The following is a 115,343-nucleotide window of genomic DNA, read 5'->3' on the forward strand; positions in this document are numbered from 1 at the left end:
TGACAAAATGGGCACCTTACATCGACTTTAGCCATGAATATTCTCCGATAAATTACCCTATATTACAGGTTAATCACCGGATTGAATACATGACCTAAATCTTAATGATTTTATTTTCATGTTGAATAAAGAGCTTAATAGAGATAATGGGTACTATCATTATTAAATTAGGCCATAAAACTTAACAAAAATAGTAATAAAAATCATTACTAAACACCTATACTTTCAAAAAATAACGCAATATCAATCGTTATTTATGCTTTACTATTAAATTTTTATATCGATAAGCAATGGCAGCCATAGTCAAAATAGCATATAAAATAGGCTCTGGCGTCATTGTTTTCATCGATAAAACATAGTGGAAAATAATCATTAATAATGTTGGATAAAGCAAATAATGGATCCTTTTCCACCACATCCCTAGTCGTGATCGAATACAGCCAAATGAACTTATCGCCATTATAAATAAGCTCAACCAACATACAGCGCCTATTACTAAATATAAATGTGAAAAAACTTCAGAGAAAAACAATGACAGATTATTCCAGCCAATCTCTAGTAATAAATAACTGCATAAATGCAATAGAGCCCAAACAAAACACCATAATCCAAGTAATTTACGTGTCTGAAAAAGCGTATTAAATCGCAAAAAATGAGCCAATATAGGGATCAGTGCAACCGTAATCAATAAGCGCAATGCAATGAGCCCTGTAAAATGTTGAATATCTTTCGTAGGTTCAGCTCCTAAAGCCTGACTATTTATTGCATAAACCAACCATAATAAAGGCAATAACGCCGCAGTATGAGCAATAACTTTAGTGATCAAAACAGCTGCACGATTTTCTGTCAGCATTAAAAATATCTCCGTAGATCCATCCCTTTATAGAGATCAGCGACCTGCTCACCATACCCATTGAACAATAATGTTGGCTGCCGATTTACTTGTCCAAAGCCACCTGAACCAATAAAACGTTCAGTTGCTTGAGACCAACGTGGGTGGTTTACCTGTGGATTTACATTTGCATAAAATCCATATTCACTTGGTGCAGAAAGATTCCATGTTGTTGGCGGAATATCGCTAGTTAAACGAATTTTTACAATTGATTTAATACCTTTGAATCCATATTTCCATGGCACAACCAGACGAATAGGAGCACCATTTTGATTTGGTAATGATTTTCCATACACTCCAGTTGCTAATAATGTCAGTGGATTCATCGCCTCATCAATGCGTAAGCCTTCAACATAAGGGTAATCTAATCCACCGCCAATAAAACGACTTTTTTGACCGGGCATTTCTTCGGGTGCATAACGTGTTTCAAACGCAACATACTTCGCATGACTTGTTGGCTCAGCAAGTGCTAATAACTTCGCTAATGGAAAACCAACCCAAGGGATCACCATCGACCAAGCCTCAACACAACGCATACGGTAAATACGTTCTTCTAAAGTGAATTTATTTTGAATATCATCTAGATTTAACGTCATTGGTCGGTTCACTTCTCCTTCAACAGTCACCGTCCATTCATCTGTTTTCATCGTATGTGCATATTCAGCAGGATCTGATTTATTCAATCCAAACTCATAGAAATTATTATAACCAGTCACTTTATCTTCTGGTGTCAATATCAAGGATGATTGATATTCTTCAGGTTGAATAAATGTTAAGACCTTTCTATCTACCTGCGGAACCGTAGATTTGTCATCACTAAACCATGAAAATAAATCCGCTTTAACTGCGGATGATAATGCAATTCCCGACACTCCAACCCCTAACAATTTAAGTAGTTTTCTACGTTTCATAAAAAATACAGATTCAGGGGTAATTTGTGACGAAGAAATTTTATCTCGTTTTTTCATGGTGCTCTCCATTACTCAAAAACATGGGCCGTGGTTTAAAAAGAAAACATGTTCTTTCTATATCATGCCTGTTATACCTGAAGAAAAAGAGAAAACACTGACATTAAGATGACAAATTTGTCATCTTAATCATTATCATAAGGAAAATTCAAAATGAGCGTACTTTGCCCTGCCTGATGCCTAAAAGCGACGCAGCCACCATGCAACTCAATAATCGCTTTAACAATTGATAGCCCTAACCCGCTACCTTCAGAAGTTCGTGAATTATCTCCTCGCCAAAAACGTGTAAAAATTTCTTCGCTATCTGGCAGCACTTCGCCATGATTCACAATACTAATAGATAGCGTATTGTGCTTTGCTGAGATATTAGTGATTACCTGAGTATGAGGCTGAGCATATTTAACTGCATTCGAAATGACATTTATTAATACTCGAACCAACAACACGCGATCTGCATTAAGACTTAGTTTTGATGGATGACATAACAAAACAATATTTTTTTCTTCAGCGTAAACAGAAAATAGCTCATAAACTTCATTAACCAGATCAAACAGCGGCAGTACTTCTCGTTTTAGTGCAATATTTCTATTTTCCGCACGAGCGATAAACAAAATACTTTGAATTATCTGTGCTAATTTATCTAACTCTTCAATATTACTGGCAATCACCGATTCATATTCACTAACACTGCGTGAGCGCTGAAGAACAATTTCATTTTGCACCCGAATAGCATTAATGGGTGTTCTAAGCTCATGAGCGAGATCATCAGCAAGCTGAGTTAACTTAACAAAATCTCCCTTCAATCTTGACCGCATAATGTTAAGTGATTCCCCGAGCTCTTTTAACTCCTTCGGAAGCAGTGCGATTTCGATTGAATGATTTAATGACTGAAGATCGGTATTGGCCGTTGTTTGACTAAGGAACTGTATATCACGTAGCCCTTTTTTAATTAACCAAAGACTTAATAGCCCCATTAAAATAATTGAGATCAATGAGATCACTAAACTTTGTGTCAAATACTTAGCTAACACACTATCACGATCCACTGATGCCTTAGCTAATACGATATTCAAACGCCCCATCGGTGCATCAATATTAAAATTTACGGCGGAAATAGGGATCCCTGAAGATGTTCGCCAATGAGAAATATTATTTGAATCAAGAGTCTCTAACTGTACTAATTTTAGATGGCCTGAAGTCAACATATCAGCATTTGTCGCAACAATGATCTGATTTTCAGCATTTTTTATTTGGATAATGTCTTGTCTCATATCCATCATGCGCTGGAAATACATAGGTAGTGTTTTGATATCTATACCGCTTGCGATCAACTTTGCCAATTGATCTGTACGATTGATAAGTAAGTTATAATCTCGCTCGATCAATTCATTTTTCAAGGAATGATAAAGTACCCAAGTCACCAATCCTGCATTGACAATCATAAGTAAAATAAAAGAAAGAATGAGCTGAAAGCGGAGTGATTTTTTCTTCATACACTTGGCCTATTACATCGATATCCCATACCACGGATGGTTTCTATTAATTTAACGTCATAATCATCATCAATTTTTTTTCTTAATCGCCTGATAGCAACATCAATGATATTTGTATCGCTTTCAAAATCGATTCCCCATACCTCACTCGCAATCAGCGTTCTTGGTAATATTTCATCAGTATGCAAGACAAAGAAAAGTAATAATGAATACTCTTGGCGAGTCAAAATAATCTTATTTCCTCCACGCTCAACATCATGGCGAGTAAGATCTATTTTTAAATCAGCTAATTCGATATGAGTCGAAGAATGTTGGTTAACTTTAAGTTGATTTTTAACCCTTGCTAATAATTCAGAAAAAGAAAAAGGTTTAACCAAATAATCATTAGCACCTAATTCAAGCCCTTTAACCCTGTCATCAACCGCATCCCTTGCCGTTAAACAAATTACAGGCACCGATTTAGAAGTACGTAATATTTTTAAAATATCCCAGCCATTCATCCCCGGTAGCATAATATCTAATATTACCAACTGATAATCGTTTTCAAGCGCAAAATAGAGGCCATCTCTGCCGTCTGATGCAATATCAACAACAAAACCCGCTTCTTCTAATCCTTTTTTAACCCAACTTTGGGTTTTAATATGATCTTCAATCAATAGTATCTTCATGCCACCCCCAAGTTACTGTGAACACTAATTTACCTGAAGAGCAAAAACGAAACTAACAACTTATCTTAAATTAATTAGATTCCCATTGCGAAACATAAGATATCGCCACTATTTGTAAATAGCAGCAAATAGCTCAGATGACATGTAAACTACCGAATAAATAACTCAATAAGACAAAAGTCATGTGCTGTTTGAGAACCAATAACGTATTGCAATGACTTTCCATCATTTTCAACCAATGCAGTTTCAAATAGCGTTAATTGGCGCTGCTCACCATTAACATAAAGATCAAGTTGATCCGTAGCATTAAAAATTGTTCTGCGCAACTAAATCAGGACACTTTTCTTAAGGAATTTTGTTCATACTCAATTGGGGGCAGATCACCGTTGGCAGTATGAAGCCTTTCTAGGTTGTAATAGCGCATATATGCGATAACATCTTCTTTCATCTGTTTCCGAGTCGGCTGTGGGATTTTCAGTACCCAATCGTGTTTTAAACTGCCAAAAAATCGTTCTACAACGGCGTTATCCCAACAGGCTCCAACATCACCCATGCTTGCCCTAATGCCATAGCTTGTTAGCAAGCGGCGATATCGCTTACTCGTATATTGAGAGCCTCTATCACTATGAAAGACTAAGCCGTTTTCGGGCTGGCGTAAGTTATACGCTTTCATCAAGGCTTTACTGACTAAATCTGCCGTCATTCGTTTATCGATGTGCCAACCCACAATACGGCGTGAGTATAAGTCCATCACGATGGCTAAATACATCCAGCCTTCCCCTGTTTTTAAATAGGTCACATCACCCGCCCACACTTCGTTAGGTGCGTGAGGATTAAAATTTTGATTGAGCAAATTATCGGCTACGGCATCACTGTGTTTGCGTTTTGTGGTGACTTTGTAAGCAACGCGCTGAGTGACGACTAGGCCAAGCTGAGCCATTAGCTTTTGAACGCCATAAGCACTCACGCTAAAGCCCTCTTTGCATAACCGTTTACGTAACGTTCTATAACCTAAGCTATTTCGACTCTGTTCAAAGATAGCTTTGGCTCTGCGGTACAGGCTAAGTTGTTCTGCGGTGATCAATTTTGCTGGGCGTTTAAGCCAAGAATAGTAGGCAGAACGACTTATTTTCATTAACTTGCAGAGCTTCAGCACGGGAAACTGTGAAGATAATTGCTTAATCGTTTTAAACGCTACTTGGTTTCCTTTAGCAGGAGGGCGCTGGCTTTTTTTAGGATCTCTTTCTCCATCCTAAGTTCTTTATTTTCTTTTCGAAGCCTTAATAGCTCAGCTCTCTCATCGGCATTCAAGCTGCTACCGGATTGTTCAGCGTCGAATTTTGCTTTCCAGTTATAAAGTAATTTATCGGTGATCCCTAATGAAGCTGCCGCTTTTGGGACGCTATAACCTTGTTCGGTGACTAATGCGACCGCTTCTTGCTTAAACTCAGTAGTATAAAACTTGTTTGTTCGTTTTTTCATTTAACACCTCAATAATTGGATTATATTCCATTATTGTAAGCGCGTCATAAACCCCACATTCTAATTAATCTCGGTACGTCCTAAGATCAACTCTCCAACCTCAAGGAGATTTGAAATGAGAAAGCGGCTCACCAACCAAGAATGGCAACGACTTATCGAGCAATCTGAATCGAGTTCGCTGCCAAAGCGCACATTTTGCAAGCTTAATGACCTTAACCCTTCTACGTTTTATGCCAAACGTCAACAGTTGTTGGGCACAGGGCAATCTCAAACAGGTGGCTTCATCAAAGCCGAAGTCGTTGAAAAAACAACACGCACCTCAATGACTCACGCTCCCGTTGCCAGCATGACACTCTTCATTAATCACGTTAAACTTAGCATTCCTCAGGAAACCCCTGCGGTTTACTTAGCTGAATTAATCGTGGCGCTGTCATGAACAGAATGTTGAGAGCCCCGAATGTTTACCTGTATCGGGAATTCGTGGATTTTAGAAAGTCCATCAATGGTCTGGCGGCCATTATTGAGGCTGAAACCGATTTACCCTTAGGCACAGGAGCGTTATTCCTGTTTACTAATAAACAGCGTGACAAAATCAAAGTGTTGTATTGGGACAAAACGGGCTTCGCCCTGTGGTATAAACGGCTGGAAAAAGCTAAATTCAAATGGCCTACTCAAGAGAAAAAACAGGTGTACATCCTGACTCAATTTGACTTAGATAGGCTGTTATCTGGCTTCACCATAATCGGCCATAAACCGATAAAAATAGACGGTTTTACAATGGGTTAATCACGATAAAAGTCAGTTATGCCAAGCCTTGGCGTGGTGTTTTTAGTATCATGAATGCCATGAAAAAGACGCCCGATATTAATCCAGAAAGCCAAAACATTGCCGAACTTCAAGCGATGGTGAAAACCTTAGTGTCGGAGAAAATGGCGTGGCAGCAAGAGCGCCAATCCCTCATTGAACAGTTCAAGCTTGCTCTTGAGCGTCAGTTCGCTAAACGCTCAGAAGCGTTGACGCCTTATAATGAAGCGCAAGGTGATCTCTTTAATGAGGCTGAATGGGAAGCCGCTAAAGAAGAGGACGTTGTGACGACCACGACGACGGTCACAAAACGCCGCGGTAAACGCCAACCGTTGCCTAAAAACTTACCGCGTGAAATCGTTGTTCTTGACCTTGATGAGCACGATAAGCAATGCCCTTGCTGTCAACATACGCTCCACAAAATCGGTGAAGACCGCAGTGAAAAGTTAGCGTTCACGCCCGCGGAATTAAAAGTGTTGGAATATGTACGCCCGAAATATGCTTGTCGTCAATGTGAACAAACCGCTGAGACAAGCCCTATTCACCAACAGCCTGCGCCAGAGAGTCTCATCCCGAAAAGCTTCGCCACCGAAAGCCTACTGACCAATATCATTCTGGGGAAATATCAGTATGCCCTTCCGCTGTATCGTCAGGAAACCTTGTTCACTCAATCGGGTATTGAGTTGTCGAGAACTACGATGGCAAGGTGGGTGATCCAGGTGAGCGAGAAGTTCAAACCTCTGTATAAAGCGCTGAAAACGCACTTGCTTGAGCAAGTAGTGGTTCAAGCCGATGAAACGCCGCTCAATGTGCTTAAGGAAGACAAGCAATGTTACATGTGGTTGTACTGCTCAGGAGCCGACTCCCCCGAAGCTACACGCTCAGACATGAAGAATATCGTCTTATTCGACTATCAAAATAGTCGCGCGAGAGCTTGTCCAGTGGGCTTCTTGGGTGATTACGCGGGCTATCTGCAAAGTGATGGCTACGGTGCTTATGATGGATTAACGCGAGTGAGCAATGTGGGTTGCTTCGCGCATGCACGTCGTAAGTTCATGGAGGCGAAGAAGCTTCAGGGTAAAGGTAAATCGGGTAAAGTCGACGTGGCATTAGCGAAAATCCAAAAGTTGTACGCCCTTGAATCTCGATTAAAATACGCTTCGGTAGAAGAACGTTGGTCTGAGAGGCAATCGAAAGCCAAACCGATGCTCTATGAACTTTATGACTGGTTAACCTCACAGAAAGTCATCGAATCGAGTCCGCTTGGTAAAGCCATCAAATACACCTTGGGTCAGTGGCCTAAGTTGATACGCTATGTTGAAGATGGGCATTTATCTATCGACAACAACCGTGCGGAACGCGCCATCAAATCGTTGGTCATTGGCAGAAAAAACTGGCTTTTTGCTAATAATGCACATGGTGCCGATGCCAGTGCGCTGCTGTACAGCATCATCGAGACAGCAAAAGCTAACGGGCTAATCCTCTACGATTACCTGGTGAAATGTATGAAAGAGCTGGCGAAGTCAGAGCCAGATATCAACTCACTTCTTCCCTGGAACTTCTTACATTAAAACTAAAGCGCTCCGTGGGATCATGGGGCGCTTACGTTCTACCTAAGAGACCTATCAGATCAAGTCTGAATTAATACACTTTAATGATTATGTTAAATATTCTAAGCTGGTGGCTTAATTTGAATAGCCACCTCAATATTATATTTTTGATGATAGCTAGAGTCTATGCAGAAAGAAGTGCTTGATCATGGAGAGCAATGGGTTCTTTCTGTTCTAAGTTATTAAGTGCGCGTACTAAAGAACGACCAATTGCATAAGATAAATTAACAGGCACAGCATTACCTATTTGCTTATATTTAGCCGTCATTGGCCCCGAAAACTCCCAATCGTCAGGGAACGTTTGGATGCGAGCATATTCTCTTACTGCTAATGGTCGTGTTTCTTCTGGGTGACAGCGTTCTGTCTGTTTTTGAGCAGGCGAACAAGTTAAGGTTAAACTCGGTTCATCCCAAGATAAACGCCTCGCCATACCTGTTTTTCCACCACCTAAATAATAACTTTTCTGCATGTATTCTTTCTGAAGTTCTTCAGGGAGGTCACGCCAATACCCTCCTTGAGGTACCAAAGATAAAATTTCTTGTTTTCTTTTAGGATATTTTTGACCATCTGATTTAGGTACATCTGTTGCAAATAGTTCACCTGCCTTCAATGCATCACGCATTGTCATGACTCTGTGGTAAGGCGAAGGCCAATAATATTCAATTGAATCAACTAAGTCTTTTCTAATCGCGACCAAAATGAGTCTTTCACGTTTTTGGGGTACTTGATAAAAAATAGCTTTCAGTACTTTAGGATCAACCAATGAGTAACCAATTTCATCAATTGTATTAGTTATTGTTTGTAAGGTTTTACCATCGTCGTGATTTAGTAAACCTCTAACATTTTCTGCTAATAAAATTTTAGGTTGTACCTCTTGAACCGCTCTTGCAAATTCAAAAAATAAAGTTCCTCTGGTATCCTCAAATCCCATTTTTTTCCCTGCATAAGAAAATGCCTGACAAGGAAAGCCCCCCGCCAAGACATCAACTTGACCTTTGTATTGAGAAAAATCGATACCAGAGACATCACCTTCGATAACATTCCAATCAGGTCTATTTAAACGAAGGGTATTACAAGCATGCTTGTCAATTTCATTTAACATGACAGCGGATAATCCAGCTTTTTCTAAACCTAAAGCCATACCACCTGCACCAGCAAAGAGCTCTAATACAGTAAACTTTTTAACTGGCTTAGTTTGCAATTCATTTTCCCAATTACTTTTATAAAGTGCTTGAATTTCTTCAAATTGCATAAGTTGCTCTTTTTCGTAGTAACGATAGTTATTATCAGGATTACGTTTAGATTTTAATTTTTTGCTTGAATCCCAACGCCGTAAAGTCTCTTTTGTAACACCTAAAAGGTCTGCAACTTCAGCGATAGAAAATTCATCTTGTAACATAATAGTGATTCCTGATAATCTTGATCATGGTTACAACTGTATATATAGTCATGTTAAATGTCAAACGTTGATCATGGTTATTTACCGTAGGCTTCAGTAAAATAGCTCATAAATAATTCGACATCAGGAATAGCAAAATCTTTTTGTCCATAATACTGTCGATAAACTATTTCGATAACTTTAGGTAATGCTTCATGTAATTCTTTTAAAGCATCCACTCTTCCCGTCACGATGTGATAAAAACTTGCACCATCAATACTTCTAATCAAAGGGTTTACAGGACACTTAGTGCCAGTTCCTTTATCTGATGGAATGAACGGCTCATTATAACGGACAGGTTTTCTAGGAATGATATTAACAAAATAAGCGGTAAAATCCTTAAATTGACTATGTTTAGGGGAAACTTGGTCATCTAATGATTTATACATTGCAGCAAGGTTACCACCTGTTACGGTATTATATTTATTCTTAGATTCTGCAATAATTTTCTTATCATAATTGACTAAATCTACAATTCCACCAGTACCTAAATCACTCCAACCATCAACATAACCTAATATTTTTTGATGGAATGTGCCCACATGATTTTGAATGGTTTTTTGACACTGCCTAGCCATTTCGGAATTTCGCCATTCTTCATGACTTTTGAAGTCAGAGGCTTCAAACAGAGCACCAAATGGATCAATAACATTTTTATTGAATGATTTTTCAGCATCTTGTCTTTTTTTTACGGCTTTATCTAAAAGGTATTTAACTTCTTTTATTAAATCTTCATCAGATATATATGCTAGAAAAGGCATTGTAGTTCTTCTCTGTAAATAATGAATGCGTTTAAATTAAGGTTATTGTGTAATGCATTGATTCAGTTGATTATATCTAGACTGTGAAGTCTAATTTATAACATACTAAATTTAAAAGAGAATAAGCATAACATACATGAATAGAATGAACATTAAGGAGTGTTTCTGTTGTGATGGATTGCATATATTTTTGCAAAACAAATAAGTACTTAACTAATAGCGAAACGTGTGTAGCGATGTAATGGACGTCCCTCTGCGTAAGTTTTGCCATACTTATGCTGATTTTATTCACAGAGGTACTACATCATGAACGAGATTAAAGTTAATGGATTTGAAGTCGGAATATCAGCAAAATACAGTTGAAGTATAGATAATTCGGGTAATATTGTTCATGATATTCCCCTATTCATTTATTACCATTCGAAAAGGGGCTGTTAACTGCATTTTTCAATAGTAACAGATTCACTAAACGTCAGATGCCTATTACCATGAATGGAGATCACCTAATAATGGGTCACATCCATGAAGATCGGGTAATAACATTCGCTTTTGTCGCCAATTTTGTTGTCACTCATCTTGGGTCAATTGGCAGTCAATCGGAGAATAAGTCGTCTGTTGCCTCCCGGCTTACAACAGACGGCTGCATAACATCCAGTCTGAATAAACATTGGTATTATATTGCCTATTTAAAGCAATATAACGCGACCAACCAAACAAGCAGTCCAATCACCCACCATTTAAAGATAGCAATACACTGCTTTTTAAAAAAACGTTTTAACATGGTTAGGCATCCCGAGCGATTAACAAGTACAATAGTCCTGCGAGTATCGGGTCAATAATAATCCCTAAAATAAACCAAGCCCAAAATGAACGTCCACCGCTTGAAGCAACTATTCCTAATAATAAAGCGAGCCCGATCCAAAGTAATATTAATGGCATTTTATTATCCTTTATTGAGTCAATTCGATATCAAGTCGTAAAGGGGATCATTCCCCGGTCGGTTATTTTTACTCAACACGCCACAGTGATTGTGCCTCCCTGTCGATTTGCTGAATAAATGTGTTGAGACCAGGTCGAATATATTCCTGATAGTAAGATTGAATGATATTGTCAAATTGGGGATCCCAATTGGCTTTGTAGGCGAAACGAAAACAATACGAAGGAGCAAAAGTCATAGTATTTCCATCCGTTGACGTAAAAATAAAATCACAACTTGCTACGGTAGGTTGCTGCTCTTTGATAATAGAAAAATCAATACGTTGTTCTAATTTTGTTAGCTGTGATTGTTGTTTTATTTCAGAGATACGTTGCTGGAATCGTTCTTTGAGTACAACATAACTGGCGTCTCGTTTATCCATTGCCTCGCGTGTACGTGTATATTTTGCGATATGCTCATGAATATCCGTCATTGCTAATTCATAAGGAACTTGCTTAAAAAATAGATTACTGAAAGCATAATTAATGCGTCTATTGATATTGCACGGAAATTTTTCACTAAAATCACTACAAATCACACCGTTGTTATCTTTGGTATCTAAGCCCGTATTATTACCAGCTAAAATCGTTAAGGCTTGTTGCTCAATGGATAGTAGCGTTTCGATTGTCTTTACAACGTAGGTATCTTTAGTTAAGTCAATTTCATCTGATTGATTTACCGGCATGCCGTAGGAATTTATTTGGATAATGTATTGTTTCTCTTCCGTGTCCTTAAAGAACTCTTTAGGCAGTTCGAAATCATGAATGGCTTTTGAGGTATCCTGCGTATTTCCTACTTTATAGTTGTTACGTAAGTACTGTAATAACTCATTTTTCAACTGGTTATATGTGATGGAAATACCACTATCAGACACCTCTTTTAATCCCTTATCGCCGTTTTCTAGATAAAATTTCGATAATTGAGCCTCTTTATTCTGTTCATTAAAATGATGTGCGTCATTACTAAGGCGCTCCCACGCCTGCTGCTCTGATTTGTTGATATTGCGTGTAATCAGCTGATTGGCAGCGTTAGGCGATATTTGGCAAGTATAGCGAACGATATCACGGTGGCGTTCATCGTTGACAGTCTCCCATTTTACCTTTTCACATACTGAACGGTGGTCAAGGGCATTACCGACCGTAATCGTATTATCATTGAATGTGACCATCTCTTTGACCTGTTGAATGTTGGTGTTATCACCACATCCTGCCAATAGTAGGTTAGCCGCTAAAAAAGTCATTTTTTTCATTTTTTGTATCGTCTTGTCTTATCAAGTAAGCATTACGCTTTTTTCATTTTTTGAGGATAACGAGAAGGCCATATTTCATGCGCAGGGACACCAATAGCATCAGCGATGATTTGTTCCGCGCGGGGATAAGGCGCTCTTAATGCATTACGTAAAGTCGATGCTGACAACCCCGCAGCAACAGATAACTGTGCCAATGAAAGCCCTTGCTTATGTAAGGCAGCAACAATATCGGCACGATGCCAATCTGTTTCTTGCATGGATAACTTTTCCTTTTCATTGAATTGTGAGAACCTAGCAGTTACACCAGAGTGTAACCGCATAGGGTAATTGTTCATGTTAGTTAATAGATTAGATCGAAACATGGATTCAATCAAATGTTATTTTACTTTAGTTAACACTCGACAATGCCAATGACCGTTATCCATGAATTAAGGTATTGAATGACAATGAAAATAAGTAAAGAATGGTTTCTCGCTAAAGAGCTTGTTCATATTCCGGGTTTTCCGACAACACCACAAGGGGTTAACAAACGAGCTCGTTTAGAGAATTGGAAGAAACGTGCTGTAGCAGTCCCTGGCGCTAGAGGCCGTTCATTTGAATATCACATCGATAATTTTTCAACGGAAATTCAAGCTGTACTTAATCAATCTGAGTTTCTTTCAAATAAGCAGGGATTAACGGTACAAGAACAGGAATGGTTAACCTTATTTCGTTCGTTATCTGAATCAGAGCAAGCTTCTCTGCTGTATACGCTAAGACGTAAAGGAATTGAGTGGTTGATAATACAACGTGAATGAGTCTAACGTTGCCACATTATTGCTATTAAGCAACTTGTTTTAGTTTTAAGTCGATAGGCGCTTCACCTCTTGATGCGCTGATTTGCTGATTCAGCCATTGTTCGACTTCACTTTTAAACCAGCGTGAGCTGCGTCCAAACTTAATGGGTTTGGGAAACTCACCTTTCTGTATCAGCTTATAAAACCATTTATCAGTTAACCCTGTGTATTGGGTGATAAATTTCATGTCAATGAGTGGGTTGGTTAACACTAAGTCATCTGTATGGTTAATTGAAGTATTACTGGTCATCGTTTGTTTCTCCTAAAAGTGAAAAGGAGAAGGATTCGAAAGGGTTAATGAATGCGGTATGAATCCTTCAAACGATAACGCGGGGCTGTAAATTATTTTTTCCCATTAGGTTTGTTTCAGTTGTTGAGCGTTCATCGTGCAAGCAACATTATAATACCAACATTCATGATCCCCCTTTAAAGCTCACGATAGCCATTCTACGAGGTTTAACTTATCTAACTGATATTCTCTACTCCGTTTGTTTAGAACGGGATGAGCGGCGTTTACGGTGACGAGAACGCCCTGTTGGTTTGTAGGATGATAACGTTGAGAGGGTGTAAACCGGTTTATCTCCCTTTTGTTCTGATTTGGCTAAATAATTCACTACGTATCGCATGTCTGCTCTACCTGCCTCATGACGATAATCCACAGGAAAACGAATTGATGCCTGATAGTCCTGTTTATCGGGGCAATGGTAGAGATAGCCTTCACCCTCAGTGATTATCTTCCAGAGTTGATTCATTCGTTCACAGAATGCCCATTTCTTACGATGCTGCTGACCATTCACATAAATGACTGCATGGGCATGTAACCCTCTATCTAGGCCATCTTCAATCACCCATGCATGACCAATGATGCCAGAGACCTCTGAGAGTCGTAACATGAGAAGGGTCATGTCTGTGGCTAATTGGTGAATATCGCCGTAGCGATAACGATCGGTTTTTTCTCGCCAATGGAAGTCGGTACGTATCATCAGTATTTTGGAATAGCGTTGAAATAAATCCGATTGATGTCGATACAATGCCTGTTGTAAATGTGGAATAGGGGTATAGCGAGATACTGAGTTCATCACGTTAGCTCCGTTGTTAAATAGGTTCAACGGATAAGTGCTAGCTGTAAATTTTTCAGTATCAGAATGGGATAAAGATTTTTTCTATATTCATTGTTGAGGCATCGTTAGGAAGAATACGCCCCTAGGTTGGTTTCTATTTTTAACCCTAAGGGGTGAGAGGGTTAACGTAACGGTTATTAGGGGCGTGGTTGATGGGGTGTTCAATGTTGAATTATTCACTTCGTGTATGCTCATTACTATGGCAATAATTCAATGGAGAATTTTGATAAGAAAATATGATTAAGTAATGCTAATGAGTTAATGCTTCTTTATAATAATATTAATAACCTAATCGTTTCATAAAATTGGTATTTTTATGTCTTCGTTTTTATGACTGAAATCCGAGCCTTTATTCTCATTTATAGCTACCAATTCATTATCTGAATACGGTAAACTGAGTTGTTGCTTACCATCATTTTATACGATTTTTCCTCATCAAGTATTTTTAACCTATCCAAGATTTTCTTTGCTGGAACTGATTGCTTTGCAATTCATATCTCAAGTCTAAGCATATCATGAAAGTAAGTGTCCCTTTTTTTAATGCTAAAAAAGTCATCGACCCTTGCGTAAAACCTCATGCACTATATTAGAAACCTAGTAATATTCAATGACACTCTAATATCCAATATCAATTTTGATGTATTTTACACCATGAAAATTAGATTTTAATACCATCATTATTTACATTATAAAACGTAAAAATCAATATTTATACCCATGAATATTTTCTGTGTATGTGATACCTTTTTAATCAGACAATAAAAAATACTGCTCAAAATAATAGTGATGAAGGATAGCGTTGATGACAAATGAACTTTTTAGTGATTTAAATTTTTTGGGGTTGGATTCCAGAGGGAGGGGGATAAAACGCCAAGAGTTTTCATTGGAAGAACTGAGTGATAGGTATTCATTCATCTCCTTTAATAAGTCAAATAAAACAGGGGAAAAATATATTATTCAGAATTTACAGGAGCAGTTTCAGAAGGAATTAAAAATCTCAAAATCATTAGAAGAATTGATGGAAATGAATGATAGACTCTCTGGTGGAGGAAACTCTGACCGCTATATTTTTAAAGCTTTGAGCAGCGACATACGAAAACAGGTGAAGCAACAATTAAGAATTAAACGATCTTGCTATGACAAACTGTATACCCATTATTGCCATGTCAAAAAAGAGAATAAAAAGGATACAATAATGATGTTGCCTGTACTGTTAGGGCTAGATGATGCTATTATTTTGGGGCGTTCCATCTACTTAAGCGATACACCAACGGCTTCGCTTAGTACGACGATAATACTTAGTGCTGTAAAAACATTAAATTCATCTTTCAATAAAATGCTCAGAAGACTAGGTAAGAGAAAAGCCTATAGTGTGTTCAAGGCATGTTCCCATGTTGTTTTACTCGGTGAAAGGAATATTCCTTTCCTACAGGTTATATTTTATTACACTGGTGATATTACAGATTACTTTATCCGTGATATGGCAAGAGAATGGTGTATAGTAAATGAATGTAATGTTTGGCTAGACTACGTTAGATTTGATAGCGAACTTTCCCCTGACTGGGATAATGAATATGATGAATTTTGCCGACAAGGTTATTACTCTGAAGGTCAAGAAAGGTATCAAATTGATGCTGCTATTCGCAATTTAATTCTCCCCTTCTCAAAAGAATATACTGACATATTCATCCCTAAAGAACAAAGCTCAAAGTACAGAAAACATACTAATTATCTTATAAAAAAAGTGACAGCGGGTAAGATTAAGATAGATCCTCACTTTGACGATAAAAAAAGGAAAAAGTTTGTCTGTAACATTAAAAATTCACCTCGCTATCATCTTTACTACCTTGAACAAGTGGCTAAACAGTTTACTAAAATCCCGACTGTAACGGGACCAACGTGTAAAAAATTCACTTATCAAAAAGGTTATATACCTAAAAAGTCTAATAAATCTTAAATACATATTACTTCCTTGAAATACAAAGGTATTTAGCCTTTAACCGACGAAAGGAAGTCATTATGAACAAGAACCAACCCTTTACAGCCTCACCGTTTGAGGCTGTGCTTGCTCCCCTCCCGACCACCATAAAACACCAACTACAACACAAACTCACTGAACTTATCCACTACTCGCCCAGCATTGGTTTAATGGGAAAAACAGGTGTCGGTAAATCCAGTCTGTGCAATGCCTTGTTCCAATCAACCTTATGCCGTGTCAGTGCTGTGAGTGGGTGTACCCGTTCAGCCCAGCGGTATACGCTTTCATTGTCAGGCCGTGATATTACCTTTATTGATTTTCCCGGTGTGGGGGAATCACGCGATTACGACAAAGAATATCAACAACTTTATCAGGCTGTGCTACCGGAGTTAGATTTTATTCTTTGGATCCTTAAAGCCGATGATAGAGCATGGTCAGCGGATGAAGCCTTCTATCAATACTTGGTCGAGCATTGTCATTACTCCCCTGAACGATTTCTCTTTGTTCTGAACCAAGCGGACAAAATAGAGCCTTGCCGAGAGTGGGATATCCACCAGCAACAGCCATCAGAGAAACAGCAGCAACATTTAGTGGAAAAAGTCAATCAGGTGCAACAAGCCTTTAATCCTATCCATCCTGTTGCGATCATTTCAGCTAATGAAAACTACCAGTTGGATAAATTGGCTGAAATATTAATAAATGCACTCCCCGCACAGGCAAGTAGTGCCATTGCAAGGCAATTGAAAACAGACTATTGCTCTGAAACGGTGATTTCTTCAGCTAAACAAGACTTTGGTCATACCGTCGGTGGCTTGATAGAAGAATTGATCGAGGTTTTACCTGTCCCAAAGCCCGTTAAGCAGGTCATGAATCACGTCAGAGAGCGGCTCGTTTCGGTGGCTGTTTCTTTCTGGCGGTGGTTATTCTAAATTTATTTACCTTATACAGACGCGAGCTTCGGCTCGCGTTTTTTGTTCCCACTATCAGGAATTGAATTATGCCTACATTACACCAAGCTTCACCTATCACATGCAAAACGGTTCCCTCATCTCGTCGTGATAACTTTTGGTATCAATATTTTCATACCGTACCGTTATGGATAAAGTTAGAAGGTCAGATATTTCATTTAATGGATACCTTTTGTGATGACTATCAAGGTGCATTCTGGGAGTTTTGTCAGTTATCCAATCAAGGGGCATTTATCTACCCTATGTTGGCAGAAAAGGAATTAACCCTGTTTAATCCACACAATGGGAATGAAGCCACCATGAGCCCTGAAGCTGCTGGGGTCGCTATTTGCTTGATTGTTTTCAGTCTTTGGTCATTTAAAACCGAAAGTGAAGTGATGGTTGAACGATTTTACCAGCTTCGTGACTATGCTATGCAACATGCTGAAAGTGCAGAAATATTTCATCTTATTGACTGAATGAATTCGTCCACTATCCCTAATGCTTCATCCCACCCGCCAAGCTATTAACTCATTCTATTGAACATTGATATCTAAAGGAAATTCATTATGACTCGTTTAGCTTCTCGCTTTGGTGCGGCGAATAGCATTCGTCGCGACCGCCCACTGACCATCGAAGAATTATTCCGTACTGTACCGAGTGTTTTCTCTGAAGAAAAACATGAATCCAGAAGTGGCCGATACACTTACATCCCAACCATTACTTTGCTTGATAGCTTACAAAAAGAAGGGTTTTATCCGTTCTTTGCCTGCCAGACTCGTGTACGTGATTCCAGTCGTCGAGAGCACACTAAGCATATGTTACGACTTCGACGCCATGACCAAATCACAGGTATTCAAGTACCTGAAATCATTCTTTTAAATAGCCATGATGGTTCAAGCAGTTATCAAATGTTACCGGGGTTATTTAGAGCAGTCTGCCAAAATGGTCTAGTGTGTGGAGATACCTTTGGTGAAGTGCGTGTGCCACACAAGGGCGATGTCGTTGGGAAGGTAATTGAAGGGGCTTATGAGGTGCTAGAAACGTTTGATGCGGTAGCTGAAAAACGTGAACAAATGCAATCAGTTATGTTACCGCCACCAGCACAGCAAGCCTTGGCGCATGCGGCTTTGACGTATCGTTTTGGTGAAGAACATCAACCTATTACCGAGGAACAAGTATTACAGCCTCGTCGCTGGGAAGATAAGAAAGATGATTTGTGGACGGTATACCAACGCTTGCAGGAGAATTTAATCAAAGGCGGATTATCGGGCAGAAATGCTAAAGGTAAACGCGCTCGCACGCGTTCAGTGAATGGCATTGATGGGGATATTAAATTGAATAAGGCACTGTGGGTGATGACAGAAAAGATGTATGAGTGTTTTTCTGGAAGAGAACGAATATAAAAGCTTAGCACATCGTTTTTCATAAAATGATGTGCTTGCTATCTATTTGCAGACTGAAATGTGATTAAACAATAAATAGTTATAGAGTTAAGATAATAATTAAATAACAGATGGTTATCTTAACTCTATAAGGTAGAAATATCTAAACGGTTGCGTGTATTTCCGTAATACGCTGATGGATCGTGGAGTAATTTTTTTTCCAATCAAAGTGAGAGTTGACGATATCGGAACAATCTACATTGATGATCTTTGTTGAATTGGTTTCTATAGGGCTATAGCCAATAGGATTACTTAATTTTAGATTTGCTGTCTGGTACATCCATTTCAAGATACCATCATTGGTAGAGTAGCAGTTGTATATTTTACCATTTACAAGGCTAGCTAAATTCTCCCAACTTGCAGAGTCATTACCGACAGCACCACCCAATAAATATATATTCTCAATGTGGATGTTATCTGAATTAAGCCGTTCACTATTGCTTTTTAATGATTCAAGAAGGTAATAAATCACTCTAGAGCCAAGTGAGTGTCCTGCAAAGTCATAATTTTTACTATTAGTTCGTGAAATAATGTCAGCGAGTAGTGCCCCCGTTTTTCCTGCTCTGTGCATTGACACATGCCAATCGTTCGCTAATGCGGTATAGCCAATGGAGGCGACACTCGCTAGCATGGCTAATCTTGCCGCGGCAATTTTTCCTCCTCTTGCTCCAATATTGCAAATTGCAGCTGCGATTTTATCTTTCTCGAAAGGATTCATTAAGGTCTTTCCTAATTTCTTATTGGTAGAGGAAGACCAATTGACACCGTACATTTTTGTATTTTTGTTTATTTTCTTTTGTTGTTCTATCCAGTCAGGGAAATTAATTTCTTCTTCCTGTAAAAAACCATTGATAAATAAAGTTTCTTTATTTTCAGTAGAATCATGTAATTTTCTTATTCTAAATGAGGAGTCTTCACTAATATATTTGTTCGTGATTGCACCACCTATAGTTCCCCCTAATGCTGCGCCACATGCAGTTATAATTAGCGTACCACCGGCTACAGAGCCACCAATAGCAGCAAGTGAAGCATTTGCTAGAGCGGCTCCACTTAAAGTAGAAATTAGCGTTCCAGTTCCCGCAGCTCCTAATACTCCAGTTGAGCCCAATGCAGAGGCAACAGCAACTGATGCCGTTCCTGCGGTAGCTACAGTTGCTGCTCCGACAGCTATCGCTGTTGCAGATATTTTCCCAACTTTGACTAAATTTATACTGTCTCTTTTTATGATTTCGTCATAGTCACTTATTTCATCTATTGAAATATTGAGCCTTTCGAATGAGCCAATAGTTCCATCGTGCTCGGCGCAAAATTCGTCATCCCAGCTTGCATATTGGCTAATCAAATTTGTAACAATATTTTTATCAACGTTATCTTTCTTGAGTTGCTCCTCAATTTCTTGTTTCTTCTGGTCTGATAGTTCACCTTTAGTCATACATTGACAGCCAATGCTTCTACATTCTAAAGTGAAGTTCTGACAATTCTCACAAACATAAACGTTTCTTCTTAGGTAATTCTTTTCTGTGATTTTTTGATTGCTTTTTTTAAAGCAATGAGAACAATATCGTTCCGATAGCATCGTCATTAATGAAGTCCTATAAAATAAATTTATCTGATTCTATCATTAGGAATATTTCATTATTTTTTTGATTGTAAAAAAATATTATCGAGTTCATATAAGTGGCATTACTAGTAGGCTACAGTATTTAAATAGTGGAATTGTTTGCTTCCTAAGTCTCGTTTTAACTTGTTGACTCAGTGTTGAGCATTGCTTTTGAGCAGTTATAATGCAAAATATCAGCAAGTGTTTTTTTAGGAGCTGACCACGTTTATGACTACTCTTGTATTCTCTTATTCACATGCTGATGAATTATTACGGAATGAGCTTGAAAGCATTTATCTCCTTTGAAACGGATGGGGAAAATAACTACATGGCATGATCGTCGTATAGTGCCCGGTCAAGAGTTTGAGCATCAGATCGATAAATATTTTTCTGAAGCAGATATCATTTTATTGCTTGTCAGTAGTGATTTCATTGCTTCAGATTACTGTTATCAAATAGAAATGCGTAACGCATTAGAACGCCACCATTGTGGAGAGGCCGTAGTGATTCCCGTGATCCTTAGAGAGTGTGCTTGGCATGAATTACCGTTTGGAAGCATTATGGCTGCTACCATCGATGGTAAGCCAATTACCAAGTTTGCTACTCATGATGAGGGGTATGTACAGGTTGTAAGTGCAGTTTCCCGCGCTATTGCAGAGATGGAAAAGGAAAAACCACAACTGAGTAAAAATATTCATTCCTTTGCTCATTCTGATCCTCAGACTATTGATACCATATTTACACCTCGTTCCAGTAATCTTTCTTTACCAAAAAAATTTACAGACCTAGATAAAGATAGAGCCCGTAGAGAAGGCTTCGAATATGTAGCTAAATACTTTGAAAATACACTCACTGAGCTAACGAAGCGGCATTCTGAAGTAGAGGTAGAGTTCCATCAGCCAGATGCAAATTCATTTACCTGTAGTGTGTATATTAACGGTCAAAAATCAGGACAATGTGGGATTTGGCGTGCGAGTTCTCATAATTTCGGAATAGGAGACATCTGTTTCAGCTATGATGGTGTAACTCTAAATAGTTTTAATGATAGCTTAAGTGTTAATGATAATGGTCAAACACTTGGTTTTTATAGTTTAATGGGGGGATATGGAAAGAATGAACTCCTTACAAACGAAGGTATGGCAGAGTACCTTTGGGATAAATTCTTTACTCCTATCCAACAGCGTTATCGTTAAATCAGCCCGTATCAGAGCTAAGGCTTTTGATACGGGTAGTCATTAAAGTTCATTGAGTATACATTTAAGTATACAAAAATTTATTTATAAATATATATCAAATAAAAACAATGCATTGCCTATTAAAAGCGAGTCCGGCCTTCGCACCATAAGAACATCAAGAGGTATCAATAGACGTCTTTTTTGTATCTGAAATCCAGTGCTTGCAAGGCTTGTCCTTACTTTTGACGCTAAGATCAACTCAGATCGATTACCTGCATACCCAATCATGTATCGGGTGATTTGGTGCTGAGTTTCAACAAAGCTTCGATAGCCTATTATCATACCCAAGCACCTAAAACGCGTTTGATTGGCGCATTGTCCCAGCAATTGCCTTGTTGAAATAAACTTTGCTTTAACTGGTTAACTCATTTATCCATAGTAAATTTACTAGCACTTATAGCGTTAGTAGCTTTGAGTACGGAATAGCTCTGGTCAAGGGAAAAACTAGTCTCAAATTAAATTCTGCACTGAAATTACGTCGAGTTTGCATTGTCATATAGGTCACCTTGAACTAATAACACCTCTATTCAGGTAGCCAATTGACTATGACACTTCAGTCCGTATATCTTCTCTCAATATGCTTTATTGATATCAGATAGGAGGCAACTCGTTTTCTTTTTGTTCCCCACAAATAAAGTAAGGGCCAAATGCACTGGAAAAGAGATACCTTCCAGGGGAGATTTGATTAATTTTCGAGTAACTGGTTGTACCAAAAGAAAATGCTTTTAAATAGTGATTGAATACTTCATCACTCACATTATCATTTTTTGCCTTTCTCACTAATGTAATTTTCGTTTTGATATTATCGATTTCATCAATAGTCGAGTTAGTATAGTGAACGACTCTATTCACGGAATAGGTTTTATCCGTGGAAATTGAACCAACCAACTTTATATAACCGCTATTATCCTTTTGATGGACGATCCTTAAGTCAATTTCATATCCAGCTTTAGGGTATAAGGGAGACTCAAAATTTGAGTTAATTTGTGCACTACAGTATTTGTTGTCCTCTACAGTCACAGAATAAAAAAATAGGCCAACTGACAATAATGCAATGACACACAATAAAATAGTAATTTTTCTCATTCTTAACCTACCAATTTATTCGAGTTGAAATACATATTTTATTATCTTCGCACTTAGTCAGTAGGGTTTGTTTTTCTACTTGAGCATTACTATGGTTACTGTAGTAATAAAAAATGGCGCTGTTATTACATTGTAAATTAAACTCTTTTACATGTTTATCAATATCTTTTGAATTATTTTTATCGTCAAAATTACTGTTAAATGAATAAACAGGGCATGACCCTATTGTACTGACAAGGTACGTATTAACTTTGTCAAAGCTTAATGCACCAAAAAATAAATTATACATTGAAGCCAGTGTTAAAATGACGCTTAAGCCAAGTATAATTTTCAATGAGAAATTACGCTTTAACGTATAACATACTCGGGGTTTAGCTATAACGGAAGATACCGCGACTTGATTATGTGTATTAAGCTCAATTAAAGGTAGTTTATCCCTTCCATCAAGTTTTTCTGTATCTCCTTTTTCTTCACTATGGCGAACAAGCTCGGTGTTACGTTGTGTAATAATGAGTTCTGAAGATAAAATAACACCTTTTTTAGGAATATTTAAAATTGCATTATCTATCTCAAGGTGCTGATAAAGTAGTTTTCGCAGAGCACTGATATATTGGTTTAATGTATTAATTGAGGCAGTCAAACCATGCTCATCCCAAACTTTTTTTAAAAGCTCTTCTCTTGGGATGATCATGTTATTATTTTCGACTAATACTCTGAAAATACGATTTAAAATAGGTGTAAGCTTGGCCACTTCGCTGTTTGAGCCTAGCTGAATTATCTCACCAGTTTCAGAATCATATTCTATACAATTGTTCAATATATATATCATTGTTTATAATTTTTACTCTGTTAAAAATGATTTTTAAGTTTATAAATTTCACTTACAGTCAGTCTGTTAATTATATTAAGCACTACCTCACGATTTTACAACACATTGATTTGTGGTTTTCTTAATCTAAAGCATGAATGATTGATTTAACAATTAATATGAATAACAACCAAATTATTACACGAGAATGGAGTGATGTCAGTTAGAAAGGAAGGTTTTCAAAGAGGTGAGCTAGCTGTTTAGTCTAAAAAAATAAATTTTTTAGACTTATAGTTTTAAGTTTTAATAAAGTTTGGTTTTTTAATTCGATTTATAAGAAGTACTTTTTTACACCTAGAATACTATAGTCATATGATCCTACTCTGGGGATAATTAAAGTTTAATAAACAATGGGTTACCTGTTTTCCGTGTTTGTATCTACTTTGAGTTACACTAAATAATCCCCTCTACATTCCAACATTTCTGTTGAAATGATTCATTTATTTCATTTCCTTGTTTTCTTTAGACAGAAAGAACGAGTAAGTAAAATCACCTTTATAGATGAGCTTTGTTAGGCTTTAAAATTTAGCTACGGTACTAATATGACAGAAAAGCAAAAGTCTTATTTACCCCTTCAGTTTCTTTGTAGGTAGTCTTAAAACAAATATCTATTTTATCAACTAAAACTAAAGGTAATATTTATTCTATAGTGTAATTGTCATATTTTGACTATCTATATAAGTTATTTTAATAAAGTTATCATATATCTTTTATTGAATAACTGTAACAAATTGCAAGTATGATAGGTGAAGATATGAGTACTAAATATTAAATCTGACAATGTTAACGAAAACATAATTTATAACGTGATTAACTAAATTTCTTCAACCTATTGATATATAAGATTATAATAACTTATAATTAATTTTAATAGGTTATAATATATATTTTTATATTTTTATATTTTTCAATAGGTCATACCTATCTAAAAGCTCGCTTTTCATTGCTTAAAACACTTTTACTCCAATATTGGATAAATCTATAGTAAGCGACATCAAATGAGTTGAGTTAAAAAATACTCCTCCGTTAAATGACTTATTATTATATTAGAATTTATTATTTAGAATCTGGCTATGGTTTTAAGCTAATCGATTATTGATTAAAATATATTTTTAGGAGACTTGGCTATGTTTGTAGAAAATGTAGATAAGATAAAAAGTGAAGTTAAATATATCAATGGATTAGATATTACAAAAGAAACAGGTAAGTTTTTAAAATCAGCTAGAATAGAAAAATGTTTGTCTGGTACTGAAGTTGGAAAATTATTATACCTGAGTCAACAGCAAGTTTCTCGTTATGAGAATGGGTTGTGTAATATATCGATCGATATGCTAAATAACTATTTGCATGCACTTGGCAAGGATTGGTCTGATTATTATTACTACGTTATTGCAAATAATTTTTCGAACAAAATTTAATTGTCTAATTTTAAATTTTAAAACTGATTTCCTTAATTAGAGTAATTAAGGGTTTTACTCATGCCTATAAATAGGTATGAGCTTAGTGTCAATGTTAATAATCATTCGGTTATTAATTTATTTTAATTTATATAGGTAAATATATGAAAAAGTTAGTTATCGCAACAATGGTTTTTGGTGCAATGAGTGCGTCAGCATTAGCAGTTGATGCAGGTACTGGTAAAGTTCATTTCAGTGGTTCAATTATTACAGCGCCATGTTCAATTGCACCGGGTGATGAAAACCAAGAAGTACCATTAGGACAAATTTCTAATACAACACTTGAATCAGGTGGTATGTCTTCAGCTCAACCATTCGCAATTAAACTGGAAGGTTGTACTTTAAATGCAAAATATAAAGGTACAAATGAAGATGGTGAAGAAGTCGAATTAACTTACAATAATACTGTTAATGTAAAATTCACCGGTACTGAATGGGTTAATTCTGGTAATAATACTGGTTTAATTCAAATTACTGGTGATGGACAAGGTGCTGGTGTTAAATTAATGACAGTTTCAGGAAATAAAATTGACCTGAATAGCTCTACAACCCAAAACTTTGTTGCAGGCGATAATTCACTAAGATTCCAAGCTGCTTTGCAAGGTGTTTCAGGTGCACAAGTTAACCCAGGCAAATTTGAAGCAACTACAAACTTTGTTCTTTCTTATAACTAAGTTTCTGCAAAATATTAAGTGCTGACCTACTAGGAAAACACTAAATACTAAATAAAGGACATACCACCAATGATTGTTATCAGGAAAATCACGGGCTTCCTAATTTTATTAATTATAGGAGCCAATAACTCTTTGGCTGATAACAATACTATTATTGGTAAGGTAAATATGCAAGGAAGCATTTTAGAAACAGCATGTGCTATTTCAATGGACTCTTATGACCAATCAATAGATATGGGTGTAATTCCAATGAGTCTTATAAATCAATATGGTCATAGTCCAATAAAGTATTTTTCAATTAAATTAATTGGTTGCCATTTAGAAACGTTATCAGGAAAGCATTGGAATTATTTCACATTAACATTCGATGGACCAGCCAAAAATAATTTGTTCGAATTATTTGGTCACGCAAAAGGAATATCATTGTCTCTAGAAGATGAAAAAGGAAATTTAATATATCCCAGTATTCCTCTTAAAGAACACTCAATAATACCTGGGGAATCAAACTTAAAATATGGTGTGAAGCTTATGAGAAATGGTTTATCTCTAAAGTCAGGTGGATATAGAACAACAATAAAATTTAAAGTTGATTATCACTGAAGATATTTGAAATTTATTTTTGGGTAGTCAGGAAATTAATATGCCTATTAAGCAAAATAAAATACGACAATATATATTAAAAGGCTTGATCATATCAATGCTCTATAGCAGTATGCTGACTACCACATTTGCTAGGGTAATTGAATTTAATACTGATGTATTAGATGTAGAAGATAGAAACAATATTGATTTAGAACAATTTAATCGTATTGGATTTATTATGCCTGGTACGTATAACTTGAAAATTAATATTAATGGTCATTCATTATCTGAAATGTCAGTTATATTTAATGAAAGTGAAACTTCAGATTCAGGTAGTGTGGCTTGCCTTTCCCCAGATATTGTCGAAAGATTAGGGTTAACAAAAGAAGCCTTAAATAAAGCATTATGGGAACAGGGTGGCCAATGCTTAAATTTAAATAGTTTAGATGGGATGTCTGTTGAAGGGGATCTATCTACCTCTTCACTTAATATTAATGTCCCTCAGGCCTATTTAGAACAAATTTATGAAAACTGGGACCCTCCTAGTCGTTGGGATCATGGTATTTCGGCTTTATTATTTGACTACAATATAAATGGAGCAATTAACGATTCGCTTGAACAAGATCAAACATCATCATCTTTAAGTGGAAATGGTGTAGCGGGTGTTAATTTAGGGGCATGGAGATTCCGTGGTGAATGGCAATCTCAAATCAATCGTACAACTGGAGAACAAAAAACAACTCAACATAATTTTGATTGGAATCGTATCTATGCTTATCGAGCGATAGCCGCTTTGCAAGCAAAATTAACTCTAGGTGAGGATTTTTTAAATTCAGGTGTATTTGATGCATTTAAGTTTATTGGGCTTGGATTGCAATCTGATTTGAACATGCTGCCGCCTAACTTACGTGGTTATGCACCAGAAATAGTTGGAACAGCAAAGACAAATGCCACAATTACTATACGTCAGCAAGGAAGAGTGATTTATGAAACACAGGTTGCTCAAGGCCCATTTCGTATTCAAAACCTCAGTGATGCAATTACAGGAAAAATGAATGTTACAGTTGCTGAGCAAGATGGGAGCACACAAACATTTGATGTTGATACCGCCAGTTTGCCCTTTTTAACACGGCCAGGTCAGGTTCAATATAAATTTGCAACGGGAAAACCTATTGATAACCAAGGCCACCGTCAAGGCGTGAGCTTCGGTATGGGAGAATTTTCATGGGGAGTCAGTAATGGCTGGTCATTATTTGGTGGAATATTAGGTAGTCAAGACTATAAATCAATATCTATTGGTATTGGTCGTGACCTGTTGGTTTTTGGCGCGCTTTCATTTGATATCACGCAGTCTATTGCAAATATTCCTAACGATGGTTCGTTAAAAGGTAAATCTTATCGTCTGAATTATTCAAAGCGTTTTGAGGAATATAACAGTCAAATTAACTTTGCTGGTTATCGTTTTTCAGAACGAGATTTTATGAATATGAGTGATTTTTTAGATTTTCGAGTAACAGGTATGCGTTATGGCTCTAGCAAAGAATTATATACGTTATCAATTAATAAGAACTTTATTGAAAGTGGTCTTTCTTTGTACTTTAACTATAACCACCAAACCTATTGGGACCGACCAGCCAATGATTATTACAGCTTAATGCTATCAAAATATTTTGATATAGGCAGTTGGAAAAATATTAGTGCAACTGTTTCCGCAAATAGGCAGCAAACAGACTCAAAAAGTGACGATAGCATTTATTTTTCAGTCTCTATACCTTGGGGAAGCTCTGCAAGCCTCGGTTATTCGATGGATATAAGTCATAACAATGTTTCAAATAATGCATCCTATTTCGATACATTAACAGAAAGAATGAATTATCAATTTAACATCGGAAACAATCGTAAAGGCGCGACAACAAGTGGGTACTTTTCATATCAAGGAAATGATGCTTGGCTTTCTACTAACGTTAGCTATGCGATGAATCAGTATCGTGCCGCTGGGTTTAGTGCAAATGGCGGATTAACAATAACACCAGAAGGTGGGGCATTCCATGGTTCTAGCCTTGCAGGGGGAACTCGGCTCTTGGTTGATACAGATGGTGTTCCTGATATTCCTATTCGTGGCTCAGGTATTGCAGTTAAAACGAATTTATTTGGTAAAGCAGTCATTAGCGACATGAGTAATTACAACCGAAATAATATACAAATTGATTTAAATAACTTACCCGATAATGCAGATGCGCAGCAGTCAGTGCAACAAGCAACATTAACGGAAGGAGCCGTTGGTTATAGACACTTTGATGTGTTATCAGGATTAAAAGGTATGGTCGTTATCAGGTTAGAAGATGGGACATATCCCGCTTTTGGTTCCCAAGTTAAAAATAGTAAAGGGCAAAACACCGGTATTGTCGGCGACGAAGGGAATACCTATTTGAGTGGAATTAATGCCGATGAAGTAATGCGAGTAAATTTATCTTCTAACCAAGAATGTAAAATTGTTTTTCCCAAAAAGTTGGATGACTTATCGGGAGGGTTATTGGCACTTTGTGTTCGAGAAAATCACCAATAATCTAATGTCTAAATAAAGAAAAAGTAAAGGTATATAAATTATGAAATATAAATTATCCCACAGTTTATTAATAGGGCTATCCAGCATTTTATTGGCAAACATGTCTTTCGCTGGTATTTCTTTAGATCGCACTCGCATTATTTTTGACGGTAATCAAAAATCTGTCACTTTAAATATAAACAATAATAATCCTGAGCTACCTTACTTAGCTCAAGGTTGGTTAGAAAACCAAACTGGTGAGAAAATTACTAAGCCATTAGTTGCGTTGCCACCAATTCAACGTTTAGAGCCTAGTAAATCTAGCCAAATTAAAATTGATTTAATGCCAACGATAAACGAGTTACCACAAGATAGAGAAAGCCTATTCTATTTTAACTTGCGCGAAGTGCCACCTAAAAGTGATAAAGATAATGTATTGCAAATTGCGTTACAAACGCGAATAAAATTATTTTATCGCCCAGCAGCTATCGTTCCAAAAGATGATGAAAAACCATGGCAAGAAAAAATCACATTAGAGAAATCAGGACATGAGGTCATTGTCAAAAATCCAACGGCATATTACGTCACAATTTTAAATGCATTTTCAGACAGATTAAAAACCGATCCAAATGATTTTGCTCCAATAATGATCGCACCATTTGGTAGCGAAAAATTAGGTGTAAGTACAAGTGTTTTAGGTAATAACCCCGTACTGATTTATATCAATGATTACGGTGGTAGACCTGAATTACATTTCCGCTGCCAAGAAATGAACTGTCAAGTAGAAGAACAGAAATCCTGATACTCTTTAAGAAAAGGAATATAAGATGAATGTCTTTCAAAAAAAATGGAATCCTGTTCTATTACTATTTTCTATATCCGGAATGACATTTGCAGAAAATCAATTTCCAATTAATCATTGGGATGTTGATGGGCAGCATGGGCAAGTGCATGTGAAAGGAATACTAACAGAAAGTCCGTGTCGTATTGCAATGCATTCAATGTATCAAGATATTGAAATTAGCGATTTAAAAACAGCAGATTTTCCCAGTATTCATTCTATGGGAAATGAGTATCCGTTTTATATTGAACTACTTGATTGCCTTGCAACACCCGTTAACATGTTAGAACCGTACTCTGGTAATATGACATGGAGTAATGACCAACCTGGGTTTTCAATAAGGTTCGTCACAACTAAAAGTGAAAATATGTCGAAGTATATCTCAATTAGAGGTATTGAAGGCTTAGGCTTAGTACTGAAAGATAAACAAGGAAATACTATTACTCTAGGGGAATATACAAAACCTAAATTAGTTCCACAAGGGCAAAGTATTTTAACTTACAGTGTGATTCCTGTTAGAACCTCGATGAATATGACGCCAGGTAAATTTTCATCGGTTATTAGCTTCCAATTAAATTATGATTAACTCTGAGTAAAATTCATATGAAAGAGAGTATAAGTATTTTAATAATTTCGACACTAGTATCTATTTTGAGTATACAAATTCCATCTGCATTAGCAGCGAATTCTGTAAGGATTAATTTCAAAGGAAACTTAATTCAAAACCCACCTTGTGAAATTACAGGGTTAAATGGTAATGAAATTACTATTGACTTTCAAGATATGGTTATTAGAAATATAACTGGAATGAATTATATGCAGGAGATTAAATATAAATTGACTTGTGATGCGCCAAATAATACAGGGCTTTCATTAAGTATAAAGGGGACTGCTGCTAGTTTTAATACAAATTTACTTACAACGAGCAATACAAATTTAGGTATTTCATTTTATAGTGGATCTACAAATTTATCTACAATTCGTGTAAATCTTGACCCTATAAAGTTTCCAAATAGCCGTCGAGACCCTATCTATGCTAATCCAGTAATTAATGCTAAAGCAGCTAATATTACAGCGGGTAGTTTTACTGCAACTGCAACGCTTTTAGCGGAGTATGAATAAGATTAAAATTTATTATTCAGTGTATCTATAAAGGTTTCCCTATGATAAAAACAGTTAACATTTTCGCTAAGATGATAAACTATTTCTTATTTATATTTTTAATATTAAATAGCCCTAATGTTTTTTCTAATAACTCTACGAGCTTATCATTTAAAGGAAATCTTATTGATACACCTCCATGCGATATTTATGGAACAGAAGGCATCAATAAACCAGTTAATATTCAATTTAGTAAGATAGCGATTCAACGTATTGATGGTAAACGGTTCCAAAAAAATTGGTCTTTAAATATTGACTGTGGAGCTAATTTAGGCAGTAACGTGTCTTTAGAGCTAAATTATATGGGGAACCCAGTATTATTTGATGAAAAAGCATTAGAAACTTCCCGAGCTGGTATAGGGATTCGTTTATATAACGCAACAGATAGTACCGTTATTGCACCGAATGATAAGAAAAAAACTTACTATGACAAATAATGGTAAATTACAGATTCCGCTATATTCTATACCCGTAAAAATAGCCAAGCCTACTACACCGATAATAGAAGGGAAATTTACAGCAACAGCAACAATTTCCATTAATTACCCCTAAGGAAATTAATATGAAAAAAATAAACTCTGGCCTATTTTTGGGTTTTCTAATGATGCTATGCGCAGCCTCATTTGGAGATAATAATAATACAGTTCAGTATGAAGGCACGTTAATTTCATTACCTTGTACAATAGATGAGGGTACGCCAACTGTAGTTGAGTTTGGTGTTATTGTTGATAAACAGCTTTATTTACATGAAAAAACATCACTAAAACCATTTTCTATTATTTTACAAGATTGTGATGTATCTATTGCCAATACAATTTCACTATCAGTTCAGGGTACTGCTGGTAATGTAACTTCGGATGGCTATTTAATGCTAAATCCTAGTAGTACAGCGAAAGGTGTTGTCATAGGTTTAATGGATAGCTCTGGGAAAAAGATACCTATGAATTCAGTGTTATCTCCTATTGCCATTTCAAATGGAACAATGGCGATTCAATTAAATGCCTTTGTTAAAATTGAAAGTCAAAATGAAACAAAAATAATACCTGGTGAGTTTACGGCTATGCTCTATTACACCTTGGATTTCAATTAATATACAAGTAAATTTTAAAAATGTCGTATTTGAATTCTAATGAAAGACCAATAGGTGATTTAAATGAATAAATCTAGAAAATGTAAAAGGGGATTTGTAAATGGTATAACATCCATACTTATATTTCTTGTTAATTTTAACGTTAATGCTGCAATATTTAATACGAATGTTAGTGTGATTGTTTTACAGCAGACTTGTGATATCACATCATCGATAAATCCAAATCAACCTATTACTATTGATTTTGGTGATATTTCTGTACCTAAAATTAATGGTTTAGAATATCAAAGGGAAATTCCTTTTAATTTAAATTGTTCTGATGGTGCAAATAACCCTGCATTAAAGCTACGAATAGTTGGGAGTGATGGCATATATTCCACAATGTTAGGGACAAGTAGAGATAATTTATCAATTATATTCCGATTTGGAAATAATATATTAAATTTAAATGGCTGGGCTAATTTTAATTACAGCTTAAGACCCAAGTTGACAGCCGCGCCTTTTACAATGAGCCATAGCACATTGACTGGCGGCACGTTTACTGCAAGCGCCACTTTGGTGGTTGAATACCAATAATAATTAAATGGTTATTGAAAATTGAAGGTAATATTTATTATGCCAAAAGTTATTTTTATTCTTATTTTTTTATTTTCGAGCATCGCTCACGCTGATCGTACGATGCTTTCAAACGTCGGTCAATCAGCACCCTTATTCGTTATCGCTTCGTGGTTTACAACTGGAAGCAATAATCCTGCTGAAAATACAGTAATACCTTGTGCAGGTTCTCAATGTAGCTATGGTGTGGTTTTATACTATGAAAATGGAAGTGTTATTGATTTTAATGGTCGAAGTATACCCGTTACAGCAGGAATGACCTGGAAGATGGCGAATGATATGTTTATTCGCCGATTTGGTGCAACAGGAATAGCAACATGGCAATGGAATTGGCAACCAAGCCAATGGGAGGTTTGTATAGGCGCAATCCCTGCAAGTTCAGGTGCATTAGGACTAGGGAGGCCTTTTTCAATTTATAGTTCCCCTTGTACACCAGTACCGCCTGTTAATGTCCAATGTAACGTAAATGGTGATGCTAATATTACACACGGTACTTTAAATGCTGGGCAAGTTAATGGGCATACAGCAGAAGCAACTATTCAACTAAGCTGTAATCGAGCCGCAACAGTTTCAATTGAAGTCCCATCTCCAGATATTGATTTAGGTGGCGGTGTAAAATCTCGTGTTAGTGTCACAAACGGTAGTCGTATTTCGGTTGCCAATTCAGTGGCCTTAAAAATTAAATCGGTATTAAGCGGCACAGCTCCAACAGCAGGACAGCATTCAGGTAGCACAGTAATTGTATTCAATATTGTTTAGTTTAGAGAAAAAACACTATTTAGAAAATTGAATGCAATTCAAAACCAGCCCTGCCTAAATATACCTACGATCCCCTCCTGATGAGGGGGGAATGTGAAATCCCTCATTAGGGAGGATGATGTATATCAGTACTTAATCATTTATTTTGGTGTGTATTTATGTAGCTAATGAATTTTCAATATGGAGAGATTTGTGGGTATAAAAATAATGACTAAAAATAGAGTATTTAAATAGCAAATACTCTGAATGAATATAGCTAAAAGCCTCTCTTTTTACTCTAATAACCTATATATACCTAGCCATGACCACCCCGCCTTAAAATCACATTCAGTTTTATCCTTAAAAATGAAGCGTTCGTAAATTAGATAAGAAATATTTAGCGCTCAATACTGAGAAAATTTAACCACTGTAGCAGTGAGGGTTATCCTCTATATAGCTATACAAATGAACTTTATATAAAACATAAGATAATTATGCTCAGGGTGGTTTTTATCGTCTTTAGGCTAAATATTACCTGTATCTCAATTTATTGGCTTTCAGAAAGTGAACATAGATCACATTAACTTTTACAATTGATAATGTATACTTTGCATATGTAAAGCACAAGGCGATTAAACAACAGTAAGGGGATTTGTTATGTTGGACTCAATTCCAGCAGGCTACAAGCCGCTGACGTGTGAAACACTACCAATTTATTTAGCTTCCAAACTGACTTCGTCATGCGCGTTAGGTGGAGAGCCTAATCAATGGAAAGTAAATGAAGTTGGTGATGGTAATTTGAATATGGTGTTTCTTGTTGAAGGGACACAAAAAACAATTGTGGTAAAACAGGCACTACCATGGGTCAGGGCTGGAGGGGAAAGCTGGCCATTGTCCCTGACTCGAGCAGGTTTTGAATACAATATTTTATCTCAAGAAGCTCGCTGTGCAGGCCATGAATTAGTTCCTGAAGTCTATTTTTATGACCAAGAAATGGCACTGTTTGCGATGGAGTACCTTTCACCTCATATCATCCTGCGTAAAGAAGTGATGGCAGGTAAAAAATTCCCAAAACTTGCTGAAGATATTGGGACATTTATTGCCAAAACTCTTTTTTATACCTCAGATATCGGTATGAAAGCCGATCAGAAAAAAGCGCTGACCGCTCAATTCTCTCTGAATCATGAGCTTTGTAAAATTACTGAAGACCTGATCTTCACTGAGCCATATTTCAATGCCGAACGTAATAATTGGCTATCCCCTGAGCTAGACCAAGCAGTAGAAAAGATGTGGCAAGATAAAGAAATGATCCAAGTTGCCATGCGTTATAAATATAAATTTATGACTGAAGCACAATCATTGTTACATGGTGACTTGCATTTAGGCTCAGTAATGGTCACCGAGAGTGATACAAAAGTTATCGACCCTGAATTTGGATTTATGGGACCAATGGCGTTTGATATTGGTAACTATATTGGCAATTTACTGATGGCTTTCTTTTCTAGACCAGCATGGGATGAAAATCCATCAAGTCGTGTTGAATATCAAAACTGGTTACTTGACCAAGTCGATTCAACTTGGTCTGTTTTTGTTCGAGAATTCCGCCAATTATGGAATACAAAAACACAAGGGGACGCGTGGCCTTCAGAACTCTATCAACATGAACTCGGCCGCCAAGCTTTACAGGAAGCCCAAGACCAATTCTTTGCCACACTACTTGAAGATTCCTTAGTCAATGCGGGAATGGAAATGAACCGCCGCATAATTGGATTCGCAGGGGTGGCAGAGTTTAAACAAATTAAAGACATTGCTCTTCGTGCTGAATGCGAAAAACGCGCACTTACCATGGCTCGCGAGCTTATTGTCAATGCCAGTCTTTATAAAGAGATGGCTTCAGTTATCCAATTAGCTAAAAAACAGTAAGAGGAATTCATGAATATTGAAGGGAAACACTATCGTACAGTTTGGGTTTCTAAAGATGGAAAATCAGTAGAAATTATCGACCAAACTAAACTGCCTTTTAAATTTGAAGTACTCACGCTCGATTCCGCACAAAAAGTAGCAACTGCTATTCAAGAAATGTGGGTGCGTGGGGCGCCTTTGATTGGGGTTGTTGCTGCTTACGGAATGGCACTAGGTATGCAACAGAACCCGAGTGATAAAAATCTACAATCAAGTTATGACTTGTTAATCAAGACCCGACCTACTGCTATCAATTTAAAGTGGGCACTCGATAGAATGATGGAAAGCTTGAAGGATGCTCCTGAACAGACGCGTAGGGACATTGCTTGGGAGCTTGCCGGAAAACTGGCCGATGAAGATGTCGAGTTGTGTGAGCAAATTGGGCTCCATGGCGTAGAAATTATTCGGGAAATCGCGAGTAAAAAACCGGCAGGCAGTGTCGTAAATATATTGACTCACTGTAATGCAGGCTGGCTTGCCACGGTCGATTGGGGGACCGCACTTTCGCCAATTTATAAGGCTCATGAAGAAGGGATTCGTATTCACGTTTGGGTAGATGAAACTCGCCCGCGTAATCAAGGTGGCCTTACTGCATTTGAATTGGGTTCACACGGAGTTCCTCATACATTAATTGCTGATAATGCCGGTGGTCACCTGATGCAGCATGGCGAAGTCGACCTATGCATTGTTGGTACTGACCGAACCACAACGCAGGGGGATGTCTGTAATAAAATTGGAACATATCTAAAAGCGCTGGCGGCTTATGATAATCAAATTCCATTTTATGTTGCGCTCCCATCTCCAACTATCGACTGGACGCTTAAGGATGGGAAAACAATCCCCATAGAGCAACGCAATGGTGCTGAACAGTCACATGTATATGGGATCAACCCCGAGGGTGAACTAAGTTGGGTTAATACTGCGCCGGCAGGCACCACATGTGGTAATTACGCCTTTGATGTCACGCCTGCTAAATATATTACTGGATTGATCACGGAGCGTGGTGTTTGTGCAGCGAATGAACCTGCATTAACCAACATGTTCGCCGACCTAAAAAATTCGGTTATTTAATTGAGTGTGCATGGGGTATATGCACGCTTTCTAAGGAACTAAGATGGAAAGACTCAAATTAGCGGCAGATATTATCGTCACTTGCCAGGAAATGAATGCTTCTGGGTTGAATCAAGGGACGTCGGGTAATGTCAGCGTGAGGTATCTTGATGGAATGCTCATTACACCAAGTGGTATACCTTATTCGAAAATGACACCCGATATGATTGTTTTTGTTGATGGTCAGGGGGTATCAGAGTCTGGAAAAACACCATCAAGTGAATGGCTCTTTCATCTGGCTTGCTACCAAGCCAGACCTGAATTAAATGCGGTTATTCATACACATGCGGTGAACTGTACCGCGGTATCCATAATGAACCATGCGATCCCCGCAATTCATTATATGATAGCGGTGACAGGGACGGACCATATTCCTTGTATTCCATACCATACATTTGGTAGTGCTGAGCTTGCAAACAGTGTGTTTGAGGGAATTAAATCTAGCAAATCACTTTTGATGCAACACCACGGCATGATAGCGATGGAAACAACACTGGAAAAAGCGTTGTGGCTTGCTGGAGAAACAGAAACTCTAGCAGATCTCTACATCAAAATAGGCGGACTACACAGCAAAGTTCCCACTTTATCTAAAGAAGAAATGACAATAGTCATCGGTAAATTTAAAACGTACGGTTTAAAAACTGACGCTTAAATTCAACTTGTTCTCATCGATAGCAGCCATTTTATAAAATGGCTGCCAACCTCTACCTATAACGATTAATTATAATTATCCCAAGGAGTTATTCATGTTTATCGTGGAATCATATCCTATAGCAATAATTATGTGTTTTATCACGATGATTTGTTGGGGGTCATGGGCTAACACAACAAAACTAGTCAGTAATAAGAAATGGGAGTTCCCTCTCTTTTATTGGGACTATTCTCTCGGTGTTTTATTCTGTTCTCTATTATTTGCTTTTACTCTCGGGTCAATTGGTGAAGAAGGCCGTAGTTTTATTTCTGATATTCAGCAGGCGGATATCAATATTATCTTTCTTCCTATATTGGCAGGTATGATTTTTAATGTTTCAAATATTCTTCTTGTTGCTTCAATTAGTTTAGCTGGTATGGCTGTTGCATTCCCTGTCGGTGTTGGGCTTGCATTAGTTCTCGGTGTTATCACAACTTATATTGGTAGCCCTCAGGGGGACCCAACTATTTTGTTCTTAGGGGTTGCTTGTGTAGTCGCCGCAATCATCCTAACTGCGATTACTTACAGCCGTGTTACTCAATCATCGGATAAAAGTCGCCGTAATAAAGGCCTGATAACTGCTATTTTTGCCGGTATCATTATGGGGTCATTTTTCCGTTTCCTCGCTCAATCGATATCAGGTAATTTAAGTGAACCAGAAGCGGGGTTGATGACACCTTATTCTGCACTTGTATTATTTGCTTTAGGTTTGTTTTTATCTAACTTTGTCCTTAATACACTGGTAATGAAAAAACCAATCGTAGGAGAACCAGTTAAAGGGAAAATGTATTTCTCTGGTAGCTTAAGGGACCATCTCTGTGGTTGGTTGGGCGGAATCATCTGGTGTATTGGTTTAGGGCTGAGCCTAATCGCATCAGGGCAAGCAGGGTATGCAATATCCTATGGATTAGGGCAAGGAGCTACTATGATTGCCGTGATTTGGGGGGTATTTGTTTGGCGTGAATTCGCCAGCGCACCAGCTGGCACGAATAAGTTACTCTTAGCTATGTTTTTGCTGTATATCGCCGGTATTATCCTTATCATAGCGGCAAATCAGTAAATATTTTGCCCCATTATGTCTATAGTGGGGTAAATATTCTTTTTTATTAGGTGAGCCGTAAAAAGTGCGGCACCTTGCTCTTTAGGATGGGGATGAATCAACGTTGGGCAGCTCGCAGGATAATAAAAACTCAGCTGTTCCTTCATCAACAATAAGGTCTGTGACATAGCCGCCGAGTAATGCCCCTAAGGTTGCAGCATAGCCGCTCTCGCCCCCAGCCAGAAATATTTTACGCTCAATTTGCCTTAATTGGGCAAGGCTTATTCCTAGTATCCGTTGATCAACTTCAGCAATAACAGGTACTCCATTTTTGTCGTAGAACCGGCCACAAATGACGCCGACGGCCCCTGCATCTCGGTAGTTTTGCATTTCTTTTTTGCTTAGGACACCGACTTGAATTAACGGGTTTTCATCCAGTGCGCTTCCTACAACAAAGAAGGCTTTTGTGCAGTGAGTTAATACTTCAAAATTAGCACGAATGATGGGTTCAGCTTGTAATTCCATGGCTAACCTTGCACTGGAGACAACCGCTGGGACATGAAGAGAAGCCACTTTCCCTGACAGTTTAAACGCTATTTGTGACGACGATTCGAGGATTGTCAGGTCTGGCTGAGAAGGCATGGAACCTAGCATCTGGATCACGGTGACATTTTTACATGAATTTGGTGTCATCGTTTTGCTCATCTCATGGATGGTTCTTCCCCAAGCAACCCCAAGAACGTCATTGTTCTCGATAACTTGGTTTAAATACATCCCTCCAGCACGGGAAAGTCTGGAACGCATCAATTTTGAGTCTGTTCGTTTTCCGGCATGCTCGCCATCAGGCACAATGATAACTCGATACAAACCAAATTTATCACGAATACGTAAAGCGGCATCAATTGAGCCAAAGACATTGGTATCTAAATTGATCTGAACTAAACCATTTTCTCTAGCAGTTTGTAGATATTTGACGACGGTGACACGCGAAAGGCCCATTAGGGCAGCGACTTCAGTCTGGCTTTTGCCTTCCTGATAATATAGCCATGTTGCGTGTAATACAGGATCATCATTGAACAAGCTGCTGTTTACTTGCTCTTTACTCATTATTGTCTCCTGGCATCATTTGGAAAAGCCTAGTTTAAACTATAAGAATATTACAGCCAGTCTTTCTCAAGGTTGTTTGCTTTTTTGAGCGGGCAAATCATTATTGGGTTAATTCGTGAATAGAACAATAAAATTTAGAAACGATGCTTTGTATTATAAGGAAAAAAATGGTGATGCCCTAACTTCTATTTAAATATAATTTCCACTATCCACTCTCAATGTAAAATACATAATAACCTAACAAATACTAACCTGTTGTCAGGAGCGGATTTTTTGCCATATTGAGCAAAATGTGGTGAATCAGCTAGGAAAGTAATTTGTATCAGACATAGGAGAGTTTTTTGTTTAATGGATTTGTAAAGCGCGACGGAGTGCCGCGCTCGATAAGAAGTTAGAGGTTAAAATAGTTTTTTCTGCGGGGGGCCCGAGAAATTCATTTTACCGATATGATTCATTAATACTTCAACGACAACTGGCCGCTTTAAAGCAACAGCTTGATGAAGTATAGGTTGGAATTCGCTGGGTTTATCTACCGTTAGGGCGGTGATCCCCATCGATTGTGCTAGTTGGCTAAATGATGGTGTTAATAACTCATTATAATATTGGCGACCTGAGAAATATTTTTCCTGAATACCACGCATGACACCATAACCTTGGTCATTCATGATTATCAACACAATCGGTAGTTGTTCTTGAGCCATAGTCGCAAGCTCACCGACCCCTAACATCAAGCCGCCATCCCCAACTAAGCCAATCACTGCGGTATTTGGGTTGGCTTTCGCACTACCAATGGCCATCGCAAGGCCTAAGCCAATGGCACCCGCTAAGGAATGAATATTGTGCATCGGCTGTGTAGCTTTTAATAAACGGCTGCCCCATAAGCTGCCTGATACAGTAATGTCCCGCACAAAAATACCATGTTCGGGTAAGGCTTGCTCGACAGCATCACTGAGTTCACTGTATGGCCCGCATTGTGCCCTTAATTGCTGTTCTGCCAACTGAACGGCTTGTTGTATTTGCTGTTTCCATGCAGAAGAAACTGGGCGGTTAGCTTGCTCAATTTTATCGGCAAGCGCATTAAGCAGGCCTTTACAATCCCCTGTGATATTGAGGTCGGCTAAGTAATTGCGGTTTGCCGCTAACGGGTTAATATCAATTTGGATGATGGGGTGAGGTAATGGTAATGACCAAGTTTTAGTCTCATTACTGCGTAACCGGGAGCCCGCGACCAGCGTCAAATCACATTCACGCATTAATGTCTCAATTGAGTCCGCATTATGAAAAGCACGCAGGCTGAACGGGTGATCATCCGATAAAATACCTCTTCCATGGGTGCTGCTGATTACGGCGACACCTTGGTTAGCCAAGCGTTTAACGGCTTCTACCGCCTGCAATGCACCGCCACCGACCCACAATAATGGGCGCTGTGCATGCTGAAGTTTGTCCCAAATGGCTTCTATTTGTGATGAGCAAATTGCGGGCAAAGTTGGCACAGAAAGCGGGGCACTTAATAAGGACAATGGCACTTGGGCACTTTGAATATCAATGGGGATTTCAATCGAAACAGGGCCACACGGGGCGGTTTGCGCAACTTGGATTGCTTTATGCAGTGTCGCCACCGCTTGTTCTGGTGTATGTACACGGAATGCTTGTTTAGAGCTTGAACGCAAGAAACCCAGTTGATCCGCTGTTTCATGAATAAACCCTGCATCCATATCTAAATAGGCTTTTTCAACCTGCCCAGTAATGTGGAGCATTGGTGAACAAGCATTCATAGCTTCAATCATTGACCCCACTGCATTTCCTGCTCCAGCCCCCGTACTCGTTAGCGCGACGCCTAAGCCACTAAAACGGCTGTGTGCATCGGCCATAGTTACTGCTCCGGCTTCTCCACGGCTTGGGGTAAAGTCAATTTTAGCACGACGGCCAATCGCATCGGCAATAGGTAAATTGTGAATAGAAATAACCCCGTAAACCGTTGTGACTTGGTATTGTTCAAGTGTTCTGGCGATAGCTTCGCCAACTGTAATCATTTCAGACATTGTATTCTCCTAAATGCAGCCGTAATCCTTTAACGGATAAGCTATTCACACCAACGGTTTGGTTGTGGGTTAAGTGCCAAAAAAAGGCTTTTTTGTTGCATATAGGCTTTTAGGCTTTCTAAGCCTTTTTCTCTGCCAATGCCACTTTCTTTAAAGCCCCCAAATGGGGTTGAGATGGAAAAAACTTTGTAGGTATTGACCCAAACTGTTCCTACATCAAGGGCATCCGCCAGTTTAAAGGCGCGAGTATAGTCGCGAGTCCAAATCCCCGCAGCCAGCCCATAAACGGAATCATTAGCTTCTTGGATCAATGTGGCTTCATCATCAAAGGGGATCACCACTAAGACGGGGCCGAAGATTTCTTCTTGGCAAACACTAGATTGATTACTGAGGCCTTCAATAATGGTCGGTAAGAAATAATTGCCATTTTGTAGTGCGGGGTCTGTGGGAACGGTACCGCCAAGGCGAATATGACCGCCTTGTTGGACGGCTTGTTCAACGTAGGTTTTGACGCTATCACGGTGAGCCGCTGAAATTAAAGGCCCCACATGGATGCGTTCTTGCCTTGGGTCGCCAATAATCAAGTTCTGGGTTAATTGGGTTAATTTTTCCATAAAAGGTTGGTAGATATCGCGGGCAACAAATAAGCGAGAACCGGCGATACAAGCTTGCCCCATTGAACTAAAAATACCGTAACAGACTCCATGAGCGGCAATGTCTAGGTCAGTATCTGCTAGCACAATTGTTGGGGATTTCCCACCCAGTTCGAGGGAGGTCGTGATCAGTTTATCCGCCGCAATATGAGCCAGTTGGCGACCCGTGTTTGTCCCCCCGGTGAAAGAGATTTTTCGCACTAACGGGTGGCGAACCAATGCATCACCCACAATAGAGCCTTTTCCCGGTAATACGCTGAGTAAGCCACTTGGTAACCCTGCTTGTTCAAAGAGTTCTGCCAATTTTAATGAAATTAGTGGCGTGGCTTCCGCAGGTTTTAAAATAACCGCATTACCTGCGGCAAGCGCCGGAGCAATTTTTTGCATATCGCTGGCAATGGGGGAGTTCCACGGTGTGATGGCGGCGATCACTCCGATGGGTTGGTAAGTGCTTATTGTCATCAAGTCTGGTTGGCGTCGAGGTGGAAGCTCCCCTCCAGAAACCTCACAAACGGCGGCAAAATAACGTGCGGTGGCGGCTGCGCTCATGACTAAACCACGCGCTTCAGCCCACGGCTTCCCGTTGTCCAAAGTTTGTAATTGCGTTAAGGTTTCGCGCTGCTCATCAATCAATGCGCTGACGTTATATAAGATAGCCGCGCGTTGATGCGCAGGCATATTGCGCCAGGTAGGTTCTCGCCAAGCTTTGTCCGCCGCGTTTACGGCGTCTTGGACATCTTCAAGGCTGGCACTGTTGAGAGTAGCAACGACATGGTTATCACCCGGAAAACGTGATTGCATTTCAGGTCCACGACCTTGTTGCCATTTTCCCCCCACAAAAATATCCATTTTATTCATGATTAGGCTCCTATTAGTTTACCTGTTGCTCAGCAATACGGCGGCAAATTTCAACGGCACTTAGGGCTGCAAGCATAGATGTCTTTGGGTTTGAAGGTAGGGGGTTGCCATTTAACTCAATAGAAAAATGCCCGAAATCCCCTCTTACATCAATTTGATGCGAATTTTTGGTGGTGTCCGGATCAACGATGAGTTGTACCTGAGTTGCATCCATACCTATGCCATACAGTGCAACGGTAGCGGCAACATTAGCATTGGCTGGGAAGTTCAAGGCAGCTTCTCGCGCACTACCACTAAAAAAGGCGGTAGCTTCAGAGACACTCGATAAGTCGATATAACGCTCAGCAGCACCATTGCGCCAACTGGCAGGGCTTTTACGTGACTGATAAATGACGTGGGTAATGTTCGCCTCTTTGGCTGCTCGTAAACCATCAAGCCCAGCAACCGCGCCTGAGAGAGGAATTAGTTGGCTTTGATGACGCTTTGCTAATGTGGTTAGTGTGTTTTCGAAAGTGGCATCAGCCAGTACACCAGTGGAAATAATGGCAAGAGTCCAGCCCCTTTGTAAAATGGTTGGCGCATACTGCTGTACCGCTTGATGACCAGCACACTCCAACACTAAATCGGGGTGTTCGTTAAAGTCATCAAGGCTATCAATAGGGAGCACCGCGCCCTTGAAGCGTTCTTGTATTGCGTTATGGTGATGAGGGCGAGCCACAACCCAGCGAAGGGTTATTCCACGAGGTAAACGAGCAATCACTTCTTGTGCCATTGCACCATAACCAATCAACATTAATGTTTTCATAATTAATCCTTTAAATATGATGGCTAAAGCCACCCGAAATATCTAAAGCGGCACCGGAGGTAAACGAAGCCATCGGTGAAGCTAAAAAAACTAAGGCACGGGCTGGTTCTTCTGGTTTCCCCAAACGTTGCATCGGGATCCCTCGCTTGTTAGCGATATCGCCAATCCATTGCTGCCAATCCAAGCTTTTATCACTCCGGTTTTCGAAACGACGCCGCCATTGGTCTGATTCGACCATACCGAGCAAAATTGAGTTAACGCGTATCCCTTTGGGTAGCAATGTTTTCGATAAATTTAATGTCATGTTCAACAGAGCAGCGCGTGCGGCAGATGTGGCGACCATATGGGGCTCGGGTTGTAACGCTAATAACGAATTAACACAGGTAATTGACGCAATATTGGATTGTTCTAAGAAAGGTAAAAAAGCATTTACTGGGTTAATGACACCAAATAATTTTAATTGTGCTTCATGTAACCAAGCGGCTTCAGGAGTGTCAGCATAGCTTGCAACATAGCCTTGACCCGCATTGTTAATCAGAAGATCAACTTGCCCATAGTGTTGATAAACATGTTGAGCGAAGTTTTCTGTTTGTGCCTTATCGAGGACATCACAGCGCTGTGCGATAAATTCCCCTTGAGGGTAGAGAGACCGTAATGTATTGAGAGCGTGTTGTAGTTTTTCAGTATCTCGACCACAAAAAGCAACTTTACAACCTTCGTCGAGTAACAGTTTGACTGTTGCAAAACCAATACCAGAGCTCCCTCCAGTCACGACAGCAATACGGTTATTTAACTGTAAATTCATAAGGATTCCTTTATTCGACTGGGTTGTATACCGTCTCTAAAAATTGTTTCAAATGGTGATTAAACTGTGTGGGGGTATCAAGGTAACTGGCATGTCCCGCTTGTTTAATCAACCAAAAAGGGCACTCTTGTTGTATCGCGAGCTGCTGTACTTGTTGTGGTGGCGTAATGGTGTCATCAGCGCCTGCCAGTATTTCGATTGGCCCGTTATAACCCTTTAAATACAAACTAATATCGTCATGGGCTAACATCCATGCTGCCGCAAGAAAGCCTTGGGGATTAAGTTTTTCCATATTTTGTTTCACCCAATCGATTTTTTCTGGGGTTGCATTGGGTGATAGTAGGGCGGCGGCTCGGTTTTCAGCATAGGCTTGTAACCCTGAATTAGTTACAATCATCTGCCGTTGTTGATACACGGAAGCTTGCTGTTCAGGGCTTTTAGAGGCATAGCCTTGAGCTGGATTAGCTAAAAATAATCCTTTTACTCGCTGAGAATATTGTGCGGCAAAAGCGCTAGCCATCAAGGCTCCGAGTGAATGCCCGACTAAAACGACCTGTTGTATTTTTAGGCTATCTAAAAAAGCTTTTAATGCTGTAGCATAGTCAACAGCAGTTGGTTTCGCTGTGTTGAGCATTGAGCTGCCCGAATAGCCGGGAGCATCCCAGCTATACAGTCGATAGTGGTCGGTCAGTGATGAAGAAGCCAGTTGGCTTACCCATGAGGCCGAGCCAGAGCTGATCCCGTGCAATAAAACGACGGCATGCCCATGACCTGAACAGCGCCAATTAAGGCGGTATTGGCCAAAATCAGCCAGTTGTTGTGCAGGAAGTTTTTCGATTGGCAAATTCATCACTGATAACTCCGGTTAGTTACGTTTCACTTTAGATAACGGGTGGTCTTCTGGGTAAGTCGGGATTGCAGGCTTTTGTGTGCCAATCATCACGCACATTAATGCCTCTTCCTCTCCATGATTAAATAGACCACGGTAAATCCCCGCTGGAACAGAAATTAGGTCACGTTCTTTGAGAACCGTTTCATACTCTTCGTCACCATCACGAACAAATAGCGTAATAGTGCCCTTCAGCATGAAAAACACTTCTTCAACATCAGGATGTAAATGTAAGGGGCCTTCACATTTGGCGGGTAATACCATGGTGGAGAAAGTGAAGTTCTCTGCGGGGACGGTATTCACGTCATTAGCAACACCTGTTGCACCAGTACCGATGTAGCGCATTTGGGCACGACGATATTTAGGGTCGTAATCAGCTTGGAATTTCAAGGCGTTCCAGTCATATTTACGGCCTTCAAGGCGAGCAATTCGTGATTCTATCCATTGTGCCATTGGGATATCTTGGGGTTTGATTTGAGGTTGTGACATAGCGTTATCTCCTACACAGAGTGATTAGTATTTTTTCAGTAGAGGCAGAAGTAGTAGGCTGCCGACTAAACCAATAATTACGATAAATAACAGCCCGCTATCCATAGTGTGAGTGGCGGTGATCAGCACCCCCATCAGCAGAGGTGCAGCCGCGCCAGCGAGGTTTCCTAGGCCATTGAATATGCCACCGGCCAATGCACTGACTTGTTTTTGTGTGACTTTAGCGAGTAGAGCGAAGATATTGGGAGCACCTGCTCCCCACATAAACATGCTAAATGCCATCATGAGGATGATGCTGTAGGTATCAGTGAGGAATAGCACTCCAGCTAAGCCCAATACCGCACCTAAGAGAGATACAAAACACACTAAAGCTCTACGGTCATAGCGGTCAGACAACCATGCGCCTATTCCTTCGCCAAACAACATGGCGATAAAGGGGAGAGAGGATAAGACCCCTGCATGCTCTAAGTGGATTGATTTCCCTTTAATTAAATAGCTTGGTAACCAGCCATTCATCCCCCAAAGATAAACAAGAAAAGCGATGTTAAACAGGCAGATAATCCAAAAATGGCTGTTTTGGAATAAGCGTTTTTTATGGGCTTGTATGGTCGCGAGCTGTTCGGCTGATCGTTTTTCACCCGCTGAGTTTTTGGTTTGAGCCTGACGATTTACTAAGTTAGGGTGACGGATACCAATCACGACTAGCCACCAAACGGGTACGGTAAAGGCCGCCATTACAAAGAAGGTACTTTGCCAGCCAAAATTATTCAGAAGATATAGGGCGATAGGGAAGCCTAGAGCCGCTCCAATTGGAGTTCCAAGTAACCACATCATGGTGGCGCGAGCCTGCATCTTAGGTGGAAATGTGCGGCGTACAATGGCGTAAGCAATGGCTAGCAGGGGGCCTTCAGCAATACCGAGCAAGATCCTCAGAAAAACCATCGTGCCGTAATGATGGGTAAACCCCATGAAAATCATTAAGAAGCACCAACTGCTAATCATAAACAGTAGCATTTTGGTTGGGTGGAATCGGTCGCCAATTCCACTAAGTAACATTGAGGAAACGCCATAAGCAAATAAAAATGCGCTCATCAGCAGACCTAAACGTGTTGGATCAAAGTCAATGCCAAGTGCCTGCTGAAACTTTTCATCTGAAAACAGAGCTGCAATACTGATTTTGTCGAAGAAAGCGAGCAATACACAGGAAAATAAGCCAATTGGGATTAACCAATTAATTTTTTCAGGGATGTCTTGGGCTTGTTGGTCATGTTCCTTGGCTTGTAAGGTAATGCTTTGATTAGCCATGTTATTTCTCCTTGCTGTACACTATTTCAGTGACATCAGTGAAAATGTTGGATCAGCAAGTTCAGAAGGATCCAGTTTGCGGTGACTTTGCATCCAACGCTTACCTAGCTTGATAGCGCGTGCATCATTGAAAGCAATCATTTGCACCAATTCATTAGTGTCATTCAGGGAAAAATGGACCTCTGAGTTTGGTGTATAGCGCTGGATGTGTTGTTGCGCTTGCGAAGTTGGTATGCCCAATATTTGAATATTATCTTGGTATTGATCCGACCATAGCCAAGCTGGCTCATCAAACCCTTCTGATTGCGGGTTTAACATGGCTTTTGCCGTCGTGATGGCTTGGTTTTGTGCGTAAGCCCAAGATTGCAGACATAAAGAAAGTGTTGGATGACAAGCCACGTCGCCAGCGGCGTAAATATCAGGGTGTGAGGTTTGCCCTTGGTCATTGATAACAATACCATGGGTGATATCAAGCCCAGCCTGTTTGGCGAGTTCAAGGTTTAATTCAACCCCAATCCCCATTACGGCTAGGTCGAATGTTTGCCATGGTTGCTTCTGGCAAGTGATTTGTAAGCGAGTCACTGACTCCCCAAGCTTAATGTCACCACAATCCGTAATGATATGTACGCCAGCTCGGGTATGGCGCTGTGCCAATGCTTCAGAGACATTTTGTGGAACGCTGCGTTCGCATAGGCGGCTTTGACGCTCAAAAATTGTGACATCTATTCCCATTTGACGTGCAGAGGCAGCGACCTCCAAGCCAATCCACCCGCCACCAATGATGGTAATTTTCTTTGCCTCAAGGAGTGCTGAGCGTAGTTGTTGTGCATCGTTCCATGAGCGTAATGCGAAAACTTGTGGGTGTTTTTGCCAATCATTGGAGAGGTAACGGGGGCGTCCACCTGTGGCGAGTAACAGTTTTTCAAATGTTACAATACGGCCATCATTGAGGTGAACACATTTTGTTTTTGTATCAATCTTAGTGGCTCGCACTGGGCGAAACCATTGCAAATGTAAGGCTTGGGTGGCTTCTTCACTAAATAACCGCGACAGCGCAAAGCTTTCTAGTGTGAGTGCGGCCTTTGATAGCGGTGGGCGTTCATAAAAGTCATGATCTTCATCGCTGATAACAGAAATTTGGCCTTGGTAACCTTCATCTCGTAAGGTTTTTGCCGCCCAGCCACCTGCTTGCCCACCGCCAATAATGACAATACCACCTTGGATTAAGGAATTCATAGGGTTACTCCTTTACCGGTTTGACTTGACGACGGGTTTCATAATCTAGACCGCCTTCCACCGCCCACTCGGTGAATGAAACCAGTGAATGTTCCAGTTCGCGAGGCTGCCATTTATCCGTCAAGAAATCGTCATTGGTGTAATATTCAAAGGCGCCACCGGTCGGGCTGTTAACGTACCAAAAATAAGCCGATGAAATCGGGTGGCGACCAGGACCAATAAAGGTGCTCCATTGCTGCCGGTTCATTGCTAAGCCCCCGCCAATGACTTCATGGATATCACGTACGGTAAAGGCAACATGATTAAGGCCGCTGCCACGGTGTGGTAATTTGAGTAGGAATAAATTGTGATGACAACCATTAACTTGAGCACGTAAAAAGACAGCACGGTCGATATAACGGTCAGAGACTTGAAAACCCAGCTTTTGGCAATAAAAGGCTTCTGTGGACGGTAAGTCGTCGACAAAAAATACCACATGGCCCACATTAATTGGCGTTGCTTTTTCGTAAACAGGGCTAGGTTGATCAATACGGCGAATATCCCCCCATTGGTTGATTGGTGAGATTTCTATTTCGACGCTCTGTTGCTGAGTGACGGTAAAAGCCACTGTCATACCATTCGGGTCACGGCATTCGGCGCCATCTCCAGTAAGTTTGAAACCATCACAACCCTGAATGTTTTCGATGATTTTATTGAGTTCAGTGGCATTTTCCGTCCCCCAAGTTATTCGACGCAGGGTTGAGCCTGTTTCAAAAGCAGGTGGAAGTGTAGGGTCTTGATGGTCAAAAAGTTGTATTTTTGCCCCAGAGAGCGTCGAAAATAATGACGGGTTGACCGCAGTAACCTGTAGGCCAAAATCATGTAAAAATTTTTGGCAGTTAGGGATGTCTTCGACACCAAATTCTAATTTTTCTATTCCAATCACTGACATAGCAAAGTCCTCTGTAGATTGGTGTTATTGCCAAAGGCACCTTTTGGGCAAAAGGAGTCTGAGGCTTATGGCAATAAACCTAAAAATGTAGGGTAGATAATTGCTTAACGCTAAACGGCTTTTGCTTGGTTCATACCACCAATAAATTCAGTCAATCTTTGCGCGGCATAACTCACTTCATTTTGTAATCGCTGGCGTTCCTGTGCCGGAATACTGTTCATCGGTACCATGATGCTAATCACCGCCTCTACGCCATTAGCTTGGTTGTAGACGGGGTAAACAATGGATGAAATCCCCCGACGATAAAATGATTCGCCGATCACGTAGCCACGCAATTTGTCGGCTTGGATCATTTGCCAGAATTCGTGTTTACTGCCTGCATTGTCGGGTAACTCATCGTGAGGGTAGAGTGCATCAAATTCCGCACGGTTCAGCCCACTAAGTAGCATGCGCCCAAGTGAGGTACGATGCGCGGATAAACGTGTTCCGACACTGACGTGGTTAATTTTTGATTCGGCACCACTGACCCGAGCGATATAAATAATATCTGTGCCATCGCGGATAACTAAATGGCTGTTACATTGGCTACGGTCTCTCAATTGTTCGATAATGGGTTGACCTAATTGAGTTAAATCTAACGATGCAATATAACCAAGACCAAGGCTTAATACTTTTCGCCCCAGAGAAAAGGCCCCTGTGCGTGGGTGTTGGACGAGAAAATCCAAATGCACCAATGTTTGGATAGCCCGATATGCCGTAGCCTTTGGCATATCGACTAAGCGCAAGATTTCAGCAAAAGTTAACTCACGATGTTGCTGAGCGAGGAGAAGAAGAAGTTGTAACCCTTTTTCCAAACCCGGTATTAAATATTTGCATGTTGAACTCATTGCCTTAACCCCTTAGCCAACTTGGTTAGTTAATTAAAAACAAAGCCACCATTAACGGGAATTAATTGCCCTGTGACAAAATTAGCCATTGGTGAAAGTAGATACAACGCGGTGCCCGTTACGTCTTCAGGGATTTGTTCACCTTGTAGTGCTCGGCCATTTTCATAAAGCTGGTGGCGCTCAGCAGGGACATATTCTGTTGCTTCAACTTTGGTAAGCCCCGGTGCAATAGCATTCACACAAATGCGGTGAGTACCAAGTTCGCGAGCCATTGAACGAGTCATACTGATAATGGCCCCTTTACTGGCGACATAAGCCATTAGCTTTGGTGCACCCCACAGTGCAGTATCGGAGGCAATATTGACGATTTTTCCATGGCCACTGAGTTTTAAAAATGGCAAAGCCGCTTTTGTGACTAGCCATGTTCCTCTGACATTGACGGTCATGACGTTATCCCACAGTGCTATGTCATACTCATCCAGTAACTTGCCGCCTACACCTGTTGCAAGAGCTGCGTTATTGATCAAACCATCAATAACCCCTTGCTGACCGATGATATCGAATGCATGCGCTATTGAATCAGGGGAAGCAAGGTCAAGCTGAACACCTTGTGCATCAAAGCCTTGGTTACGGAGTGTTTCAACGCTTTCTTGTAACCGTTGTTCTAGGATGTCACATAAGACAACATGAGCCCCTTGCTGTGCTGCGGCTTGGGCAAAACTAAAGCCAAGCCCTCTGGCTGCCCCAGTGATAACAATCCGTTTGCCCACTAATAAGTCACGCATTTTCAGCTACCTTGCTGTTTATTAGGTCAAATTGTTTTTTCGCTTCACGCTGCATTATCCGGCGTAGGCGCGATAGCCCCACATCATGTTGGTAGAGGAATTCTTTATTACGTGCATTAGGCGCAAGGTTTTCTAAAATAACGCGGTCTTGTTCTAAGACATCCCAGTGCAACCCTTCTAGACGATTGCGGTACATAAAGCGCCATAAATCACGTTGCCAATCTTTGACTTTGCGGATGCGCCAGAAGAAGACCCGAGTATGATCACGGTCTTCAGGAACGACCATACCGATAATCCAAAAATGCCCACCCGGCCCAAAACGTTTTTGATAAGGAATGGATAAGCGCATCCAATTTGCGCCTGTGCTCGCAAATTCGACCCAATCGAAGTTGACGCCAATTTGGTCATTTTTACGGAAAATGAAACCATTTTTTGTCGCTTCAAGGATCATCTCTGACTGTTTGTCTCCTTCAGCCATTGAATGTGATGATGAATGGAGGTAGGTTCCGTGCATGGGGTCCATTACGTTTTCTAACGCGTACTGGTAATTGCATTTCCATGAGGCAGTACATAGGAAATGACTGTGATTTTCGTCATCCGCTAATTCTTCAGGGAACTCAAGAGCGGGTGGGGTTTCACCTTCAATGACAGCAAAGTAGAGAAAAATAGCCCCATGAATTTCTTGAACTGGGTAGGTCTTTAAGCATTTTTGCCCTTCAAGCGGACATTGGCTGACCGCTGGAACATCTTTAACGACACCGTCGCCACCGACTTCGACGCCGTGGTACCAGCAAGCAATGCGTTCACCTAGGTTCCACCCCATTGATAATCGAGCGCCACGATGTGGGCATCTATCTTCAAGTGCGTGAAGTTGGCCTTTATCATCTCGCCATAAAACGATTTGTTCTTCGAGCCGAGTGATGCCAATAGGGTTACTGCTTACTTCCCAACTGGATAATACGGGATACCATTGTCCACGTAACCCAACATCTAAATATTCTTGAGAGTTTTGAAGTTGTGTATTGGTTGTCATGATTTGCTTCCGTTTATCAAAGGCGTTTTAATTATATTTTCTGAGTAATGCCAAGGTGTTAATAACCATTGACGAGAAGAAATTCTCGGAAACTGCTGGAAGACCAAAGGTGACCTTGTCGGTCATATATTTGCAGCTGGTTTAATGCGCTAACTAATTCATCAAGGGTTTCAGTGCCTGCTGCAAATAGAGTCTCAAGTGCCGAAATTAGAGTGGTCTCATATTCATCAGGTATACGTGAACGGGTTTGCCAAACAATATTGGGGGCACTTCCCGGTGCTTGAATACTGCCTTTCCCCCCTTCACGGGCAGGAATGATTTGGTTATTTGCAGGTAAATAAGGATTAAAATTCTGAATGGGTTCCATTTCTACTCCTCAATTAAACTGATTTCGATTTGGTTTTCGTGAACTCGCGTTTGGTAGGTTTTTAAGTCACGACCTCCTGGTTCACGTAAACATTTTCCGGTTTTGATATCGAAAATGGCTTCATGTAGTGGGCATTCAACTTTTCCATCTTCTACAAAACCTTGACTTAAAAGGGCATAAGCATGCGGGCAAACATCTTCCAAGGCGTAATATTGGTCCTCAACCAAGAAGATCCCAATCTCGGCATTATCAACTTTGGCGGAAAAAGGAAATTCTTCTTGAACTTGTGATACATCACATACCGCAATCCAGCTCATTATTTTCTCCTTTTAAATGTGGGTAACATTTTGTTTCATATATAAAACATTGTTTATTATTTAAAACCAGATTAATTGTATGGACGATTATTAGTCAATCAAATGTTGGTTTTATGTAAAATAATCGTTTCAAAATGTGGGGTGTGTCTAGGTTATGATGATGTTTTGTTTCATATAAGAAACTCAAGCTGACATACGCAGAGTAAAGTGCAGACTAAGCTGGTCGTGTTAGAAAAGGTGAGAGAATGGGGGTGAGAGAAGAGGGGGAATAAAATTAAAATGGCGCCTTATTTAGACGCCACTAAAAAAGCGTTTCACGTATAGTTAAAACTGATTGAAGAAATAACTTAATGTCGTTTAAGTACAAAACCACTTATATACAAAGTGGTTCTATACTTACTATTGTCAAAAATGAAGCGTTAACTTGCTACTGGGGTTTGATGGTTGTTATTTAATGGTGCATGGGTCGTAAAGAGTTGTAATATAACGCCTAATAATGCGCATGCAGCCATCGCAAAGAAGGTATAAATATAGCCTAAAGAACTATTCCAACCCCCGCCTAAATTGATTAACCAGCCCATTAATAACGGTGATAACGCACCGCCAATAAACATTGATGTGGTAATAATACCATTTGCTGTGGATATGGACTGGTCATTTGCATTATCTGATGCCATGGCATAGTAAATAGGCCAAACAGCGTTAGCGACTAAGCCAAAAAACAGTTGTATTGCGATGATTTTTGGCATTGAGGTTGCGAAGTAAAATAAAGCAATCCCGATACTCATCCATAAACCACAGATGATCAATGTTCTTTTTCTGCCTAAGATATCCGATAACCATGGCCAAACAATTTGCCCAACCACGCCCGTCAATGTAAAAATAATACTCAAACCCGCAGAAGCCGCTAAAGATAACCCCGAAACATGATATAGATAAGAAGGTAATACCATGCTTATCCCCATATAGACGATTTGAGTTAATAGGGTATTCCCGGCGGTTAAGGCAATATTTCTATTTTTTAGTGTTTTCAGGAAAATTTTTAACCCTTCACCTTTTTGAACTTGAGTACTGCTATTCTCAGCAGGTTTTGTCATCCCTGACTTTTCAATATGTTGATATAATATTGAAATCCTTGCAGCGGTAGAATATTTTGCCCAAAAAATCATAATAGGCAGTGCGACGATTAATGGAATAAAGAAACTATAGCGCCAATTTGCTTCGCCAAATTCAGAAATAATAAAGCTTGCGACAACGCCACTTAATAAAGCCCCAATAGGATAGCCCGTATGGTGTACACCGAGAGCAAACCCTCTTTTTTCTTTAGGCCACCATTCAGCAGTATTACTGACGCCAACAGGTTCACCCCAGCCTGCACCTAAATTAACCCCAAAACGCAATAGAATAAAATAGGTTAAGTTATGGCTAATTGCTTTAAAACCTGAAACAAATGAAATTGCGGTATAACCTAAAACTAAAGGAACTTGAAAACGAGCTCGTTTCCAACCGGAGCCATATCGGTCACTTAATACAGAACCTGGTATGTCAAGAATAGCGAGAGCTATCATGATAATAGCAACAATATTACCCCACTCTTCAGGGCTTAAATTAAACTCTTGAGAAATAACCGGACCTAACCTTAAAATCATTTCTCTATCATAAGCATTCAATAACCAAATAAGCCAACATATGAATAATGAAACCCATGAATAGCGATGTATATTCTTAAAGGATATTTTATTATTTGAAACATTATTTTTAATCATAATTATAGCTCTTTTATAAGTATAATAATTTGAGGTTAATTGATATTAAATTTTGATTAGCAAATTGTTTATCTACCCACCAAATCTTTTTTCAGCTATGCCCTTTACACCAAGATTATGTATTGAGAATACGCTTCCTCTTAATTGACCATCTTCAGGGAAGCGAGGTAATGGTGGCCTTGCCATTGAAGTAACATATAAAATATCTAAATTTTCGCCGCCAAAAGCGACGCTGGTGACCTTTTTAACTGGCATTTCGATAATTCTGTCAATATCGCCGTCGGGGTTATATCTCACGATTTTCCCTGCATAAACGAGTGCATTCCAAAGGTAGCCTTCACTGTCAACAGTTGCTCCATCTGCAGCGCCTCCTGTTGATGTATCGACTTTGCAGAATGTCTGGCGATTATTAATATTACCTGTCGATACGTCATAATCATATTTCCATATTTCCCCTGTCCATGTATCAGCAAAATAAAAAATATCACCGTTTGGTGACCAACAAGGTGCATTAGAAACAATAATGTTTTGTTCTATTTTATGGAGTGAGTGGTCTGTATTTAATCGATATAACGCCCCTGATGGGTTATCTTCTTGCATGTCCATAGAGCCGACAACAAAGCGTCCTTGTCTATCGACTTTCCCATCATTAAACCTATTGTTAGGTTTGTCACTTTCAGGTGCGTGCAGAAGATGAGTTTCACCTGTTATAAAGTCAAGAATATATATTCCTTTTTCTAGGGCGACTATAGCCGAATGACCGTCTTTGCATAAAGCCATTGAGCCTATTTTTTGCCTAACATCCCAACATTTAATTTCAGTTCCTTTTTCTGTACATGAAAATACTCGTCCATCTAAGCTATCAATCCAATATAAACGTTGTTGTTCTACATCCCATATAGGGCCTTCCCCTAAATTGTTTTTTAAATCCAATAATATATTTATTTTCATTTTTCAAATCCTACTAATAACATTATTTAAACTAGGGTTATTTAATGGGTTTCGGGAGTGTGATTACTTACACGATTGGGTTAATTAGTTATAGAGAATCTTAATAGTAGGGGAATAACGCTGGAATAATGTGAAGATGGCAATGTTTATTATATATTCAATTGTTAAATCATTTGTTCATTTGCACAATGAAATAAAATTTAATATTGAGGTGGGTTCTTATATTTTTTTATTCTAATAGTTATCTAAAATAAAATCAATTGACTTAAATTAAATGTATAGTTAGGCATATTAACTAATACTTCTTAATAAAGGTAATAGATTAATCGAGATTAAATTAACTTTTTAACAGAAAGTGGATTAACTTTATAAATTTAACTTTAGTTATTTTTTGTGTCAATAAACCTTACATTTTGTAATGGATTATTGATCGCGCACAAGGCTCCATTCTGACCTGTCTATAGAATAACCATTGAAATTACATAACTTAGCTAAATACAAAAAAATTTTAATAAAGCTATTTAAACTTTAAGAAGCAATGTTAAGTGAGGCAGATATGGATAAAGCATTATCTGATAGGTTGCTCCAATCGGAAATCAGCCGTAGGAAATTAATGCAAACAGGTACTGCAGGTGGGCTAGCGCTTGCCAGTGGTGCATTAAGTTTACCCTTTTGCAGTGCCGCGAATACGAATGAAACTGCATCACAAACAATGACACCCAAGGAAAAAATTGTTTGGAGCGCATGTACGGTTAACTGTGGTAGCCGTTGCCCGTTACGGATGCATGTGGTCGACGGTGAAATTAAGTATGTCGAAACCGACAACACAGGCGATGATGTTTACGGAGACAAACATCAGGTAAAAGCGTGTTTACGTGGCCGCTCTATGCGCCGCCGTGTGTATAACCCTGACCGCTTGAAATACCCAATGTTGCGTGTTGGTGCGCGAGGTGAGGGGAAGTTTAAGCAAATTAGTTGGGAAGAGGCCTACGATTTAATCAGTGACAATCTAAAACGTATCATTGCCGATTACGGTAATGAAGCGGTCTATTTGAACTATGGTACGGGGACTCTAGGGGGGACGGTTGCTCGTTCGTGGCCGCCGGCCAACTCACCTATTGCACGCCTAATGAATTGTACAGGTGGTTATTTAAACCACTATGGCACATACAGTACGGCACAAATTAGCTGTGCGATGCCTTATACCTATGGCAGTGGGGCAGGAAACAGTGTTTCTGATATCGAAAACTCTAAGTTAGTGGTGCTATTTGGTAATAACCCAGCTGAAACGCGAATGAGCGGTGGTGGTATTACTTATCAATTAGAGCAAGCGCGTGAGCGTTCGAATGCACGCATGATTGTTATTGACCCTCGCTATACTGATACGGCAGCAGGGCGCGAAGATGAATGGATACCGATCCGACCTGGTACTGATGCTGCATTGGTCGCGGGGCTTGCTCATGTGTTAATCACAGAAGACATGGTTGACCAACCTTTCTTAGATAAATACTGCGTTGGGTATGATGAGAAAACCCTCCCTGCGGATGCGCCGAAAAATGGCCACTATAAAGCGTATATTTTAGGTCAAGGGGATGATGGTGTAGAAAAAACACCACAATGGGCTGCGCAAATCACCGGTATTCCGGCTGATAAAATCATTAAACTCGCGCGTGAAATCGGTTCAGCAAAACCAGCTTATATTAGCCAAGGTTGGGGGCCTCAGCGCCATTCAAATGGTGAGCAGACAGCGAGAGCTATTGCGATGTTGCCGATTTTGACTGGCAATGTGGGAATTAGCGGGGGGAATACAGGAGCCCGCGAAGGGAATTACGATATTCCATTTGAACGCATGCCAACCCTTGAAAACCCAGTTAAAACCAGTATCTCTGTATTCTTATGGACAGATGCTATTGAACGCGGCCCTGAAATGACCGCAACTCGCGATGGTGTTCGGGGTAAAGACAAACTAGATGTGCCAATTAAATTTATTTGGAACTACGCGAGTAACAGTTTAATCAATCAACACTCAGATATTAATAAAACACATGAAATTCTTCAGGATGATAAAAAGTGTGAAATGATTGTTGTGATTGATAATCATATGACGGCTTCGGCAAAATATGCAGACTTAGTCCTGCCAGACTGTACGGCCTCGGAACAAATGGATTTTTGTTTAGATGGTGCTGCCAGTAATATGGGCTATGTCATTTTTGCCAGTCAGGCAATTGAACCTCGCTTTGAAAGTAAAACTGTGTACGAAATGTGTACGCAAATTGCACGTCGTATGGGGGTGGAAGAGAAATTTACCGAAGGGCGAACACAAGAAGAGTGGTTACGCCATTTATATGAAATTTCAAGAGAAAAACTGCCAGAACTCCCTGATTTTGAGACCTTCCAGCAGCAAGGGATCTACAAAAAAATGAATCCGCAGGGACATGTGGTGGCACACCAAGCCTTCCGACAAGACCCTATTGCTAACCCACTAAATACGCCATCGGGCAAAATTGAGATCTATTCATCACGCTTAGCGGATATCGCGAAGACATGGACATTGGATGAAGGCGACCTGATTTCTCCTCTCCCAATGTATTCTCCTGGCTTTGAAAGCCATGATGACAAACTTACGGATAAGTATCCTTTGCAACTTAGTGGTTTTCACTATAAATCACGAGTTCACTCAACTTATGGCAACGTCGATGTGCTTAAGGCAGCTTGTTTACAAGAGATGTGGATTAACCCGATTGATGCAAAACGTCGCAACATCAAAAATGGCGATATGGTGCGTATTTTTAATGATAGGGGTGAGGTTCATATCAATGCCAAAGTAACACCAAGGATTATACCGGGGGTGGTTGCGATGGGGGAAGGGGCTTGGTATGCACCAGATGAAAACAAGATAGACCACGGTGGGAGCCTTAACGTATTGACCACGCAGCGTCCGTCACCGCTGGCAAAGGGTAACCCTCAGCACAGTAATCTTGTTGAAGTGGCTAGGGTATAGGGAGGAGATAAATCATGACAACCCAATATGGTTTTTATATTGACTCAGCCCGTTGTACGGGGTGTAAAACATGCGAATTAGCCTGTAAAGATTACAAAAATTTATCTCCTGAAGTGAATTTTCGACGTATTTACGAGTACACAGGGGGAGATTGGCAAGAAGATAACGGTGTATGGCATCAAAACGTCTTTAGTTACTACCTGTCAATCTCCTGCAACCACTGTGAAGACCCTGCGTGTGTCAAGGTGTGCCCGAGTGGTGCGATGCATAAACGTGAAGACGGCTTTGTGGTCGTAGATGAAAGTGTCTGTATTGGCTGCCGTTATTGCAATATGGCTTGTCCATATGGTGCACCGCAGTTTAATGCGGAAAAAGGTCATATGACAAAATGTGATGGCTGTTATGAGCGAGTGGCAGAAGGGAAAAAACCGATTTGTGCAGAATCTTGCCCACTGCGAGCCCTCGATTTTGGTCCTATTGACGAGTTACGTAAAACTCACGGCAATTTGGCTGAGATAGCGCCATTACCTGAAGCGCATTATACCAAGCCAAATATTGTGATTAAACCTAACGCCAATAGTCGCCCTGTCAATGATACGACGGGTCATTTAGCCAATCCACGGGAGGTCTAAGATGGGCAACGGATTACATGAATGGCCGCTGATTTTATTCACCGTTTTAGGCCAAAGTATAGCAGGTGGTGCGATTGTGACCGGACTTGCATGGCTATCGACTGATGATAAACAGCAAAAACAGCGCATTGTTAATGCCATGCTAGTGCTATGGGTGCTAATGGGGCTAGGCTTCTTAGCCTCTATGATGCATATGGGGTCACCATTACGGGCCTTTAACTCGATGAACCGTGTATTTGCATCTTCATTAAGTAATGAAGTGCTGTTTGGTTCAATCTTTTTTGCCCTCGGGGGGCTTTGGTGGCTGCTATCTGCGCTGAAGAAAATGCCTGAGGGGTTAGGCAAAATTTGGTTGATCCTTACAATGCTAATGGGGTTAGTCTTTGTCTGGGCTATGACTCGCGTCTATATGATTAGTACTGTACCGACATGGGACACGCCACATACCACTATCGGCTTCTTTATGACGGTGTTTGTGGTGGGGCCTATCTTAGGGACATTGTTACTGCGAATCGCTAAATTTCCCCTTCATAGCGGTAAGTTAGCGGCAATCAGTATTATTGCCTATATTGTGACTATCGCATCGGTGTTACTACAAAGTGGTGAAATAGCGCTAATCGCTAGCTCAGTACAAAAAGCGAGTGATTTAGTCCCTGACTACGGCTTATTGCAAATGATCCGTTTAGTGGCTACAAGCCTTGGCTTGTTGTTGTGGATCTTGCCAATTTTCCGTCAAAGTCAACCTTCTGCGGTAAGTTTGTTGATCGGCACATTATTGGTGTTGTTTGGTGAATTGATTGGACGTGGACTATTCTATGGTTTACATATGACAGTCGGTATGGCTGTTGCTTAATAGTAAACTTTTCAGCGTAGGGGGGTCCCTACGCTGACCACCGCAGAGACAATGAATATGCAAGACACGCGATTTCTTGAACAGGTAGCAATTACTGGACGCGTTCTCGGTTCTTTATTTTATTTCGCCCCAGATAGTGAAAATAATACGGATATTGTTGCTATTTTGCAGGAACCGACATGGCATGAAGAATGGCCATTTGACTTACCGTCTTTAACTACCATAAGTCAATTTTTTCAGTCCAGTATTCACGATGAAGAACCCTTGAACGAAGCCTGGCAGCGTTTATTTATCGGGCCTTATGCTTTACCAGCTCCTCCTTGGGGCTCAGTTTGGTTAGATAAAGAAAATATTATTTTCGGTGATTCAACTGTTGAGCTTCGTCAATGGATGCGTACAAAAGGCATTGAACCTGTGACGACCCAAAAAGAGCCTGAAGACCATATTGGCTTGGTCTTGATGTTAGCGGCTTGGTTAGCAGAGCAAAATAGGCGAGACGATCTTGAAGAGCTACTCGCGTGGCATCTTTTACCTTGGTCTGAACATTTTTTGGATACTTTAGCGGATACAGCAGACAGTGCTTTTTATATTGCAGTAGCGAAATTGACCAAAGAGACGCTTGCTGGCTATCAGCAACAAATCACACAGCCTGTTTTAGCAAAAACAGTGTATTACAAGGAAAACGCCGAGTAAAAAATAGCACCATCCAGTTATAGGGTTGGTGCTATTGGTTTCTATTAATTGTTATTGTAGCTTAGGGTGTTTTTTCGCCTTGTTGTACATAAGGTGTATACACACCCGTTAAACTTTTCAAGAAGGCCACAATATCATCGACATCTTTTTGTGGGAGTTCTTTACCCACTTGATAACGCAGCATCAGTTTAACGGCTTCGTCTAAGGTTGCCACATCACCACGGTGGAAATAAGGTGCGGTTAGCTCGACATTACGCAGTGTTGGGACTTTCTGACGTAGCTTATCGCGTTCATCGGAAGTCACATTCATACGGCCAATATCTTGTGCAGTTATTTCACCGAATTCATAATCTTTCTTCAAGCCTAGAGGTTCGAAAGAGCGACCGCCGAGAATAATTCCCCCATGGCAAGTTGCACATTTATTCTCTTTAAATAGTTGGTAGCCATGTAATTGTTGAGCGGTCAGTGCACCGTTATCACCTCTTAACCAATTATCGAATGGAGAATCCGGGGTAATTAATGTTTTCTCAAACTCGGCAATGGCATCGGTAATGGTATCGCCTGTAAAACCTTCAGGATAGACGGCATTGAAATCGCTTTTTAAAACAGGGTCCTGATCCAATTTAACAATGATTTCATCCCAAGATTTTGAGGCCATTTCAATTGGGTTTAATGGCGGCCCACCGGCTTGAGCTTGTAAGTCAGGTGCTCGTCCATCCCAGAATTGCTCAACGTTAAATACGGAGTTAAATACCGTTGGTGCATTGATAGGTCCTACTGCACCGCCAACACCAATTGATGTTTTACGACCATCAACCCCGCCGGCATTTAACGCATGGCAATGGGCACAAGAGATAGTACTATCGCCAGATAGACGCGCATCATGGTAGAGGCGGAAACCTAAAGCGACTTTTTTGTCATCGACTTCCAGTGATTTGGGAATAGGCTGGATTGGTTCATTACGATGTTCAGCAGCCATATCTTCACTTGCGTAATGTTCTGCTCGTTGCTTGGCTATCCAATCAAGAAGTTTAGTTCGTTCTTCATCACTGACACTGCTCGCCCAATGAAGTGCGACATAGCGAGTTGGCGGCATCGTGTGGTTCTGCATAACCCACTCAATTTTGTTTAATTCACTTTGTGGAACAGGTTCTCCAGCGATAAGAGCAGCGCGTGCGGCTTCGAGGTTAAATGATTTATAGCCGAGTTGAATATCATATTCCATCAATTGTTTTGCGATGGGGAATGATGCATAGGCGGGTAAATCAGCTGATGGAGTATGGCAGTAATCGCATCCTTTTTCGTCAAAAAAACGGAGGACTTGATTATTTTCTGCAATTTTAGATGTCTGAATGTCATTATTTTGTCTACGTTGATTATCGTGATACCAAACGTAACCAGATAACCCAAAATATCCGAGTAAAAGCAAAAATATGACAGCGACCGTAATGCGAGTAAGCTTTTTCATTACACTATCCTTGGAAGATTGCGGTCAAATATATTTAAATATTTTTAATTAATATAATTCTACAGCCGGACTATGATGGATAAATAAAGCTGAAAGGTTCTTGATTTTTATCAACGATGGCCATCGGTTTAAACGATTGCTGAAATAAGATTTGCCTATCAATCAAACTAAAAAGAAAAATAATCAATTTTAATTATTGTATTTGATTGAATTATATGTGAATTAATTTGTAGCTTACATCATGATGTGAGAAATTCTAAATTTTAAAAACAAGTTACCTTTAATGATGGCTTCCCCTTTATTTTTAATTAATCTAAGTAAATGCAAGTAGAAAAATATATTTTTATGCTTTTTTGATATTGTTGTAAATTAAATGCATATTTTAATATTGAATATAATATGTAAATTTTTTTCTAATTTTTAAAATAAATTCTATTTTCTCTCGTTATTGTTGTATCGGAATAATTGTAAAATATATTTATTAACCCCCACTGACATTATCTTTTTTTATCGCTTCATTATTTTGTCATAAAAAAGACATTTCATTGTCATGAGCCTGACTTAAGTTCCTTGTAACTAAGCTAGGAGATAGCATTATGTTTAGTGTCGATACCTTGCTCCACGATATTTACCCACAGCAGCTACCTTCAGTATGGAAGCGTCGTATATTGAAGCGCTTGCTTTTCGAAAAGGAATTTAATCAATTTGCGCTTAATTACCCACATTTAAAAGGTTTTGACCTGATAGAACAGGTTATGGAGTACTTTGATATTCGCAGTGAATTTGCCGAAAGAGATTTAGAAAATATCCCTACTCAGGGGCCAGTTGTTTTAGTGGCAAATCACCCGATTGGTTCTTTGGATGGCCTCGCGATATTACGAGCGGTGGCTACAGTTCGTCCCGACGTTAAAATCGTAGCTAACCAATTTCTGAGTTATATTGAGCCACTAAGTAGCTTGTTTATTCCTGTTGACAATATAAAGAGTAGAACTAGTCGCCAACAAGTTTCCAATATGCAACAACATTTGAATAACCAAGGGGCTTTGATTATTTTCCCTGCGGGGGAGGTTTCTAGGGTTAGCCGCAAAGGTATACGTGATGGACATTGGCGTAGTGGTTTTTTGCGTTTAGCAGCGAAAGCCCGGGCTGTTATTGTTCCCATTCATGTTCAAGGGCGTAATAGTTATTTATTTTATCTCACCTCGATGGTTTATCGCCCTTTATCAACGTTAATGTTAGTCAGGGAAATGTTTAAGCAACAAGGTAAACAAATAAAAATACGGATTGGTGGGCGTATACCATTTACACATTGGCATAATGGGCATATGAAGGCTCATGAATTAGCAGAACGATTTCGTCGTCATGTGTATTTACTGGGTAAGGGTAAAGCGGGATTATTTACTAGTGAATCAGCCATTGCACTACCTGAAGACCGTTCAGAATTAAAAAAAGCGTTAGTTGCTTGCGAGCATTTGGGGACATTGCCTGATGGCAAAATGATTTATCTTTATCAACGAAATCAAGATATCAGGTCGCCTATACTTCGTGAGTTAGGCCGATTACGGGAAATTGCTTTTCGCGCTGTCGGTGAAGGGTCTGGAAAACGTCGTGATTTAGATAGCTACGATGATGACTATTGTCATCTGATCCTTTGGGATGAAGATGAGCTGGATATTGTGGGTGCCTATCGTTTTATCCCAACTGAGAAACAATTGGCTGTGAAAGGGTTAGCCGGTATTTACAGTTATAGCTTATTTCACTATGACCAAAAAATGTTACCTATTCTTGCTCAAGGGATTGAGTTAGGAAGAAGTTTTATTCAGCCTAAATATTGGGGCAAACGAGGTTTAGATTATTTATGGTTGGGAATAGGCGCCTATTTAGCCAAGTACCCACAATATCGTTATTTATTTGGTCCAGTGTCTATTTCTGGTGCGATGCCAGTAGCTGCAAGGGATTTATTAATTGCATTTTATCGGCTCTATTTTTCTGCAAAACAGACAATGGCACAATCACGCCAGCCTTATCCCGCTTCCTTACCGCAAGTGCTTGCCCAATTTGCGGGAGATAACTACCAAGAAGATTTAATTAAATTAAAGAGCTTACTCAATAATATCGGCTGTTCGATTCCGACACTTTATAAGCAATATACAGAACTGTGTGAGCCAGGGGGCGTACAGTTTATGGATTTTGGTTCAGACCCAGCTTTTAATGACTGTGTTGATGGTTTGATATTAGTCGACTTAACTAAATTAAAGCCTACACGCTATCAACGGTATGTGGGGGGACATTTAACAGGGAAAAGAGTCGCCACATCATTGTAATGAATCATAATTAAATGAATCCGATTTGAGAGGGGGATTGGGGGAATAGTTCTCCCCCAATTGTGTTTATCTATTTAGTGAAATTATGGCCAATAAGGTAGATGAGCGAAGAAGATATTAACCCTGCAACCACGACTGATAACTCAGGAGCGTAGGCATTCACAATTAATGCAATTCCTGATGCTAATATCCAAGAGATAAAAGCTAAAGGTTGCCAATTTTTTGACTCATCATTTTTTCTTTTTAAGACTAATTGGTCCATGATAATAATTGCCGCAATAGGTGGAACAATCAATCCAAGTAAATTTAACCAAGTTTGGAATGCATTCCAAATCCCTGTCACCGCAACGATAATCCCAATCACACCAAGGATAATCGTTAAGGTTCTCATTTTTCCTTTTGTAATATGTGACCAACCAACAGCACCATTGTATAAACAATGAGTACAGCCCACGCCTAAGTTAACAAAAACAAAAATGATAGCCAAAATAGAAAGTAACGGACTAGCATTGGCTAGGATCGTAATAAAATCTCCGCCAGTCACTTCTGGGTGCAATACCACTCCGGTGGCTACAATTATTGCGCCAATCACTTCTGCAAAGAACTTGGAAATTGGGAAGGCGGTAAATGCAGCTAAAAAACCTTGTTTACCATTTTTTGCCCAGCGGGTGAAATCTGCGGTCATGGTACCTGAATCGGTAAAGGTGGAGAAGATCATCGTTACAGCGACACCGAATGAAAGTACGCCAGCACCAGCCGCAGGCTGATAATTAATAATATCTGATGAGCCATTTTTCATAGCAATAACAACAGAAATAATGCCGAGGATTAAATACATCGGGGCTGCAATATAGCCCAGAAAGGCTAATGCTTTTATGCCTATGAATGTGGCTCCAACATAAAGCACACCACCTAAGATAGTCATCAGTAATAGGTTCTGTCCAAATGAACGAAACATTGTGTCGCCAGTTAGGCCAACCATCAGAGCAAACCAACCTATAACGACGGTTGCCAGCAACCCTGAAACTGCAATATATCCACGCTGTCCAAATGTTTTTTTAGCCGAAATAGCAAAGTTTTCCCCGGTTTTTCCTGCTAAATAACTTAAGGAACCAATAACTAAACATAAAAGTAAATTACCCACGAGGATTGCAGTGACCCCCATTTTGAAACCAAGCATTGCTGTAACGACACCGCCAATCACTGCGCTGGTTAATACTAGAGGGAAGCTGTACCAAACGGCAGAAACGGAGGCAAAGCTTTTTCGATGTTCAATAGGGACTGGGACATGTTCATATTCGGAATCTAATAGAGCATTTTCTTTTTCTTTATTTGACATATTAGGTGAACCTCATTTTATTAAAAATAATTGGAGTACCTATAAAAATAAATTTTTAAATATTTATTGTTCTAATATTTATGGTTTATTAATAATGGCGAAATAGAATCTATTGTTAATAAATAAATTTATTAACTTGTAATAAAAATGTTTTTCTTGGTTTTTTTATGATAAATCAAGCATATCAATAGTCAGTAGTGAATAGAATCCATTTGAAATTAATTCATCAATAAGGTGGGTGATTGTTGATCTTTTTTCAATAAACAAGGTTTTATGTGATTGCTAACATCATTAAATAAGAAATTAATATTGTTTTTAGATGGTTTGTAAAAAATTCATTAGAGTTAATATTACTCTCATTAAATAATAATGTTTAAATTGTGATTAATATCAAATTGCGTGTTTTCTTATTGTTATTTAACTGTGTTTTTTATGTTTCTTTTAATTCGTAAAAAGTACTTTTATTCTGTCAAAATGGAATATTAATTTTTTATGATGCCATATGAAAATGCGATCTTTGCATGAATTAGGCTGTCATCATCCAATCATAAAATTGTCATCAATTTGACGTATTCAAGCCGTAGCATCATCCATAACGATTAAGTCCCAAAGAGGATACAAATAGTTATGCGACAAACTCTCTCTTCCTTGAGTGAGTCTCCCTGTCTTTTGCCATGTAGGCAGGAAACGGGGGGCTTACCGATGATCTCAATTCAACGTTTATCTCAGGCATTTTCACACCAATATGTACTAAATGGCATCGATTTATCTGTAGAAAAAGGCACGATCCTTGCGCTACTAGGGCCTTCTGGTTGCGGTAAAAGTACTTTGCTTAAATTATTAGCGGGTTTATTACAACCTTCTGGCGGTGCGATTTATTTTGGTGATCAACTGGTGGCGAATTCTCAACGCCTTGTTCCTCCTGAAAAGCGCAATCTTGGCATGGTATTTCAGGATTATGCGTTATGGCCGCATATGAGCGTATTTCAAAATGTGGCATTCCCTTTGCGTATGCGCGGTTTCAGTCGTCCAGAAATCGAAAATCATGTTATGGAAGCTTTAAAGCGTGTGGGGTTAGTGGATTTTGCTAAGCGGAAACCCGCTGATTTATCAGGGGGGCAGCAACAACGTGTTGCCTTAGCTCGTGCCATTATTGCTGAGCCTAAAATTTTGTTATTCGATGAGCCTTTGTCAAATCTTGATGTTGCATTACGCCAATCACTTTGCGCAGAAATGGCTCAATTACTAAGAGCATTAGGGACTACCGCTGTATACGTAACACATGACCCCGCAGAGGCTAATGCACTAGCTCATCAAGTTGCACATATGCGCAATGGAAATATTGAAAGTTTGATCACATTATGAAGAGAGAGACCACTATGCAAAATTTACTGTCAAAGAACCGATTTTCACTAAAGGGTATCACAATGAGTCTTGGCCTTTCCTGTGCATTATTTTCCATTCCTTCCCAAGCAATTACGGTTTACACCGCAGGGCCTGGTGCTATGGCGAAACAATTGGCGGCGGGGTTTGAAAAACAAACAGGCACTAAAGTGAATGTTTTTCAAGCAACAACCGGGAAAGTAATGGCAAGGCTTGAAGCTGAACAAGCGAATCCCCGTGCTGATGTGTTGATTTCTGCATCATGGGATACGGCAGAGGATTTGCAACAAAGAGGTTGGCTGTTGCCTTATGAAAGCGCAAATGCCCAGCAAGTGCCTGCACGTTTTAAAACACCTTATTATGTCGCCCAAGGTGTTTCTGCATTGGGTATTGTGTGGAATAGCCAAAGTGGCACACCAAAACCTACAGATTGGCAGGATCTTGCTCAACCTGCTTTTAAAGATAAAGTCACGATGCCTGACCCTGCACTTTCTGGTGCATCATTAGATTTAGTCTTAGGGTTACAAAATGCCAAACAACAGGCTGCTTGGACATTATTTTCTGAATTAAAAGCCAATGGAATGGTGATTTCTGGGCCGAATGCGCAGGCGCTGACTCCTGTATTGCAAGGGGCAAAAGCGGCAGTATTTGGTGCAGTAGACTATGTGGCATATAGCAGTATTGCCAATGGTGAGTCGATTGAAGTCATTTTCCCTAGTAGCGGTACGGTAATTGCGCCTCGCCCGATGATGATTTTAAACAGTACTAAGCAACCTGATGAAGCCAAAGCCTTCATTGATTATGTATTATCTCCAGAAGGGCAAACGATAGTCGCTAACGCTTGGTTAATGCCTGCTAGGGCTGATATTGAAGGGAAGCGGCCTGATTTTTCAACACTCAAATTATTACCAGAAGCAACAGTAGATAACGCAGAACGTAGTGAAGTGCTAACGCGTTTAAGCGCACTTTTCCGTTAAATAATGCAACAAGGTAATTTTAATTAGCAAACCGCTGGGTATGCATAATACCCGGCAGGAGTGTTGTTTCTAATGATAAAAATTCGTTTTTTACCTTTATTGGTGCTCATTGCATTAATCATTTTAGTCGTGATCCCTTTGAGCTTCATTATTTTACAGGCGGTTTTCCCCCAATTAGGGCAGGGAATATTTGAACAACCATTCGAACCAATTATTCATTTACTGAATGAGCCAGAGCTTCCACTGTTATTGCAAAATACTTTGTTGTTAGGTGGTGGGGTCGCTGCCATCAGCGCAATGATTGCTATCCCTTTAGGGGCACTACGAGGCTTATTTAATATCCCTTTCGCAAAAGGCTGGGATTTACTGTTTCTAATCCCTTTTTTGATACCACCTTATATTGCGGGGTTATCATGGATGTTAACTCTGCAACCCAATGGCTATTCTCAGCAGCTTTTTGGTCTGAGCCCAGGAAGTGCTATTTTCTCATTAGGTGGCATGATGGGGATTATGGCTTTAAATTTATTCCCCGTATTATATTTTGCCGTATCGAGAAGCATGGCTGCGAATGGTAATAGACTTGCTGATGTGGCTCAGGTTCATGGCGCTACCCCTTGGCAGGCCTTTTTTAAAGTGACGTTGCCGTTATCATTACCATCGATTGCCGCTGGGTTACTACTCATTTTTACTCTAGCGATTGAAGAATACGGTATCCCAGCAGCAATTGGTGCGCCTAATGGTATTCGAGTATTAACGACGGATATTGAACAACGCTTAGCGGATTGGCCAATTGATTTACCCGGTGCAGCATCGTTATCACTGGTGCTGGCGAGTATGGCAATTTTGGCTTATACCTTACAGCGTTCTATTGTTTCTGGGAAAAATGTTGTCACGACGACAGGAAAAGCGGCAGCACAAGTGACTCGCTCGTTAGGTGGCTGGCGTTGGCCAGTTGTTGGGATATTTACATTTACTGCTTTTTTGGCGGTGGGAATGCCTTTATTAGCGATGTTTGGTACTGCATTTTCCGCCACGGTTTCAGGTGGATTGGCTTGGGATAACCTGACGTTAAGGCATTTCTCAGGGCTAATTGACTCGCAAACAGAGGCTCTTTCAGCATTGTTGACCAGCGTTTCTTTAGCGACTGTAACAGCAATATTGACAGGGATATTAGGTTTCTTATCGGCTTGGATCGTTGTATCACAACGTATTCGTGGTGCTGCTGTTATCGATGCGCTTTCTTTACTGCCAATTTCTATTCCTGGCATTGTTATTGCGGTAGGGATGATTTTGGCTTGGAACCAGCCCTTTTGGCCTATAACACCCTATCATACATGGGGGATCTTACTACTTGCCTATAGTTGTTTGCTTCTTCCTTACCCTGTACGTTATTGCAGTGCCGCATTAACCCAAATCGGCGGAAGTTTAACGGATGCTGCAAGGGTACATGGTGCTTCAGCTATCACGACATTACGTTTGGTACTTTTCCCGTTGGTATTACCGAGTTTAGTCGCAGCCATGATGTTAGTTTTTGCCGTGGCTTCTCGAGAGTTAGTTTCTTCATTATTGCTAGCCCCAGCGGGTATGCAAACCGTATCTATTTTTGTTTGGCGTCAGTTTGAACAAGGCTCGATAGGTAGTGGGATGGCAATGGCCTGTTTGGCGGTATTAATTAGCTTAAGCTTAATGCTGTGCGCACAATGGGTAGAACAGCGATATAGCAGAAAGTCATAAAATTAAGCGCAAGTAAGTTTGTGAGTGCTTACTTGCGCTTAAGGGTCATTTAATACATTACTCGCTAATATCACTCGCATCGTGGCGTTCGCGGACTTGTTGTGCCGGGTCACCTTGTAGACGGTTCACTCGGCGTCCACGTTGCACGGCTGGGCGTGCATAAACTTCATCGGCCCAACGAATAACATTTTTATATTCATGGACAGATAAAAACTCAGCCGCATCGTATAACCAGCCTTTTACTAGAGCACCATACCATGGCCAAATTGCAATATCTGCAATCGTATAGCTGTCACCGGCGACATATTTATGGTTGGCTAAGCGCTTGTCTAATACATCGAGTTGGCGCTTGGTTTCCATCGCAAAACGGTTAATTGGGTATTCGAATTTTTCAGGAGCATAGGCATAGAAATGCCCAAAACCGCCACCTGCGAAAGGCGCTGAACCCATTTGCCAAAATAGCCATGAGAAGGTTTCGGCACGCTCTGGTTGGGTTGTCGGTAATAACGCAGAAAATTTTTCGGCTAAATACGTCAGAATCGAACCTGACTCAAATACTCTAATAGGTTCTTCGCCACTTCTATCTACTAATGCGGGAATTTTTGAGTTAGGGTTAACTTCAACAAAACCAGAACTAAATTGGTCGCCATCACCAATATTAATTAGCCAAGCGTCGTATTCAGCCTCTTTAATGCCAAGGGCTAGTAGCTCCTCTAACATGATAGTGACTTTTTGTCCGTTCGGCGTTCCTAAGGAATATAGCTGTAGTGGGTGCTTACCTACAGGTAATGCCTTTTCGTGAGTAGCACCAGAAATTGGGCGGTTTATATTCGCGAATTTTCCACCATTGCCTTGTTCCCATTGCCAGACTTTAGGGGGAACATAAGGGGAGTTTGCCATGAGTTATCTCCTTAACCGTTTTAAAGGGGGCGATTTTTCTCTTCAATAATCTTATGTTGAATGATCTTCACTGTAGCAATCTGCGATGAATTCGCCACCTTTTTATCGTATTTTACTGCGGGAGGTGCTTGAACCGCACAGAATGCATGAAATAGCCACCTAAGAAAGTCAGTTAGTCATTTACACAAAGATTACCTTTAGGTGGGGGGATTGTTCATGCGCACAATAGCGAGTCAATAAATGGGATGAATATACTTAAGACTGAGGTTTGAAAATCATACCCAAAGTCAAATAGTTCAATTTATCATCATCTTTAACGCCAAAAAAGGCACTTAAGTAAAAAATAATTAACAAACCGATTGTGCAGATAGCTAACTTAAATAAAAAAAAGGTGTGAACAATATGTGAACATTGGCACTAATTTATGAGGTGGCATTTTATACATTGATAGTATATCAGCCATATTCAGTTGTGTTGGAGTGTCTCATGCTTGCATCAAATTCAAATATTTATCAAAGCTTATTAAATAGAGCAAAAATACAACCAGATGCTATAGCCATTGTATTTGAAGAGCAAAATTGGAGTTATCACCAGCTACTGGTTAAAGTAAACCAAACGATGCATTGGTTAACATCCAGTTTGCAATTGAATAAAGGTGACCGCATTGTATTAGGTTGGGGAAATACCATTGAATTCTGCCAATTATTTTATGCTGCTGTGGGGTTAGGGCTGCAAGTTATTCCTTTAAGTACTAAAATGAAAGAGTTTGAAGGAAAAGAACATGTACTGAATATCAATGCGAAGGCAATTTTTTGGGATGACAGTTATCAACCTTGGTTAGCTCCATTAAGTGTAAAAGGTATGAGCCTTTCACAATGGCGTGCCTTAACATTAACTGATGAAATTAACTTTATTAATCAGGTTGACAATGATGACCCTGCTGTAATTATTTTTACTTCAGGTACAACGGGTGCCCCTAAAGGTGCTGTTATTACCCATAAAAATATATTATCTGCAATATATGCATATCAGGAAACATTACAGTTATCTGAGAAAGATAAAACAATACTTGCTGTGCCTATTTACCACATTACAGGGCTTTCAGCTATTTTAGCCTTATTTATTCATATTGGTGGGACAATTTATCTACATAAAAAATTTAATGCACAAGAGATTATTTCCACAATTGCGAAGTCGAATATAACATTTTTACATGGTTCACCAACAGTATTTATATTATTAATTCAAAAAATAAAAGAAAATAAAAGTATCAATTTAGAAAGATTTAATACATTGCGAATGATTGCATGTGGTGCGGGCCATTTAAATGAAGGCACAATTAAAGAATTATCATATATTTTTTCAAAGACATCTATTCATTCTATATATGGCTTAACGGAAACATCGTCTCCTGCAACAGTTTACCGTGACGATATTCGTAGCAGTAATAAAAAAGCAAGTTCTGGTACGCCGGTACCGGGGATTCAAGTGGCGATCCGTAATGAAAAAGGTGATGATCAACCCGCAAATAGTACCGGTAATATCTGGGTTAAAGGGGATGTTGTGATCCAGCGTTATTGGCCTGATTGCCCTGCGAATAAATCTTCATTTAAAGATGGTTGGTTTTTTACTGGGGACATCGGTTATATGGATGATGAGGGCTATCTTTATATTCAAGATAGAATCAAAGATATGATTAACCGAGGTGGTGAAAAAATATATTCCATTGAAATGGAGGACCTTATTTCTAATTACCCTGGTGTCAATGAGGTTGCTGTTATCCCTATAGAAAGCGCAATTTATGGTGAAGAACCGATCGCATTTATTATTCCAGAAATGCAAGTGTGTTTAACCAGTAAAGAAGTTATTGAATGGCTAAAGGAGCGGGTTCCAAATTATAAAGTTCCTGTGAAAATTATATTTACACGTAATTTCCCTAGAACTTGGAATGGGAAAATAAGTAAAAAAGATTTGAAAAAACGATATTACTCTTTAAATAACTAACATCTAAATTAGTTTTTAATTAATCAAATAAAAGGCTACGAAATATTAGCCTTTAGGCAGGTTTTTATCATGAATAATAAATTTATCTCTAAACAGGAAGCCGCTAAATTAATTAATGATGGCGATACAGTTTGTACTGTGGGAATGACCTTAACGAGTGCTGCTGAATCTATTTTATCGGCAATTGAGCAACGTTTTTTATCTGAAGGCTCTCCAAAACAATTAACTTTAGTCCATGCGGCAGGGCAATGTAACCGTATTCGGGGTAATCAACATTTTGCTCATCAAGGAATGGTGAAACGCATTATTGGTTCACATTGGGGGTTAGCCCCTCGCTGGATGCAGATGATCAACGATAATCAGGTTGAGGCTTACTGCCTTCCTCAAGGGCAGATGGTGCATTTATATGGTGCGATGGCGGCTGGTCTACCGGGGCGCTTGTCCAAAGTTGGGCTAGGGACTTTTATCGACCCTGACTTAGAGGGGGGAAGAATGAATGCGAAAACATTAGCGCTTCCGTCCCTTGTGGAGAAAGTTAATTTCAAAGGGGAAGCGTGGTTATGGTATCCCGAAATTCCATTGGATGTTGTCGTGATCCGCGGTACACATGCGGATACTAAAGGTAATTTGACCACAGATGAAGAAGCCATGTCGTTGGAGGTATTGCATGCTGTTTTAGCGGCAAAACGCTTTGGTGGGAAAGTCATTGCTCAGGTGAAGTATTGTGTTGAAGAGGGGACTTTGCACCCGAAGCGTGTCACTGTTCCAGCCAGTTTTATTGACCATATTGTGGTTTGTGATAACCCTGAAGAAGATCATCGTCAGTCCTCAAGTTGGTTCTTTGATCCCACATTGTGCGGCGATATTCGAACGCCAGTGCAGCAAACCACGCCGTTACCTCTTGATATTCGTAAGTTGATCGGGCGCATTGCTTGCCGTTATCTCACGGAAAACTGTGTGATCAACTTAGGAACAGGGATACCTAACGATGTGATCGGTTCAATTATCCAAGAAGAAAATGCGACCAAACGCGTAGATATCACTGTGGAATCTGGTATTTGGGGCGGTGTTCAAGCGGGGGGAATCGATTTTGGTATTGGCCGCAACCTTTCTGCCATGATCAGCCACCAAGACCAAATGTTGTATTACAACGGTGCAGGGGTAGATATCACCTATATGGGCGCGGGGGAAATGGATGCCAGTGGCCATGTTAATGCTACTTTGCTTGGCAATATTTGCCCGGGTGCAGGTGGGTTTATCGATATCACGCAGAATGCTCGTCACGTCGTTTTTTGCTCAACATTTACGGCTAAAGGGTTAGATATTCGTTGTGAAAATGGGCAGTTAAAGATTATTCGTGAAGGTGATATCCGCAAGTTGGTGGATAACGTTAGGCAGATTTCTTGGAACGCAGATGTGGCGCGTCAGATTAACCAAACTATGCATTTTGTCACGGAGCGTGCGGTATTTACCTTGGGTGAGAAAGTCCCTGTGTTAGTAGAAATCGCCCCGGGAATTGACCTTGAGCGTGACATTCTTGCTCATATGGATTTTGTACCAGAAATCTCCCCTGATTTAAAAGTGATGTGCTCTTCATTATTTAAAGAAGCGCCTTTTGATCTGATTTCATATTTATAGTCTCAATATTAAAGAGGGATTTACGCATGTTAGTCAAAAATAAAGTTGCCATTGTTACAGGATCAGCGAGAGGGATAGGGTTTGCCATTGCACAAGTATTGGCAGAAGAAGGTGCAAAAGTGGTGATATCTGACCTTTCGATGTCCTCTGGCGAAGAAAGTGCGAAGCAATTACAAGAAAAGGGTTATGAAGCTGTTTTCATCCCATGCGATATATCGAAGCGTGACCAGGTTAATGAGTTGTTTTTAAAGACAAAAGAACATTTTGGCACCATTGATGTATTGGTCAATAACGCAGGGATAAATCGTGATGGCATGCTGCATAAATTAACCGATGATGATTGGGATAAAGTTATCGATATCAATCTAAAAGGTACGTTTAATTGCATGCAAGAGGCTGCAAAACTCATGCGCGAACAAGGCAGCGGACGCATTGTAAATATTTCATCTGCAAGCTGGTTAGGGAATGTTGGGCAGGCAAATTATGCGGCATCGAAAGCAGGTGTCATTGGCCTAACGAAAACGGCCTGCCGCGAATTGGCACGTAAAGGGGTCACTGTGAATGCGATTTGCCCAGGGTTTATTGATACCGATATGACTCGTGGTGTTCCCGAAAAAGTGTGGGACATCATGATCAGTAAAATTCCAGCAGGCTTTGCAGGCGACCCGCGTGATGTCGGCCAATGTGTGGCATTTTTGGCTTCCGATAAAGCGCGTTATATCAATGGCGAAGTGATTAATGTTGGCGGCGGCATGGTGCTGTAGGAGGAAATATGAAACAAGCAAATGACATTGTGATTGTAAGTGGTGTGAGAACGGCAATTGGGACGATGGGTGGTAGCTTTGCGAACACTCACCAACATGATTTAGGTGCGTTAGTTATTCGTGAAGCGGTAAAGCGTGCAGGGATCGCCCCTGAAGATGTTAATGAAGTGATTGTGGGGAATGTGGGGCAAATTGCAGAAAGTGGGTTTATTGCCCGTATTTGCCAATTGCGAGCAGGCTTACCAAAAGAAACGACCGCGTATTCTGTTAATCGCCAATGTGGTTCAGGGTTACAAGCGTTAGCTGATGGCATGATGTTGTTACAAACTGGTCAATCAGATGTGGTTGTGGCTTGTGGTACAGAAAATATGACCATGCTGCCTTATTACCTGCGCAAAGCGCGTTACGGTTATCGCATGGGGAATGATGTTTTAGAAGATGGCTTAACGTCAATTCTTACTTGGCCTGAAGGCCCATATCATAATGGTATGACCGCAGAAAATGTGGCCGAGCAATTTCATATTTCCCGTGAAGAAATGGATGATTTCGCATGGAACAGTCAGCAAAAAGCATTGAAAGCCATTGAAGAAGGCTATTTTCAAACGCAAATTTTGCCAGTTGAAATCGCAGAAGGGCGTAAGGGAACGCGTATTTTTGATACGGATGAACACCCGCGCGATACACCACGTGAGAAGCTTGCCAAATTACGTCCCGCATTTAAGGCAGATGGCGTGATTACTGCGGCTAATTCATCAGGGATTAATGATGGAGCCGCTGCGTTAGTCATGATGCGACGCGAAGAAGCTGAAAAACGGGGTTTGAAACCTAGAATGAAAGTGGTTGATTGGGCCGTTGCGGGCTGTGAGGCTGCCATTATGGGGTTTGGCCCAGCACCTGCAACACGCCGCTTGATGGATAAACTCAAGATGGACGTCAAAGATATTGACCTTATTGAGTTAAATGAAGCTTTTGCCGCACAAGCAATCGCAGTGATGAATGATTTGTCGTTAGACAGTTCTCGAGTCAATGTGAATGGCGGCGCAATTGCCCTTGGTCACCCTGTTGGCGCTAGTGGAGCAATCCTACCTGTAAAATTAATGTACGAAATGGAGCGTCGTCAGGTTTCTACTGGGCTAGTGACCATGTGTATCGGTGGTGGTCAAGGGATATCAATGTTGTTTGAAAAAGAATAAGAAATATTGCAAGCAGAAAGCCCGACGTGGGGCGTCGGGCTGTTGCTGAAGTAATAACAACAGGTAAGTCACTTATGACGAAGAACTATACCTGTTTCACCACAACATGAGGATCTTATCTATGTTTTCTACAAATGCAAATTTAGATTATGTTGCGCAGGGTAAAAAAACGAACGCAAAGATATATCGCAACCTGATGCCTTTACTGATCTTAGCTTATATTATTAGTTTTATTGACCGAACAAATATTGGGATGGCAAAGCACGCCATGTCAATTGACTTAGGGCTGTCAGCAACTGCATTCGGTATTGGTGCAGGGCTGTTCTTTCTGACCTACTCGATTCTTGAGATCCCAAGTAATTTGATTATGGAAAAAGTGGGAGCGCGGTTTTGGATCACACGGATCATGATCACTTGGGGGTTATTATCTGCTGCGATGGCATTTGTGACCGGGCCTACCTCATTTTATATTTTACGCTTATTACTTGGTGCGGCTGAAGCAGGGTTATATCCCGGTGTTATCTTGTATATGACATATTGGTTTAGCCAAGAAGAGCGTGCCAAAGCAACAGGGCTATTTTTACTTGGTGTCTGTTTAGCCAATATTATCGGTGCGCCGTTAAGTGGCTTATTATTAAGTATGGATGGCTTATTAGGTTTCCATGGTTGGCAATGGATGTTTGTTATTGAAGGTTTACCTGCGGTGATCTTAGCTTTTGTTGTCTGGTTTGTTTTACCCAATAAACCTGAAGATGCAAAATGGTTAGATGAGGATGATCGCAATTATATTAAATATAAACATGAACAAGATAAAAACAGTATTAGTGTGAGTAATAGTAAATTTTCACTGATGGCAGCATTTAAAAATAAAGCCTTCATGATGATTGTCGCAATTTATTTTACTCATCAATTTTCAGTTTATGGCTTAAGTTATTTCTTACCAACAATTATTGGAGAATATGGCAAGTTAACACCAATTCAAATTGGGTTGTTAACAGCTATACCTTGGATCTCAGCAGCGATTGGTGGCATTTTTGTGGCAAGAAAAGCCAATACACCTCGTCGTTCATCGCGCATTTTAATTTCAGGTTATGCCGTTATGGCTATCGGACTAGTGATTGGCGCTATGGGCGGGCCTGTTGTCGGTTTAATTGGATTCTGTTTAACCGCATTTATGTTTTTTGTTGTCCAATCTATTATTTTCTCGCTTCCACCAACCTATATGAGTGGCAGTATGCTGGCAGGTAGCTTGGCATTGTTAAATTGTCTGGGGTTATTTGGTGGTTTTCTTGGCCCATTTATTCTCGGATTTTTTGAGGACTATACTGGTACTGCTACATCTGGATTATGGTTTGGTGTTGGTTTACTTGTTATCGGCACCATTATCGCCTCACGGGTCAATACTGGTAGTATAGGGGATAGTGCAAAAGTGGAAGCTACTACCTCAATACAAGTAAAGTAATACAACATCGCCATTTACAATAGGAAAGTCTGCATGAAAATTGTTATCGCACTTGATTCCTTTAAAGGAAGTTGTTCAGCACAGCTTGCGTGTCAGGCTGTTGCAGAGGGTTTCGAGCGTGTATCCTCCGAGTTGGATGTGACGTTATTACCTATCTCTGATGGTGGAGAAGGTTTGTTGGAGTCACTAGAGCACAGCCCAGTATTATCAGGTGTCACACCTTATACTTTTAATTGTACTGGCCCATATGGAAGTAAGGTTGATGCACGATTATTAGTATTAGAAGGAAAGACGGCCTTTATTGAAATGGCGCAATGTTGTGGTTTAGAACTGGTTCAAGCAGAACATCGTCAAGTTGAAAAAGCGTCGACTTATGGCTTAGGTGAAATGGTAAAACATGCACTCGATTTAGGGTGCACACGCATTATTATCGGTATTGGTGGAAGTGCAACTAATGATGGTGGTGCGGGTTTTGCACAAGCTTTAGGCGCAGAGTTTTATGATAATGACCAACAGCTTATCGAATTTCCCATTAATGGCGAAAATTTGATAAATATCGCAAAGATTAACTTTGATAAATTCGATCCTCGTGTAGCGGATGTCGAATTTAATGTTTCTTGTGATGTTGAAAACCCATTATTAGGTAAAAATGGCGCAACCTATATTTATGGCTCACAAAAAGGCGCTGATAAAGCGATGTTAGATAAGCTTGAGCTAGGCATGGCTCATTACGCTCAATTAATGACAAAAATTACAGGGAAGGATTTTTCATTGGATGCGGGGAGCGGCGCTGCTGGCGGATTAGGGGCTGGGCTACGTTGGTTTGTTTCCGCTAAGCTTGAGAAGGGGATCGACTTGGTGTTGGGGCTACTTGGTGCGGAGTCGTATATTCAGCAAGCCGACCTTGTTATCGTTGGGGAAGGGCGGCTTGATAGCCAAAGTGCCAATGGTAAAGCTCCTGTTGGTGTCGCTCGTATGGCAAGTCATTATGGGGTACCAACAATCGCACTATGTGGGGGGTACAGTGAAGATAGCCGTATTTTATATCAACATGGTATCACTGCCATGTGGTCACTTTGTCCGGGGCCAGTTTCCCTTGAGCAGGCAATGGTTAATGGAGAACGTTATTTAGCTGATACGGCTGAAAATTTGTTACGTACTGTATTATCTAGCCATAGTAAGCAAATAAAACATTAAGATGAGGCGGTAATATGCTACTGACTGAAAAATTAGCTAATGATATTGTCACTCGTGCAATGGGGATAATCCATCACAACGTCAATGTGATTAATAGTCAGGGTGTAATTATCGCCTCAGGTGAAAAAAAACGTATTGGTGAGACTCATGAAGTCGCGGTGGAAGTTATTCGCTGTGGTAAACGGATCACCATTTATAATGAAAATGAGGCGAGTCGCTATTCCAATGTCGCGCCTGGTATTAATCATCCAATTATGGTGGCAGATAACGTTGAATTAGTGATTGGTGTCAGTGGTGACCCGGTTATTATTCAACGTTATGCCGAATTAGCAATACTCACTGCAGAGTTATTAATTAAACAGGAAATTGAGCGGCGTAGTATTAATTGGCAGCATCGTTTACGTGATATGCTATTTGTGCAATTTATTGAAAGTACTACGCCAATGCAAGGTCGTAGTGCTTTATTGAAATTACACAATTCGGGCTTTTCATTTTCGTTGCCTACAATCCCGGTCATTATTAATATCGAAGCGATTCAATATCGGCCAGAAATTCTGGATTCCATTATTACTGAATTGTCAGCAATGGAAAAAAGTGATGTATTACTATTAAATAGCCGTGAAATTTTGATGTTATTTCCATCAACATTTTATAAAAACGAATCCTTTATTTCTCATCTACATTTTATTTTAGATAGTCAACTTAGCCAGTACTATATTGGTGTTGGGGTTCAAGCTGATACGGAAGAACATGTGAGAGATGCTGTTCATTTCGCACGTTCAGTCATTGATGTAGGGCGGTTAACAGTTCCTGAGAAACAAGTTTTTTTATTTAAAGAAATGGCCTCTCTGTGTTTATTTAATGAGTTGGAGAATAGCTATTTATTTAATTTTTTCTTAGATATTTGCAATAAAATATTATTACATGACTCGGGGGATATCTTGCTTGAAACCCTAGAGTTATTTTTATCGCAAAATGGCGAGGTTGGCAGCACGGCGCAACAGTTAGGTATTCATAGAAATACATTAAGTTATCGATTACAACAAATTAAAAAGCAAACAGGCTTAGACCCGACAAAGTTTACTGACCTTATTCAACTGTCTGTTGCTATGCATGGCTATCGTCGGCGTTATCCGAAACAACAGCCATGGTTGGATGCGTTAACTTGATCTTAATGGGCATTATTTTTGCTGTAAAACAAATATTGCAGCTTCGACCCGTGACTTTAAATTTAGTTTTTTCAATAAATGTTTTACATGTACTTTTACTGTACTTTCTGTGATTTGCAATTTATTAGCGATCAGTTTATTTGAAAGGCCTTGTGCTATTAAGTTTAAAATACGGGTTTCTCTTGGGGTCAACGACGACAAATTATGGTCCGCAGAGGTTCGATTGTCTCTTAATGATTCAGCTAATACGGTGGCAAGAGTAGGGCTAACTACCATTTTACCGCTGGCGGCTTCTTTTAAGGCAACAATCAGTTTTTCAGGTTCCATATCTTTTAATAAGTAACCGTCCGCCCCCCGCTTTAAAGCATTAATTAAGTCTTCGCTGTAGTTTGAGACAGTAAACAATATAATTCGGCCAGAAAGTTCTCGGCTACGCAAATCATCAAGTACTTCAAAACCATTCATACCGGGCATATTGAGGTCTAATAAAATTAAGTCAGGGTCTTGTTCTTCGGCAATTTTAATACCTGTCACCCCGTCATCAGCTTCACCAATTACCCGTAATGTGGGCTCTAAACTGATTAATTGCTTAACTCCGTTACGTAGCATTGGGTGGTCATCAATAAGTAAAATGGTGGATTGCCCAATGGTGGTATTTTTATTTTTCATGAACGAGTTGCTCCAATTTGGTTAAGACACACTCACAGGGAATATGACATTAACAATGGTTCCCCCTTGAGCTCTTGGGGTAATAGAATATTCCCCGTTTAAGCTTAGGGCTCTTTCTCTCATAATAATCAGCCCATAATGATTATTTTTTGCAGGCTGAAGTTGAATGCCTTCCCCATTATCTTCAATCATTACCGTAATTAGCCCTGCATTTTCGACTAATGAAACCTGAGACCAATTAGCATTAGCGTGCTTTAGGATATTACTCAAGGCTTCTCGAATTATTTGTATAATATGGATAGCTTGATGTGGTGAAATACTTTTTGCTGGGATCTGATAATTTAAACCAATGTCAAAACCAATGCGTTGGCTAAATTCTTGAATGGTGCTCTCTAAAGAGGGTAGTAACCCAGGCTCTGTTAGTTTTAACCTAAAGGTTGTGAGTAATTCACGTAATTGGCTGTAAGCCGAGTTAATTTCATTGCGCATTTCATGAAGTAAATCTTGATGCTGTTTGGGGAGTGGTCCGGGTTGCATTTGCAGGTAGCTAATTTGCATTTTTAAACAAGATAATGATTGGGCAATAGAATCATGCAGTTCTCTTGCGATAGCGGAACGTTCATCCATAATGAGCAATTGTTGCTGTTGTTCTAGTTGGTGCTCCATCGCTAACATACCCGCGATTTGCTTTACTAGCATGAGAACTAAATTATTTTGTTCATCAGATAATTGCTGATCTATTGCGATCTCCGCCAATATCACACCGTAACGGTGTAAGTTATCGGAGATATCCCAAGACATTATTGTTGTAGGTTGTATGGTTTCTGGTGATAGAAGGCCGCCACAATGGAATTCATGAAAGCAACGGTCATTATCTGCTTCATATAATCGTAAACTAATATTTTGTAATGGTGTTAGGTTCTTGAGTTCAACCAAGACTTTTTCTAATCGGTTTGCTAATGGTTCAATGGAATGTAATATGCGATTAGATTGATACAAATACAGTAGTACTTTGTTTTTACTTTGAAGATCGGCGGTTTTTTCTTCGACACGTGATTCTAGCTGGTGGTAACTTTGTGCTAACTCGTCTGACATTTGGTTTAAAGTTTGCCCAAGGGAGCTTAATTCATCTTGTTTTTTACCCGCAGAAAAACGCTGACTAAAGTCCTTATGGCTAATGGCATTGACCATATTTAATAGTTTCAGCCAAGGGTAGTAAATTTTTTTTCTAAGATGGCATATGGTAAGCAAAAGTAGAAATGCGACGAGGGCAATAAAAACCATTTGTGTTATTGAGACATAAGTTATTTTTCTCTCTGTTCTTTCATCAATATTACGGACTAACTCGTCGAGTTTATTAACAAACGTAATGACTTCAAAGCGGGCATCATTTGGTGACGTTGCATTAATAAGTGCGGGTTTTAAATTTGTTTCCCAATAATGATAAAGCTGAGTAAATTGGTCTGTTAAATTTTCTACCTCGATCACTTGAGTTAATTCTTGGCTTAATAAGTTGTTTTCGAGTTCGTTTAAATAGGTATCGGAATATGGGGTTAATGGGGTGAGAGAAAGCAAATGGTAACTTTGCATTCGTAATGCGCCTGATTTATTAATTGCGTGAGCATTTCCTTGAACGCTGGTAATCATGCTATTAGAAATAGCCATGCCAATAATACCGAGTACGGCAATCAATAGCATTAACCCGATGACTTGGTTAATGATTGAAAATCGGTGATAAGTCGTTGGCATAAATAATTCGTTCCTTTTTATTTGGTTATTCATTCTTTTCTATAACGTGGGTATTGTTCCTCTATTGTGCAAAATTGAATATGCCACTTCGGTGTTACTCCTTAATATCCCGCTGAGTCATTTCGCCTAAATTCAAACAGTAAAAACGGCCATTTAAAGAATTTTATTTATTTAATTCAAATGATTAAATGGTTGTACTCCCCATACTCCTCTGGTGGTTTATCCAAAAAACGCACAAAATTTGATTTAAATCTGTCTTGATTTAGATCAGCTTCGCGGCGACATATTCGCCACACACTGCGATAAGAAATTGTGTTTATCGGGGTGATTTATGTCTCAACGAGATAATGTTAATAGTGGAGTTGCACAGCAAAATGCCAATAGTGTTATTCAGGACTGGCGTCCTGAAGAAACGCAATTTTGGCAGCAAACAGGAAAACGAATTGCAGAGCGTAATTTGTGGATTTCTATCCCTTGTTTGTTGCTCGCATTTTGCGTCTGGATGTTATTTAGTGCCGTTGCAGTGAATTTAAACAAAGTGGGTTTTAACTTTACCACTGACCAATTATTTTTATTAACAGCATTGCCTTCAGTGTCAGGGGCTTTATTACGAGTACCTTATTCTTTTGTTATTCCTATTTTTGGTGGGCGACGCTGGACAGCCATTAGTACGCTATTTTTGGTGATCCCTTGTATTTGGCTTGGTTACGCTATTCAAGACCCAACTACGCCTTATCAAATATTTGTCATTATTTCCCTTCTTTGTGGTTTTGCTGGGGCTAATTTCGCATCGAGCATGGCGAATATCAGTTTCTTTTTCCCAAAAGCACGTCAAGGAGGAGCACTAGGTCTGAATGGGGGGTTAGGTAACTTAGGTGTAAGCGTAATGCAATTGGTAGCACCATTTATCGTCGGGGTGGGTGTTTTTGCCTTTGCGGGTGGAACTGGGGCATTACAGCCCGATGGTTCAACCTTATGGCTAGAAAATGCCGCTTGGGTTTGGGTGCCATTTTTATTGTTATTTACAGTGATGGCATGGTTTGGCATGAATGATTTAGCGGCGAATAAAGCGTCATTAAAACAGCAATTGCCAGTGCTTAAACGCGGCCATTTATGGATTTTGAGCCTGTTGTATCTTTCTACCTTCGGTTCATTTATCGGTTTTTCTGCTGGTTTTGCCATGCTTTCTAAAACCCAGTTTCCCGACATTATTATCCTCAAATTTGCCTTTTTTGGCCCTTTCCTTGGTGCATTAGCTCGTCCATTAGGCGGCATGCTGTCAGACCGCTTTGGTGGAGTCAAAGTGACTTTCCTTAACTTTATTGTGATGGCGATTTTCTCTGGCTTGCTATTTTTTACCCTACCTGAAAACGGACAAGGTGGTTCTTTTGGTGCTTTTTATGGGGTGTTTATGGTGTTGTTTTTAACCGCTGGGTTAGGCAGTGGCTCTACTTTTCAAATGATAGCCGTGGTCTTTCGTAAATTAACTATGGATAAAGCCATTGCCCGAGGTGCTTCAGAGCAAGAAGCACAAAAAGAAGCAGTAACAGAAAGTGCCGCAGCATTGGGTTTTATCTCAGCAATAGGCGCCATCGGTGGTTTCTTTATTCCAAAAGCGTTTGGGACCTCCTTAACGTTGACTGGGTCTCCCGCCGATGCAATGAAAGTGTTCTTTGTGTTTTATCTTTCCTGTGTGTTTATCACCTGGCTAGTTTATGGGCGTACACATAAATAATAACAAGCAATAAAGATTAATTTTAAGCAATGTACGGCGCGAGTCGCCGTCTCTTTGGAGGCAATCCGAATGAGCAAGTTTTTAGATAGATTTCGTTATTTCAAGCAATTAGGCGATACCTTCTCAGGTGAACACGGCCAAGAGTTAAACGTAAACCGTGACTGGGAAAATGGTTATCGTAGCCGTTGGCAGCACGATAAAGTGGTGCGATCTACTCATGGCGTTAACTGCACAGGTTCTTGCAGTTGGAAAATTTACGTCAAAAATGGTCTTGTCACGTGGGAAACGCAACAAACTGATTATCCTCGCACTCGCCCAGATCTACCCGACCATGAACCAAGAGGCTGCCCGCGTGGCGCGAGCTATTCATGGTATTTATATAGTGCTAATCGCGTGAAATATCCGATGATGCGTAAGCGCTTACTTAAACTGTGGCGCGAAGCAAAAGCTGAACATCAAGACCCTGTCAATGCATGGCTTTCTATCATCAGTGATCCGCAAAAGGCGCAAAGCTATAAGCAGGCGAGGGGACGCGGGGGCTTTGTGCGTTCAAGTTGGCAAGAGGTGAATGAACTGATTGCCGCAGCAAATGTGGCAACTATCAAGGAGTTTGGTCCCGATCGCATTGTCGGGTTCTCTCCAATACCTGCGATGTCAATGGTTTCTTACGCGTCGGGAGCGCGCTATTTATCGTTGATCGGTGGTGCATGTTTGAGCTTCTACGACTGGTACTGTGACTTGCCGCCTGCATCCCCCATGACGTGGGGTGAACAAACAGACGTACCAGAATCCGCTGACTGGTATAACTCGTCTTATATTATTGCTTGGGGATCTAATGTTCCGCAAACTCGGACCCCAGATGCCCATTTCTTTGCAGAAGTACGTTATAAAGGAACAAAAACGGTCGCAGTGACGCCAGACTACGCGGAAATTGCCAAATTATGTGACCATTGGTTGAACCCAAAACAAGGGACAGATAGCGCCATGGCAATGGCGATGGGGCATGTGATCCTCAATGAATTCCATGTCAAGCGTGAAGCCGAGTATTTCCGTGAATATATACGCACATATACGGATATGCCAATGCTGGTTATGCTCGATAAACGTGATGATGGCTCTTATGTGGCAGGCCGGATGCTGCGAGCATCTGACTTAGTTGATTCTTTGGGAGAAGAAAAAAACGCCGAATGGAAAACTATCGCCTTTGATGAAGAAACAGGCGAATTGTGTGCACCACAAGGGTCGATGGGGTTTCGTTGGGATGGTAGTCAGAAATGGAATCTAGAACCTAGGGCAGGGCAAGATGCTCATGACATTAAAATGAAACTTAGCCTTGCAGATATGCATGATGAGTTGGTGAATGTAGGGTTCCCGTATTTTGGTGGTTTAGAAAGTGAACATTTCCAAAGCGTTGAACTGAAAGACGTCTTACTGCACAAATTACCCGCGAAACGTATTCAGCTGTCCGATGGTCGTGAGTCTTTGGTGACCAGTGTCTATGATTTGATGCTTGCCAACTATGGTATCGACCGCGGGTTTGGTGATGAAAACTGTGCGGTTGATTACGATGATATGAAAGCCTATTCACCTGCTTGGGCGGAAAAAGTCACCGGTGTTAGCCGCCAAAACATTATTCGTATTGCCCGTGAATTTGCAGATACTGCTGAGAAAACCCATGGCCGTGCGATGGTGATTGTGGGGGCAGGGATTAACCATTGGTATCACATGGATATGACCTACCGTGCGATTATAAACATGTTGATCTTCTGTGGTTGTGTTGGGCAAAGCGGCGGCGGCTGGTCACATTATGTTGGGCAGGAAAAATTACGTCCACAAACAGGTTGGTTGCCATTAGCATTTGGACTTGATTGGCAGCGTCCACCACGCCATATGAACAGCACGTCATTTTTCTATAATCACTCAAGCCAATGGCGCTATGAAACGGTAAGTACTGAGGAATTATTATCGCCTTTAGCAGATAAAAAAGCCTTTAATGGTAGCTTGGTGGATATGAACGTACGTGCCGAACGTATGGGCTGGCTACCCTCAGCACCCCAGTTGAATGTGAACCCACTGAAGATTGCCAAACAAGCACAAGAAGCGGGGCTTTCTCCCGTTGATTTTACTGTTAACCAGTTGAAAGAAGGAAAGATCCGCTTTGCTTCGGAACAACCGGATGACTCACAAAATTTCCCTCGCAACTTGTTTATTTGGCGCTCTAACTTACTTGGTTCTGCTGGGAAAGGTCATGAATATTTATTGAAATATTTATTGGGAACTGAAAACGGTATTCAAGGCAAAGACTTAGGTCAACAAGGTGGCGTAAAACCACAAGAAGTTGAATGGCAAGATAAAGCTGCTGAAGGAAAAGTTGACCTTGTTGTGACATTAGATTTCAGAATGTCGAGTACTTGCTTATTTTCTGATGTCATTCTCCCTACAGCGACGTGGTATGAAAAAGACGATATGAATACATCAGATATGCATCCGTTTATTCATCCGTTGTCAGCTGCTGTTGACCCAGCTTGGGAATCAAAAAGCGATTGGGAAATCTATAAGGGTATTGCTAAAGCCTTCTCGGCGGTTAGTGAGGGGCATTTAGGTCAGGAAATCGATGTGGTGACTCTGCCTATTCAGCACGATAGTGCGGCAGAAATGGCCCAAGCTTTGGATGTTAAAGATTGGAAAAAAGGCCAGTGTGACCTGATCCCAGGTAAAACAGCACCGCATATTATGTGTGTTGAACGTGATTATCCAAGTACTTATGCACGCTTTACCTCTCTTGGCCCACTCATGGATAAATTGGGTAATGGGGGTAAAGGCATCAATTGGAATACACAAGATGAAATTGATTTCCTGAAAAAATTAAATAAAACCCAGCCAGAAGGTGCAAATCAAGGCCGCCCTAAAATTGAAACGGCAATTGATGCCGCAGAGGTCATTCTAACCTTAGCGCCGGAAACCAATGGGCAAGTTGCAGTGAAAGCGTGGGATGCGTTAGGTAAGGTGACTGGGCGTGACCACACTCATTTAGCGCGTTATAAAGAAGATGAAAAAATCCGTTTTCGCGATATTGTTGCACAACCACGTAAAATTATTTCCAGCCCCACATGGTCAGGCTTAGAAGATGAACATGTGTCTTACAATGCTTGCTATACCAATGTTCATGAAATGATCCCTTGGCGTACGCTAAGTGGTCGCCAACAACTTTATCAAGACCATGAATGGATGCGTGCTTTCGGGGAAAGCCTCGTCGTGTATCGCCCACCAATTGATACGCGGGCGGCTCAGCCATTAATGGGCAAAAAGCCTAATGGCTTCCCTGAAAAAGCACTGAATTTCTTAACTCCGCACCAAAAATGGGGTATCCACTCAACTTATAGTGACAATTTATTGATGTTGACATTAGGGCGTGGTGGGCCAGTGGTTTGGCTTAGCGAAGAAGATGCCCGCGAACTGGGTGTTGAAGATAACGATTGGATTGAAGCGTTTAACAGTAATGGTGCATTAACCGCCAAAGCGATCGTTAGCCAACGTATTCCTGATGGCATGATCATGATGTATCACGCCCAAGAACGGTTGATCAACTTACCCGGGTCTGAAATTACGGCTCAACGTGGCGGAATTCATAACTCTGTCACGCGTGTTTGCCCGAAACCGACCCATATGATCGGCGGCTATGCGCACCTTGCTTATAGCTTTAATTACTACGGAACCGTGGGTTCTAATCGTGATGAATTTGTGGTTGTTCGTAAAATGAAACAGGTTGACTGGCTGGATGGTGAAGGTGATGACTACCAGCAGACCTTGAGCGGAAAGGAGAAAGCATAATGAAAATTCGTTCTCAAGTCGGCATGGTATTAAACCTTGATAAGTGTATTGGTTGTCACACTTGTTCAGTGACCTGTAAAAACGTGTGGACCAGCCGCGAAGGTGTTGAATACGCTTGGTTTAATAATGTCGAAACTAAACCGGGTATTGGTTATCCCCATAATTGGGAAGAGCAGGACAAATGGAAAGGCGGTTGGATCCGTACTATCAAAGGTAAATTAGTGCCGCGAATGGGTAACAAAGTTGGGGTTTTATCCAAAATTTTTGCCAATCCCGATGTCCCTGCATTAGATGATTATTATGAGCCATTTGATTATGACTATGGCCATTTAAAAAATGCGAAAGAAGGTAAACATGTGCCAACGGCACGTCCGCGCTCTTTGATCACGGGCGAGCGAATGAGCAATGTAAAAATGGGTCCCAATTGGGAGGATGATCTGGGAGGCGAGTTTTCTAAACGTGCACAAGATAAAAACTTTGAGCACATTCAGAAGGAAATGTATGGGCAGTTTGAAAATACCTTCATGATGTATTTACCTCGTCTTTGTGAACACTGTTTGAACCCTACTTGTGTGGCCACGTGCCCAAGCGGTGCCATTTATAAGCGTTCTGAGGATGGCATTGTACTGATTGATCAAGATAAATGCCGCGGCTGGCGTATGTGTTTAACCGGTTGCCCATATAAAAAAATCTATTTCAATTGGAAAAGCGGTAAGTCAGAAAAATGTATTTTTTGTTATCCACGCATTGAGTCTGGGATGCCAACTGTTTGCTCTGAAACCTGTGTTGGTCGCATCCGTTATTTAGGCGTGTTGTTATATGACGCAGATAAAATTGAGTCAGCAGCTAGTGTGGAAAAAGAGACCGATCTTTATCAAAGCCAGTTGGATGTTTTCTTAGATCCCCATGATCCGCAAGTGATTGCTGAGGCTGAAAAACAAGGGATACCATTGAGCGTGATTGAAGCTGCACAAAAATCCCCAGTGTACAAAATGGCAATGGAATGGAAGTTGGCACTGCCATTACACCCTGAATATCGTACATTGCCGATGGTTTGGTATGTGCCGCCTTTGTCACCTATTCAATCTGTTGCAGATTCAGGGCTATTGGCAAGTAATGGGGTACTACCCGATGTAGAAAGCTTGCGCATTCCTGTGCAGTACCTTGCCAATTTATTAACGGCGGGGGACACCGAGCCGGTATTATTAGCACTGAAACGGATGTTGGCGATGCGCCATTATAAACGTGCAGAAACCGTTGAAAACCAATGTGATACTAGTGCACTAGAGCAAGTGGGTTTAACTGAATCACAGGCTCAAGAAATGTACCGTTATTTGGCGATTGCGAATTATGAAGACCGTTTTGTGATCCCATCTAGTCACCGTGAATTAGCACGTGAAGCTTTCCCTGAAGCTAAAGCTTGTGGTTTTAGCTTTGGTGACGGTTGCCATGGTAGTGATAGCAAAACAAATCTGTTTAACAGTAAACGTATTGATGCCATTGATATCACACCAAAAACAACACAGGAGAAAGCACTATGATGACGTTAAAAGTGATTTCTCGTTTATTAGAATACCCTTCAGAGGCGCTTTGGTTACATCGTGATGAACTGATTGAGGCATTAGAACAAGCAGATGAATTACCGATAACTCGGGCGATCCAATTGATGATGTTTGTACGTGAATATCTTAATGAAGAATTGTTGGATATGCAGGCGCAATATTGTGAATTATTTGATAGAGGCCGGGCAACATCATTATTGTTATTTGAGCATGTTCATGGCGAGTCTCGTGACCGTGGCCAAGCTATGGTCGATTTAATGGCGCAATATCAACAATATGGTTTACAGATTGATTGCCGCGAACTTCCTGATCATTTACCTATTTATTTGGAGTATCTCACGGTCTTACCCACAACAGAGACCGTTGGCGGTTTACAGGATATCGCCCCTATTTTAGCGCTCCTTGGTGCAAGGCTGAAGCAACGTGAAAGTCGTTTTGCCACATTGTTTGAAGTATTACTCGAATTATCAAATAGTGAAATTGCCACCGAGCAATTAACCGAAAAAGTGGCTTTGGAAGCGCGTGATGATACTCCACAAGCACTGGATGCAGTTTGGGAAGAGGAGCAAGTGAAATTTTTTGCTGATGAAAAAAACTGTGGTGGGGAAGTTACTGCCCATCAACATCGTTTTGCCAATGCCGTCACCCCACAATACTTGGATCTCGGCTCTAGCAGCCATGTAGGAGTGCAAAAATGAATTTTCTCAATCAATTTTTCTTCGACATCTATCCATATATTGCTGGTACAGTGTTTATTGTGGGTAGTTGGTTGCGTTATGACTATGGGCAATATACGTGGCGAGCAGGTTCTAGCCAAATGCTCGATAAGAAAAACATGCGCTTAGCATCAAATTTATTCCACGTGGGTATTATTGGTATTTTCGCAGGGCACTTTTTAGGGATGTTAACCCCACATTGGATGTATGAATCTTTCTTGCCAATGCATATAAAGCAATTAATGGCGATGATTGGTGGGGGCGCTGCAGGTGTGATGATGTTAATTGGTGGCGCGATGCTATTGAAACGCCGATTGACTAACCCTCGTATTCGCGCAACATCTTCTTTTGGTGACATCATGATTATGGTGTTGCTAGTGGTACAAGTGTGTTTAGGGTTACTGACTATTCCATTTTCAGCGCAACATATGGATGGTAGCGAGATGTTGAAACTTGTGGGATGGGCGCAGTCCATTGTGACATTCCATTGGGGGGCTTCAAATTACCTTGAAGGCGTTGGTATCGTGTTCAAGCTGCATATTGTGTTGGGGATGACGATATTTTTACTCTTCCCATTCTGCCGTTTAGTGCACATTTGGAGTGCACCTATCGAATACCTGACTCGTCGGTATCAATTGGTGAGAAATCGCCATTAAGTTCAGGCTTCACAAGGATGTGAACCAGTACATTGCTCTTGTGTAACTTGTTCTTATATCAACAACAAATGTGGCCATTTTGGCACCCCATCTCATATGAGATGGGGTTTTTTGTTTGTGTTTTATTTGCTCTCTACTTTAAATCCATTCAATCGTTAGCGTATTGATGATAATAGAGAAATCCTATTGAACAAGTAAGCCTCTTTATAATACTTATAATTACTTAATTTGATGTATATTAAAGGTTCAATGTGATTAGCTTATAATATGTGTTTAAGGTTAGGTAATGAAATAATCATGACTTATAAAGTAAGTTACGTGTTTTTTCTTAGTTGTGATAATATGTATTAATGATTTCTGATATTTTTATCATGTAACTATTAATTAATATATAAAACATTACGCCTATCTGTTGTTTTATATATTATGTGGTAGTGAGATGAAGCTAATTAAATTAAGTAATTTTATTATAAAATTTTAAGCTAAAATAGAGTGTTTTAAATTTTCACTAATAAAGATATAGTAATAATGTATCATATATGATTGTGAGAAATTACTTTTAATTACTTTTTGATAAGCCTTGTAACATATTTAATTTATCTTAAATATTAATCCTATCCTTTAATTTGACATGGTGTTAATTTTTTGTTCTAAAGTTACATACCTAATAATCTATGTAATTTTATACTGAATTGTTTCCTGTTATATATTTTATTTAGTACTTGTTTTCTTTGTTGTTTGGTTTAACTTGTTGATTTTATTTTTACTTTTTTTTGTTTTATTCGCGTTGGTAAATGTGACAAAAAGTAAAAATAGAAATATTATGAAATTATTTTATTTATGATTTTGAGATGTTTCTCATTAATTATTATGCGATATAAATATCGTTTTAATTTACTTAACTTCTCTATAATTTAACTTTTTCTTTAACAGCATTTTTTTTCACTAATGAAAACCTGTTTTATGAGTATAAAAAACTTTATTAATAATATTTGGGTTTATTTTGTGTTTTTTTAATGAAAAAACTACGGTTCAATTAGATTTGTTATATCAATTTATCCTATTGCAGTGTATTAATTAGTGTGTTTTTTTTGAATATTATATATATATCACCAGCTTACGGATAAAGTTATTAATTAAACCTGAAATTTGACATAACTAAAATGAGGTATAATAATGGCGACGTATTGATACGTTGCTTAATTATTCATTTTATTAATGGAGTTCGATAAAAGGGAATAATTCTCGGTATCAATTTTTTAATGTTTACTTATCAAACATATTTTAAGAAAAAATTAAAATAATTGGATTAATAATAACTCATTATTTTAATTTGTGTCGTCTTTTTATCTAATGGAAATGTATAAAATGAAATTAAATAAACTTGCTGTAGTATTAGGTTTAGGTATGGCTGTTGTTGCTGGCTCTGCAGCTGCAAACCAAGGTGGCGGCCAAGTCACTTTTAAAGGTTCAATCATTGATGCTCCTTGCTCAATTCCACCAGGTTCTCAAGCATTTGAAGTCCCAATGGGTGCTATCGCAACATCTGCATTAAACGGTGGCGGTAAAAGTATTGCTCGCGATTTCAACATCCAATTAGAGCAGTGCGATATCACGACTCTGAAAACTGTTCAAACTACATTTACTGGTACGCCAAGTGACTCTGTAACTGATGGTTTAGCGATTGCAGGTACTGCGAAAAACGCAGGTATCGTGATCACTGATTTCAACGGTACTAAAATTGCTTTAGGTGCTAAATCTCCATCTCAAGCTTTATTCACTGGTGCAAACACACTGCGCTTCCAAGCGTATTTGCAAGGTGATGCTGATGCAACAAATAAACCAGCTGTACCAGGTGAATTTGACGCAATCGCAACATTTGCTCTGAGCTACCAGTAATTGGTATCGCCCGTACAAGGATGTATGGGCACTAATTTTAATGCGTTGAAATTGGTTATTAAGTTGAAATGGAGTCGCTATGAATCACTTTGGCATCATTGTCATGGTGCTTTCAGGAATGATATTTGCCCCGATAGCGAGTGCGCAAAATCAAAATTCTCGGGCACAAAGTCAGTTCAAAGGAACTGTCACTATGGGTGGTTCAATCATTGAGAGCCCTTGTGCAATTGATGCAGATAGCCGAGATCAATCAGTTAACATAACAACTGTACCGGTTAGCCAGATAATTAACGATAGAGAAAGCCCTGCAAGTAATTTCTCTATACGCCTTATCAATTGTGTTCTAACACCGGCAACTCCTGGAACTCCTAATTGGCAAACTTTCAATATTACATTTGATGGCCCGACAGATGGTCGCAGCTTCGATGTTTTCGGGCATGCAAATGGGTTATCAATAAAAATTTCTGACATGGCTGGAAATATTGCTATACCTGGGAAACCTATGCCTAGCTTACCCATAACTGTGGGTGATTCTATTCTGCATTATAACGTTCGAGTCGTGCCAAATAATAAGCGTTTAAAACCAGGAAACTATCAGACTACTATCCGTTTTAAGATGGATTATTACTGAGTTATTACTAAGGGACTATTATGGCTCTGCTATTTAAAAGTAAAAATAAAGTATTTAATAACTCAGTAAGTTATTTTTTAACGCCTGTTGCTACTATGGTGTTTCTTGCGATTGCTCATATAAATTTAGCTAATGCAAATAATGATAGTATTGAGTTTAATACGGATGTTTTAGACCTTCAGGATAAAAGCAATATTTCCTTAAATGAGTTCTCTCGTGCAGGTTATGTGATGCCAGGGAAATATCCATTTAAAATTAACTTAAATAGTCGCGACTTAGCAGATAGTTTTGATATTGAGTATATTGCAGATCCTAATGATCCGGGCATGACGGAACCTTGTTTAACACCAAATGTTGTTGAGCATATTGCTTTACGCGATGAATGGAAACAGAAGGTTGAATTTTCTAACAATGGCCAATGTTTAATTCCAGAAACGATTCCAGGAATGACAATAAATGGCTCTTTAGCTAAAGAAACTATCACAATTACTGTACCTCAAGCTTATATCGAATTTTCCTCTGAAAATTGGGACCCACCATCACGTTGGGACGAAGGGGTTCCCGCCCTCATTTTTGACTATAACTTGAATGCTAATGTGACAAGACCTGCTGATTCAGCCAATACTCAGTCGGTTACTGGTAATGGTACAACAGGTTTTAACCTTGGTGCTTGGCGTTTTAGAGCGGATTGGCAAGCAAGTTATAATCGGACTAATGGGCAGTCAACCGATCGTAAATGGGATTGGAGTCAATATTATGCCTATCGAGCAGTCAAAGAGCTAAATGCAAAGCTAACGATGGGTGAACAATTTTTACGCTCAGGTTTGTTTGATTCATTCCGTTATCTAGGGGCAAGCTTGATCTCTGATGAGAGAATGTTACCACCAAATCTACGTGGATATGCACCTGAGGTCTCCGGTGTCGCAAGAACCAATGCCAAAGTGGTTGTAACTCAGCAAGGGCGTGTTATTTATGAAACGCAAGTCGCTCCTGGTCCTTTCCGTATTCAAGATTTAAGTGATGCGGTTAGTGGTAAGTTAGATGTTCGCGTTGAAGAGCAAGATGGCTCTGTACAAGAGTTCCAAATGAATACGGCATCAATTCCGTATTTAACACGACCTGGCTCGATACTATTTAAAATCGCTGGTGGTCGTCCTAACAATATGGAACACAAGACTGAGGGGCAAGGATTCGTCATGGGCGAATTCAGTTGGGGGGTCTCTAACGGTTGGTCATTATTTGGTGGTGCACTTGGTGCAGGTGACTATAACGCGTTATCGCTGGGGGTTGGTCGAGATTTACTAGCTTTTGGTGCGATTTCTTTTGATATCACTGAATCACGCGCAAAACTTAAAACTGAAGACAAGATCTACACTGGTGCATCTTATCGTTTAAGTTATTCAAAACGTTTTGAAGAGTATGACAGCCAGGTGACATTCGCAGGATACCGATTCTCTGAACGTGACTTTATGAGTATGAACCAATACCTCGACCGTCGTTATAGAGGCGTGGAGTTCGATAATAGTAAAGAATTGTACACCATTACATTTAATAAGTATTTCACGAATGCAGATCTAACTGCGTATCTGAACTATAACCACGAAACCTATTGGAATAAGCCAGCGGCAAAACGTTATAACGTTTCTATTGCGAAATATTTCAATATTGGTCGTTTTAAAAATATCAATTTAAGTTTAACGGCATTCCGCAACAAATTTGATAATAGAAATAATGACGATGGGCTATACATGAACCTCTCTTTGCCATGGGCAGATAGAGCATCAATTAGCTACAACAATATGATAACGAGAGATGGTAACTCACACACTGTCAGCTATTTCGACTCCGTTGATGATAAGACCAACTATCGTGTTGGTACTGGGCTGAGTAGCCGAGGTCGTGGAACTATTGATGGTTTCTATACGCGTTACGCAGATTTAGCAACAGTGACTGCAAGTACCAGCTATATCAATGGTGATACTTCTTCAGCCGCCTTTTCATTACAAGGTGGTGCAACAGTTACAGGGCATGGTGCCGCACTGCACCGTATTAATACACCCGGCGGTAGCCGTGTGATGGTGAGTACTGAAGGTGTGAAAAATGTGCCTATCCAAGGTTTCGGACCGAACACTGAAACCAATATTTTTGGTAAAGCGGTGGTCGCTGATATCAGTGATTACTACCGTACCAATACACATATTGATGTGACTCAATTGCCTGACAACGTAGAAGCTATTCGAACGTCTCAGCCAATTACGCTGACCGAAGGGGCGGTTGCTTACCGCGAGTTTGAAGTGTTATCAGGTGTTAAAACCATGGTGAGATTGGCATTGGCTGATGGTAGTTACCCGCCATTCGGCGCCACCGTGAGAAATGAGAAGAATAGGGAGCTCGGTATCGTGACGGACAATGGCTCCGTGTATATCTCTGGCATTAACCCAAATGAAGTTTTAGATGTGCATTGGGATGGAAGTACGCAATGCAAAATTCAGGTTCCAGAAAATATTACAACGGCTGAATTTAACTCACTGTTATTACCGTGTACAAGCAGCCCAAGTGTTGAACCTGGGTATATGCCAGCAAAAGCGGTTCCTGTTGGGCAGTCAGCACCAGTTTACAAACCTGCACCGGTTAAACAGGGTGTAGCGCCGAGTCAGCGTTGGTTATTGAAACCACCGGATATTGCTTACAGCACAGATTATACCGAGTAACCCAAGTTGCTTGATTCTATAAATAGTTGGTACATATGAACATTAAGAAAATTGCATTTTTTACTACGACAATCACGTTATCTGCGGTGCTATGTGGGCAGGCTTTGGCCGCGATTGCACTCGATAGAACACGCGTCATTTATAATGGGGCTGAAAAGACCATTAGCTTGAATATTAAGAATGAAAACACAGAGTTACCTTACCTTGCGCAGGGTTGGATTGAAGATGTTAATGGTAACAAAATTGAAAGTCCACTCACGGTTTTACCTCCGGTTCAACGTGTAGAGCCTGGAGAAGGTAGCCAAGTTAAAATTCAAGCTCTTCCTGATATCGCGGCATTGCCACAGGATAGAGAGAGTGTTTATTACTTTAACTTACGTGAAATTCCACCACGTAGTAAAGAAGCTAACGTATTACAAATTGCATTACAGACGCGTATTAAATTGTTTTATCGCCCAAAAGCGTTATACGCCACTCGTACAGATTTAGAGAATCCATGGCAAGAAAAAATTACGTTAACCCGTAAAGGTGATGCCTACGAAGTTACGAATCCAACTGCTTATTTTGTCACAATTGTAGATGCAAGTGCAAAAGTGGGTGGAGATACTGTAAAGCAGTTTGAGCCTGTCATGATTTCACCAAAAAGTAACGGAATGCTTAAAGGTAGCGCAAGTGCCATGGGGGCAAAACCAGTTCTAACTTATATCAACGATTATGGTGGAAGGCCTAAATTGACGTTTGGTTGCGCTGGTACAACTTGCAAAGTTGAATCTTCGACGGACAGATAACGGGGAATAACGTATGAAAAGGACTCTCCTGTTCAGCACTATCTTATTCGGTTTAGTTCCAGTGTTCACTTTTGGAGCAGACAGTTGGGATATTGATGGATTACACGGAACATTGACAGTCAATGGCATGATGACCGAAGCACCTTGTACGATGGATGTGACCAATTCAATGCGTCAAGAAGTGTCTCTAGGGGAGATTCCTTCTTATTCACTCCGTAAACCTGGAGATAGAGCTGAGCCAGTTTCATTCGAATTAGAATTTAGACATTGTATTCGTACCGAAAGCCGAATGAGAGATGTTAGAACTGATACACCGCTTTGGGATGCTATGCAACCAGTGATTTCAGTTTCATTTATTGCGGTATCAGACGAACATTTTCCAGAAATGTTAAGTGTAAAAGGCGTCTCCGGCTTGGCGTTAGAAGTGACAGATGCACAACGAGAAGACATCAGGCTAGGAAGCCGAGGTCGTCCTCAATTTCTCGATGCACCGCAGGGAACTCTTCAATATTTTGTTACACCAGTGAGAACTCCCGAAAAACTGACGGAAGGAAGTTTCAGCGCCGTAATGGACTTTAAGGTGGATTATGAGTGATTTAAATAAGCAGCGGTACCTGCTGGCATCTTGTCTCGCTGGACTATTTTTTACATCGGTTTCTTATGCCGGATTACCCGATTCTCGTATTAGCCCATCGGGAAATACACGGGCGACAATCACGCCGGGTATGATAACTGTACCGATTAAAGGGGTTGTTTTGGCTCCACCGCCTTGCAAAATCAATGGCGGGAATATCATTAAAGTCAATTTTGATGAAATCATGAGTACGCGAATTGACGGTAACGCTTATTCAAAACCTATAAATTACAATATTAATTGTGAGAAAAGACCAACATCACAAATGAAAATGACGTTGGTTGGTGTTCCTGCATCTTTTGATAACGGTGCAATTGAAACAGATCTTCCGGGTTTAGGAATTGCTTTTCGTTATAACGGAAGCAAGCTTCGATTAAACCAAGAAATCAAGTTTGTTTACCCAAATGCGCCTCAGTTTGAAGCCATACCTGTTCGTGATTTATCCACAACATTAACAAAGGGTGGGGTTTTTCATGCAGGCGTCACTATCAAACTTGATTATCAGTGAGGGAAAAATAATGCAAAGAATAATGAAAAGACTTCCTCTGATAATGAGTTTGTTAGTTATACCTAGCAGTGCCGTGATGGCAAATGATGTGGAGTTTACGGGAACCTTACTAATTCCACCGCCTTGCACTGTTTTTGAAGATAAAGTCCACGTTATCGAATACAAAGATATTGGTTTACATAAGATTGATGGTGTCAGATTTACGAAACCTATTAATTACGCTTTGAAGTGTGAAGACAACTTAAAAGGTTGGGACTTAATGCTAACTATCAAAGGGACAGCAACAGATTTTGATAAGTCGGCACTGGAAACTAATTTCCGAGATCTTGGCATGCGTATTACCCAAAATGGTTTAGGTTTTGAAATCAATAAACCATTAAAAATTACCTATGGGCAACCGCCTGTTTTAGAGGTTGTTCCTGTCAAGCGATTGGGAGTTACGTTGCCTGAAGGAGGCTTTACTGCAACAGGGACATTGCTAGCGGAGTACCAATAATGAACAAACTAATTCAATGTGCAGTAGCAGGAGCCTTACTTATTAACTTTAATGCTGCTTTTGCTGTGCCTGATAATTTAAGAGTTATCGGTAATTTAGTAGAAGAACCCTGCACTATTTTACCGGGTGATGAAAACATTCCGATGGATTTTTTTGATACGCCGGAGAAAAACTTTTATGCCTATGGTGAAACCCCGCCTAAAGAGTTTGTGATTAAGTTGTCTGACTGTGACACGACAATAGGCAAATTTGTGGAAGTCACCTTTTCAGGAACGCCTAATCTAGCACTGCCTGGTTTTTTAGCGTTATCAACGAGTAGTGTTGCATCCGGTTTCGCGGTGGGGCTACAAAATTCAGATAAAACACCACTGGCGATTGAACAGAAAGGCTCGAAGCTAACGCTACAAGATGGTACTAACCAGTTGCGGTTCTACGCCTATTTAAAAGGTGAACCGGATGCTATTGCTGATAAGACAATAAAAGTAGGGCCTTACAGTGCCGTGGCAACATTTAAATTAGATTATGAATAATAAGGCTGTGACTAATATGAAAGTTTTGTTATCGCTATTAATTGGTGCAGTCATATTTTCATCTACTGCATCAGCCTCTGTTTTTTCCTATATCACGGAATCAAGACCCGGTAATAGCCCAAGTAATGGGGATGCAGACTATAAGTATGTTATTGCTCGCTGGGACCCTGAATTGCCAACTACGCCTAATCCTTGCTTTGGGTGGCCGACATGCTATCTCACCATAAGCCATAAGCATACAACTGCTGGAACACCGGGGGCGGCAACTGTCGAGTTGGCCGAAATTTCTAAGTATCGATACATGCGTGACATTCAGAATATACCCGGTGTTTTGGCAAGGGCGACAGCTCCAGCAACACAGTGGGCTGTTCATACCGGAGTTAGGCTGCAAAATAACCAAGAGTGCGTGGGGCTGTTTTACCAAGAGCATACTGGGGTTACAAATAAGGGTGGGTTAATTCCCGGCTCATTATGTGGTATTGCGCCTCCACCGATTGGAGCTTGTAAGATCAACAATACGATCCCAGATATCAACTTTGGCCCAATTAGCGAAGCAGAACTTGCTGGCCAATCAAAACAAGTGAACATCAGTGTGACATGTAACTTAGCAATGGATGTTTTGGTGATTGCCACAGGTGTTAACGTGACAAATGGCCGTGTAAATTTACGGGCAGATAATAGCTTATATGCGAATTTGTATTTAGGTGGGAACGATACCCCAGGGGAAAATGGTTACAAAATCCATGTACCTGCTGGTGGAACAAATTCGGTCACCCTGAAAGCAGTATTAGGTACCAATGGCCGAGTTCAAGCCGGTCAATTTGAAGGTGCCGCAGCTCTTATTTTAACTGTGCCTTAATAAATGGTGAAAATATGTATTCAGAAAACGGCAGTGAAAAAATCCATTATATGGTAGGTCAGAGGATCTTAGAAAAACGTAGAGAACTGGGATATACAGGGTTTCAGTTAGCTCAGTTGTTAGGTGTGAGTCAGCAACAAATCTCTCGCTATGAAAGAGGTAAAATTAAGATTGATTTATTTCATTTGTTTAAACTTTCATTTTTAATGAGGACACCCATTGATTGGTTCCTTGAAGATATCAGTTCTCAGCTCACTGAAAATGGTCAATTAGATGATATACAATAATGAGCATTTTAATGCTTGTTAATAGTAAATAGGTTGAAGTTGAGGTTTATGTGGTCTGCTGTAATAGAAATAGTTAAGCAACTACAGTCGAAAATTCAACCTATTGATTTTTATTTAATCATAAAAATCAATTTGTTATTAACTTAAACTTCCTCTGTAATATTTACCCTCGTGGACTTATTCTCTTCTTTTATGTGCAAAAAATATTGAAACAGTCAAATTGATGTTTCTGTGCGTTCTGACAATTTTTTAGTGAATGCAAATGCAAACTAATATCATTTGCGCTTGATTGTGTGTAATATACTTCCCATCTTTAAATCACCGAATTTTATCATCAGTATTTTTATAGACGGATGGAGAAAATCAGATGTTTGCAAAATCATTAGTTTCAGGTATTGCCTTGTTATCTGCTTTAGTATTAGTTGGTTGCGATAACGCTAAAGAAAAGACAGAAACAACTCAGGTTGCAGAACAACAAACTATCACAATTGAACATGCCCAAGGCAAAACTGAAATTCCTCGTCATCCGCAAAAAGTCATGGTGATGAACATGGAAACATTGGACATTATGGATGCACTCGGGGCACCAGTTGCCGGTGTTCCACAAACCAATGTTCATTTCCCAGATTTCCTAACCAAATATAGCGGTTCTGAGTTTGTTAATGGTGGAACCTTATTTGAACCTGCCTATGAAACACTCAGTAATGCGAAACCTGACCTAATCTTAGGCGGTAGCCGTGCACGAGATGCGTATGACAAACTCAGCGGCGTAGCGCCAACTATTTCATTAGATATTGATAACAAAAACTTTATTGGTAGCTTAACTGAGCGTACTAATGAACTTGGTATGCTATTTGGTAAAGAAGAGAAAGCCAAAGAACTGATTGCTAATTTCAATAATAAGATAGAGGGTATTAAAACTAAAGCACCAACAGCGGGTAAAGCGATGGTGATCTTGGTTAGCGGCGGTAAAATTTCTGCTTATGGTCCAGGTTCACGCTTTGGTTTTATCTTTGATGTGCTAGGTTTTGAACCTGCGTATGTGTTTACAGAAAATACGGGCCGCCATGGTAATATTGTGAATGCGGAATTACTGGTGAAACTAAACCCTGATTGGTTGTTTGTTATCGACCGTGATAGCGCGATTGGTAAAACAGACGCCCAACCTGCTGCTGAAGTATTAGATAACGCTTTAGTGAGAAAAACAGCAGCATGGCAAAAAGGCCAAATTACTTACCTTGACCCAACAGCGGTGTATATTTCAGGCGGAATTCAGACTTATTCTAAGTTAATGGATGACATCAATAACGCGTTAGAGAAGAGCCAAGCAAAATAACCCATGAAAACGCTTTATCTTTTTTGTGGAATTATCGCGTTATTGGTTTTAGCGGTATTAAGCTTGTTTATTGGAGCGGGTGACGTGTCACCCGTTTCGCTTTTCACCGACCCAGAGATGCAAGACATCTTTTTTATTAGCCGAATTCCTCGAACTCTCTCTTTAATTTTAGCGGGCAGTGCAATGAGTGTTGCAGGCCTCATCATGCAGTTACTCACACAAAACCGTTTTGTCGAGCCTTCTTTAGCCGGAACAACACAGTCAGCGAGCTTAGGTCTGTTGGTCGTGATGGTGTTATTTCCTGCTGCAAGTATTATGACCAAAATGGTGGTTGCTAGTGGGTTTGCGTTGATGGGGACGATGCTGTTTATGGTACTTCTACGCAGAATTATTTTAAAATCTGCATTAATTGTGCCGCTTGTCGGGATTATGCTTGGTGCAGTCATTAGTGCATTAACTATTTTTACGGCTTATTACTTTGATTTGTTGCAATCACTAGGCGCATGGATGAGCGGGGACTTCTCTAGCATTATCCAAGGTCGTTATGAATTGCTGTGGCTAGTAGGAATTCTTACGCTAATTGCTTGCTGGATTGCCGATAGTTTTACCGTTGCAGGTATGGGGCGTGAGTTTTCGATTAACGTTGGGTTAAATTATCGCAAAGTAATGACAATTGGCTTATCCATCATCGCATTAATTAGTGGTGTGGTTGTCGTCGTCGTTGGGGCTTTACCTTTCCTTGGCTTAATTATTCCAAATCTTGTCAGCTTAGTGATGGGGGATAACATTCGCAAAACTATCCCGTGGATCTGTATTGCGGGTGGGGGCTTAGTGCTACTGTGCGACATTATTGGGCGCTTAATTCGCTACCCATTTGAAATCCCCGCGAGTGTGATTTTAGGTGTTGTGGGTGCGGTGATTTTCTTATATTTATTGTTGAAGCAGCAACGTTATGCAAAAAGTTAACTCATCAATGGCATTACCCAAAAAAGGGGTAACACCATTGCAAAGAATATGGATATTACTGGCATTGTCGCTGTTATCTATCATTCTTTATATGACGGTAAATCTCGGCAGTAATCTTGCTTATATTTTACCGCACCGCGGGTATATTGTTCTAACCATGGTTGTGGTTGCTTTTGCCGCAGGGGTTTCGACGGTTCTGTTCCAAACCGTTGCAAACAATAAGATACTTACGCCCTCTATCATGGGGTTAGAGGCCTTATTTGTTTTATTACAAACCATTTTTATCTTTTATACAGATAGCTTTCCTGCCTCTTGGCTACTGAATATCGGTAAGTTTTTATTAGAGTCAACATTATTAGTGTTGTTCTCCGTCCTGCTTTATCGCTGGTTATTCGTGTCTGTTAAAATGAATATCAACCTAGTTTTAATGGTGGGTATTATCTTAGGGACTTTATTTCGTAGCGTGGCTACCTTGCTACAACGTTTGATGGACCCTAATGAATTCTCTATTTTACAGAGCCGTATGTTTGCAACCTTTACTAAAGGGACGCCGGAGCTGATTTTATTCACATTACTGATTACAGTCGTGGTGGGTATCTTACTATGGCGGATGCGCTATTGTTTTGATGTTATTGCATTAGGGCAAGCTAATGCGGTGAACCTTGGTATTAATTATCGTCAGCAAGTAACGGTTATTTTATTGCTAATCTCAATATTAGTTGCAGTTTCGACCGCACTGGTTGGGCCCCTGACCTTTTTAGGGTTAATGGTAGCAAACTTAGCTTACTTGGTGAGTGGTAGCAGCCAACATCGTTATTTACTTCCTGTTTCGTTTTTACTTGGGGTAATAGCGCTGATTGGTGGGCAATTAATCCTAGAGTATGGCCTTAATATGGCAGGGACATTATCGGTTGTTATCGAGTTTGTCGGTGGGATATTCTTTATTTATATGGTGTTAAGAAGGTTTTAGTATGATTGAAATTAGTCAGATATCGAAAAGTTATCAGGGTACTAAAGTCTTAGATGACGTGACAACATCAATTAAAAATAGCGGCATTACCTCAATTATCGGCCCTAATGGCGCGGGTAAATCAACACTATTATCGATTATTGGGCGCTTATTGGTGCCAGACGATGGTGGCTATGTCAAAGTCAATGAGTTAGACGTATCGACAACGCCAAGTGATCAGCTAGCTAAATGTTTGTCAGTACTGCGCCAAGAAAATCAATTTGCCAGTCGGTTAACTGTTGAAGAGTTAGTTGGCTTTGGGCGCTATCCTTACACTAAAGGTCGTTTAAATATTGAGGATAAAAAGAAAATTGATGAGTCACTCTCTTTTCTTAATTTATCGAATTTACGCCATCGTTATTTAGATGAGTTATCGGGGGGCCAGCGCCAACGGGCTTATGTGGCAATGGTTTTATGTCAGGATACTGAATATGTTTTACTTGATGAGCCTTTAAATAACCTCGATATGAAACATGCGGTAATTATGATGAAGTTGCTGCGCAAAGCGGCTGATGAGCTGGGGAAAACTATTATTTTAGTTATCCACGATATTAACTTCGCTTCGGTATATTCTGACTATATTGTTGCCTTAAGAGACGGAAAACTGTCTTATCATGGTAAACCTGAGGATATTATGAAATCAGATATTATTGAGGATATTTTTGATACCCCAGTGGATATAAAGCGAGTTGATGATCAGTTCATTGCGCTGTACTACTAAATATTCGTCCTCATTTAGGCGGTAGTGGTTTAGCTACTCGGGTCACATACTGACCCGAGATATCGTCGCTATCCGCCTTGCTACAAGCTCAATTGGTTACAATATTCGCAGTGAAAATTACTGTGGTGTGATTTCAATATCTTCATCAGTCGCTAATAAATCCAAAGACTGTAATACTTCCAAGCGTTTAATCCCATCAGCATTTACTACCAAACGCGCCAGCTCATTGTAAGTTTTCTTGTTAATGGTGACGCGGCGGCAGAGATAAATATGGTAAACCTTTTCACCAATAATAGCGGGTTCATCTTCATTAACGGTTAATTCTTCATAGCTAATATCAATGTATTTCAAAAAGTCAGAAATATTAAAGCGGGTGATATCAGCAATAGAAGACTGGTTTTTCTCAAAAACAGAATGGCGGTTATGGAGTAATACGTCCTTTCGATAATATAGAATATCTTCCATACGCTGTACATTGACCAAATTCACCCAGTGAGATTGCTGGCGCATTTCACGAATATCTGGCGATAGCATGTTTTCGCTGATAAACCGAAAGGATTCCTTACATACCCCAACAGGGGCTTTAACGCCTTCGCGATAAATACGTAATTGCCTGTCAGGTATCCATTTTTGGAAGAGCCGGTACAATTGCTCCCTACCGATTTCTTTTAGCCTATCTTTAAAAATATAACCGATGACCATAGCCAAAAATAAGTTTGCACTTAATGCACCGTATTTGCCCTGCCAAAGAAAGGCAATTAGCGTGGCAAAAATCATCGAAATAGCCGCAGCAATACCATAAATAGAATGCAACAGTAGCGGTAAACCGCGCTTATGGCGGATTTCTAAGTAGAGATAGCGATTAATATATTTTTTTAATAGGTTGCGTCGGTAGGTAACCAATTCAGCATCTGTTTCGTCACTGGGAAAGCAATCAGGGTAGTGCTTCTTCAAGTAACGCATTTCTTGATACCAAAAATGGTGTATTTCTTCACGTATCGGTATTTGTTTATCAGCCAATAAACCACGTAAGTAATTGATGGTGTAATAAGTCATAAACTCATCGCAATAGGAAAATGCATTGGAGTGAATGGCTTCTTCTATATGAGCTGCAAGCGGTAACAAGGCACGGTAAGCGTTTAGGCATTTCCCAATATCAGCAACTAGCTCGGTTAGATATTCGGGAGTTTGTCGCTGCGGGTTTTTGCTGACCATTTTGATATTGAGACGCACGGTTTTCTTGATGGTGAGCGCATAGCGTTTTAGTTTATTTTCATACTCATCTAGCGATGGGGGATTCAGCGGGTCACATTGTTCTAACCAGCGCTTTAAATCGTTTAGCTCCCCGTTTTCATCTGGTGAGGCAGACAGTTTAATCGCAGGAGGGCTGAGGCGAATATAATTTTTGAGGCTACGTTGAAGGTTTGACGGTGTGTATAAGTCAGGGTTAACTTGCAATGAAGAAGGCAGAAAGAAAAATGTTTCAACTTGGTAGCGGATCTCTTTAGATTTGCGTGGAAATAAAACTTTTTGTTTTATTTCAAATTGCTTTTTCCCGTGGATCTTAAGAGACTCTCTGATCATATTGCGCCTTTATAAGTAACTTTTTATATTTTTTATTTTTCTATCAATCAGTGAAGCATAACATGGTTTGTCAAAACCCTAAAATAGCGGAAATTACGATGACAATCTGTGAAAGATAGTGAAAAAGTATGATGAAAGGAAAGGGGAAGGAACAAGAAAATATAACGAGGCATAAATAAGTTATGCCCCATTATCGTGTTGTTACTCGTTAGAATAACTTATTTTTTTGCAGCTGGACGAACTGCGGTAACTTCAATTTCAACTCTCCAAGCTGGGTTTGCTAGCTTAGCGACTTGGAAAGTAGAACGAGCTGGCAGATTAGTAATTTTCTCAGACTCATAGAACTTGTTATAACCCGCCATGAAACCAGCGAAGTCCATAGTGCCTTGAGTTTCTTCACCACCAACTAAGAATACTTGCATTTTAACAACATCATTCATTGTCAAACCCATGTCAGCTAGGTTTGCTTGAATTTGTTTTAGCACGTTGATTGTCTGTGCTTCGGTATTACCATAAGACTCTAAAACGCCTTCTTTAGCATCTGCAGAGATTTTTGAAGGGACTTTTCCGCTTAGGAAAATAAGGCTATTGCCCGCGCTGATTTCTACTGATTCAGAGATAGGAAATCCTTTCACTGGAACGCGTTTAACATCTTCAGCTGCATTTGCACTCGCTACACCTAAAATTAACGGTAGAGAAAGCAATAAAGTTTTATAGCGCATGTAAACTCCTTAACATTATCAAAGTAAAAAGGATCTGTTAGTGTTATTTAAAACTAAATTTAAGTTTAGCTTAATTCCATTGACTCGCAGATCCCAGTAAAAAAAAGCGTATTCTCGGTTATTAATTAAAACGAGAAAGTTTATACGGCGTTGGGTCGATAAATGGTGTTTCGCCCATTAATAGTTCTGCCGTTAATCGACCAGATGCTGGGCTTTCAGTCATACCCCAACCTGTTGCGGTGTTGATGACCAGACCTGGGTACTGTTCGATTGTTGAAATAATTGGAATTTCATCATCCGTTGGTGCCACCGTACCACCCCAACGTTCAACCACTTTAGATTCTTTAAATACTGGGAATTCTTTTCTCAGTCTTTCTAGGACGCCATCTAAGTGATCATTGTTTGGTGTATTGGTCGCGGTACGGAATTCTTCAAATGGTGTTTTCTCATCTAAATTCCAAGACGTTGCCATCATGAACGAGTTAAATAAGTCTTTACCGATAGAGAATTCTAATGGTAATTCACCACCTTGCAACAGGTGCATAAATTTAGGACCTAACAGGAAGCTGTCTTTAACGATAGAGCTGGTAAAGATACGTGGTGCAACGGCATAGGTGCCATCAGCTTGTTCACGGAAGTGAATACCATTAGGTAAGTGGACGTTGCCTTTCGGTGCGCCCGGAACGCCGGTAATGCGTTGTTGTGACAGGTAAACGTTCAGCGTTGGAACGTCGATACCTAAGTTGCCCATAAATAGACGAGACCAAATACCACCAGTTAGAACTACACGAGAGGTTTTGATTGCGCCTTTTTCAGTGACAACATCAGAAATTTTGCCGCCTGCGGTTTCAATACCGCGTACTGCGCAGTTGGTATAGATGCGAATACCAATTGATTTAGCGTAGTTAGCCATGGTTGGGGTGACAACCTCAGGGTCTAGACTACCTGAGTCTTCTTCAAACCCACCAATTTTCCATGGTGTTTGAGCGTCGACTAGACGATTAGCTAACTCAGTACCTTCGATCATTCGGGTACGTAATGGCGTATCAAAACCTGGGTTTTCAGAAGCAGATTTAATCCATGCTCTTGAAATTTCTAAATCTTCTTCGCTTGAAGGAACTTCAACACGGCCTTGAACACGGTAGCTGGTATCAGCACCAATTTTTTCGTTCATACCGAGCCATTGAATTTTCCCATAGTGGTGTAAAGGGAAAATTGCTGGAGAGGTTTTGTAACTGATAATTTGGCTGTATGCGCGGCCTGATTGCTCACCACCGACAACACCTTTTTCACAGATAACAACATTAAGACCTTTTTCCGCAAGGTTTATTGCCGTCATGATCCCTTGAAGACCAGCACCGATAATAACTGCATCAGCAGATTCCGGTAGTTTGCCTTCGGTACCTGCAACCGCAGGTACTCGTGATTTAGTCGATTCGAAACGACCTTCACGATTGATCATAGGAACAACCGCAGCACCCCCTGCTAGAACCCCAGCAGCACCAACCCCTAATAATAGCTTTCTTCTCGAGATTTTCATCTATAACCTCAATAACAATCTTGTTTTTTATATAGTAAATAATTTCAAATTGAGATAATGATCTTATCATATATTTTGAAATTGTTAAGTAGGGTTAGCATTTGTTAATAACTGTCGATTAAATGAAAAGTGAAGTAAATTGATATAGTCAGTGCTGTAAAGGGTTTGTCGCGAGTAGCTCTATTTTATCTATACATCAATTCTTATTTTAAAAATGTAAATGTCATTAAAAGTGTACAGGTGTAAATATTGGTATTTTGCTTAAGTTGAATAATTAGTAATTAATTATCAGCGAGAGGTTAATTATTAATCGTAGATGAAAATGCTAAATATCATTTAAGTCCTAATAATCAGATATGATGTAAAAAAAGCTTTAGTTAAAAAGAATGAGCTATTTTTTGTTCAGTTGATTATTAATTAGTCTTTATGGTTACCTTTCAATCAATATATAGCTTTGTGGGACTGTTTTGTTTTTAAGTTTTAGTTAATTAATTGATATTTATGATTTTATTTTATGATGGCCGTGGTGAGTCTAATTTAATTTATTGTTGGTTTTTCTAAATGGAGAATAATATTTCATTTTAATAAGATAAAATTATTTTATAGATTAGACATTACCTTGTCGTATAAGTCAGATAGGCTAGTTAATAAAATATAATTCTAAATGTAGACAATAATTTATTTTAACTGGTTGATAAAAATAAACATATAATTGTACTAAATAATAATTGGCGATAATTTTGATGTCGTTGGGGGATTTATATTACGATGCAGATGTAATTAGAATATTAAATATACATTTAATTACTGGGTGTATATTATTAAGAATATTTACATTATTAGTTAATATACACCATCGTGATGTTAATTTTCAGTTTTATATTCATTCCCAGTTGGGATTTGAGCAAAGAAATTAGCATAATCCTCGGAACGAACCTGTTGAAGGACCAAATAAAGCTCAGTTAACGGGGTTTCTGACCAGTCACAGCGAATATCAATATCTGCATATTGCCGGTTATTCCATATTTTTAATGCAGCAGAGCGTATCCCACGGTAATCACCACCTTCATTTGCCCCTGCTTGCATGGCGAGTAATAGCCTGTCTGCAAGCTCAAGATGTGAGTTTTGCTGATAACTTTGGTGTATTGCTTGAAGAACCTGCTCACCGGTTAGCATATTCCCTGCTGTAGCGAAGTTTTTTTCAGACAAACTACCACACCAAGGTAAGCATTTACTTCCTGTCCAGTCTGCACTTTCCCCATATTTATCAATAATGATCAGTTGCCGTAATTCACTGTTGGTATCTTCCATCAGAAGGAAATCTAAGCTCTGTTTGGCGTGGTCACTAAGCCGTAAATGTTCAATACCTTTTAAACCTGCTATCGGGTTGGTCATGGCTTGGGTTGCGATAGCTCCCACTTGGCTTGCACCATGCAAAACAAGGGCACCGACAGCGGGCCCGCCTGTTGCTGTTGCTGCGCCAATTTTCCCTGTTTGCGGACAGTGAGCCACAATTGAAAATGTCATTTCACACCTCATAAATTAGACATCGATCAAATTTATCATTATAAATTGTTGCGTGAAACATAATTTATCATCATAAATAGGATAAAAGATAAAATAATTAACAAAATTGACACAAATCACATTTAAAAATCACATAGCAATGTCAACGCTCGGGGAGGGCCGTATGAGGATGCGTTTATGCAGGTGGATAGCCAGTTTTTGGTTTTTCTGCTTTATTTCTACACCGACATTGGCGGCAAACCATAGTGATGTACTATTGCTTGGGCAGGTTGCGGAGCCGCAATCACTCGACCCGCAAGTGGCGACTGCGGCCAATGATTCTCGGATACTCGTGAATATATACGAAGGGTTAGTTCGCAATGCCGATGGTACATTGACACTTGAACCTGCATTGGCAAAGTCATGGTCAGTCAGCGATGACGGTTTGACTTACACATTTCATTTACGTGAAAACATCAAGTTCCATGATGGTAGTGCGTTTGATGCGCAGGCAGTTAAATTTACGTTTGACCGCATGCTAGATAGCCAACATCCTTACTATCATACTGGTCCATTTCCTTTATCATTTTTTTTCTCTGCGATAGATAAAATTACCACCCCAGATAATTTAACGGTGGTATTTACCTTAAAAGAGCCATTTGCACCGTTCTTATCAAATTTAGCTACCCCCGCAGGGCTGATTGTGTCACCGGCAGCCGTCAAGCAATATGACAAGGACTTTAGTCGTCATCCAAGCGGGACAGGGCCGTTTAAATTTGACGAATGGACGGCAAACCAGCGCGTTGTGGTCTCGGCAAATGAGCAGTATTGGGATGGAAAACCACACTTAAAAAATGTGGTTTTCCGACCAATAACTGACGCCAATACACGGGTAGCAGAAATGCTATCAGGTGGGATTGACGCGATGGTTGAAGTGCCTGCGGATAACGTCCCTTTATTTATCAAGGATGAGCGTTTTAAGGTTTATGAAGCCGTAGGGCCACATGTGTGGTACGTGATGCTAAATGCATCACAACCTCCTTTTGATGATGTGCGTGTAAGGCAAGCGGTAAATTATGCGGTTAATAAGCAAAATATCGTTAAGTATATTCTCCAAGACTCAGCTGGTGTGGCTGAAGGGCCTATTCCATCTGCTTTTGACTGGGCGTTTGACCAAGAAACAGAGGCTTACCCTTATGACCCTGAAAAAGCGCGGCAATTAATTGCAGAAGCGGGAGCACAAGGGCAAAAAATTGTTTTTTATGTTACGGAAGGGGGCTCAGGTATGTTAGACCCTATCCCGATGGCAACCGCAATCCAAGCAGACCTCAAAGCTGTTGGGTTATCTGTTGAAATTCAAACCTTTGAGTGGAATACCTATTTATCTAAAGTTAATTCAGGCTTACAGCAAGCCCACATGGCTGAAATGGCATGGATGACGAATGACCCTGATACCTTGCCGTTCCTAACCTTACATTCTGCATCTTGGCCCGATAAAGGCGGCTTTAATTCCGGTTATTACAGTAATCAACAACTCGATAGGTTGTTAGATAAAGCGAGAGTCACGAATGACCTTGAAGAACGCGCTCAACTGTATAAACAAGTACAAAAAATTGTTCACCGAGATGCGCCTTGGCTGTTTGTTGCTAATTGGAAGCAAAATGCAGTCGCGAATGAGCATGTTAAACATTTTAAATTGCAGCCGAATTTTAATTTATTACTTAAAGATGTTCGCAAAGATTAATTAACGTGAATATTTTCAGTTGGTTAATAGATTTTATGGGGAAAAACTATGTGGTTATACTGCTTTAAACGCCTGTTAGCGACGATACCCATACTGATTGGTCTAACATTAATTGTCTTTTTTATCATGGCAATGATCCCTGGGGAGCCAGCTCAAGCATTGCTTGGGCCTTGGGCAACACCAGAGAACGTGGCTCGAGTGAAAACTGAGCTTGGTTTAGATAAACCGTTATATCAGCAGTATTTTATTTGGATGAATAATTTGATTTCAGGGGACTTAGGGCGTTCTTTTGTGCTGAATCGTCCTGTGGTTGATGAGGTCCTTGAGCGTTTTTCTGCCACCTTAATTTTGGGGGGAAGTGCGTTATTGCTCAGCTCAGTGCTGGGGCTATTAGCTGGGATTATTTCTGCGATCCGTCAATTTAGTTGGAGTGATAGGACGATCACATTGGCAGTTTTACTTGGTATTTCAATGCCATCCTTTTGGATTGGGTTGTTGATGATCATGCTTTTTTCGGTACAGCTACAATGGTTCCCCGCATCAGGAATGTATGATATTTGGCAGGGGGGCGGCTTTCGCGACTTATTGCATCACCTTGTTTTACCCGCAATAACCCTTTCGCTAGTTGCGACAGGCGTGATAGCGCGTTTGACGCGAACAGCAATGTTAGAGGTTCTACGCCTTGATTTTATTCGTACTGCACGCGCAAAAGGGTTGAGTGAACGCAAAGTCATTTTCCGCCATGCATTTCGTATGGCATTGGTATCGGTGATCCCTGTTATTGGTATTCAGGCAGGGTTTGTGTTTGGTGGTGCGGTTTATATTGAAACGGTTTTTCAATGGCCGGGCTTAGGGGCAATGTTGGTCAAAGCGGTAGCTACCCGTGATTTATTTTTAGTGCAAGGGGGCGTGTTAATTGCTGCTGCGTCCTATGTGTTTATCAATTTGCTGGCTGATGTGGTGCAAGCAATGTTAGATCCGAGGTTGAAATCATGAGTCATAATACCGCCCCAGTTATTCAACATCGTCATCGTCAATCAATAGGTTCTTTATTGCTCGCTAATCGCCTTGCGACACTAGGGCTGTTTATTTTAACCGTTATTATGCTACTTGCCTTGCTTGCGCCTTGGTTGCCTTTGGCTAATCCAGATGAAACGGACTTAGTGAACCGCTTGCTCCCAGCTTTTTCACCGGGGCATATATTAGGCACTGACCATTTAGGGCGGGATATCTTGTCTCGATTATTGTGGGGAACTCGTGTTTCGCTGATGGTGGGTATTTCAGCGACATTAATCGCTGCAATACTTGGAACCCTAATTGGTTTAATCGCCGGCTATGTGGGCCACCGAACTGATACCTTATTGATGCGCTGTATTGATATGTTGATGGCATTTCCATATATCCTATTAGCGTTAGCGATTGTAGCTGTACTTGGCCCCGGTTTATTAAATGCGCTATATGCTATCGCATTAGTGAATATTCCTTTTTTTGCGAGAAATATCCGTGGGTTAACGGTTGGGCTGCGAGATAGAGACTTTATTCAGGCCGCAAGGTTGTCAGGTAAAAACCATTTACAGGTCTTACTGACCGAGGTTTTACCGAATGTATTGCCAATCATTGTTGTCACAATGTCGACGACCATCGGGTGGATGATTTTAGAAACCGCTGGCTTGTCATTTTTAGGATTAGGAACCCAGCCGCCGAATGCCGATTTAGGGTCGATGCTAGGTCAAGGGCGTGCTCAGATGTTTGTTGCACCACATGTTGCTCTGGTTCCTGGAATTATGATTTTCCTGATTGTGATTAGCTTTAACTTACTGGGGGATGGGGTACGTGACATCCTTGACCCTCGCCTAAAATCAGGTGCCTTACATCGTTCACAACCGATGACACAAACAGACCGTATAAATATTCCTGCCAAAACCGAGGGAAAACAGGCGATATTGGAAGTTAAAGACCTTTCTGTCGCCTTTCGTCAGGGGGGGCAATTACGGCCTACCGTTAAAGGTATTAGCTTTAATGTTGGTGCGGGGGAATGTTTGGGGTTAATTGGTGAAAGTGGTTCAGGGAAAAGTGTAACTGCATTATCTGTTATGGGGCTTTTGGCTTCGCCGCCCGCGGTGATCACCGCAGGTGGCATCTATGTTGAGCATGAAGAAATGTTGTCTTTACCTTTATCCGTTATGCAAAGACGCCGTGGTGCTAAGGTGTCATATATTTTCCAAGATCCTCTGACTACGTTACACCCCCAATTTACCGTGGGTGTACAGCTTCGTGAAGCGATCACGGCTCACCAAGCGTTATCGAGTTATGATGCCAAAATGAAAGCGATTGAACTACTTGATAGCGTCGGTATACCGGATGCAGCGGAGCGTTTTGATGCTTATCCTCATGAGTTATCCGGTGGGCAACGCCAACGAGTTGGTATTGCGATGGCATTAGCGAATGACCCTGTTTTGATTATTGCCGATGAACCGACAACCGCACTAGATGTCACCGTACAAGCGCGAATTTTAGAATTGCTCGATCAACTACGTCGTGAACGAGGGGTAGCATTGTTATTTATTACTCATGATTTTGCGGTGATTAACCAAATTTGTGACCGAGTGGCCGTTATGCAGCAGGGCGTTATCGTAGAAACCGGTAATACACAAGACGTGTTACAGCAACCTCAGCACCCTTATACACAGCGGCTGATAGCCAGTGTTCCAAAATTGGGAGAGGGCAGAGCGTTTTTGACTCAGGTTGAGCAGCTTTATGGAAATAATTCCGCACAGGAGGCCTAATGAACAAGGTTATTGACGTTAATCAACTGGTGAAAACCTTTGGTCACCCTCGCAGCTTATTTCATCCCCGAGGGAGAGAAGTTCAGGCGCTGAAAAATATTTCATTGTCATTGTACGAAGGGGAAACGTTAGCCGTCGTAGGGGAAAGCGGCTCAGGGAAAAGCACTTTAGCCCGTATTCTAGTTGGGTTAGAGAAAGAAACCTCAGGCGACATTACGGTACTCGGGCAAACTCGTGCTCAGTGGCAAAAACAGGGGGCTCGTACTTTCGGTCAAGCTATTCAATATGTATTCCAAGACCCTGTTGCTTCTTTAAATCCACGCAAAACCATCGGTGAAACATTGTCGGTGCCTTTAAAATATTTAAAGCATATGAATCAAACACAAAGACAGGGGCGGTTGGCTGAATTGCTTGAGGCTGTCCATATGCCAATGGATGCATTAGCCTGTTACCCTCACGAGTTTTCAGGGGGGCAAGCTCAGCGCTTAGCGATTGCGCGAGCGCTTGCCGCAGATGCGCGAATCTTAGTTCTTGATGAGCCTGTGAGCGCATTGGATGTGTCAGTACAAGCCCAAGTTTTGTTGTTACTCGAAGAACTAAAGCAACAGTTTTCACTGTCTTACTTATTTATTAGTCATGATCTGGCGGTGGTAGAGTCTATAGCAGATAGGGTGGCCGTACTCTATTTAGGGGATTTGCTAGAATGTCGTGATACTTGTGACTTATTTGCGGCACCAGAACACGACTACACTCGTAACTTACTGGCGAGTGCGCCGCGTATTCGCGTTGAAGCTTAGAAATATATTTAAAATCAGTTGGGGTCCTAATATGAGCACGGATAAGACAGCGGCTATCGAGCCAGTTCGCATTAAACGTACTGATGAAATTGTTAATGCGATAAAAGAAACGATTATGGCGGATAACCTGATACCGGGTGACCGCTTACCCCAAGAAAAAGAGCTAATTGAGCGTTATAGCGCGAGTAAAAGCACGGTAAGAGAAGCCTTAAAATCATTGGAAGTGCAGGGGTTAATTAAAACCAAAACGGGCCCAGGCGGGGGGGCGTTTATTGATTCAATGACCGAATCCCGTGCGATGAGCTTGTTATCAAACTATTTATTCACGCGAGATATTTCCATTAAAGATATCTATACATTGCGTAAATTATTAGAGCCAGTTGTTGCAGTGAGTGCCATTGATAATATCGATAATGCGGGAATTCAAAAACTGTATGACACCATTGCGATTT

Annotated in this window: 105 protein-coding genes (1 of these 105 running past the window's edge); 63 read left to right on the forward strand and 42 right to left on the reverse strand. The window is 40.2% G+C overall.

Annotation, left to right across the window (positions count from 1 at the left end; translation table 11 throughout):
• Positions 1–250: 250 nt before the first annotated feature.
• The 6 genes from ACPEH5_RS11170 to ACPEH5_RS11195 form a co-directional block, all read right to left on the reverse strand.
• Positions 251–853 (reverse strand): sulfite oxidase heme-binding subunit YedZ, encoded by a 603-nt coding sequence (locus ACPEH5_RS11170; RefSeq protein WP_140183065.1) that lies wholly within the window; start codon positions 851–853, stop codon positions 251–253.
• A complete protein-coding gene (gene msrP, locus ACPEH5_RS11175) occupies positions 853–1,860 on the reverse strand; it encodes a protein-methionine-sulfoxide reductase catalytic subunit MsrP (RefSeq protein ID WP_070925334.1) in 1,008 nt (335 codons plus the stop codon). Before msrP ends, ACPEH5_RS11170 begins: the two co-directional genes overlap by 1 nt.
• A gap of 125 nt (positions 1,861–1,985) precedes the next feature.
• On the reverse strand, positions 1,986–3,353 hold the full coding sequence (locus tag ACPEH5_RS11180; protein WP_281111465.1) for a heavy metal sensor histidine kinase: 1,368 nt from the start codon (positions 3,351–3,353) through the stop codon (positions 1,986–1,988).
• Positions 3,350–4,021, reverse strand: a complete 672-nt coding sequence (locus ACPEH5_RS11185; RefSeq protein ID WP_281111464.1) for a heavy metal response regulator transcription factor — start codon at positions 4,019–4,021, stop codon at positions 3,350–3,352. The genes ACPEH5_RS11180 and ACPEH5_RS11185 overlap by 4 nt, the downstream gene beginning before the upstream one ends.
• A gap of 149 nt (positions 4,022–4,170) precedes the next feature.
• Positions 4,171–4,347 carry a hypothetical protein gene (locus ACPEH5_RS11190; protein WP_281111463.1) on the reverse strand — a complete coding sequence of 59 codons (177 nt, stop codon included), beginning with the start codon at positions 4,345–4,347 and terminating at the stop codon, positions 4,171–4,173.
• A gap of 5 nt (positions 4,348–4,352) precedes the next feature.
• A protein-coding gene (locus ACPEH5_RS11195; RefSeq protein ID WP_423727037.1) for an IS3 family transposase occupies positions 4,353–5,503 on the reverse strand; the annotation gives its coding sequence in 2 pieces (ribosomal slippage) (positions 4,353–5,227 and positions 5,227–5,503; 1,152 coding nt in all).
• Positions 5,504–5,618: 115 nt separating this feature from the next.
• On the opposite strand from ACPEH5_RS11195, the gene tnpA reads away from it, so the two are divergent.
• The 3 genes from tnpA to tnpC are packed head-to-tail and all read left to right on the forward strand — an operon-like array spanning position 5,619 to position 7,878.
• Positions 5,619–5,939 carry an IS66 family insertion sequence element accessory protein TnpA gene (tnpA, locus tag ACPEH5_RS11200; RefSeq protein WP_281111476.1) on the forward strand — a complete coding sequence of 107 codons (321 nt, stop codon included), beginning with the start codon at positions 5,619–5,621 and terminating at the stop codon, positions 5,937–5,939.
• Complete coding sequence (tnpB, locus tag ACPEH5_RS11205; RefSeq protein WP_281111477.1) at positions 5,936–6,289, forward strand: IS66 family insertion sequence element accessory protein TnpB; 354 nt, start codon at positions 5,936–5,938, stop codon at positions 6,287–6,289. The genes tnpA and tnpB overlap by 4 nt, the downstream gene beginning before the upstream one ends.
• A 59-nt stretch (positions 6,290–6,348) precedes the next feature.
• Complete coding sequence (gene tnpC, locus ACPEH5_RS11210; protein WP_423727039.1) at positions 6,349–7,878, forward strand: IS66 family transposase; 1,530 nt, start codon at positions 6,349–6,351, stop codon at positions 7,876–7,878.
• A gap of 163 nt (positions 7,879–8,041) precedes the next feature.
• Here the strand turns inward: tnpC and dcm are convergent, their stop codons facing one another.
• The 5 genes from dcm to ACPEH5_RS11235 all read right to left on the reverse strand — a co-directional run bounded on the left by dcm (position 8,042) and on the right by ACPEH5_RS11235 (position 12,598).
• Positions 8,042–9,316: a DNA (cytosine-5-)-methyltransferase gene (gene dcm, locus ACPEH5_RS11215; protein WP_281110701.1), complete on the reverse strand. Its 1,275-nt coding sequence runs from the start codon at positions 9,314–9,316 to the stop codon at positions 8,042–8,044.
• 77 nt (positions 9,317–9,393) lie between these two features.
• Positions 9,394–10,116, reverse strand: a complete 723-nt coding sequence (locus tag ACPEH5_RS11220; RefSeq protein ID WP_281110702.1) for an Eco47II family restriction endonuclease — start codon at positions 10,114–10,116, stop codon at positions 9,394–9,396.
• 783 nt (positions 10,117–10,899) lie between these two features.
• Positions 10,900–11,055, reverse strand: coding sequence for a hypothetical protein (locus tag ACPEH5_RS11225; RefSeq protein WP_281110703.1), 156 nt, complete (start codon positions 11,053–11,055; stop codon positions 10,900–10,902).
• Between the two features lie 68 nt (positions 11,056–11,123).
• Positions 11,124–12,341, reverse strand: coding sequence for a hypothetical protein (locus ACPEH5_RS11230; RefSeq protein ID WP_281110704.1), 1,218 nt, complete (start codon positions 12,339–12,341; stop codon positions 11,124–11,126).
• 32 nt (positions 12,342–12,373) lie between these two features.
• Entirely contained in the window at positions 12,374–12,598 is a 225-nt protein-coding gene (locus ACPEH5_RS11235) for a helix-turn-helix domain-containing protein (protein WP_281110705.1), read from the reverse strand.
• Between the two features lie 189 nt (positions 12,599–12,787).
• On the opposite strand from ACPEH5_RS11235, the gene ACPEH5_RS11240 reads away from it, so the two are divergent.
• The gene (locus tag ACPEH5_RS11240) at positions 12,788–13,138 is read left to right on the forward strand and encodes a DNA-binding protein (protein WP_281110706.1); all 351 of its coding nucleotides are present in this window, start codon (positions 12,788–12,790) and stop codon (positions 13,136–13,138) included.
• Between the two features lie 25 nt (positions 13,139–13,163).
• On the opposite strand, the gene ACPEH5_RS11245 is transcribed toward ACPEH5_RS11240, so the two are convergent.
• Positions 13,164–13,427 (reverse strand): helix-turn-helix transcriptional regulator, encoded by a 264-nt coding sequence (locus ACPEH5_RS11245; RefSeq protein ID WP_281110707.1) that lies wholly within the window; start codon positions 13,425–13,427, stop codon positions 13,164–13,166.
• Between the two features lie 229 nt (positions 13,428–13,656).
• Positions 13,657–14,256: an inovirus-type Gp2 protein gene (locus ACPEH5_RS11250; protein ID WP_281110708.1), complete on the reverse strand. Its 600-nt coding sequence runs from the start codon at positions 14,254–14,256 to the stop codon at positions 13,657–13,659.
• A gap of 844 nt (positions 14,257–15,100) precedes the next feature.
• Between ACPEH5_RS11250 and ACPEH5_RS11255 the strand changes: the two genes are divergently transcribed.
• The 4 genes from ACPEH5_RS11255 (at position 15,101) to ACPEH5_RS11270 (ending at position 18,629) form a co-directional block, all read left to right on the forward strand.
• Complete coding sequence (locus ACPEH5_RS11255) at positions 15,101–16,255, forward strand: hypothetical protein (RefSeq protein ID WP_281110709.1); 1,155 nt, start codon at positions 15,101–15,103, stop codon at positions 16,253–16,255.
• Positions 16,256–16,317: 62 nt separating this feature from the next.
• A complete protein-coding gene (locus tag ACPEH5_RS11260) occupies positions 16,318–17,205 on the forward strand; it encodes a GTPase family protein (protein ID WP_281110710.1) in 888 nt (295 codons plus the stop codon).
• A 68-nt stretch (positions 17,206–17,273) separates the two neighbouring features.
• Positions 17,274–17,702, forward strand: a complete 429-nt coding sequence (locus ACPEH5_RS11265; protein WP_281110711.1) for an antirestriction protein — start codon at positions 17,274–17,276, stop codon at positions 17,700–17,702.
• A gap of 90 nt (positions 17,703–17,792) precedes the next feature.
• Entirely contained in the window at positions 17,793–18,629 is an 837-nt protein-coding gene (locus tag ACPEH5_RS11270) for a DUF932 domain-containing protein (RefSeq protein WP_281110712.1), read from the forward strand.
• 142 nt (positions 18,630–18,771) lie between these two features.
• On the opposite strand, the gene ACPEH5_RS11275 is transcribed toward ACPEH5_RS11270, so the two are convergent.
• Entirely contained in the window at positions 18,772–20,100 is a 1,329-nt protein-coding gene (locus ACPEH5_RS11275; protein ID WP_281110713.1) for a DUF726 domain-containing protein, read from the reverse strand.
• A gap of 479 nt (positions 20,101–20,579) precedes the next feature.
• Between ACPEH5_RS11275 and ACPEH5_RS11280 the strand changes: the two genes are divergently transcribed.
• Entirely contained in the window at positions 20,580–21,461 is an 882-nt protein-coding gene (locus tag ACPEH5_RS11280; protein ID WP_281110714.1) for a toll/interleukin-1 receptor domain-containing protein, read from the forward strand.
• A 633-nt stretch (positions 21,462–22,094) separates the two neighbouring features.
• Here ACPEH5_RS11280 and ACPEH5_RS11285 read toward each other — a convergent pair.
• Positions 22,095–22,589 carry a FidL-like protein gene (locus ACPEH5_RS11285; protein ID WP_042845652.1) on the reverse strand — a complete coding sequence of 165 codons (495 nt, stop codon included), beginning with the start codon at positions 22,587–22,589 and terminating at the stop codon, positions 22,095–22,097.
• Positions 22,590–22,596: 7 nt separating this feature from the next.
• On the reverse strand, positions 22,597–23,418 hold the full coding sequence (locus ACPEH5_RS11290; RefSeq protein ID WP_129466555.1) for a winged helix-turn-helix domain-containing protein: 822 nt from the start codon (positions 23,416–23,418) through the stop codon (positions 22,597–22,599).
• A gap of 1,166 nt (positions 23,419–24,584) precedes the next feature.
• On the opposite strand from ACPEH5_RS11290, the gene ACPEH5_RS11295 reads away from it, so the two are divergent.
• From ACPEH5_RS11295 to ACPEH5_RS11365, 15 genes are all read left to right on the forward strand, one after another.
• Positions 24,585–24,875, forward strand: coding sequence for a helix-turn-helix domain-containing protein (locus ACPEH5_RS11295; protein ID WP_048605919.1), 291 nt, complete (start codon positions 24,585–24,587; stop codon positions 24,873–24,875).
• A gap of 143 nt (positions 24,876–25,018) precedes the next feature.
• Positions 25,019–25,588 carry a fimbrial protein gene (locus ACPEH5_RS11300; RefSeq protein WP_042845650.1) on the forward strand — a complete coding sequence of 190 codons (570 nt, stop codon included), beginning with the start codon at positions 25,019–25,021 and terminating at the stop codon, positions 25,586–25,588.
• A 132-nt stretch (positions 25,589–25,720) separates the two neighbouring features.
• Positions 25,721–26,188 carry a fimbrial protein gene (locus ACPEH5_RS11305; RefSeq protein ID WP_166686566.1) on the forward strand — a complete coding sequence of 156 codons (468 nt, stop codon included), beginning with the start codon at positions 25,721–25,723 and terminating at the stop codon, positions 26,186–26,188.
• 40 nt (positions 26,189–26,228) lie between these two features.
• Complete coding sequence (locus ACPEH5_RS11310) at positions 26,229–28,736, forward strand: fimbria/pilus outer membrane usher protein (RefSeq protein WP_281110715.1); 2,508 nt, start codon at positions 26,229–26,231, stop codon at positions 28,734–28,736.
• A 40-nt stretch (positions 28,737–28,776) separates the two neighbouring features.
• Positions 28,777–29,517 carry a fimbria/pilus periplasmic chaperone gene (locus ACPEH5_RS11315; RefSeq protein ID WP_281110716.1) on the forward strand — a complete coding sequence of 247 codons (741 nt, stop codon included), beginning with the start codon at positions 28,777–28,779 and terminating at the stop codon, positions 29,515–29,517.
• Positions 29,518–29,542: 25 nt separating this feature from the next.
• Complete coding sequence (locus ACPEH5_RS11320; RefSeq protein ID WP_281110717.1) at positions 29,543–30,142, forward strand: fimbrial protein; 600 nt, start codon at positions 29,543–29,545, stop codon at positions 30,140–30,142.
• A gap of 17 nt (positions 30,143–30,159) precedes the next feature.
• Positions 30,160–30,678: a fimbrial protein gene (locus tag ACPEH5_RS11325; protein ID WP_166685014.1), complete on the forward strand. Its 519-nt coding sequence runs from the start codon at positions 30,160–30,162 to the stop codon at positions 30,676–30,678.
• Positions 30,679–30,719: 41 nt separating this feature from the next.
• Positions 30,720–31,154, forward strand: coding sequence for a fimbrial protein (locus ACPEH5_RS11330; RefSeq protein ID WP_281110718.1), 435 nt, complete (start codon positions 30,720–30,722; stop codon positions 31,152–31,154).
• A gap of 125 nt (positions 31,155–31,279) precedes the next feature.
• Positions 31,280–31,807, forward strand: coding sequence for a fimbrial protein (locus ACPEH5_RS11335; RefSeq protein ID WP_210788779.1), 528 nt, complete (start codon positions 31,280–31,282; stop codon positions 31,805–31,807).
• Positions 31,808–31,870: 63 nt separating this feature from the next.
• Positions 31,871–32,383 carry a fimbrial protein gene (locus ACPEH5_RS11340; RefSeq protein ID WP_166685012.1) on the forward strand — a complete coding sequence of 171 codons (513 nt, stop codon included), beginning with the start codon at positions 31,871–31,873 and terminating at the stop codon, positions 32,381–32,383.
• Between the two features lie 39 nt (positions 32,384–32,422).
• Positions 32,423–33,181 carry a hypothetical protein gene (locus ACPEH5_RS11345; protein ID WP_206227294.1) on the forward strand — a complete coding sequence of 253 codons (759 nt, stop codon included), beginning with the start codon at positions 32,423–32,425 and terminating at the stop codon, positions 33,179–33,181.
• Positions 33,182–33,817: 636 nt separating this feature from the next.
• Complete coding sequence (mtnK, locus tag ACPEH5_RS11350) at positions 33,818–35,083, forward strand: S-methyl-5-thioribose kinase (RefSeq protein ID WP_129466538.1); 1,266 nt, start codon at positions 33,818–33,820, stop codon at positions 35,081–35,083.
• Positions 35,084–35,092: 9 nt separating this feature from the next.
• Entirely contained in the window at positions 35,093–36,193 is a 1,101-nt protein-coding gene (gene mtnA, locus ACPEH5_RS11355; RefSeq protein ID WP_206227297.1) for an S-methyl-5-thioribose-1-phosphate isomerase, read from the forward strand.
• A gap of 43 nt (positions 36,194–36,236) precedes the next feature.
• Positions 36,237–36,884, forward strand: coding sequence for an L-fuculose-phosphate aldolase (locus ACPEH5_RS11360; protein ID WP_042845637.1), 648 nt, complete (start codon positions 36,237–36,239; stop codon positions 36,882–36,884).
• A 94-nt stretch (positions 36,885–36,978) separates the two neighbouring features.
• Positions 36,979–37,983, forward strand: coding sequence for a multidrug DMT transporter permease (locus tag ACPEH5_RS11365; protein WP_129466536.1), 1,005 nt, complete (start codon positions 36,979–36,981; stop codon positions 37,981–37,983).
• 81 nt (positions 37,984–38,064) lie between these two features.
• Here ACPEH5_RS11365 and ACPEH5_RS11370 read toward each other — a convergent pair whose 3' ends face one another.
• From ACPEH5_RS11370 to ACPEH5_RS11450, 17 genes are all read right to left on the reverse strand, one after another.
• On the reverse strand, positions 38,065–39,069 hold the full coding sequence (locus tag ACPEH5_RS11370) for a sugar-binding transcriptional regulator (protein ID WP_129466534.1): 1,005 nt from the start codon (positions 39,067–39,069) through the stop codon (positions 38,065–38,067).
• A gap of 398 nt (positions 39,070–39,467) precedes the next feature.
• Positions 39,468–41,111 (reverse strand): thiamine pyrophosphate-binding protein, encoded by a 1,644-nt coding sequence (locus tag ACPEH5_RS11375; protein ID WP_131680053.1) that lies wholly within the window; start codon positions 41,109–41,111, stop codon positions 39,468–39,470.
• Between the two features lie 41 nt (positions 41,112–41,152).
• Positions 41,153–42,622: an aldehyde dehydrogenase gene (locus ACPEH5_RS11380; protein WP_281110720.1), complete on the reverse strand. Its 1,470-nt coding sequence runs from the start codon at positions 42,620–42,622 to the stop codon at positions 41,153–41,155.
• Positions 42,623–42,635: 13 nt separating this feature from the next.
• A complete protein-coding gene (locus ACPEH5_RS11385) occupies positions 42,636–43,427 on the reverse strand; it encodes an aspartate dehydrogenase (RefSeq protein WP_217008073.1) in 792 nt (263 codons plus the stop codon).
• 10 nt (positions 43,428–43,437) lie between these two features.
• The gene (locus tag ACPEH5_RS11390; RefSeq protein ID WP_042845628.1) at positions 43,438–44,232 is read right to left on the reverse strand and encodes an SDR family oxidoreductase; all 795 of its coding nucleotides are present in this window, start codon (positions 44,230–44,232) and stop codon (positions 43,438–43,440) included.
• 10 nt (positions 44,233–44,242) lie between these two features.
• Complete coding sequence (locus tag ACPEH5_RS11395; RefSeq protein ID WP_129466672.1) at positions 44,243–45,082, reverse strand: alpha/beta fold hydrolase; 840 nt, start codon at positions 45,080–45,082, stop codon at positions 44,243–44,245.
• A gap of 15 nt (positions 45,083–45,097) precedes the next feature.
• Complete coding sequence (locus ACPEH5_RS11400) at positions 45,098–45,610, reverse strand: cupin domain-containing protein (RefSeq protein ID WP_042845626.1); 513 nt, start codon at positions 45,608–45,610, stop codon at positions 45,098–45,100.
• A gap of 24 nt (positions 45,611–45,634) precedes the next feature.
• Positions 45,635–46,915: an MFS transporter gene (locus ACPEH5_RS11405; RefSeq protein ID WP_048605944.1), complete on the reverse strand. Its 1,281-nt coding sequence runs from the start codon at positions 46,913–46,915 to the stop codon at positions 45,635–45,637.
• A gap of 21 nt (positions 46,916–46,936) precedes the next feature.
• A complete protein-coding gene (locus ACPEH5_RS11410; RefSeq protein ID WP_281110721.1) occupies positions 46,937–48,151 on the reverse strand; it encodes an NAD(P)/FAD-dependent oxidoreductase in 1,215 nt (404 codons plus the stop codon).
• 4 nt (positions 48,152–48,155) lie between these two features.
• Positions 48,156–49,082 carry a VOC family protein gene (locus ACPEH5_RS11415; protein ID WP_048605946.1) on the reverse strand — a complete coding sequence of 309 codons (927 nt, stop codon included), beginning with the start codon at positions 49,080–49,082 and terminating at the stop codon, positions 48,156–48,158.
• 110 nt (positions 49,083–49,192) lie between these two features.
• The gene (locus tag ACPEH5_RS11420; RefSeq protein WP_042845622.1) at positions 49,193–49,969 is read right to left on the reverse strand and encodes an IclR family transcriptional regulator; all 777 of its coding nucleotides are present in this window, start codon (positions 49,967–49,969) and stop codon (positions 49,193–49,195) included.
• Between the two features lie 29 nt (positions 49,970–49,998).
• Positions 49,999–50,754 (reverse strand): SDR family oxidoreductase, encoded by a 756-nt coding sequence (locus ACPEH5_RS11425; protein ID WP_129466522.1) that lies wholly within the window; start codon positions 50,752–50,754, stop codon positions 49,999–50,001.
• Complete coding sequence (locus ACPEH5_RS11430) at positions 50,747–51,787, reverse strand: aromatic ring-hydroxylating oxygenase subunit alpha (protein ID WP_129466520.1); 1,041 nt, start codon at positions 51,785–51,787, stop codon at positions 50,747–50,749. Before ACPEH5_RS11430 ends, ACPEH5_RS11425 begins: the two co-directional genes overlap by 8 nt.
• Before the next feature lie 58 nt (positions 51,788–51,845).
• The gene (locus tag ACPEH5_RS11435) at positions 51,846–52,154 is read right to left on the reverse strand and encodes a recombinase-like helix-turn-helix domain-containing protein (RefSeq protein WP_042845619.1); all 309 of its coding nucleotides are present in this window, start codon (positions 52,152–52,154) and stop codon (positions 51,846–51,848) included.
• A gap of 2 nt (positions 52,155–52,156) precedes the next feature.
• On the reverse strand, positions 52,157–52,471 hold the full coding sequence (locus ACPEH5_RS11440; protein WP_042845618.1) for a Rieske (2Fe-2S) protein: 315 nt from the start codon (positions 52,469–52,471) through the stop codon (positions 52,157–52,159).
• Between the two features lie 419 nt (positions 52,472–52,890).
• The gene (locus ACPEH5_RS11445) at positions 52,891–54,237 is read right to left on the reverse strand and encodes an MFS transporter (RefSeq protein ID WP_048605950.1); all 1,347 of its coding nucleotides are present in this window, start codon (positions 54,235–54,237) and stop codon (positions 52,891–52,893) included.
• A 72-nt stretch (positions 54,238–54,309) separates the two neighbouring features.
• A complete protein-coding gene (locus tag ACPEH5_RS11450) occupies positions 54,310–55,188 on the reverse strand; it encodes an SMP-30/gluconolactonase/LRE family protein (RefSeq protein WP_048605952.1) in 879 nt (292 codons plus the stop codon).
• 556 nt (positions 55,189–55,744) lie between these two features.
• On the opposite strand from ACPEH5_RS11450, the gene ACPEH5_RS11455 reads away from it, so the two are divergent.
• Genes ACPEH5_RS11455 through dmsD form a run of 4 tightly spaced genes read left to right on the forward strand, consistent with a single transcriptional unit; the run spans position 55,745 to position 60,367 of the window.
• The gene (locus ACPEH5_RS11455; RefSeq protein WP_129466518.1) at positions 55,745–58,189 is read left to right on the forward strand and encodes a DMSO/selenate family reductase complex A subunit; all 2,445 of its coding nucleotides are present in this window, start codon (positions 55,745–55,747) and stop codon (positions 58,187–58,189) included.
• A 14-nt stretch (positions 58,190–58,203) separates the two neighbouring features.
• Entirely contained in the window at positions 58,204–58,821 is a 618-nt protein-coding gene (locus ACPEH5_RS11460) for a DMSO/selenate family reductase complex B subunit (protein ID WP_187549596.1), read from the forward strand.
• Between the two features lies 1 nt (position 58,822).
• Positions 58,823–59,674: a DmsC/YnfH family molybdoenzyme membrane anchor subunit gene (locus ACPEH5_RS11465; RefSeq protein WP_042845615.1), complete on the forward strand. Its 852-nt coding sequence runs from the start codon at positions 58,823–58,825 to the stop codon at positions 59,672–59,674.
• 57 nt (positions 59,675–59,731) lie between these two features.
• Complete coding sequence (gene dmsD, locus ACPEH5_RS11470; protein ID WP_042845935.1) at positions 59,732–60,367, forward strand: Tat proofreading chaperone DmsD; 636 nt, start codon at positions 59,732–59,734, stop codon at positions 60,365–60,367.
• A gap of 61 nt (positions 60,368–60,428) precedes the next feature.
• Here dmsD and ACPEH5_RS11475 read toward each other — a convergent pair whose 3' ends face one another.
• On the reverse strand, positions 60,429–61,835 hold the full coding sequence (locus ACPEH5_RS11475) for a cytochrome c peroxidase (RefSeq protein ID WP_131680060.1): 1,407 nt from the start codon (positions 61,833–61,835) through the stop codon (positions 60,429–60,431).
• Positions 61,836–62,431: 596 nt separating this feature from the next.
• Between ACPEH5_RS11475 and ACPEH5_RS11480 the strand changes: the two genes are divergently transcribed.
• Positions 62,432–64,159, forward strand: a complete 1,728-nt coding sequence (locus ACPEH5_RS11480) for a lysophospholipid acyltransferase family protein (protein WP_042845613.1) — start codon at positions 62,432–62,434, stop codon at positions 64,157–64,159.
• Positions 64,160–64,229: 70 nt separating this feature from the next.
• On the opposite strand, the gene ACPEH5_RS11485 is transcribed toward ACPEH5_RS11480, so the two are convergent.
• Positions 64,230–65,498, reverse strand: coding sequence for a cytosine permease (locus ACPEH5_RS11485; protein ID WP_129466514.1), 1,269 nt, complete (start codon positions 65,496–65,498; stop codon positions 64,230–64,232).
• 702 nt (positions 65,499–66,200) lie between these two features.
• On the opposite strand from ACPEH5_RS11485, the gene ACPEH5_RS11490 reads away from it, so the two are divergent.
• From ACPEH5_RS11490 to ACPEH5_RS11500, 3 genes are all read left to right on the forward strand, one after another.
• Entirely contained in the window at positions 66,201–66,863 is a 663-nt protein-coding gene (locus ACPEH5_RS11490) for an ABC transporter ATP-binding protein (protein WP_226619137.1), read from the forward strand.
• Positions 66,864–66,925: 62 nt separating this feature from the next.
• Positions 66,926–67,858, forward strand: a complete 933-nt coding sequence (locus tag ACPEH5_RS11495; protein ID WP_370661197.1) for an ABC transporter substrate-binding protein — start codon at positions 66,926–66,928, stop codon at positions 67,856–67,858.
• A 72-nt stretch (positions 67,859–67,930) separates the two neighbouring features.
• Positions 67,931–69,592, forward strand: coding sequence for an ABC transporter permease (locus ACPEH5_RS11500; RefSeq protein ID WP_166685001.1), 1,662 nt, complete (start codon positions 67,931–67,933; stop codon positions 69,590–69,592).
• A 57-nt stretch (positions 69,593–69,649) separates the two neighbouring features.
• Here ACPEH5_RS11500 and yghU read toward each other — a convergent pair whose 3' ends face one another.
• Complete coding sequence (yghU, locus tag ACPEH5_RS11505) at positions 69,650–70,492, reverse strand: glutathione-dependent disulfide-bond oxidoreductase (RefSeq protein WP_210787000.1); 843 nt, start codon at positions 70,490–70,492, stop codon at positions 69,650–69,652.
• Between the two features lie 486 nt (positions 70,493–70,978).
• Between yghU and ACPEH5_RS11510 the strand changes: the two genes are divergently transcribed.
• The 7 genes from ACPEH5_RS11510 to ACPEH5_RS11540 all read left to right on the forward strand — a co-directional run bounded on the left by ACPEH5_RS11510 (position 70,979) and on the right by ACPEH5_RS11540 (position 79,919).
• A complete protein-coding gene (locus ACPEH5_RS11510; protein ID WP_129466507.1) occupies positions 70,979–72,496 on the forward strand; it encodes a class I adenylate-forming enzyme family protein in 1,518 nt (505 codons plus the stop codon).
• A 69-nt stretch (positions 72,497–72,565) separates the two neighbouring features.
• On the forward strand, positions 72,566–74,134 hold the full coding sequence (locus ACPEH5_RS11515; protein ID WP_042845603.1) for an acyl CoA:acetate/3-ketoacid CoA transferase: 1,569 nt from the start codon (positions 72,566–72,568) through the stop codon (positions 74,132–74,134).
• Positions 74,135–74,160: 26 nt separating this feature from the next.
• Complete coding sequence (fabG, locus tag ACPEH5_RS11520; RefSeq protein ID WP_048605961.1) at positions 74,161–74,898, forward strand: 3-oxoacyl-ACP reductase FabG; 738 nt, start codon at positions 74,161–74,163, stop codon at positions 74,896–74,898.
• Between the two features lie 8 nt (positions 74,899–74,906).
• A complete protein-coding gene (locus tag ACPEH5_RS11525; protein WP_071548651.1) occupies positions 74,907–76,091 on the forward strand; it encodes a thiolase family protein in 1,185 nt (394 codons plus the stop codon).
• Positions 76,092–76,212: 121 nt separating this feature from the next.
• Positions 76,213–77,553 (forward strand): MFS transporter, encoded by a 1,341-nt coding sequence (locus ACPEH5_RS11530; RefSeq protein ID WP_071548650.1) that lies wholly within the window; start codon positions 76,213–76,215, stop codon positions 77,551–77,553.
• A 33-nt stretch (positions 77,554–77,586) separates the two neighbouring features.
• Positions 77,587–78,750, forward strand: coding sequence for a glycerate kinase (locus tag ACPEH5_RS11535; protein WP_042845597.1), 1,164 nt, complete (start codon positions 77,587–77,589; stop codon positions 78,748–78,750).
• A 14-nt stretch (positions 78,751–78,764) separates the two neighbouring features.
• Positions 78,765–79,919 (forward strand): CdaR family transcriptional regulator, encoded by a 1,155-nt coding sequence (locus tag ACPEH5_RS11540; RefSeq protein ID WP_042845596.1) that lies wholly within the window; start codon positions 78,765–78,767, stop codon positions 79,917–79,919.
• Positions 79,920–79,931: 12 nt separating this feature from the next.
• On the opposite strand, the gene narL is transcribed toward ACPEH5_RS11540, so the two are convergent.
• On the reverse strand, positions 79,932–80,588 hold the full coding sequence (narL, locus tag ACPEH5_RS11545) for a two-component system response regulator NarL (RefSeq protein WP_042845594.1): 657 nt from the start codon (positions 80,586–80,588) through the stop codon (positions 79,932–79,934).
• A 21-nt stretch (positions 80,589–80,609) separates the two neighbouring features.
• Positions 80,610–82,337: a nitrate/nitrite two-component system sensor histidine kinase NarX gene (narX, locus tag ACPEH5_RS11550; RefSeq protein ID WP_281110722.1), complete on the reverse strand. Its 1,728-nt coding sequence runs from the start codon at positions 82,335–82,337 to the stop codon at positions 80,610–80,612.
• Between the two features lie 331 nt (positions 82,338–82,668).
• Between narX and ACPEH5_RS11555 the strand changes: the two genes are divergently transcribed.
• The 19 genes from ACPEH5_RS11555 (at position 82,669) to ACPEH5_RS11645 (ending at position 104,212) form a co-directional block, all read left to right on the forward strand.
• On the forward strand, positions 82,669–84,072 hold the full coding sequence (locus ACPEH5_RS11555; protein ID WP_042845590.1) for a NarK family nitrate/nitrite MFS transporter: 1,404 nt from the start codon (positions 82,669–82,671) through the stop codon (positions 84,070–84,072).
• 69 nt (positions 84,073–84,141) lie between these two features.
• Positions 84,142–87,903 carry a nitrate reductase subunit alpha gene (locus tag ACPEH5_RS11560; RefSeq protein ID WP_129466501.1) on the forward strand — a complete coding sequence of 1,254 codons (3,762 nt, stop codon included), beginning with the start codon at positions 84,142–84,144 and terminating at the stop codon, positions 87,901–87,903.
• The gene (gene narH, locus ACPEH5_RS11565; RefSeq protein ID WP_240133635.1) at positions 87,903–89,444 is read left to right on the forward strand and encodes a nitrate reductase subunit beta; all 1,542 of its coding nucleotides are present in this window, start codon (positions 87,903–87,905) and stop codon (positions 89,442–89,444) included. The genes ACPEH5_RS11560 and narH overlap by 1 nt, the downstream gene beginning before the upstream one ends.
• Positions 89,441–90,163, forward strand: coding sequence for a nitrate reductase molybdenum cofactor assembly chaperone (narJ, locus tag ACPEH5_RS11570; RefSeq protein WP_048605970.1), 723 nt, complete (start codon positions 89,441–89,443; stop codon positions 90,161–90,163). The genes narH and narJ overlap by 4 nt, the downstream gene beginning before the upstream one ends.
• Positions 90,160–90,837, forward strand: a complete 678-nt coding sequence (gene narI, locus ACPEH5_RS11575) for a respiratory nitrate reductase subunit gamma (protein WP_042845582.1) — start codon at positions 90,160–90,162, stop codon at positions 90,835–90,837. Before narJ ends, narI begins: the two co-directional genes overlap by 4 nt.
• Positions 90,838–92,205: 1,368 nt before the next feature.
• A complete protein-coding gene (locus ACPEH5_RS11580) occupies positions 92,206–92,736 on the forward strand; it encodes a fimbrial protein (protein WP_166686580.1) in 531 nt (176 codons plus the stop codon).
• 79 nt (positions 92,737–92,815) lie between these two features.
• Complete coding sequence (locus ACPEH5_RS11585) at positions 92,816–93,367, forward strand: fimbrial protein (RefSeq protein ID WP_166686581.1); 552 nt, start codon at positions 92,816–92,818, stop codon at positions 93,365–93,367.
• Positions 93,368–93,387: 20 nt separating this feature from the next.
• Positions 93,388–96,078, forward strand: a complete 2,691-nt coding sequence (locus ACPEH5_RS11590) for an outer membrane usher protein (protein ID WP_166686582.1) — start codon at positions 93,388–93,390, stop codon at positions 96,076–96,078.
• Between the two features lie 35 nt (positions 96,079–96,113).
• Positions 96,114–96,866: a fimbria/pilus periplasmic chaperone gene (locus ACPEH5_RS11595; RefSeq protein ID WP_166686583.1), complete on the forward strand. Its 753-nt coding sequence runs from the start codon at positions 96,114–96,116 to the stop codon at positions 96,864–96,866.
• A gap of 13 nt (positions 96,867–96,879) precedes the next feature.
• On the forward strand, positions 96,880–97,461 hold the full coding sequence (locus tag ACPEH5_RS11600) for a fimbrial protein (protein WP_166686584.1): 582 nt from the start codon (positions 96,880–96,882) through the stop codon (positions 97,459–97,461).
• The gene (locus tag ACPEH5_RS11605; protein ID WP_042845557.1) at positions 97,454–98,008 is read left to right on the forward strand and encodes a fimbrial protein; all 555 of its coding nucleotides are present in this window, start codon (positions 97,454–97,456) and stop codon (positions 98,006–98,008) included. The genes ACPEH5_RS11600 and ACPEH5_RS11605 overlap by 8 nt, the downstream gene beginning before the upstream one ends.
• A 10-nt stretch (positions 98,009–98,018) precedes the next feature.
• A complete protein-coding gene (locus ACPEH5_RS11610) occupies positions 98,019–98,504 on the forward strand; it encodes a fimbrial protein (RefSeq protein ID WP_042845556.1) in 486 nt (161 codons plus the stop codon).
• Positions 98,504–99,034, forward strand: coding sequence for a fimbrial protein (locus ACPEH5_RS11615; RefSeq protein ID WP_042845555.1), 531 nt, complete (start codon positions 98,504–98,506; stop codon positions 99,032–99,034). The genes ACPEH5_RS11610 and ACPEH5_RS11615 overlap by 1 nt, the downstream gene beginning before the upstream one ends.
• 16 nt (positions 99,035–99,050) lie before the next feature.
• Positions 99,051–99,893 carry an adhesin gene (locus ACPEH5_RS11620; RefSeq protein WP_166686585.1) on the forward strand — a complete coding sequence of 281 codons (843 nt, stop codon included), beginning with the start codon at positions 99,051–99,053 and terminating at the stop codon, positions 99,891–99,893.
• Positions 99,894–99,907: 14 nt separating this feature from the next.
• Complete coding sequence (locus ACPEH5_RS11625; RefSeq protein WP_042845554.1) at positions 99,908–100,180, forward strand: helix-turn-helix domain-containing protein; 273 nt, start codon at positions 99,908–99,910, stop codon at positions 100,178–100,180.
• Positions 100,181–100,547: 367 nt separating this feature from the next.
• On the forward strand, positions 100,548–101,516 hold the full coding sequence (locus tag ACPEH5_RS11630) for a siderophore ABC transporter substrate-binding protein (RefSeq protein ID WP_129466491.1): 969 nt from the start codon (positions 100,548–100,550) through the stop codon (positions 101,514–101,516).
• Between the two features lie 3 nt (positions 101,517–101,519).
• Positions 101,520–102,482: an ABC transporter permease gene (locus ACPEH5_RS11635; protein WP_042845551.1), complete on the forward strand. Its 963-nt coding sequence runs from the start codon at positions 101,520–101,522 to the stop codon at positions 102,480–102,482.
• Positions 102,469–103,452, forward strand: a complete 984-nt coding sequence (locus ACPEH5_RS11640) for an iron chelate uptake ABC transporter family permease subunit (RefSeq protein WP_042845549.1) — start codon at positions 102,469–102,471, stop codon at positions 103,450–103,452. Before ACPEH5_RS11635 ends, ACPEH5_RS11640 begins: the two co-directional genes overlap by 14 nt.
• Position 103,453: 1 nt before the next feature.
• Positions 103,454–104,212 carry an ABC transporter ATP-binding protein gene (locus tag ACPEH5_RS11645; protein WP_042845548.1) on the forward strand — a complete coding sequence of 253 codons (759 nt, stop codon included), beginning with the start codon at positions 103,454–103,456 and terminating at the stop codon, positions 104,210–104,212.
• A gap of 117 nt (positions 104,213–104,329) precedes the next feature.
• On the opposite strand, the gene ACPEH5_RS11650 is transcribed toward ACPEH5_RS11645, so the two are convergent.
• The 4 genes from ACPEH5_RS11650 to ACPEH5_RS11665 all read right to left on the reverse strand — a co-directional run bounded on the left by ACPEH5_RS11650 (position 104,330) and on the right by ACPEH5_RS11665 (position 109,585).
• Positions 104,330–105,796 (reverse strand): hypothetical protein, encoded by a 1,467-nt coding sequence (locus ACPEH5_RS11650; protein WP_042845546.1) that lies wholly within the window; start codon positions 105,794–105,796, stop codon positions 104,330–104,332.
• 218 nt (positions 105,797–106,014) lie between these two features.
• A complete protein-coding gene (locus ACPEH5_RS11655; protein WP_042845544.1) occupies positions 106,015–106,518 on the reverse strand; it encodes a RidA family protein in 504 nt (167 codons plus the stop codon).
• A gap of 121 nt (positions 106,519–106,639) precedes the next feature.
• Positions 106,640–108,058, reverse strand: coding sequence for an NAD(P)/FAD-dependent oxidoreductase (locus tag ACPEH5_RS11660; protein ID WP_042845542.1), 1,419 nt, complete (start codon positions 108,056–108,058; stop codon positions 106,640–106,642).
• 864 nt (positions 108,059–108,922) lie between these two features.
• The gene (locus tag ACPEH5_RS11665; RefSeq protein WP_042845541.1) at positions 108,923–109,585 is read right to left on the reverse strand and encodes a DUF1028 domain-containing protein; all 663 of its coding nucleotides are present in this window, start codon (positions 109,583–109,585) and stop codon (positions 108,923–108,925) included.
• A 163-nt stretch (positions 109,586–109,748) separates the two neighbouring features.
• Here ACPEH5_RS11665 and ACPEH5_RS11670 point away from each other — a divergent pair, with 163 nt between their 5' ends.
• The 5 genes in view from ACPEH5_RS11670 to ACPEH5_RS11690 are tightly spaced (at most 48 nt apart) and all read left to right on the forward strand, a layout consistent with a single transcriptional unit that may run on beyond the window.
• Complete coding sequence (locus ACPEH5_RS11670) at positions 109,749–111,308, forward strand: ABC transporter substrate-binding protein (RefSeq protein ID WP_042845539.1); 1,560 nt, start codon at positions 109,749–109,751, stop codon at positions 111,306–111,308.
• A gap of 48 nt (positions 111,309–111,356) precedes the next feature.
• A complete protein-coding gene (locus tag ACPEH5_RS11675; protein ID WP_042845538.1) occupies positions 111,357–112,304 on the forward strand; it encodes an ABC transporter permease in 948 nt (315 codons plus the stop codon).
• A complete protein-coding gene (locus ACPEH5_RS11680) occupies positions 112,301–114,094 on the forward strand; it encodes a dipeptide/oligopeptide/nickel ABC transporter permease/ATP-binding protein (protein WP_042845535.1) in 1,794 nt (597 codons plus the stop codon). The genes ACPEH5_RS11675 and ACPEH5_RS11680 overlap by 4 nt, the downstream gene beginning before the upstream one ends.
• A complete protein-coding gene (locus ACPEH5_RS11685; protein ID WP_281110723.1) occupies positions 114,094–114,891 on the forward strand; it encodes an ABC transporter ATP-binding protein in 798 nt (265 codons plus the stop codon). The genes ACPEH5_RS11680 and ACPEH5_RS11685 overlap by 1 nt, the downstream gene beginning before the upstream one ends.
• A 31-nt stretch (positions 114,892–114,922) precedes the next feature.
• A protein-coding gene (locus ACPEH5_RS11690) for a FadR/GntR family transcriptional regulator (RefSeq protein WP_042845532.1) crosses the window boundary here: on the forward strand, positions 114,923–115,343 show its 5' portion. It continues 350 nt past the right edge of the window; the window shows 421 of its 771 coding nt (coding positions 1–421); it begins with the start codon at positions 114,923–114,925; the stop codon falls past the right edge of the window.

Source organism: Providencia sp. NPDC089933, from assembly GCF_049545585.1.
Classification (GTDB): Bacteria; Pseudomonadota; Gammaproteobacteria; order Enterobacterales; family Enterobacteriaceae; genus Providencia; species Providencia huashanensis.

Coding starts and splice junctions, on each gene's coding strand:
- ACPEH5_RS11665 (WP_042845541.1), bottom strand. CDS start 109,585: ATGACATTTTCAATTGTGGCTCACTGTCCGCAAACAGGGAAAATTGGC.
- dmsD (WP_042845935.1), top strand. CDS start 59,732: ATGCAAGACACGCGATTTCTTGAACAGGTAGCAATTACTGGACGCGTT.
- ACPEH5_RS11440 (WP_042845618.1), bottom strand. CDS start 52,471: ATGAGCTGGATTGCGGTATGTGATGTATCACAAGTTCAAGAAGAATTT.
- ACPEH5_RS11280 (WP_281110714.1), top strand. CDS start 20,580: ATGGGGAAAATAACTACATGGCATGATCGTCGTATAGTGCCCGGTCAA.
- ACPEH5_RS11595 (WP_166686583.1), top strand. CDS start 96,114: ATGAACATTAAGAAAATTGCATTTTTTACTACGACAATCACGTTATCT.
- ACPEH5_RS11370 (WP_129466534.1), bottom strand. CDS start 39,069: ATGAGTAAAGAGCAAGTAAACAGCAGCTTGTTCAATGATGATCCTGTA.
- ACPEH5_RS11330 (WP_281110718.1), top strand. CDS start 30,720: ATGATAAAAACAGTTAACATTTTCGCTAAGATGATAAACTATTTCTTA.
- ACPEH5_RS11320 (WP_281110717.1), top strand. CDS start 29,543: ATGAATGTCTTTCAAAAAAAATGGAATCCTGTTCTATTACTATTTTCT.
- ACPEH5_RS11335 (WP_210788779.1), top strand. CDS start 31,280: ATGAAAAAAATAAACTCTGGCCTATTTTTGGGTTTTCTAATGATGCTA.
- msrP (WP_070925334.1), bottom strand. CDS start 1,860: ATGAAAAAACGAGATAAAATTTCTTCGTCACAAATTACCCCTGAATCT.
- ACPEH5_RS11415 (WP_048605946.1), bottom strand. CDS start 49,082: ATGTCAGTGATTGGAATAGAAAAATTAGAATTTGGTGTCGAAGACATC.
- ACPEH5_RS11510 (WP_129466507.1), top strand. CDS start 70,979: ATGCTTGCATCAAATTCAAATATTTATCAAAGCTTATTAAATAGAGCA.
- ACPEH5_RS11485 (WP_129466514.1), bottom strand. CDS start 65,498: ATGTCAAATAAAGAAAAAGAAAATGCTCTATTAGATTCCGAATATGAA.
- ACPEH5_RS11645 (WP_042845548.1), top strand. CDS start 103,454: ATGATTGAAATTAGTCAGATATCGAAAAGTTATCAGGGTACTAAAGTC.
- ACPEH5_RS11490 (WP_226619137.1), top strand. CDS start 66,201: ATGATCTCAATTCAACGTTTATCTCAGGCATTTTCACACCAATATGTA.
- ACPEH5_RS11515 (WP_042845603.1), top strand. CDS start 72,566: ATGAATAATAAATTTATCTCTAAACAGGAAGCCGCTAAATTAATTAAT.
- ACPEH5_RS11650 (WP_042845546.1), bottom strand. CDS start 105,796: ATGATCAGAGAGTCTCTTAAGATCCACGGGAAAAAGCAATTTGAAATA.
- ACPEH5_RS11590 (WP_166686582.1), top strand. CDS start 93,388: ATGGCTCTGCTATTTAAAAGTAAAAATAAAGTATTTAATAACTCAGTA.
- ACPEH5_RS11620 (WP_166686585.1), top strand. CDS start 99,051: ATGAAAGTTTTGTTATCGCTATTAATTGGTGCAGTCATATTTTCATCT.
- ACPEH5_RS11445 (WP_048605950.1), bottom strand. CDS start 54,237: ATGATTAAAAATAATGTTTCAAATAATAAAATATCCTTTAAGAATATA.
- ACPEH5_RS11180 (WP_281111465.1), bottom strand. CDS start 3,353: ATGAAGAAAAAATCACTCCGCTTTCAGCTCATTCTTTCTTTTATTTTA.
- ACPEH5_RS11250 (WP_281110708.1), bottom strand. CDS start 14,256: ATGAACTCAGTATCTCGCTATACCCCTATTCCACATTTACAACAGGCA.
- ACPEH5_RS11540 (WP_042845596.1), top strand. CDS start 78,765: ATGCTACTGACTGAAAAATTAGCTAATGATATTGTCACTCGTGCAATG.
- ACPEH5_RS11525 (WP_071548651.1), top strand. CDS start 74,907: ATGAAACAAGCAAATGACATTGTGATTGTAAGTGGTGTGAGAACGGCA.
- ACPEH5_RS11290 (WP_129466555.1), bottom strand. CDS start 23,418: ATGATATATATATTGAACAATTGTATAGAATATGATTCTGAAACTGGT.
- ACPEH5_RS11530 (WP_071548650.1), top strand. CDS start 76,213: ATGTTTTCTACAAATGCAAATTTAGATTATGTTGCGCAGGGTAAAAAA.
- ACPEH5_RS11385 (WP_217008073.1), bottom strand. CDS start 43,427: ATGAAAACATTAATGTTGATTGGTTATGGTGCAATGGCACAAGAAGTG.
- narX (WP_281110722.1), bottom strand. CDS start 82,337: ATGCCAACGACTTATCACCGATTTTCAATCATTAACCAAGTCATCGGG.
- ACPEH5_RS11640 (WP_042845549.1), top strand. CDS start 102,469: ATGCAAAAAGTTAACTCATCAATGGCATTACCCAAAAAAGGGGTAACA.
- ACPEH5_RS11655 (WP_042845544.1), bottom strand. CDS start 106,518: ATGCGCTATAAAACTTTATTGCTTTCTCTACCGTTAATTTTAGGTGTA.
- ACPEH5_RS11560 (WP_129466501.1), top strand. CDS start 84,142: ATGAGCAAGTTTTTAGATAGATTTCGTTATTTCAAGCAATTAGGCGAT.
- ACPEH5_RS11675 (WP_042845538.1), top strand. CDS start 111,357: ATGTGGTTATACTGCTTTAAACGCCTGTTAGCGACGATACCCATACTG.
- fabG (WP_048605961.1), top strand. CDS start 74,161: ATGTTAGTCAAAAATAAAGTTGCCATTGTTACAGGATCAGCGAGAGGG.
- ACPEH5_RS11235 (WP_281110705.1), bottom strand. CDS start 12,598: ATGCAAGAAACAGATTGGCATCGTGCCGATATTGTTGCTGCCTTACAT.
- ACPEH5_RS11265 (WP_281110711.1), top strand. CDS start 17,274: ATGCCTACATTACACCAAGCTTCACCTATCACATGCAAAACGGTTCCC.
- ACPEH5_RS11425 (WP_129466522.1), bottom strand. CDS start 50,754: ATGCGTGACTTATTAGTGGGCAAACGGATTGTTATCACTGGGGCAGCC.
- tnpC (WP_423727039.1), top strand. CDS start 6,349: ATGAAAAAGACGCCCGATATTAATCCAGAAAGCCAAAACATTGCCGAA.
- ACPEH5_RS11365 (WP_129466536.1), top strand. CDS start 36,979: ATGTTTATCGTGGAATCATATCCTATAGCAATAATTATGTGTTTTATC.
- ACPEH5_RS11435 (WP_042845619.1), bottom strand. CDS start 52,154: ATGGAACCCATTCAGAATTTTAATCCTTATTTACCTGCAAATAACCAA.
- ACPEH5_RS11460 (WP_187549596.1), top strand. CDS start 58,204: ATGACAACCCAATATGGTTTTTATATTGACTCAGCCCGTTGTACGGGG.
- ACPEH5_RS11410 (WP_281110721.1), bottom strand. CDS start 48,151: ATGAATTCCTTAATCCAAGGTGGTATTGTCATTATTGGCGGTGGGCAA.
- ACPEH5_RS11240 (WP_281110706.1), top strand. CDS start 12,788: ATGAAAATAAGTAAAGAATGGTTTCTCGCTAAAGAGCTTGTTCATATT.
- ACPEH5_RS11625 (WP_042845554.1), top strand. CDS start 99,908: ATGTATTCAGAAAACGGCAGTGAAAAAATCCATTATATGGTAGGTCAG.
- narL (WP_042845594.1), bottom strand. CDS start 80,588: ATGAAAAATAAAAATACCACCATTGGGCAATCCACCATTTTACTTATT.
- narH (WP_240133635.1), top strand. CDS start 87,903: ATGAAAATTCGTTCTCAAGTCGGCATGGTATTAAACCTTGATAAGTGT.
- ACPEH5_RS11600 (WP_166686584.1), top strand. CDS start 96,880: ATGAAAAGGACTCTCCTGTTCAGCACTATCTTATTCGGTTTAGTTCCA.
- ACPEH5_RS11475 (WP_131680060.1), bottom strand. CDS start 61,835: ATGAAAAAGCTTACTCGCATTACGGTCGCTGTCATATTTTTGCTTTTA.
- ACPEH5_RS11480 (WP_042845613.1), top strand. CDS start 62,432: ATGTTTAGTGTCGATACCTTGCTCCACGATATTTACCCACAGCAGCTA.
- ACPEH5_RS11455 (WP_129466518.1), top strand. CDS start 55,745: ATGGATAAAGCATTATCTGATAGGTTGCTCCAATCGGAAATCAGCCGT.
- ACPEH5_RS11325 (WP_166685014.1), top strand. CDS start 30,160: ATGAAAGAGAGTATAAGTATTTTAATAATTTCGACACTAGTATCTATT.
- ACPEH5_RS11670 (WP_042845539.1), top strand. CDS start 109,749: ATGAGGATGCGTTTATGCAGGTGGATAGCCAGTTTTTGGTTTTTCTGC.
- ACPEH5_RS11400 (WP_042845626.1), bottom strand. CDS start 45,610: ATGTCACAACCTCAAATCAAACCCCAAGATATCCCAATGGCACAATGG.
- ACPEH5_RS11500 (WP_166685001.1), top strand. CDS start 67,931: ATGATAAAAATTCGTTTTTTACCTTTATTGGTGCTCATTGCATTAATC.
- ACPEH5_RS11275 (WP_281110713.1), bottom strand. CDS start 20,100: ATGACTAAAGGTGAACTATCAGACCAGAAGAAACAAGAAATTGAGGAG.
- ACPEH5_RS11685 (WP_281110723.1), top strand. CDS start 114,094: ATGAACAAGGTTATTGACGTTAATCAACTGGTGAAAACCTTTGGTCAC.
- ACPEH5_RS11315 (WP_281110716.1), top strand. CDS start 28,777: ATGAAATATAAATTATCCCACAGTTTATTAATAGGGCTATCCAGCATT.
- ACPEH5_RS11395 (WP_129466672.1), bottom strand. CDS start 45,082: ATGAATTTGCCAATCGAAAAACTTCCTGCACAACAACTGGCTGATTTT.
- ACPEH5_RS11465 (WP_042845615.1), top strand. CDS start 58,823: ATGGGCAACGGATTACATGAATGGCCGCTGATTTTATTCACCGTTTTA.
- ACPEH5_RS11220 (WP_281110702.1), bottom strand. CDS start 10,116: ATGCCTTTTCTAGCATATATATCTGATGAAGATTTAATAAAAGAAGTT.
- ACPEH5_RS11380 (WP_281110720.1), bottom strand. CDS start 42,622: ATGAATAAAATGGATATTTTTGTGGGGGGAAAATGGCAACAAGGTCGT.
- ACPEH5_RS11680 (WP_042845535.1), top strand. CDS start 112,301: ATGAGTCATAATACCGCCCCAGTTATTCAACATCGTCATCGTCAATCA.
- ACPEH5_RS11360 (WP_042845637.1), top strand. CDS start 36,237: ATGGAAAGACTCAAATTAGCGGCAGATATTATCGTCACTTGCCAGGAA.
- ACPEH5_RS11555 (WP_042845590.1), top strand. CDS start 82,669: ATGTCTCAACGAGATAATGTTAATAGTGGAGTTGCACAGCAAAATGCC.
- ACPEH5_RS11420 (WP_042845622.1), bottom strand. CDS start 49,969: ATGAGTTCAACATGCAAATATTTAATACCGGGTTTGGAAAAAGGGTTA.
- ACPEH5_RS11635 (WP_042845551.1), top strand. CDS start 101,520: ATGAAAACGCTTTATCTTTTTTGTGGAATTATCGCGTTATTGGTTTTA.
- narJ (WP_048605970.1), top strand. CDS start 89,441: ATGATGACGTTAAAAGTGATTTCTCGTTTATTAGAATACCCTTCAGAG.
- ACPEH5_RS11260 (WP_281110710.1), top strand. CDS start 16,318: ATGAACAAGAACCAACCCTTTACAGCCTCACCGTTTGAGGCTGTGCTT.
- ACPEH5_RS11660 (WP_042845542.1), bottom strand. CDS start 108,058: ATGAAAATCTCGAGAAGAAAGCTATTATTAGGGGTTGGTGCTGCTGGG.
- ACPEH5_RS11230 (WP_281110704.1), bottom strand. CDS start 12,341: ATGAAAAAAATGACTTTTTTAGCGGCTAACCTACTATTGGCAGGATGT.
- ACPEH5_RS11390 (WP_042845628.1), bottom strand. CDS start 44,232: ATGAATTTACAGTTAAATAACCGTATTGCTGTCGTGACTGGAGGGAGC.
- ACPEH5_RS11170 (WP_140183065.1), bottom strand. CDS start 853: ATGCTGACAGAAAATCGTGCAGCTGTTTTGATCACTAAAGTTATTGCT.
- mtnA (WP_206227297.1), top strand. CDS start 35,093: ATGAATATTGAAGGGAAACACTATCGTACAGTTTGGGTTTCTAAAGAT.
- ACPEH5_RS11610 (WP_042845556.1), top strand. CDS start 98,019: ATGCAAAGAATAATGAAAAGACTTCCTCTGATAATGAGTTTGTTAGTT.
- ACPEH5_RS11310 (WP_281110715.1), top strand. CDS start 26,229: ATGCCTATTAAGCAAAATAAAATACGACAATATATATTAAAAGGCTTG.
- narI (WP_042845582.1), top strand. CDS start 90,160: ATGAATTTTCTCAATCAATTTTTCTTCGACATCTATCCATATATTGCT.
- ACPEH5_RS11495 (WP_370661197.1), top strand. CDS start 66,926: ATGAGTCTTGGCCTTTCCTGTGCATTATTTTCCATTCCTTCCCAAGCA.
- ACPEH5_RS11255 (WP_281110709.1), top strand. CDS start 15,101: ATGACAAATGAACTTTTTAGTGATTTAAATTTTTTGGGGTTGGATTCC.
- ACPEH5_RS11340 (WP_166685012.1), top strand. CDS start 31,871: ATGAATAAATCTAGAAAATGTAAAAGGGGATTTGTAAATGGTATAACA.
- ACPEH5_RS11300 (WP_042845650.1), top strand. CDS start 25,019: ATGAAAAAGTTAGTTATCGCAACAATGGTTTTTGGTGCAATGAGTGCG.
- ACPEH5_RS11405 (WP_048605944.1), bottom strand. CDS start 46,915: ATGGCTAATCAAAGCATTACCTTACAAGCCAAGGAACATGACCAACAA.
- ACPEH5_RS11580 (WP_166686580.1), top strand. CDS start 92,206: ATGAAATTAAATAAACTTGCTGTAGTATTAGGTTTAGGTATGGCTGTT.
- ACPEH5_RS11535 (WP_042845597.1), top strand. CDS start 77,587: ATGAAAATTGTTATCGCACTTGATTCCTTTAAAGGAAGTTGTTCAGCA.
- ACPEH5_RS11245 (WP_281110707.1), bottom strand. CDS start 13,427: ATGACCAGTAATACTTCAATTAACCATACAGATGACTTAGTGTTAACC.
- dcm (WP_281110701.1), bottom strand. CDS start 9,316: ATGTTACAAGATGAATTTTCTATCGCTGAAGTTGCAGACCTTTTAGGT.
- ACPEH5_RS11450 (WP_048605952.1), bottom strand. CDS start 55,188: ATGAAAATAAATATATTATTGGATTTAAAAAACAATTTAGGGGAAGGC.
- ACPEH5_RS11585 (WP_166686581.1), top strand. CDS start 92,816: ATGAATCACTTTGGCATCATTGTCATGGTGCTTTCAGGAATGATATTT.
- ACPEH5_RS11345 (WP_206227294.1), top strand. CDS start 32,423: ATGCCAAAAGTTATTTTTATTCTTATTTTTTTATTTTCGAGCATCGCT.
- yghU (WP_210787000.1), bottom strand. CDS start 70,492: ATGGCAAACTCCCCTTATGTTCCCCCTAAAGTCTGGCAATGGGAACAA.
- mtnK (WP_129466538.1), top strand. CDS start 33,818: ATGTTGGACTCAATTCCAGCAGGCTACAAGCCGCTGACGTGTGAAACA.
- ACPEH5_RS11185 (WP_281111464.1), bottom strand. CDS start 4,021: ATGAAGATACTATTGATTGAAGATCATATTAAAACCCAAAGTTGGGTT.
- ACPEH5_RS11430 (WP_129466520.1), bottom strand. CDS start 51,787: ATGACAACCAATACACAACTTCAAAACTCTCAAGAATATTTAGATGTT.
- ACPEH5_RS11615 (WP_042845555.1), top strand. CDS start 98,504: ATGAACAAACTAATTCAATGTGCAGTAGCAGGAGCCTTACTTATTAAC.
- ACPEH5_RS11375 (WP_131680053.1), bottom strand. CDS start 41,111: ATGTCTGAAATGATTACAGTTGGCGAAGCTATCGCCAGAACACTTGAA.
- ACPEH5_RS11605 (WP_042845557.1), top strand. CDS start 97,454: ATGAGTGATTTAAATAAGCAGCGGTACCTGCTGGCATCTTGTCTCGCT.
- ACPEH5_RS11225 (WP_281110703.1), bottom strand. CDS start 11,055: ATGCCATTAATATTACTTTGGATCGGGCTCGCTTTATTATTAGGAATA.
- tnpA (WP_281111476.1), top strand. CDS start 5,619: ATGAGAAAGCGGCTCACCAACCAAGAATGGCAACGACTTATCGAGCAA.
- ACPEH5_RS11285 (WP_042845652.1), bottom strand. CDS start 22,589: ATGAGAAAAATTACTATTTTATTGTGTGTCATTGCATTATTGTCAGTT.
- tnpB (WP_281111477.1), top strand. CDS start 5,936: ATGAACAGAATGTTGAGAGCCCCGAATGTTTACCTGTATCGGGAATTC.
- ACPEH5_RS11630 (WP_129466491.1), top strand. CDS start 100,548: ATGTTTGCAAAATCATTAGTTTCAGGTATTGCCTTGTTATCTGCTTTA.
- ACPEH5_RS11270 (WP_281110712.1), top strand. CDS start 17,793: ATGACTCGTTTAGCTTCTCGCTTTGGTGCGGCGAATAGCATTCGTCGC.
- ACPEH5_RS11295 (WP_048605919.1), top strand. CDS start 24,585: ATGTTTGTAGAAAATGTAGATAAGATAAAAAGTGAAGTTAAATATATC.